This window comes from Clostridium sp. OM02-18AC (genome assembly GCF_003481825.1).
GTDB lineage: Bacteria > Bacillota > Clostridia > Lachnospirales > Lachnospiraceae > Brotaphodocola.
On the sequence record NZ_QULW01000017.1, the window covers coordinates 1 to 96,749 of the forward strand.

Here is a 96,749-nt window from a genome sequence, read left to right on the forward strand (position 1 = left end):
GTGCAAGAGTAAACTCCACCGCCCTTTGGAGAAGTGGAATTTAAATTTTCATTTTAGGATATTGTGAAAAATAAAAATAACGCTTGACATATTTGCCAAAACAAGGTAAACTATCTGAGTCGCAAGCGAAACGCTTAGTGACAGCGATATGGGGTCTTAGCTCAGCTGGGAGAGCATCTGCCTTACAAGCAGAGGGTCATAGGTTCGAGCCCTATAGGCCCCATACCAAAACCGAATATGGCGGAATAGCTCAGTTGGCTAGAGCACACGGTTCATACCCGTGGTGTCGAGAGTTCAAATCTCCCTTCCGCTACTTCCTAGAAGTTCTGGTTTTCCAGAACTTCTTTTTTCGTATTTTTTTGATTTTAAATTTTTTATAAAATCCCTTGTAACCTGAAAACCGGTGTGATATAATCCGAAAAAGTCGAGAGAATTCTTTGGAAAGGAAAAGTCAAGTGAAGAACCTGTTAAAAAAATATGGACACATCTGGGTGTGTGGTTACATCCTTTTCTACCTGCCGTATTTCTTCTGGCTGGAAAGCGTGATCACGGACAATTACAAGATCATGCATGTGGCACTGGACGATATGATTCCGTTTTGCGAATACTTTATCATCCCTTATATCATCTGGTTTTTCTACGTATCCGGGGCGGTACTGTATTTCTTTTTTACGGATAAGCAGGACTATTACCGGTTATGTGCTTTCTTATTTATAGGCATGACGATCAGCATGCTGATCTGCACGGTATATCCGAATGGAACTGACCTCCGGGTAGAAGTGGATCCGAACAAGAGCATTTTCTGTTACCTTGTGCAGAAGATTCATGACAGCGATACTCCGGCGAATGTATTCCCAAGCATTCATGTATACAATTCCCTGGGTGTGCACATCAGTGTCATGAACAGTGAACGCCTGAAAAACCGGAAGTGGGTACGCCGGAGCTCGTTCGTGATCATGGTGGCGATCTGTTTGTCTACCGTATTTTTAAAGCAGCATTCCGTAGCCGATGTGACGGGAGCCATGGTTTTAGCATACGTGATGTATCTGTTTGTATACGGAAGTGTTTACGTGGAAAGCCGCAGAACAGCAAGACAGAAGGTAACTGGCTGACGTTCATACGGCAGAGGCTGCCGGAATGGAACATGGTTAAAACAAAATTTGGAAGAGTCAGGTCTTTGTGGTCTGGCTCTTTTTGATATCAAAATCAAAATTATATTGGATACACGGAAATCTGTTTTGAGATATTTTTTTTCCTATTCACTGGCTGCTTTTGAGAAAATTTTTGAGGATTGTCAGAATTGAACCTATTTTTATACAAAAATTCTTAGGAGATTTTGCAGTTTTATGATATACTGATAGGTAATAATGTGTGGGTAACTGCTTTGCAGTTACAGATGCGGGAGGTGCCCATGTACTATTTTATCGTAAACCCGAACGCGCATGGCGGTCGTGGAGAAAAAATATGGAAAAAACTGGAACGTCAGATCCGGAAATCCGGTATCAGCTATGAGGCTTATCAGACTGAAAGTCCGGGCGATGCCAGACGCATTGCCGCGCAGCTGACTGCAGACATGCAGGAGGAGATTACCATTGTGGCAGTGGGCGGAGATGGAACGGTAAACGAAGTGTTAAACGGTTTGTCTATCGGGGATTTCCTTACGGTGGGGTATATTCCGACCGGTTCCGGCAATGATCTGGCCCGTGGCCTGAATAACTCCAGAAATCCGGGAAAGTGCCTGAAACGGATTTTAAATCCAGAAGAAATCTGCAGGGTGGATTATGGCATCCTTTCCTATGAAGATGAGGAGCCGGTTTACCGGCGTTTTATGGTCAGCAGCGGAATTGGCTTTGATGCAGCAGTCTGTCACCGGCTGTTAGACCGGTCAAAGCCCGGAGAACTTAGGCAGATCCCCGGAAGAGGACGCTATATTCTGGCTGGTCTGAAACAACTGCTGACGGCAAAGGCATCCAGGGGCTATCTGATCCTGGACGGAGCCAGACGGGTTGAATTTAACCATATTTATTTTGTGTCTGTGCATAATCATGGCAGTGAAGGCGGTGGCTTCTTATTTGCGCCCAAGGCAGTCTTTGACGATGGAGAACTGGAACTTTGTGTTGCGCATACAGCATCCAAACTGAGACTGCTCCCGGTTCTTTTAGACGCCTACCGTGGACATCTGGGACGGCGGCGCGGTGTTCATTTCTATCGCTGTAAGGAAGCGGTCATTCATGTGGAACAGCCGATGCCGGTTCACGCAGACGGGGAAAACTGTTACTGCCAAAATGAGTTGCGGGTGCGCTGCGTAAAACAGAAGCTCCGCATGATCCTGTAACTGGAAATGAAAGAAATAAAGGAGATACAAATATGCGAATTGGACAAGGATACGACGTCCACAAGCTGGTAGAGGGTCGGGATCTGATCCTGGGAGGCGTTACGGTTCCTTATGAAAAAGGTCTTCTCGGACATTCCGACGCAGATGTGCTGGTTCATGCAGTCATGGACGCTCTTTTGGGAGCTGCCGCACTGGGAGATATTGGCCAGCATTTTCCGGATACCGATCCGAAATATAAGGGAATCTCCAGCATTGCCCTGTTAAAAGAGGTAGGTGCACTGTTGGAAAAAGAGGGGTATATCATCGAAAACATCGATGCAACCATCATTGCGCAGCGGCCAAAGCTTGCAGCTTACCGTTCGCAGATGGCAAAAAACATTGCAGAGGCGCTGCATCTGGAAGTAAATCAGGTGAGCGTAAAGGCAACGACCGAAGAGGGGCTTGGCTTTACCGGAAGCAGCGAGGGAATCTCCTCCCAGGCGATCACCCTGCTTTCCCATATGCGTGATTTTGCGGCAGATGACCGTATGGTATACCGCGATGACGCCTACAGCGGCGGCTGCGGCGGCTGTCCGGGGTGTTGCAGCAAGAGTACAGAAGCAGAATAAAAGCAGACTCTGAAATTGCAGCATTGGCAGGGAACTGCCGGACACGCATATGTGGACAGGACGGCAGAAACTGCTGCGGAAAAGAAAACAGCCCGATATGGGAGAAGACAAGGAGAAAACGATTATGAAAATTTTTAATACACTGAGCAGAAGAAAAGAAGAGTTTGTGCCATTGGAGCCTGGCAAGGTAAAAATGTACGTATGCGGACCGACCGTATATAACTTTATCCATATCGGAAACGCACGTCCGATGATCATTTTCGATACCGTACGCCGTTATTTCGAGTACAAGGGTTATGAGGTGAACTACGTTTCCAACTTCACCGATGTAGACGACAAGATCATCAAGAAAGCCATCGAGGAAGGTGTCGATGCAGAGACCATTTCCAAACGCTACATCGCAGAGTGCAAGAAAGACATGGCGGACATGAATGTAAAACCGGCAACGACTCATCCGCAGGCAACCCAGGAGATCGCAGGTATGCTGGAGATGATCCAGACCCTGATCGACAAGGGACATGCTTATGTGGCAGCAGACGGTACCGTATATTTCCGTACCAAATCTTTTAAGGATTACGGTAAGCTTTCCCACAAGAACTTAGACGAGATGCAGTCCGGTTTCCGTGAACTGAAGGTGACCGGCGAAGAGAACAAGGAAGATCCGTCCGATTTCGTTCTCTGGAAGCCGAAAAAAGAAGGCGAGCCATACTGGGAGTCTCCGTGGTGCCAGGGCCGTCCGGGCTGGCACATTGAGTGCTCTGTGATGTCCAAAAAGTATCTGGGCGAGCAGATCGATATCCATGCAGGCGGCGAGGACCTGATCTTCCCGCACCACGAGAACGAGATTGCGCAGTCTGAGGCAGCAAACGACAAGACCTTTGCAAATTACTGGATGCACAACGGCTTCTTAAACATCGACAACAAGAAGATGTCCAAGTCTCTTGGAAATTTCTTTACCGTTCGCGAGATCGGTGAAAAGTATGACCTTCAGGTTCTGCGCTTCTTTATGCTGAGCGCCCACTACCGCAGCCCGATCAACTTCAGTGCGGAGCTCATGGAGGCTTCCAAGAACGGACTGGAGCGTATCATCACCTCCGTTGAGAAGTTAAAAGAGCTGCAGGGCAAGGTATCCGGCGATGCACTGACTGAGGCAGAGCAGGAGAACCAGAAGACTGTAGATGAGCTGATCGCGAAATTCGAGGCAGCTATGGACGACGATTTCAACACCGCAGATGCGGTTTCTGCAATCTTCGAGCTAGTGAAGCTGGCAAACAGCACCGCAAACGAAGAAAGCAGCAAAGCCTATGTAGATCTGCTTAAGGAAACCATCAGCAAACTGAGCGATGTTCTTGGTATCATTACCGAGCGCAAGGCAGAGGTTCTGGACAGCGAGATCGAGGAGCTGATCGCGGCAAGACAGCAGGCAAGAAAAGAGAAAAACTTTGCCCGTGCCGATGAGATCCGCCAGCAGCTTCTGGATATGGGCATTATCCTGGAAGATACCAGAGAGGGTGTAAAATGGAAGAGAGCATAAAGATCGAGGAAGCTATCGCAAAAGCGTTAAAGCTGGAAACGGTAGATCCGCGGACCTACTCGCCGCTGGTGCTGGCCTATATCGGAGATGCCGTTTACGAGCTGCTCATCCGCACGAAGGTCATCAACCACGGCAGCATGCAGGTCAACAAGATGCATAAAAAGAGTGCCAGTCTGGTAAAGGCAGAGACACAGGCGAATATCATCAAAGCCATTCAGGAGGACTTAACCGAGGAAGAGCTGGCAGTTTATAAGCGCGGGCGCAATGCCAAGTCAGCTACCACGGCCAAGCACGCCACCATGATCGATTACCGCATGGCAACCGGCTTTGAGGCACTTGTCGGGTATCTGTACCTGCAGGCACGTCACGACCGTCTCCTGGAACTGATCCGGGACGGACTGGAAAAGATTGGAGAACTTTCATGAGATACGAAGAATTAACCATTGAAGGACGCAATGCCGTGTTAGAGGCATTCCGCTCCGGAAAAACGATCGATAAGCTGTTCGTGCAGGATGGCTGTAAGGACGGACCGGTCCAGACCATCGTAAGAGAGGCAAGAAAGGGCGATACCATCATCAATTTCGTACCGAGAGAGCGCCTGGACCAGATGTCTGAGACTGGAAAGCACCAGGGTGTCATCGCTTACGCTGCGGCTTACGAGTACGCAGAGGTGGAAGACATCTTAAAGGCAGCAGAAGAAAAGGGCGAGCCGCCGTTTATCTTCCTCCTGGATGGAATTGAGGATCCGCACAACCTTGGTGCGATCATCCGTACGGCAAACCTGGCAGGTGCACACGGGGTTATCATTCCGAAGCACCGTGCGGCAGGTCTTACTGCAACGGTAGCAAAAACCTCCGCAGGCGCATTAAACTACACACCGGTGGCAAAGGTTACCAACCTGGCGCAGACGATCGAAGACCTGAAAAAACGTGGCTTATGGTTTGTCTGCGCGGATATGGGCGGTGAAGTCATGTATCGTCTGAATTTAAAAGGACCGATCGGTCTGGTGATCGGAAATGAAGGAAACGGAGTCGGCAAACTTATCCGTGAGAAGTGCGATATGATCGCATCCATCCCGATGAAGGGCGACATCGACTCCCTGAATGCTTCCGTGGCAGCGGGCGTACTGGCTTACGAGATCGTGAGACAGCGGCTGAACTAAAAAGAGCAGATTTGCCAGGCAGTTACCGGATGTATGAAATTGTTTAGCAGCAAGGCACTCCTGGGATCCAGGGGCGTTTTCGCAAAAGAGGTGTTAACGTATGAAAAAAAGAAATATCTGTGTCAGTGCAGCAGCTGTGATGACGGCAGTTATGCTGTACGGGTGCGCGGGCAGCAGCGTTCCGGCAGAAACGGCGGCTTCTGCGAACGTCGCAGCATCTGCGGAAAATGGGAAAGAGTCTGTGGAAAACGAACAGAAGACCGAAACCGCAGGGGCAGGTAAAGCAACTGCAGCAGTGACGGAGACTGCAGAAGATTCTCAGGAATCTCTGGGGCTGGCAGACGCTGGAGCAGCAGAGACTCTGGCTGTCATCGAGGACGAAGCTGTTCCGCTCTACCAGAAACCGGCAGGCAGCGATGTGCGTACCCCGGTGGCAAGCGGCAGTGTGACCTATGGAAATGGTCGTGCCACCATCGATGCATCCAATACATCCAAGGGCTATGTCATGATCAAGTATACCGGCAGACAGAGCCGCATCAAGATCCAGATTGCAAAGTCAACCACTTATACGTACGACTTAAACGCGCGTGATGCCTACGAGGTATTCCCGTTTACCGAGGGAAGCGGAACCTACAGCATCAAGATTTTCGAGAATGTCAGTGGCAATCAGTACGCACAGGTTATGAGCCAGAATGTATCGGTCAGCTTGAGCGATGAGTTTGCCCCATTCCTGACCCCGAACCAGTATGTAAACTTCTGGAACGGAAGTGCAGCAGTAAACAAAGGTGCGGAGCTGGCAGCATCTGCGGCAGACGAGATCGGTGTTGTTACCAATGTATACAATTACGTGATCAACAACATTACATACGATACGGCAAGGGCAGCATCCGTGCAGAGCGGTTACCTGCCGAATGTGGACCAGGTTCTTGCAGAGCACAAAGGCATCTGCTTTGATTACGCAGCCCTGATGACGGCTATGCTCCGTTCCCAGGACATCCCGACCAAGCTGGTCATTGGCTACAGCGGCGGCCTGTATCATGCGTGGGTTAATGTTTACATCGACAATGTCGGCTGGGTAGACAACTTCATCTACTTTGACGGACACAACTGGTCGCTGATGGATCCGACCTTCGCTTCCTCAGGCGGACAGAGTGACTCGATCAAGCAGTATATCGGAAATGGTTCCAACTATCAGGCAAAGTATACTTACTAAGGGATAAAGGGAGAGAACTATGGCAGAGAAAGTTTACACCGGACGGGAACTGTCGGCATTCTGCCTTCAGGTGTCTATCCTGTTAAAGGCGGCAGTTCCGTTGGACGAGGGACTGTATCTCATGGCAGATGATGCCCCGACCGAAGAGGAAAAGAAGCTTCTCCACACCATGGGTGAGGATGTGGAGCTGGGTGACCCGTTCTTCGAATCTCTGGAACGCACGGGCGCATTTCCGCCCTATGTGGTGCGTATGGCAAAGCTGGGTCAGCAGAGCGGTACACTGGACCAGATGATGGAGTCTCTGGCAGACTACTATGAAAAAGAATATTACATGATGAAAAACATCCGCAATGCCATCACCTATCCGGTGATGATGGTCGGCATGCTGTTGATTGTTTTGTTTGTTCTGTTCACTCGGGTTATGCCGGTTTTTGAGCAGGTCTATACGCAGCTTGGCGTGCAGATGTCTCCGCTTTCCCAGGCAGCATCCAGACTGGGCGGTATCTTAAGCGGCGCTGCACTGGTGGTATTTGTACTTCTGGCAGTTGCTGTTGCAGTTGCAGCCATTGCGGCGGGCGCGGGAAAAAAACTGACAATCGCACATAAACTCATGGAGCGGTTAAAACGAAACAGTAAGACTGCCCGCGCGGCAGCCGGACGCCGGTTTACTGCAGTTCTGGCACTGACAATCCGCAGCGGTATGGAACTGGAAAAAGGCATGGCACTCGCCAGAGAGCTGGTAGACAACAGCAAAGTGGCGGAGAAGATTGATGTCTGCAGCGAAAAACTGCAGGAGGGCGAGAATTACTATGAAGCCATGAAAGAGTCCGGACTGTTCAGCAGCTTCCACATCCAGCTCATCAAAGTAGGTGTGCGCAGCGGTAAGATGGACGAAGTCATGCAGAACATTTCCGATGATTACGAACAGCAGGCAGATGCTTCCATCGATGCGATGGTGGCAAGACTGGAGCCGACCCTGGTTGCAGTGTTGGCGATTGCGGTTGGTCTGATCCTTCTTTCCGTCATGCTTCCGCTGGCTGGAATTCTGGCCGGAGTAGGCTGATACGGACGGAGGAATGAACATGAAAAAGAAATGGGACAAACGCTTTGTTGCTGGCTGTATCGTGTCGGTCGCAGTATTTGGCGTGATCATGGCGCTGTTTATGAATGGCGTATTCTCTTTTCTGGGAAAGGCAAAATCGGAAGGCTCCGATACACTTATCAAGGCGATCCGTCAGGCATCGGTCCAGTGCTATGCGATTGAAGGGCGCTATCCGCCAAGTGTCGAGTATCTGGAGGAAAACTATGGAATCCAGATCGACCGGGAACGCTACAACGTGTTCTACAGCGGTTTCGCTTCCAATATCATGCCAGACATCACCGTGATCCCTGTAGAAGGAGGTGAAGACAATGACTGGCAGCCATAACCGCAACGACGGACAGACCATGAGTGTCCTCTTTACCATGCTCCTGTTCCTTGTCTTCATCATGTGTGCCCTGTTTACGGTACTTGCAGGAAGCAAGGTGTATGAAAATATCAGCAGGCGTATGGACCAGACTTATACCGGAAGTGTCGCGCTCCAGTACGTGGCGAACAAGGTACGACAGGGCGATACGGAAGGTTGTGTAGATGTAAAAACGATTGACGGACAGCAGGTTCTGGAAATCCGGGAAAGCATCGAAGGCGGGGACTACGTCACCTGGATCTACTATTTTGAGGGCAGCATCCGCGAGTTATTTACCTATGAAGACAGTGGACTCGGGCTTGCAGACGGTCTGGAAATTCTGGAATGCGACGGTCTGGAATTAGAGCAGGATGGCGCGTTGCTTCATGTAAAAACCATGGGAACAGGCGGAGGCAGTCTGACGTTATCTTTGCGCAGCGGAAGGGCGGTGACGGAGTGACGAATAAACGAGGTGGTTCCGGCTCCGGCATTTTCCTGATGGAAATGATGGTAGTCGTATTTTTCTTTATGCTCTGCGCATCTACCTGCATTCTTGCATTTGCAAAATCAGACCGGATGAGCCGTCTGGCATGGGAACGAGACCACGCAGTCAGTGCAGCGCAGTCTGTGGCTGAGGTGTGGAAGTTGTCTGGCGAGGACGGAACAGGCAATCTGCAGAAGGGGCTTCCGTCCGGAAAAACACAAACGGTTTCTGGAGAAACGCAGCAGGCAGAAAAACAATCTGCCGGACTGGAAACACAGGCAGATTCCGACTTGGTGTACTGGAATGCAGACTGGGAAGAGACAACAGATCCGTCCGCTGCAGCATACACCGGAAACCTGACAGAGACAGATCAGGAAAACGGAATGCACAGCTTTCAGATTGTGATCCGGGAAAACGGAGAGCGTGGCGAAGAACTGTTTACGCTGGATGCGGAAAAATATATCCGGAGGCAAGATTAGATGGCAAAACAGGAACTCAGAAGAAAAGCAAATATCGGAAGCTCCAGCCTGATCCTGATCTTTATCGTACTTTGCCTGGTGACATTCAGTGTCCTGTCGCTCGGCAACGCAAAGCGGGAAGATGCGCTTTCTCAAAGAAGTGCGGATTCCGTGCAGGAATACTACCGCGCGGATGCGGCGGGAGAGGCATTTTTACAGCTGGCAGACCAGGCGCTCTTAAAGGGCGACAAGGACAGTCTTATGCCATATCTGCAGAGTGCTTCCGGCACCTATTGTACCGATGTGGCCATGAATGCAGGTCAGGCGCTCCGGGTAGAACTGGCGTTGGACTGGGAACAGAAAACGTATCAGGTGCTTTCCTGGAAGGTATATCACCAGGAAGACTATGAGATCGATCAGTCCATTCCGGTATGGAGTGGCAATTAATGCAGGAGGGAGTGCCTATGTTTACAGAAGATGTACTGCGCAATGCAGTAGAACAGGGTGCGGCAGATATATTCCTGATCCCAGGCATGCCGCTTTCCTGGAAGGTGGGCGGAAAGATCATGTATCAGAGTGACGAAAAGATTTTTCCGAAAGAAATCGAAGAGATGGTGCGGGAAATTTACGCACTTGCAAACAACCGCAGTATGGACCATGTCATGGAGCATGGTGACGATGACTTTGCCATGGCACTTCCGGGCGTTTCCCGTTTCCGTGTAAACGTGTTCCGTCAGAGAGGTTCTCTGGCTGCAATCATCCGTGTAATCACATTTGACCTGCCGGATTTTCGAAATCTGAACATCCCTCAGGTGGTGATCGATATTTCCCGTATGACGAAGGGCTTTGTTCTGGTAACGGGACCTGCGGGAAGCGGTAAGAGTACCACGCTGGCCTGTATCATTGACCAGATCAATAAGACACGCAACGTGCATGTGATCACGCTTGAGGATCCGATCGAGTACCTGCACCGGCATAATCAGAGTGTTGTTACCCAGCGAGAGATCGGTCTGGATACCGAAAGCTACGTGACGGGTCTTCGCGCAGCACTCCGTCAGGCACCGGATGTTATTCTGGTTGGTGAGATGCGCGATGAAGAAACGATCAAGACAGCACTGACTGCGGCAGAGACCGGTCATCTGGTCATTTCTACCCTGCACACAGTCGGCGCGGCCAACACCATAGACCGAATCATTGACAGTTTCCCGCCGGCACAGCAGGAACAGGTGCGGGCACAGCTCTCCATGGTCATGCAGGCAGTAGTATCCCAGCAGCTGATCCCGGGAGTAGACGGAGGTGTCGTTCCGGCATTTGAAGTCATGTTCTTCAACAATGCGATCCGGAACCTGATCCGCGAATCCAAGATCCACCAGATTGACAATATCATCGCCACTTCCCAGGAAGAAGGCATGATCACCATGGATAACAGCATCATCAAGCTGTTTAGGGAAGGAAAGATCAGCAAGGAAAATGCGATCATTTACAGCAGTAATGGGGAATTGATGGAGAAGAAGCTGGCGAGACTGTAAAATAGAATCGAAATTAGGAATTCATTATGAAGGTGGAACAGAGAGGGCGTTCTCGGAGAAATCTGAGAGCGCCCTTTTTTCAGTTGTTTGATCAAACGAATCGTGTGCTGTATTTTTTGCCATGAAAAAGTGTAATGCTATCACACTTTTTGCAGCGAAAAAATGCAGCACTGTCACACTTTTTACAAGGAATTTAGTCAGTCTTCCACAGTCAGAAGCCGCAGCCCCATATCCGACCAGGTATTCCCGATCAGATAAGACGTGTAATTCTGCCCGGAAGCAATCTCAATCTGTGCGGAAAGAAGTGGCTGCGGGGCGCTGGTTCCTGCAATCGCGCCGGATCCCTTCACGCCAATGACAATGATCGGGATTTCCCGCAGGAAAGAGTAGCTGTTGGAGTTAGTGACATAGAACTGGTAGGTGCCTGCCATGGCCTGTTTATAAGGAGTTACCGTCTGGAATGCCACATTGCGGAAGACCGTTTCTCCGCCGTAGAGCAGCAGGTCGTAGCGCGAACCGGCAAAGGTCATGTTCGCAAAACGGTAGCAGCCGGTGTTGTAGGCACGGGTGCTGCAGCCGGTATCGGAAACCTGGACCAGTTCCAGTCCGCCGGAGGCTGAATCGGTCAGGATCATAGTAACTTTTTCGCCTGCGGTAAATGGGAAATTCTGCTGCAGCAGCACGGAACGCATGCCCGATGCACGGCGCACGGTCACGGTATGGAAGCCATCGGAAATCCAGTCATAATTGGAAATGGTGCCGAATCTGGAATTGATGGCATAGGCAGTGCCGTCGATGCTGATATTCACAGCAAAGCTGTTGGTCGAGGCATTTAAGAAACGTACCTGCCCGTAGTAGCGCGGAGAAATATTCGGAGTACTTGGAGTCAGCGGGAAGAAACCGCTACCCCAGTTTCCATTTCCCCAGTTCCAGCTGCCGCCAATATTTCCGGTAGTGTTATTTCCCGGATAAACCGGTCCGCCCTCTTCAAATCCAGGGAGCGGAACAACGGGGGTATTTGCATCATTTCCAGGATAAGCTGCACCGCCTTCTTCCGGGTTTGGAAATGGAATTACCGGTGTGTTTTCCTCGTTTCCGGGATAGGTTGCACCACCTTCTTCCGGAGTCGGAAGCAGAGTCACTGCATCATTCTCATTCATATCCGGAGTGCCGTTGTAATGTGTATCGTTTTCAGCCATAATGCGCCTCATTGTTTTTTACTTTAGGTTATGAAGTGTTGGACTGGGCGGTGCATGGCTTTCTGTATGGATCGGCGAAGTCGGAAATATTTTGCTGAAAATTTTATGAGCTTCCGGATTCCATTCCGCAAACACATGGCTTATAATGAAAGAGATACTGCGGAAAATGGCAGTGAATAACAGGTCGTATCGCATGAGCCTGGCAGATTGGAGAACAATGGCATGATGCAGCTACGGATATGGGGCGTACGCGGTTCCGGACCGGAAACAGGACCGGAATACCAGGAGTATGGGGGCAACACCTCATGCATAACAGTTCATACAAAAGAACAGACGGTCATTCTGGATGCAGGAACCGGTCTGGGACAGTTTGACCGGAGCATGAAAGGGCAGATGGGATCGGGAAGAAAACGGCTGGATCTTCTGTTGAGCCATCCCCATATGGATCATCTTTTGGGGCTTTACGCCTGTTCTATGTTGTTTGATCCGCAGATGGAGTTTCATATTTATGGAGAACGGTCCGAAAACAAAAGTCTGAAAGAACTGCTGTGCAGTATTTTTTCGCCGCCGTACTGGCCGGTGAGTCTGGATCAGATTCCTGCCCATGTGCTGTTTCATGAAATTACAGAGGGCGACACATTTATACTTGGAAAAGGAATCCAGGTGAAGACCATGAGAGGACTGCATCCCGGAAACAGCATTCTTTACCGGCTCGATGAAGTCGTAGAAAAAGAAGCTGCCAGCGTCGTGTATGGGCTTGACTGTGAACTGACCGACACCATGCTGCCGCGCCTGGCAGAATTTGCCAGAAATTGCAGTCTTTTGATCTGCGATTCCTGCTATACGGAAGCAGAACTTGCAATCCGGCATGGCTGGGGGCACGGTTCCATAGAACGCAGCCGGAAACTCCGGCAAATGAGCGGTGCAAAACAGGCACTTCTGACGCATTATGAGCGCACTTATCAGGATGCATTCCTGCAGGAACAGGAGAAACTGTCCATGACACAGGATCCGAATTGCATATTTGCCCGGGAGAAAATGACGGTGGAGCTCTAATCCATAGTGCATCATGAATGCAGAAATCTGGGATTGGCGTATGCCTGGAAAAAAGCAAATAACGTGGGAGAAAACAGGGAGAAAAAATACAAATGACGCAAAAAGAAATACAAAGCATTCTGGAGATCGGCACAGCCCTTTCCTCCGAAAAAGATTACAACCGGCTTCTGGAGATGATCTTAAACCGCATCATGGAGCTGACGCACTGCGATGCCGGAACGCTTTATCTGGCGGATGGCGATCTGCTGCGCTTTAAGATCATGCGCAACAATACCCTGAAGACCTACGAGGGCGGAGATGGCAAAGAGCCGAACCTTCCGCCGGTCAAGATGAGCCATGAAAATGTATGTTCCATGTGTTATCTCGAAAACCGCACGATCTGTATTGAAAATGTGCGGACCTGCAAGGAATATGACTTCTCCGGACCAATCCGCTACGATGCCATGACAGGGTATCATACCCAGTCGATGCTGGTGGTGCCGATGCACAACCGCCAGGGAGACCGCCTTGGTGTCATCCAGCTGATCAATGCGTTAAACGATGACGGCAGCATTGGCACCTTTTCCCCGGAACTTGTGCCGGTCGTGGAGACGATTGCTTCCCATAGAATCTGTGCCTTCTCTCCGGAAATGATCCCGATGGTCGAATCGATTGCTTCCCAGGCAGCGATTACGATCCAGAATGTTCTTTATATTGAAGAGATTAAAAACCTGTTCGAGTCCTTTGTACGCGTGATGTCTTCCGCAGTCGACGAAAGAACCCCGTACAATGCCAGTCACACCCGGCACATGGTGGAATACGGCACACATTTCATCGATTATCTGAACGAGAAAGCAAACGAAGCGGGAAAAGATATCCTGTTCAATGCCGACCACAAGCATGAACTGCTTATGAGTATCTGGCTGCACGATATCGGAAAACTGGTCATTCCGCTGGAGGTCATGAACAAAGATGCAAGATTCCTGCCAGAGCAAAAGACCGCGATTTTACATCGTTTTGAAAAAATCCGTCTTCTGACCCAGATCGCACAGCTGAAAGGCATGATTTCCGAAGAAACCATGCAAAACCGTGTGAAAGAGTTAAAGAATGTACAGGAAACCATTCTCCGCGCCAATACAGCCGGGTTCTGCCCGGATGATCTGCGGGATGCAGTCTGCCAGATCCATGAGAAAACCTATACGGAAGAAGACGGCAGTACGCATCCATGGCTGGAAGAGGAAGAATTCCAGATGCTTATGATCCGCAAAGGAACCTTATCAGAGGCAGAGCGAGAGGTGATGGAAAGCCACGTTGTCATTACGGACAAACTGCTTTCCGAGATTCGTTTTTCAAAAGAACTGTCCCATGTTCGGGAATGGGCAGCAAGCCATCATGAACTGTTAAATGGAAGCGGTTATCCGAAACATCTGACTGCAGAGCAGATCCCGATGGAGGTGCGCATCATCACCATTCTGGATATTTTCGATGCCCTGGTGGCAGATGACCGTCCGTATAAACCAGGCATGCCGATCGAAAAAGCATTGAACATCCTCGATGCCATGGCAAACAAGGAAGGCAAGCTCGATCCGGAACTGACCCGTCTGTTCATCGAGAGCAAAAGCTGGGAAAAAGTGCAGGCAGAGCAGAAAAACAGTGAAAAAGAGGGCAAATAGCAAAAAATAGCGAAAATGGCAGAAATTATGCAGAAATGGCGAGGTTTGCGTTATTTAAAAAATAACGTATAACTGGAAGCTTTTGGTAGTATATGGTAAGATAAATAAAGAAGCAGGGATACAGAACGAAACCTGCAAAAATAGAAAACTTGTAGCTGTCTGGAAACCGGATGGTTATGAGTTTTCTTCGTACATGGGAGGAAATGAGGATGAAGTGCTCAATATCCGCACTTCCTCTATGGTAGTCGGTATTCGAGGTACCTCTGGCTGGGTGAAAGTGGTCGACCAGTACCACAGCATCCTGTATATGCTGGAAGGCGAAGTCACCGCTTATGTCACCGACCCGGCCAGCGGACAGAGAAAGACCATCACCCTGCGCGGCGGACAGCATGCGGAATTCTGGGTTTATGACAGAAATAAAGAAGGCGACAAATGTGATATCATCGTCCGGCAGTATGGGGAAGACGAGATCGAAGGCTTTGTGGCAGTAGAACTGAAAAAGAACCAGCCGCTTTGTGACCGGATCCGGAATGGCGGCGGAGGTGGAACTGGCGCGGGCGGAAACGGTGCAGGATATGGAAATGGTGCAGCGCTACGTAAGCAAACCGCCGGTAGATGCACATGCATTCTGGTATCTGCCATTTGCCGGACTTCCGGGGGATTACAGCGAGTCCATTTCCGTGGCAGACATCCTTTCCGGCGACGTACCGCCAAAATATTTTGCAGACCGCATTGTGCTGATCGGACCTATGCAGCAGGACTTCAGGACAGCTATTCCACAGCCATCGATCATGCAGAGCCAATGTATGGAGTGGAGTATCAGGCAAATGCAGTGGAAGCGCTGCTTATGGGCAATTACAAAAAAGAAGCATCGGACATCTGGCAGTATCTGGCAGTTTTTCTGGTTACAGGCGTGTTTGGACTCTGGATCTGGAAACAGAAGATGCTTCCGGCAACCATCGGCTGGCTCGTCATAAGTGGCGGCTGGAGATTGATTGCGAAACTTGCTTATGAGCATGGCATGGTGCTTCGATTGATCTGGATCCCACTCGCGGCTACCGTTGTCTATGTTGCAGGAATTGCAATCAACTACATCACGGCGGCTCTTGAAAAACACCGGGTGACCAGTACCTTTAAAAAATATGTAGCACTGCAGATCGTGCAGGAAATCCTGGACAACGGCAATCCGGAAGCGCTTATGGTCGGCGGACGGGTCGTAAACATTGTAGTGCTGTTTGTGGATATCCGCGGATTTACAACCATGTCAGAAAAGTTATCCCCATCGGAGGTCGTGGAAATCTTAAACCAGTACCTGACCCTGATTGCGGACTGCATCATGCGCAATGGCGGAACGCTGGACAAATTCATCGGTGACACGGTCAACACCTCTGCAAGACTGGAAGCAAATGCTCCGGCGCGGACCATCTTTATTTCCCGTGAGGTAGCAGACCAGTTGGAAGGACGCATTAAAGTGACGTCTCTCGGAACCAGTATTAAATTAAAGGGAAAATCGGATATGGAAATTCTTACGATGGATGGGATTATAGAATCGTAATGAACATGATATTCAGAGATTTTCTTTCAGAAGATGAAAGTGATTGAGCAGAAGAATATCTGCGGGCACATTTTTATCGTAATCTTCAGGTAATAAATCTTTGATCTTGTCTAGGAGCTCTTTCGCGCAAGTATCTAATAGTAGGTTGATAAAGCGTGTTAGGGCTTCATAGGCGTCTTATAAATCACGACTCCTTTCGTTTGTGCATCAGCGAAAGCTCCTGACATAGATGTAGAACCGGTTGGAAAACGCAGTTTATCATCGTAGCAGGATTCTGGGAAATAATTGGGTAATACATAAGACATATCATGATGAAATTGCTTTCGATCATTATAAAAGAAAAGAAAATCAATGTCGGAATCCTCACGACATCTGCTTTCTAAAGCAGAACCAAATAAAATAACCTTATCTACGCTTTTGATTAACGGGAAAATTTCAAGATAACGTTTTAGTTTGCTGATTTTGTATTCAGACACATTGATACTGGTTCCATCCGCGAGTTTTAATGGGATGAGTTCGCACATATACGCTCCTTATAGAAAAAGCCATGTCGTGAAATATTTGGATATACAGAAAAACGGAACTCCAATATGAAATTCCGTTTTTAAAGCTGCTGACGGGAATCGGACCCGTGACCTCCGCACTACCAATGCGACGCTCTACCGACTGAGCCACAGCAGCGAACCTCGTATAATATAGCATGGACATTTCAGTTTGTCAACAATATTTTTGAAAAAAGTAAAAAAATTATTCACCAAATTATTCACCCTTTTATGAGAGCGTCTTATCTGGCTGTTTGGAATTTTTGATTGCTCAGGAATAAAAAGTCAAAAAAACAGAAGACGCGAGACACTATGCGAGATACCCCATCTGCTATAATCAAGTCATAAAGAGGAAATGCTATATGCTAGGAGGGATATTATGAGAAAAACCAACTTAACCAAAAGGGCTCTTGCGGTTCTTCTCAGCTGTACAATGACCGCAGGAAACGTTGCTGCAGGAGGTGTACTTACCAGTTACGCAGAAGAAATTTCTGACACAGAAAATGATACTGTTGAAGAAGCAGAAGACAATGCTTCTGAGAATGAGGGACAGGAAGAAAATAGCGAAGACACAGACAACAGTACAGAAGATGCTGGTTCTGAGGAAGAAGCAGGAGAGAATGAATCCGGTGAGGAAAATTCTGAATCAGAAGACGATAGTTCAGAAGAAAAAGATTCAGAAGATAACACTGGGAATAGTTCCGAAGAAGATTCTAAAGATGAATCTGATAGCGATTCAGAAAATGATTCCAAAGATGAATCCGAGACAGGTTCAGATGAATCTAAGGACGATGGTTCAGAAGAAAAGGAAACAGATTCCGAAGAGAATTCAGAAGAAAAGGACGAGCAGAAAGGCGGTCAGAATGAAACTTCTGAAAGTACAGAGAATGAAACTGATTCGGAAGAAAAACCATCTGACGCAGAAAAGCCTGCAGAAACTCCGGAAAGCACAGAAAATACAGGTAATGCCGGAACGGGCGCTTCTGGAAATGAAAGTGGCGTAGGTGTAGGAACTGCAGAAGCCAGTGTGAAGAAAGAAGTTTCCATTACCTATGTGGTTATGCCAGAGGCAGCGGCAGAAGTAATTGGCGATACTACATTAACAGCAGGCGATGACTTGGTATTTTCCATTGAACCGAAGAATGGTTATGTCATTGGAAAAGTAACCGCAAACGGAGAGGAACTTTCTGAATTGGAAGATGCTGAAATCGCATCCGCAGAGACAGAATATGTTCTGGAACATGTTGCAGAGGACACCAAGGTAAAAATTACCATGGAGCAGGGTGCTGAAGAAGTATCAGAAGTTTCTACAGAGTGTGACGGTGTTTTGATTACGGTAGAACCAGTCAGCGGAAGCTGGAATAAGAACATTGTAGCAGTGGAAGCAACTGCAGTGACCGATGAAGCAGCATATGCGGCAATGGAAAAAGAGGCAGAGAAGAAAGGCGTTCAGTATGAAGAACTTCGCCTGTTTGATATCAGCCTTTTAGATGCAGAGGGCAATAAAATCCAGCCGGATGAGAGTGTAAAAGTGACATTCGTTGATAATGCACTTCAGAAAGAAAATGAACTTTCTGGAGAAGCAGAAGAAAAAGTAGATGTCATGCACGTCAAAGAAGCAGAAGACGGAACTCCTTATGTTGCAGAGACGAAAAAAGGCGAACTGGACGCAGAAAGCGGCGAGTTGACATTTGAAGCAACCCACTTCTCTATGTATGGGTATGGACGGGCTGTGCAGCAGGAACTTGCAGATAATCAGATCAGCCTGGAGAAAGATGGACTGACTTTTACGGTGACGTCGGATTATTTCACCACCAATGAGTGCGAATTGGAAGTATATAGTTCTTGGAGTGATAATGTGATTACGAGTTCTAGGTACAAAGACCGATTTGAAACGCTTGTTAAGACAAAGGCAATGGCAAATAAAAATCTTTCTTTGCAGGAAGGAGAAGAATACAGAAATCTTGGTCATTATACATTCCGCATTTTGAATAAGAAAACGGGAGAATATGTTACTAAGATTACAGAGGGTACTCCGACTATTACGATATCTGGTTCCAGGATGGAGGGAATTAAGCGGATTTATGCTTGTGCACAATATGATGTAACGAATAGACGTTCTGTAGATTATGCATTCCCGGATGGGAAAGTAAGCTTGGAAGAAAATGGCGTAGTTTTGGATGTGAGTGGAGTAAAAGTTGCCTATCGTTGTGACGCGGCATTTTCAAAAGTACTTTCTACATTTATGGGTTCTTATAGTACTATTATATATGGTCTTTACGGAGTGTTTGATGAGGCACCAGAAAGACCGGAAAGACAGTACCGTGATGTAAAGGAAGCATCAAAGTACAATCTTCCAGAACCTCCAGAAAAGACAGAAGAAAATACGACATCCGCTAATATTGAGTTTATTTCGGAAAATAAAGTTTATGGGCATGGCGAAGGCTCAGGAACTCTGATTATCACAATTCCAGAAGGCTATAAAGAAAATGAAGTTATTATTGATGCAGATGAAGTTTTCCATCAGGCAACTGCATATGAAAAATATATTCCAGGGTCTGAAATTACCTGTAATGTACTTATCAATAATAAGTCAGAGTATGATTATCAGTATCAGACAAGAAGTTTTTCGTTCCGTACCCCGGACAATTATCCATATAAGACTATGATGGATGGTTCTTTATCAGGACCAAACCGTATTATGGATAGGGCATTGCTTGCGTTAGTTGGGAAAGATGGTGATCTTAACGATGCTGCATTGGGACAGGTACTGAAGAAAAAAGGATATAATGGAATTGATGAACTCCACCAGTATTACATCGATTACTTTATAGACCATAATCTGATTGAAGATAAAGGAAGTGAGTACCCTTACTCGTTAGATGATGTTTCGCTGGAGGATGCATTGAGCATTATTACAGATGATTCTGTAGCTGCATGTGAAGAGTCTAATAAAACGTTAAAACAGTTTTATAACGATTTATTCTATCGGAAATGTCTGAAAGTAGATGGGAAACCGATTGCTGATTATTATGCAGCGATTGATGGCAATAAGGCTAGTCTTGAAGATAAGGTATCTGCAGCATTTTCAATGATTCCAGGTAAGAACGTGCAGCAGAAAAATCTGGAATTTAAAATGTCGATTGATTTACATGATACAAAAAATACATTTGAAAATTATGCAACGAATATTGCCTTCGGCTTCAAACTGGTTCGTGCTACCGGCAATCTGAAAATTCAGAAAACCGACAGCAATACTGGTAATGCAATCACTGCTTCACCGGCTTCTTTCCACATTTACCGCATGAACGGTGAGACGAAAGAGTACTATGTTAGAGAAACGACCTGGAGCGCTTCTGAGCAGGAGGCAGCAACCATTACAACGGTAGATGGTGTTGCAGAAGTGAAGGATCTGCCAATCGGCATCTACTACATTCAGGAGATTCAGGCACCGGACGGCTATGATCTGGCAGAAGCTCCGATGAATGCAGAAGTAAAAACAGATAAAACCACGGATATCAGCTTCCTGAATACGCCAACTCCGATTCCTGGTCAGTTTACCATCGTAATCAACTACTACGAAAAAGGTACTACTAACAAACTGCGCGACAGCTGGCAGCAGACCTACATCGAGCCGAAATTCACATATGATGTGAATGGCGAAGTAACCGGTGTTTCTATTGATGGATGGAATTATGACAGTTGGATGAGCATGCAGGATGCACCGCTAAATGGTGTTCTGGATAAGAATCTGGTGTTTAATGTGTACTATACGAAACAGCAGACTTCGAACCCGGGCAACGGCGGTGGTAGCAGCAGTGGCGGTGGCGGAAGCAGTTCTGGACCTCGCAGAGACAGTTCTTCTGTCCCAGGCGGTCCTGGTGCAACTACGATCGTGGATGAAGCGGTTCCGTTAGCATCACTCCCGGAAGATAGTCAGGATGAACTGCTTACCCTGTTGGATGAAGAGGTTCCGTTAGCAGCGTTACCGAAGACTGGTCAGACTTCTTCTAATGCGTTGCTCCTGCTTCTTTCCAGCCTGATGCTTGGTGTATTTGCAGTGGCAGGTAAGAAGAAAGAGGAACAGTAAAGAACATTTTTCTTAACAGAAACGAGAAATTGGGTTGCCCTGAAAAACAGGGCAGCCCTTTTTTGTGCTTTACCCCTTTCCCATTTCCAGGAAATGTGTTATGATAAGTTATTATCATGCGGCGTGTAGCTGAAACCGTCCGCAAACAGTATGGAGGACTTCACGATGGAAAAAGAAAAAGAAGTTTTAGAGACAGCGGAAGAGAAAGAAGTTGTTTCCAAGAACTTTATTGAGCAGGAGATCGAGAAAGATCTGGCGGATGGCATTTACGACCATGTCCAGACCCGTTTCCCGCCGGAGCCGAATGGCTACCTGCATATCGGACATGCCAAGTCCATTTTATTAAACTATGGTCTTGCCCAGAAGTATCACGGCAAGTTTAACTTACGATTCGACGATACAAACCCGACCAAGGAGAAAACCGAGTTTGTGGAATCCATTAAAGCTGATGTACAGTGGCTGGGTGCCGATTTCGAGGACAGACTGTTCTTTGCATCCAACTATTTCCAGCAGATGTATGAGTGTGCCGTTCTTTTAATTAAGAAAGGAAAAGCATTCGTCTGCGACCTGACTGCAGACCAGATCCGTGAGTACCGCGGTGACTTTACCACTCCTGGTAAGGAGAGCCCGTACCGCAACCGCAGCATCGAAGAGAACTTAAAACTCTTTGAGGAGATGAAAGAGGGCAAGTACCAGGACGGTGAGAAGGTTCTGCGTGCGAAGATCGATATGGCATCTCCGAACATCAACATGAGAGATCCGGTTATTTACCGTGTGGCACGTATGACGCACCATAACACTGGGGATGCATGGTGCATTTATCCGATGTATGATTTTGCACATCCGATCGAGGATGCGATTGAGCATGTTACCCATTCCATCTGTACCCTGGAGTTTGAGGACCATCGTCCGCTGTACGACTGGGTGGTACGCGAGTGCGAGTTTGAGAACCCGCCGCGTCAGATTGAGTTTGCAAAGCTGTATCTGACCAATGTCATTACCGGTAAGCGTTATATTAAGAAGCTGGTGGAAGATGGCATTGTAGACGGTTGGGATGACCCGCGTCTGGTTTCCATCGCTGCCCTGCGCAGACGTGGCTACACTCCGGAGTCTATCCGCAAGTTCGTAGACCTGGTTGGTGTTTCCAAGGCAAACAGCTCTGTCGATTACGCGATGTTGGAGTACTGCATCCGCGAGGACTTAAAACTGAAGAAGTCCCGTATGATGGCAATCCTGGATCCGGTGAAACTGGTGATCGATAATTATCCGGAGGGACAGACCGAGATGCTGGAGGTTCCGAACAACTTGGAAAATCCGGAACTTGGTTCCCGTATGGTTCCGTTTGGCAGAGAGCTTTACATTGAACGTGAGGACTTCATGGAGGAGCCGCCGCGCAAATACTTCCGTCTGTTCCCGGGCAATGAGGTTCGTCTCATGAGTGCGTACTTTGTAACCTGTACCGGCTTCGAGAAAGATGAAAATGGCAATGTTACCGTGGTTCACGCTACTTACGATCCGGCTACCAAGAGCGGTTCCGGTTTCTGCGAGCGTAAAGTAAAGGGTACCATTCACTGGGTTGCAGCTGAGACTGCAAAGCAGGTTGAGGTACGCCTGTACGAGAACATTGTCGATGAAGAGAAGGGCAAGTTAAATGAGGATGGAAGTCTGAACTTAAATCCGAATTCCCTTACCATCTTAAAGAACTGCTATGTGGAGCCGGCTCTTGCAGAGGCAAAGGCTTACGACAGCTTCCAGTTCGTGCGCAATGGCTTCTTCTGCGCAGACTGCAAGGACAGCAAACCGGGCGAGCCGGTATTTAACCGTATCGTTTCCTTAAAGAGCTCTTTCAAGATCCAGAAGTAATCAGATTAGGGGATAAGATTATGGAACTTTTGATTCCGCTGGATTCCCGGTCGAAAAAACCACTGTATGAACAGATTTACTCCCATATCTGCGCAGAGATCCGGAGCGGTGCCTTAAAGGCAGGCGACCGTCTTCCCTCTACGCGGGTACTGGCGGAGCATTTGAAAGTTAGCCGCAGCACAACGCAGATGGCCTATGACCAGCTGCTGGCCGAGGGATATATGGAAGCTCGGCCGTGCCGCGGCTATTTTGTCAGTCATCTGGAGGAATTGGTGGAGACCGGGTCGTCCGGCACGGAGGAGATGCAGACTGCGGCAGAGCCGGATGCAGGGTGGCGTGTGGATTTTTCCCCGCGGGGAATTGACCTGGACAGCTTCCCTTATCATGTGTGGCGCAAGCTGAGCCGCAATACGCTGGTTGATGACAACAAAGAGATGTTTCACTCTGGAGACCATCAGGGGGAGCCGGGGCTTCGCGAGGCAATCCGCAGCTACCTGCATTCTGCCCGTGGGGTCAACTGCAGCACAGAGCAGATCATTGTGGGTGCAGGAAGTGAGTACCTGCTGATGCTGTTATCGCAGATCCTAGAAGGAAAGCATGTGATTGCCATGGAGAACCCGACTTACAAGCAGGCGTACCGGGTGTTTCACAGCCTGGGTTATGAGGTCTGCCCGGTGGAGATGGATGCCAATGGTATGGAGCCATCGATTCTGTCAGAGAGCGGTGCCAATGTCGCTTATGTGATGCCGTCCCATCAGTTCCCTACCGGAGTTGTGATGCCGGTCGGGCGGCGCCAGGAGCTTTTGAAGTGGGCAGTGGAAGAAGCGGGGCGTTATATCATAGAAGATGATTACGATAGTGAATTCCGCTACCGTGGAAAGCCGATTCCGGCGCTTCAGGGCATGGACCGCAGCGGAAAGGTGATTTATCTTGGAACGTTTTCCAAGTGCATTGCCCCGGCAATTCGTGTCAGCTATCTGGTGCTGCCGAAGCCGCTCCTTGCGCGTTATCGCAGCCAGACATCATTCTATGCGTCTACGGTATCGCGCATTGACCAGAACATTCTGTATCAGTTTTTATCCCAGGGATATTTTGAACGGCATTTAAACCGTATGCGTGCGATCTACAAGACAAAGCATGATCTTCTGATCGACCAGATCGAGCCGCTGAAAGAGCAGTTCGAGGTCCGCGGCGAACATGCCGGGATTCATATTCTGCTGACTTCAAAAACGGGAGAGTCGGAACCGGAACTGATCCGGAAAGCGGCAGAAGCTGGCGTGAAGGTTTATGGACTGAGCAGTTATTTTATTCATCCGGAGCATAATCACCGGCCTGCCACAGTCGTGCTGGGTTATGCAAGCCTGAGTGAAGATGCGATTCGGGAGGGCATTGAAATTTTGAACAGATGCTGGAACGAAAACTGTGCAAGTAAAACGTGATACAGATATATGCAAACAAAAAAGAAAGAATAAAATACAGAAAAACGGAAAAACGAAGACCGAAAAGGGGAATGTACAAATAGAAACAAACCAGAAAATAAGAAACGGATCGCGTGTCCCTTAAAAAGAACGCGGATCCGTTTTTGTAATTCCATATGCTTTTTTGTTTGTTATGCTTCTGTGTCGTCACTGACTGTGGTCGCAGACGGTTTTTCGGCAGGCGCCTGCTCGTATTTTGCCGGTTCTTCCGCCGCATCTTCCACGGAAGTGTCTGCGACCGGAGTATCTTCCGGTGTGATGTCCTCGGCTTGATCGGCCGCGTCTTCCAGCTTTTCTGCGGTTTCAGCCATGGCATCCTCTACGGTCTCAGCGATATTTTCCACAGCGTCCTCTGTCTTGATGACAGCGTCTTCTACGGCGCTTTCTGTTTTTTCTACTACATTTTCCACAGCGGTTTCAGCTTTTTCAGCTGCGTCTTCCGCCGCAGTGCCAGCTTTCTGTGCGCCATCGCGGGCAACACTGACTGCCTCGCGGGTGTTGTCTGCCATGATAGCGGCAGCATCCTTAACCATATTTTTTGCAGCGCTTGCAGCATCTTTTGCTGCATTCATCATGTCACCTGCAGCTACGAGAAATTCATCTTTGTCAGCATGGAGTGAAACATAGTTGCGGCTCATGGTGCTGTCTGGCACTTCGGTATCGTCCTCATCCTCGAAATCATGGAAATCTTCATCCAGTTCTTTATGAAAAGAATGATATTTCGCAAGATAGGAAATACCGGCAGCAGCAGCTCCGGCGATGGTTGCAAGAGCCATCAGTTTACCAAATTTTTTTGCCATAATACACTACCCCTTTCCTGAATATCTGTCTTGCGTTTATTTTAATACGAAGCTGTGAAAAAGAAAAGGGCTAACTTATAAAAAAATGATAAAATTAGCACTCAACTATTGACAGTGCTAACAACTCGTGCTATAAATGGTAATGTACATCAGAGAGGGCATTGAAAAGCCCCCGGAAAAAAAGAAAAGCGGTTGTTTTCTGGTATGGAAACAGCAGCGAAAAAAAGATTCGATGTAAGGAGGAGTTATCCATGAAATTAGTACCGTTATTTGATCGGGTTGTATTAAAACAGCTTGTGGCAGAGGAGACTACCAAATCTGGTATCGTACTTCCGGGCCAGGCAAAAGAAAAACCACAGCAGGCAGAGGTTATCGCAGTAGGTCCTGGCGGTGTGGTTGACGGCAAAGAGATCACCATGCAGGTAAAACCGGGTGATAAGGTTATCTACTCCAAGTACTCTGGAACCGAAGTAGAGGTTGAGGACGAGAAGTACGTTGTTGTAAAACAGAATGATATTCTGGCAGTTATTGAATAAGAGATCAAACATTATTTATTGATAGAAACTGGAGGAATTTAGTCATGGCAAAACAGATTAAATATGGCGTAGAAGCAAGAAAAGCCCTGGAGGCAGGTGTTAATCAGTTAGCAGATACCGTTCGTGTAACCCTTGGACCGAAAGGAAGAAACGTTGTTCTGGATAAGTCTTTCGGTGCTCCGCTCATCACCAACGATGGTGTGACCATCGCAAAAGAGATCGAGCTGGAAGATCCGTTTGAGAACATGGGCGCACAGCTGGTAAAAGAAGTAGCAACCAAGACCAACGACGTAGCTGGTGATGGTACCACCACCGCAACTGTTCTGGCACAAGCCATGATCAACGAAGGTATGAAGAACCTGGCAGCAGGCGCTAACCCGATCGTATTAAGAAAGGGCATGAAGAAAGCAACCGAGGCTGCAGTTGAGGCAATCGCAAAGATGAGCCAGCCGATCTCCGGCAGAGACAGCATCGCACGTGTTGCATCTATTTCCGCAGCAGACGATGAGGTCGGCGAGATGGTAGCAGACGCTATGGAGAAAGTTTCCAAAGACGGCGTGATCACCATCGAGGAGTCCAAGACCATGAAGACCGAACTTGACCTGGTAGAAGGTATGCAGTTCGACCGTGGTTATGTTTCCGCTTACATGTGCACCGATATGGACAAGATGGAAGCAAACCTGGACGATCCGTACATCCTCATTACCGATAAGAAGATTTCCAATATCCAGGAGATTCTTCCGGTTCTGGAGCAGATCGTACAGTCCGGTTCCAAACTGCTGATCGTAGCAGAGGACATCGAGGGTGAGGCACTGACCACCCTGATTGTCAACAAGTTAAGAGGTACCTTTACTGTTGTTGGTGTGAAAGCACCGGGCTACGGCGACAGAAGAAAAGAGATGTTAAAGGATCTGGCTATCCTGACCGGCGGTACCGTTATCTCCGAGGAGCTTGGCCTTGAACTGAAGGATACCACCATGGAGCAGCTTGGTCGTGCAAAATCCGTAAAAGTTCAGAAAGAGAACACCATCATCGTTGACGGCTGCGGCAACAAGGACGAGATCGCAGCAAGAGTTGCACAGATTCGTGCACAGATCGGTGAGACCACTTCTGAGTTTGATAAAGAGAAACTGCAGGAGCGTCTTGCAAAACTGGCAGGCGGCGTAGCAGTCATCCGTGTCGGCGCTGCAACCGAGACCGAGATGAAAGAAGCAAAGCTTCGTATGGAAGATGCACTGTCTGCAGCAAGAGCAGCAGTAGAAGAGGGCATCATCGCAGGCGGCGGCTCTGCATATGTTCATGTAACCCAGGAGATCAAGTCTGTAGTAGACAGCCTTGAGGGCGATGAGAAGACCGGTGGTAAGATTATCCTGAAAGCTCTGGAGGCTCCGCTGTTCCACATTTCTGCAAACGCAGGTCTGGAAGGCTCTGTTATTATCAATAAGGTAAAAGAGTCTCCGGTAGGCTATGGCTTCGATGCATACAAGGAAGAGTATGTTGATATGATCAAGGCTGGCATCCTGGATCCGGCTAAGGTTACCAGAAGCGCACTGCAGAACGCAACCAGCGTAGCATCTACCCTTCTGACCACCGAGTCTGTAGTAGCAAACATCAAAGAAGAAACTCCGGCAATGCCAGCCGGCGGCGGCATGGGCGGAATGATGTAAGACGCGACCAGGGAAAACAAGCGGCTGCGAAGCAGACATTTGTTTTCCCAGCGTCTTAACGAGTGAACCGTCTGCGACAGCAGACATGGAGCGCGTTAGCGCGGGGTTCACGAGTGAACCTTTGGTGAAAAATATAATACCCAACAACCTTACAGGCGGAATTGTCCCTTTCGGAGCAGTTCCGCCTCTTCTTTTTTCAATAAAATTCTTCACGGACAAATTCCTTTCAGAAGTATTTGACAAGCGGACAGAAATTTGCTACAATATGCAATTAATAAGTTCAATAGATTCAATGACGCTGAAATATTAGCTACGCTAATAAAAGAGCGGAGCTAGCCATTGAAATATTATGAACCAAAAAACAAAAGAAAGAGAGGAACGAATAATGGGTACAATTATTGGTGAGGGCATTACGTTTGACGATGTGCTCCTGGTGCCGGCTTATTCCCAGGTTATTCCGAATCAGGTAGATTTAACCACTTATCTGACCAAGAAAATCAAACTGAACATTCCGCTTATGAGTGCGGGCATGGATACCGTTACAGAACACCGTATGGCGATTGCCATGGCGCGTCAGGGCGGTATTGGTATCATCCACAAGAATATGTCAATTGAAGCGCAGGCAGAGGAAGTAGACAAGGTGAAACGTTCGGAGAATGGTGTCATCACTGATCCGTTTTTCCTCTCCCCGGAGCATACCTTAAAAGATGCTGATGAGCTTATGGCGAAGTTCCGCATCTCCGGTGTTCCGATCACAGAGGGCCGCAAGCTGGTTGGTATTATCACCAACCGTGACTTAAAATTTGAGGAAGATTTCACCAAGAAGATCAAAGAGTGCATGACGTCTGAGCATCTGGTTACCGCAAAAGAGGGCATCACCCTTATGGAAGCAAAGCGCATCCTTGCAAAAGCAAGAGTAGAGAAACTTCCGATCGTTGATGATGACTTCAACTTAAAAGGACTTATCACCATCAAGGATATTGAAAAGCAGATCAAATATCCGCTCTCCGCAAAGGACGAACAGGGTCGTCTGCTCTGTGGTGCAGCTGTTGGTATCACTGCAAACGTACTGGATCGTGTCGAAGCTCTGGTAAAGGCACATGTTGACGTGATCGTTTTAGACTCCGCTCATGGACATTCCGAGAACGTTCTGCGTTGCGTCAGAATGATCAAAGAAGCATATCCGGATGTACAGGTTATCGCAGGAAACGTTGCAACCGGCGAGGCAACCAAGGCTCTGATCGAGGCTGGTGTAGACGCAGTTAAGGTTGGTATCGGACCTGGTTCTATCTGTACTACCCGTGTGGTTGCAGGCATCGGTGTTCCGCAGATCACTGCAGTTATGGACTGCTACGCAGTTGCGAAAGAGTATGGTATCCCGATCATCGCAGATGGCGGTATCAAGTACTCTGGAGATATCACTAAGGCCATCGCAGCAGGCGGCAATGTCTGCATGATGGGAAGCATGTTTGCAGGATGCGACGAGAGCCCGGGAACTTTCGAACTGTATCAGGGCAGAAAATACAAAGTTTACCGTGGTATGGGTTCCATCGCAGCTATGGAGAACGGAAGCAAGGATCGTTACTTCCAGTCTGACGCAAAGAAGCTGGTTCCGGAAGGCGTTGAGGGTCGTGTAGCTTACAAGGGTCTGGTAGAGGATACCGTGTTCCAGATGCTCGGCGGACTTCGTTCCGGTATGGGCTACTGCGGAGCAAAAGACATTCCGACCCTGCAGGAGACCGGACGTTTCGTGAAGATTTCCGCAGCTTCCTTAAAAGAAAGCCATCCGCACGACATCCATATTACCAAAGAAGCACCAAACTATAGTGTAGACGAATAAAATACGTTATGAAACAGACAAACTGTTCTGGAAAGATACCGCTGTGTTTTACATGGCGGTATTTTTGTGTTATACTGAAAAAAGATAAAAAAATGCCGGAACGGTGGCATTGACAGAATAAATATGGTAAGATATAACGAGTGCAAGAGAGCCAGAAACATGTTTACATGTTTTTGGCGAACGACGAGGCAAACGAGTGACAGAGTCACGAGTAAAAAGTATGCTTTAATGAATAGATGATGGAGAACATTTTATGCTCAATGAAGACAAAATAAAACTGATGACAAGCATTGCCATGTTCGAAAAACGGGAGGGAAAACACATTGTTCCTGCAAACCGTTTTTTTCGCAGCGATTATATCAGCGGCCGTATGATGAGGTCTTTCTTTGCTTACACAGTCTGCTTTATTTTATGTGCACTCATCTGGGTCCTTTACAGTATGGAGCGCCTGCTTAACGTGATGGAGTTAAACGAAGTGATGGGTGCTGCCAGAATGGGCGTGATCTTCTATGTTGCCGGGCTTGTCCTGTATCTCATCATCACCGGGCTTGTCAGCAGCAAGCGTTATGAATATGCAAGACGCGGTATGCGGGTTTACATCGCAAAGCTGAAAAGGCTGGAAAAACGGTACGATGTGCAAAGCCGTACCAGAGAACTGACGAAGGAGGGCAGCCGCTATGATGATATTTCTCGTACTTAAAGAACGGCTGAAATCATTTTATGGAAAGTATGCAACACTGGTTCATGGTGTTGTCAAATTTATTTACAGTCTGACCGCAGTAGCGCTGCTGAGCAGCAATATCGGATACCGGACAGAACTTACCGGACTTGCGGCGATGCTGATCCTGGCATTGTTTAGTGCATTTCTTCCGTATGGGGCGATTGGCTGTCTGCTTGGGGCAGTTATGCTGGTCCACATTTATGCGGTTTCTATGGAGATGGCATTGATCACGGCAGTCATCCTGATTATCGTTATCCTTCTTTATTATGGGTTTCAGCCGGGAGACAGCTATTGGCTGGTGCTGACACCGATGGCATTTTTGCTGAAGATTCCGTTAGCAGTACCGCTTCTGGCCGGTTTGTCTGGCAGTCTGCTTTCCGTGATCCCGATCGGAAGTGGTGTTGTGATTTACTACATTATTTCCTATGTAAAACAGAATGCAGGCGTTTTATCTAACGATGCATCGGTCGATATCACCCAGAAATTTGTGCAGATCATCCGAGGACTTTTGTCAAACCAGGCAATCGCAGTCATGATCATGGTGTGCATGGTTGGAATCCTCTGTGTATACATGCTTCACAATATGTCCCTGGATTATGCATGGGAAATTGCAATCGTGACGGGTACGATCGCACAGCTTGCAGCTGTTTTTGTCGGAGATTTCCTGTTCCATGTATCGATCCCGATCGTGGAATTGCTGATCGGTGCATTGGTTTCTATGTGTGTGGCGCTGCTGTATCATTTCTTTGTGTTTACGGTAGATTACACACGGACAGAATATGTACAGTATGAGGACGATGATTACGTCTATTATGTTAAGGCAGTGCCGAAAGTGGCAGTAACGCGGACGGATGTCAAAGTGCAGCGCATTAACAATCCGGCACGGGGCAGACATGACCGTAAGTACAGAGAATCATAGCTGCTGTTTCGGAATGAATTTTTCTGGAATGAAAATATAGAAAGAGAAAGAGAGGACCAGGTATGACTGGCATATTCCAGAATGTGGAGATGATTTTTCAGGGCATGCGCTCCTGGATCTCCTTTTTGCCAAGAATTACGTTTTCCAATTTAACCGAGATCATCATACTGACGATCCTGGTATATTATGCATTGTTGTGGATCAAGAGCACCAGGGCATGGTATCTGCTGCGCGGAATCGCGATGATCCTTGCATTTGCCGTGGCTGCGGCAATTTTTCACTGGGACACGATTTTGTGGATCCTTGGAAAAACCGGCGGTATCGCGGTAACGGCGCTGGTGATCATTTTCCAGCCGGAACTGCGAAAAGCCCTGGAACAGCTGGGAAGCCGAAATCTGATCTCAGAACTTTTTTCTTTTGATGATAACAAAGAAAGTCAGGGCTTTTCAGAGCGTACGGTAAATGAGATCGTAAAAGCAACCTTTGAGATGGCAAAAGTCAAAACAGGTGCTCTTATGGTCATCGAACGCAACGTTTCCCTGAAAGAAATCGAGCGTACCGGTATCGAGATCAACGGAGTAGTCAGCAGCCAGCTGCTGATCAATATTTTTGAACATAACACGCCGCTTCATGACGGCGCGGTCGTAATCCGCGGAAACCGTGTTACGGCAGCTACCTGCTATCTGCCATTGTCTGACAACATGACGATCAGTAAGGATCTGGGAACCAGACACCGTGCAGCAGTTGGAATCAGCGAGGTGACAGACAGCCTTACCGTTGTGGTATCAGAAGAGACAGGCCGGGTATCTGTTGTAGAAAAAGGAACTTTGAGAAGAATCCCTACAGCAGAAGACTTAAGAAAAGCACTGGCTGTTGCGGAGACGCAGGAGGAAACCAATGGCACGCTGTTAAAAATTTGGAAGGGAAAGCGCAGAAATGAAAGAAAAGCTGATAAATAATCTTGGACTAAAGATTCTTTCCTGCTTTCTGGCTTTTTTTATGTGGCTGGTCGTTGTGAACGTCTCAAATCCGGAGGTGACGGGGAGCAAGGAAGTTCCATTAGAGATCGTAAACGAGCAGGTACTGACCAAAGCAGGCAGAACCTATGAACTTGGCGGAAAAGACACCGTAACGGTATACTTTGAGGTGCGGACCAAGGATGCCTATAAGATCCGTTCATCCGATTTCCGTGCGTATGTAGACCTGGCGGAGCTCTACGATGTGACCGGATCCGTGCAGGTGAAGATCGAAGTGCTGAACAACAAAGAACTGATCTACAATGCGGAAAGCCGTCCTGGCGTGGTTCGTATTCAGACGGAAGAACTTCAGAGCAAGCAGTTTTCCCTGATCATGAATACCTATGGAAGTCTGGCAGAAGAATATGCGATCAACAAAGCAATTCTGACACCGGACCATGTGACGGTGGAAGGTCCGACTTCCCAGGTGGGACTGATCAACCATGTGGGAATTGAACTGAATGTAAATGGTCTGGAGAATAACGTCGACGGAACAACAGAACCTGTATTTTATGATGCAAACGGCAACGAGATCTCGGTCAGCGACCGTGTGAGTGTGAGTCCGGCCCAGATCCAGTACAGTCTGGAGATCAGCAAGGTAAAAACACTTCCAATGGATTTCGACGTGACGGGCACGGCTGCGTTTGGTTACCAGTATACGGGCGTGGAATGCAGCACAAAAAATGTTTCCGTTCTGGGATTGAAAAACAGTCTTGCATCAGTAAACAAGATTACGATTCCATCTTCGGTACTCAATATTTCCGGGGCTACGCAGGATAAGGTAGTAACCGTGAATTTAAATGATTATCTTCCGGAAGATGTGACTCTGGCAAATGCTGATGACGCAAATGTTACCATTCGCCTGAAGGTAGAGCAGCTCACCACCAGAACCATCAGTTTGGGTGAGTCGGATATTTCCATGGAAAATGGTGCAGATTATTATCATTACCATTTGGTGCCGGCGCGGCTGGAAGTGAAGCTTCAGGGGCTGAAAGAAGATCTGGACACATTAAAGGCCGCAGATTTAAAAGCAGTCATCAATCTGTCCGGTATGCAGCTTGGCATCCATACAGGAACCCTGAATATGGGAGGTCTTGGCAAAAACTTTAAACTGATCTCTGTTTCTGCTTTCAATATCGAAGTGACGGCAGGAGGTCCGGCGGCACAGCTGGAGCAGACCACACAGGCAGAGGAAGAAACAACAGAATCAGAAACAAGTACAGAAAACGACACGACAAAATTACAAGACACAGAGACGAGCGGCGCAAACGTCGGCTGACAGAAAGAGGGATAACATGGTTAGCAGAAAAATTGTTATCAAAAATGTATCAGGACTTCATCTTCGCCCTACCGGGGTGCTTTGCAATGAAGCCATCAAGTATAAATCATCCATTAAATTTCATTTTGGCAATACCACATCCAATGCAAAAAGTGTACTCAGCGTGCTGGGTGCATGCATCAAATGTGGGGACGAAGTAGAGTTTATCTGCGAGGGACCAGATGAGCAGGAAGCACTTGACGGAGTCATTGGAGTCATCGAAAGCGGACTTGGGGAGTAAGAACGCCAGATGTATGATATCTGCAGATGCAGGATTGCCGAGCATGCATATTTGAACAGCAACGATGCATCGGCTGCAGTTTCATAATAGAAATCAATAATTAATAAGGAGGACGTATCATGTTAAAAGGTACAAACGCTTCTTCCGGAATCGGCATTGGGAATGCCGTGATCGTAGAAGAAAAAGAATTGGTGATCCAGAGAGCGGCAGTTGCAGATGCAGCGGCTGAGGTAGAACGCTTTAAGGGGGCGCTCGAGAAAACTCTCAAGAAAACCGAAGAACTTGCAGCAGATCTCGCAACCAGAGTAGGGGAGAAGGAAGCGGAGATCATGCAGGGGCATATGATGCTGCTTATGGATCCGATGCTGACGGGGGAGATTGAAAGCACTGTAACCGGCGAGGGCATCTGTGCAGAATATGCGATTGAGCAGGTATGTACGACCTATGCAGATATGTTTGCGGCAATGGACGATGAGCTGATGCAGCAGCGTGCAACCGATATGCGTGATATTAAGACCCGCATGCAGCGGGAACTGCTTGGCGTGGAGAGTGTGGACATTGCATCACTTCCGGCGGGCAGCGTTCTGGTAGCGAAAGATCTGACTCCGTCCATGACAGCAGGGATTAACCCGGAGCATGTGACGGGCATTGTAACAGAACTGGGTGGCAAGACTTCCCACAGTGCAATTCTTGCCCGCGCATTGGAAATTCCAGCTGTGGTAGCAGTGCCGGATTTGATGAATCAGGTGAAAAACGGTCACGTGATCGTGCTGGATGGCAGTGAAGGTGTGGTTTATGTGGATCCAGACCAGACAGTGGTCGATGCGTTTTCTGAAAAGCGGGAAAAATTCCTGAAAGAGAAACAGGAACTGGAGCAGTATATTGGCAAACCAACCGTGACAAAGGACGGCGTGCACATTGAGCTGGTTGCAAACATCGGAAAACCGGAAGATCTGGAAAAGGTGTTCCAGTATGATGGCGAGGGTGTTGGTCTGTTCCGTACGGAGTTCTTATTTATGGACCGCACTGCCATGCCAACCGAGGAAGAGCAGTTTGAGGCCTACAAGGCTGTTGCTGAGGGCTTAAAGGGCAAGCCGGTCATCATCCGCACCCTGGACATCGGCGGCGACAAAGAAATTCCGTATATGGGTCTGACCAAAGATGAAAACCCGTTTTTGGGCTACCGTGCGATCCGTTTCTGTCTGGACCGTAAAGACGATGTATACAGACCACAGCTTCGTGCATTGCTTCGTGCCAGTGCTTACGGCAACATCAAGATCATGGTACCGATGGTCACCTGCATTGAGGAGCTTCGCGAGGCGAAAGCATTGATCGAAGAGATTAAGAAAGAATTAGATGAGAAGAATATCCCGTACAAGAAAGATATCGAAGTCGGTATCATGGTGGAGACGGCAGCTGCATCCCTGATGGCAGATGTCTTCGCAAAAGAGGCAGCGTTCTTCAGCATAGGAACCAATGACCTGACCCAGTACACCATGTCCGTAGACCGCGGAAACGATAAGGTATCTTATCTGTATTCCACATTCAATCCGGCAGTCCTGCGCAGCATTAAGCGCATCATCACCTGCGGCCGAGAAGCGGGAATTATGGTAGGTATGTGCGGCGAGGCGGCAAGTGATCCACTGATGATCCCGCTGCTTCTGGCATTTGGATTGAATGAGTTCAGTATGAGTGCGTCTGCGATCCTGTATTCCAGAAAGCTGATCACCAATTACAGCATTGAGGAACTTCAGGCAGTGGCAGACAAGGCCATGAGCTTTGCGACTACAGCGGAAGTGGAAGCATATATGCGGGAGTTTGCATCTGCACAGGCTTAATAAAAATCCAGATTTTGGGGCTGTCACCTGCATTGCAGGAGGCAGCCATTTATAAAACGATGAAACGGTTATACAAATACATTCACACGAGGAGAAAGAAATATGGCAGTCTACGTGATCTGTTATCTGGCATCTTACATTCTGGCGCGGTTTGACCATTATCTGTTATCCGGCCTGCTTCTTTTGGTGGCAGCCGGATGGCTTTATATGGAGGATTACCGGAAATATAAGAACCTGATCCATTTGCGTGGACTGTTTTCTTTATTCTGGGTAGGTGGCGAAGGGCTGGCCTGCATGAAACTCAGTAATCTGCAGACCGACTGGTCCCGCATGACCTGGTTCTGTCTGTTCCTGGCATACATAGGCTTCTGGCTGGTATTTGAGATTCTGGTCCGTGTCTATGGTTCCGGTTATGACAGTTATGGACGGTGGAGAAGTTTTTCCGGGGATCCGAAACCGGTGTTTACCATGATCTGCGGACTGACGGTATTATCACTGGGATGTTTTATTGCGGAGGCGGTGGTGCTTGGATATGTTCCTCTGTTTTTGCGGGGAGTGCCGCATGCCTATTCGGAATTTCATCTGACCGGAGTACATTATTTTACCGTATCCTGTGTGCTGGTTCCGTCGCTGACGGTGCTGTATATTCATATGCGGAACGGACGGGGCAGTGAGAAGCTTCTCATTGCAGCCCTGGTCATGACGACCATTTCCATGCTGATCCCGATCTTATGTGTATCCAGATTCCAGCTTGTTTTTGCCGTGCTTTTGGCGGCGTTTACGTATATTTCCCTGCAGAAAATGTTTCACCCTGGCTGGCTTTTTGCGCTGTTTGTGGTGTTGCTCCCGTTTTACCTGATCCTCACGGTAGCACGAAGCCACAACATTGAATATTTAAACGGAATTTTTGAAATGAAGCGCACATCCATGCCGATCTTCATCAGTCAGCCATACATTTACATTGCCAATAATTACGACAATTTTAACTGTCTGGTGGAGGCACTGCCAGGACACAGCTTTGGACTGAAGGGACTGTTTCCATTGTGGGCATTGTCAGGACTGAAATTTTTCTTCCCGCAGCTGATCCATTTTCCGATTTATGTAGATAAAACGGAGCTCACAACCCTCACGCTTTTTTACGATGCTTATTATGATTTTGGCTGGATCGGTGTGCTGTTTTTTTCCTGCATTCTGGGTGCCATTGCCTATATTCTGGTGGTGAAACTCAGAGAGATGAGAAATCCGCTTGGCTATCTGCTGTATGCACAGTTTGCCGCATATCTGATGCTGTCCTTTTTTACGACCTGGTTTTCCAATACGACGACCTGGTTTTATCTGATCCTGACAGGAGCGATGGCTTTGTTTTACCATTTGAGGGCAAGCCGCTGGTAATTTTATAAAGAATCCTGTATAATAATGCAAAAGGGTACAATGCAGCTTTCGCTACAGAGTCATCTGGTGAGAGCTGCTTTGCTATATACCGTAACTGTGAAAATAGGAAGCAGTTATGGGATATCAATGATATTTTGTGATGAGGAGGATATGAAAATGATTTCAAAAAAGATGAATCCGCTGGTCCAGAATAATTCTGTGATCCGTGTCATGTTCGAAGAAGGAAAACGGCTGGCAGCCATTTATGGTGCAGAGAATGTGTACGATTTCAGTCTTGGAAATCCGAATGTACCGGCGCCGCAGGAAGTAGAAGATTCCATTCTTGAAACGTTAAAGGAAGAAGATTCCACCTTTGTTCACGGCTATATGAGCAACTCTGGTTATGAGGATGTGCGGGAGACCATCGCGCAGGATTTAAACCGCCGTTTCGGGACGAACTTCCACCAGGGAAATATCCTGATGACGGTAGGTGCAGCCAGTGGCCTGAATATCATTTTAAAGACCATCCTGGATCCGGAGGATGAAGTTCTGACCTTTGCTCCTTATTTTGTAGAATATGGCAACTATGTGCGCAACTACGATGGGAAGCTGATCGTCGTTTCACCGAATACCAAAGACTTCCAGCCAAATCTGGAAGAATTTGCCCAGAAGATCACGGCGCGTACCAAGGCAGTCATCATCAACACCCCAAACAATCCGACCGGTGTCATTTATTCCGATGAAACACTTACCCGTCTGGCCGATATTCTCCGTGCAAAGAGTGCAGAGTTTGGAACCGAGATCGTGCTGATCTCCGATGAGCCGTACCGCGAGCTGGCTTACGATGGAGCAGTTGTGCCATATGTGACAAAATATTATGCCAATACGGTAGTTTGTTATTCATACAGTAAATCTCTGTCCCTGCCGGGAGAACGTATCGGCTATCTGGTCATTCCGGACGAGCTGACTGACAGTGCAGAGGTATTTACAGCGGCAACCATCGCAAACCGCGTGATCGGCTGTGTCAATGCCCCGTCCCTGATCCAGAGAGTCATCAAACGCTGCATTGAAAAAGGCGCAGCAGTGAATCTGGATGCTTATGACAAAAACCGGAACCTGCTCTATAACAGTTTAAAGAAGTTTGGATTTGAGTGCATCAAACCGGAGGGCGCTTTCTATCTTTTTGTAAAGGCTCCGATCGCAGACGATAAAGAATTCTGTGCGCAGGCTCAGAAGCATAATCTGTTACTGGTGCCGGGAAGCTCTTTTGCATGTCCTGGTTATGTGCGGATTGCTTACTGCGTATCGTATCAGCAGATTGAGCGTTCCCTGCCGGCATTTGAGGCAGTCGCAAAAGAATATGGACTGTGCTAAATTCCAGGGAGATCTTGCACGGAAAAAAGAATCTGATTTTGCATCAGTTCCTGTGCCGGACAGCAAAGATTTGTCTGACACAGCAGCTGCTATTCGGACAGACAAACAACAGGAGGACACGAAGATGAGAGCATGGGAGAGTAATATTCGTAAAGTAGTTCCTTATGTACCGGGGGAGCAGCCGAAAGGGGACCGGCTGATCAAGTTAAATACCAATGAAAATCCATATCCGCCAGCACCAGGGGTGGAAAACGCGCTGAAGAATATGGAAATGGACCGTTTCCGCAAATATCCGGATCCGACGGCATCCGATCTGGTTCATGTACTGGCAGAGTATTATGGCGTAGGGGATGATCAGGTGTTTGTAGGTGTTGGCTCGGACGATGTCATTGCCATGAGCTTTTTGACGTTCTTTAACTCCAAAAAGCCGGTTTTATTTCCGGATGTGAGCTATTCCTTCTATAAAGTATGGGCAGATCTGTTCCAGGTCCCTTACGAGACACCGGCTCTGGACGAACAGTTTTGTATCCGCCCGGAGGATTATTACCGCGAAAATGGAGGAGTGATCTTCCCAAACCCGAATGCGCCGACCGGACTTCTGTTATCTTTAGAAGCGGTAGAAGATATCATCCGTCACAATCAGGATGTGGTTGTGATCGTGGATGAAGCTTATATCGATTTTGGCGGAAAATCAGCTCTGGAGCTGATTCAGAAATACGAGAACCTGCTGGTCGTGCAGACCTTCAGTAAATCCCGTTCCATGGCTGGTATGCGTATCGGATTTGCAATCGGACACCCGGATCTCATCAAGGCACTGAATGATGTGAAGTATTCTTACAACTCCTACACCATGAATATGCCATCTCTGGTTTTAGGAACCGAAGCTGTGAAAGACGATGTCTATTTCAAAGAAACCGTGCAGAAAATCATCGACACCAGGGAATGGTCCAAAACCCGGCTGACGGAACTTGGCTTTACTTTCCCGGATTCCATGTCCAACTTTATTTTTGCGTCTCACAACCGTGTTCCGGCAAAAGAATTGTTTGAGGCATTGAAACAGCAGCAGATCTATGTGCGTTACTTTGACCAGCCGCGCCTTTCTAATTACCTGCGCATCAGCATCGGTACGCGGGAAGAGATGGAAGCATTGTTTGCATTTCTGGAGAAATATTTGGCAGAGTAGGTTGTTTTGTTAACAGCAACAAAATGGGCTTTGAAAGAATAAAAGGAAAACGATCGGGGAAAAGTATGAAAACAGTTCACTGATTCCACATAATCTGATGAAAGGCAGATAAGGATAAGAAGGTGATTGTATGGACAGACGTTATGCCCGTTTGATTTTAAATATTGTGATCCCGGCAGTGGAGATTTTACTGGTCTGTCTGCTGGGGCCAAAACTCTTGAAATTTTTTATGCCATTTGTGATCGGCTGGATCATTGCCATGATTGCCAACCCGCTGGTCCGTTTTTTGGAGAGCAAGGTAAAATTGGTACGTAAACACAGTTCTGCATTGATCGTGATCGCAGTATTGGCACTGATCATCGGACTGGGATATTTCCTGATATCACGGCTGGTTATGCAGGCAGTCGAACTGGCAAAAGACCTGCCGCTGTTATATGATACATTATCAGAAGATCTGCAGGCAATTGCAGCCCGGTTTTCCAGCCTGTTTTCCAGACTTCCGACCGATGTACAGACAAACTGGCAGGAACTGGTTGGAAACATTGGTCATGCTGCCAGTCTTCTGGTACAGAAGATTGCATCGCCGACGGTAGAAGTGGCTGGAAATGTAGCAAAGGGAATCCCGAATGCGCTGGTCAATGTTGTGGTAACGATTCTATCGTCCTATTTCTTCATTGCAGAACAGGATAAGATCATCGAATTCTGGAAAAAATATCTGCCGGAAAGCGCGAAGGATTATGGCCGGTACTTAAAGAATGATGTCAAAAAACTGATTGGCGGCTATTTTCTTGCCCAGTTTCGTATTATGTTTGTCGTAGGTGCTATCCTCATCGTGGGATTTCTGATCCTGGGGATTAAGTACACATTTCTGCTTGGTGTACTGGTGGCAGTCCTTGATTTTCTGCCGCTCTTTGGAACCGGAACGGTTCTGATTCCGTGGGCACTGTTTAAGCTTTTGTCTGCGGATTACGCGCTGGCAGCAGGACTTGCGCTCCTCTATGTACTGACTCAGGTGATCCGTCAGGTGATCCAGCCCAAGATCGTGGGCGATTCCATGGGACTTTCGCCGCTGTGGACACTGGTTTTTCTGTATCTGGGATTCAAACTTCACGGGATATCCGGCATGATCATCGCCGTGCCGGTCGGAATCTTTCTGATGAATCTCTATGAATATGGTGCGTTCGACCGGATGATTGAAAGCGCGAAAGAACTGGCAGAAGAAGTGAGGAAAGTGCGCAAATAAACAATATTGCACGATAACGAATGAGGGGCGAAAGTTCCCGCAGCCGCCATGCATGGCGGCTGTGGGAACTTTCGCCCCTTTGATACTTACTGTGTTAAATTGTTACTGTGCAATATTGTTGTTGGATGAGGATGAGTCTTCTTTTGTGGTGATGTCTGATTTGATATTACTGTTTGCTTTGTTGCTTGTCTTTAACTTGCTTTTGCGAAGTCTCCGTTTTTTCCATATTTTCCGCAGAATCCATACGATGACCAGAATCAGAGCGGCCAGTACGATCAGGATTGGGAGATTGGATACAAACCATACGAGCAGGTCTACGGATGCGGTCTGTAACTGGTTCAGGCTGTGTGCAAATCCTTTCTGGATGCGGACCGGAATGGTGTCCGGGTCGGTGGCGGTGAGTACCTGAACCTCCTGTATGGAGAGGTAAACCGTGCTGTATACAACCTGGTTGTCGAGAGTTCGCAGCTGGGACTCCAGGGATTCAAGCTGATAGCGTACTTCGGACAGGCGGGATTCCAATGCAATCACGGCATCTACGGAGTCTGCTTTTTCTAAAAGAGCCCAAAGACGGTCCTGTTCTACCTGCAAAGTCTTTTTCCGGCTTGTTATGTCGGTGTATTGCAGGGTGACATCCTGGACATTTTCATTCTTATAGGTGATATTTCCCTGTGTGGATACTTCGGAAAGAAATGCATCGAGCTGGTCTGCCGGAATCCGGATCGTCATGTTAGAAGAACGCCGGGACTGATTGCCGGACCAGGTTAAGCTGTTGCCGGAAACATCCGATTGCTCAATATAGCCGCAGAAAGAAGCAACGGCATCGGATACAGACTGCAGGAGCGTATCAAATTCGCGTGTTTCCAGATCCAGATTGACGTTGCGGATCAGTTTGCGTTCGGTAGGATCCTGGGCTGCTGCTGCATTTTGCGGAAGCTCTGTGCTTTCGGATCCATTTGAAAAAGTGTCTGAATCTGCCACGTATGCCCCTGCGTCGACCGCAGCTTCCTCCACGGAATCACCTGCATCATTGGAGCGGAAAGATGCGGCTTCAGATTTGGAAAAGGCTGCAGGCATGCCAGCTCCGCCGGAAAATCCGCTGTTTGCTGCCACGTCGTAGGATGCGGCGGCTGTTTCTGTAAGATATGAGGCATTGGAAGCACTTCGCGATGCAGAACCACAGGCGGTCAGACTGCTGGAAAGCAGGGAAAGGAAAAGGACAGCAGTAAGAAGTTTATGTTTTGCCTCACCTGTTTTGAATGGATATTTTTTCATGATCACGTCCTCCTTTCTTTGCTTTCATTATCTCATATTCTGGAAATAAAACAAGGCGTTCCAGAGAATCTTAAGTGCTTGGAAAGTGAATTGTAAGGAAGGATAATTTTTTGGAATCCACTTGTATAGTACAATGATTTTAGGTATAATAACGTGAGATATACCATGATGAGGCAAGCTTATCATTGTTGCTTACAAAAAGCGTATCCAGTAACAATGCGTTATTGTTTCATCATAATAAAATTAGGAGGAATACTCGTGAACAGAGAGAAGATTATTGTAATCGACTTTGGCGGTCAGTACAATCAGCTGGTTGCCCGCCGTGTACGTGAGTGCAATGTTTATTGTGAGATCTATTCTTACAAGACCGATATTGAAAAGATCAAAGAAATGAATCCGAAGGGCATCATCTTAACCGGAGGCCCAAACAGTGTCTATGAAGAGGGCGCAGCAACCTGCAGCAAAGAACTGTTTGAACTTGGCGTTCCGGTACTGGGACTGTGCTATGGCGCTCAGTTAATGAGCCATGTATTAGGCGGTCATGTCTGCAAGGCTCCTGTCCGTGAGTATGGAAAAATCGAAGTAACCGTGGACAAGTCCAGCAAGCTGTTCGGCAATGTATCCGAGAAGACCATCTGCTGGATGAGCCACAACGACTACATTGAGAAGGAAGCTCCTGGCTTCAAGATCATTGCGCATACCCCGGACTGCCCGGTGGCAGCAGCAGAGTGTGCAGAGAAGAATCTCTATGCGATCCAGTTCCATCCGGAAGTACTGCATACCGTAGAGGGAACCAAGATGCTCTCCAACTTCGTGTACGAAGTGTGTGGCTGCGCAGGCGACTGGAAGATGGATGCTTTTGTAGAAAACACCATCAAAGCAGTACGTGAGAAAGTCGGAAACGGTAAAGTGCTCTGTGCGTTATCCGGCGGTGTAGACTCCTCCGTAGCAGCTGTTATGCTGGCAAAGGCAGTTGGTGACCAGCTGACCTGTGTATTTGTAGACCATGGTCTGCTCCGTAAGGACGAGGGAGACGAGGTTGAGGAAGTATTTGGTCCGAACGGCCCGTACAACTTAAACTTCATCCGTGTCAACGCACAGGAGCGTTTCTACGCAAAGCTGAAAGGTGTAGAAGAGCCGGAGCGCAAGCGAAAGATCATCGGCGAAGAATTCATCCGTGTATTTGAGGAAGAAGCAAAGAAGATCGGTGCAGTAGACTTCCTGGTACAGGGAACCATCTACCCGGACGTAGTAGAGAGTGGTCTGGGCGGCGAGTCTGCTGTCATCAAGTCCCACCACAATGTTGGAGGACTCCCGGATTACGTTGATTTCAAAGAAATCATCGAGCCGCTGCGTGACCTGTTCAAAGATGAGGTCCGCAAAGCTGGTCTGGAACTCGGTATCCCGGAGAAGCTGGTATACCGTCAGCCATTCCCGGGTCCGGGACTTGGCATCCGTATCATCGGAGAAGTAACCGCTGAGAAGGTAAAAATGGTACAGGAGGCAGATGCCATCTACCGCGAAGAAATCGCAAACGCAGGCCTCGACCGCAGCATCGGACAGTACTTCGCAGCACTGACCAACATGCGTTCCGTCGGTGTTATGGGCGACGAGAGAACCTATGACTATGCGATCGCATTAAGAGCGGTAAATACCATCGACTTCATGACTGCAGAAGCAGCAGAGATTCCGTGGGAGGTACTTGGAAAGGTAGCCAGCAGAATCGTAAATGAAGTGAAGCATGTGAACAGAGTACTTTATGACTGCACGGGGAAACCGCCGGCAACAATTGAGTTTGAATAGTTGGAGCAGAGCTTCAAAGCCTTTATTTTCAAGGGTTTTGAGGCTCTTTTCTTTTAGAATTGCATTTTGATTGCATTTTTTTATTCAACTGCTCTGTGATAGATTGCTGTATGCTGATTGCTGGTGTAATCGGCAACACTGGTTGTTGCCGGAGTATAAGTGAGAACGCCAGTTAATTTTTTGGCAACTTCCACGTTGGTGTTGGGATATAAATGTCCATAGGTTCCTAACGTGGTCTGTATCTTTTCATGCCCCAGACGTTCTTTAATCAATAAAGGATTTTCTCCCATACTGATGAGCAGGGAAGCATGGGAATGTCTGAGTGCATGAATTTTGATACGGTGTACGCCTGCCAATCCAGCAAGTTTTTCTAATGCCCGTGGGAGGGTGTGCTTACTGGTGGGAATCCCATTATAGCTTAGTACAAGGTCACAGTCCTTTAAAACCTTTTGCTGTACTTCCTGCCATGCTTTTAATTCTTTAATGGTATCTGTGTCAATATAGATAGTGCGAATACTGGCTTGTGTCTTTGGTTCCACAAATTTGTATTCGTCTATTGTTTTATAGTACAGCGTTTTCGTTATACTTAAAAGTCCGGTTTCAAAGTTGATATCCGACCATTGCAGGGCTGCGGCTTCTCCGATTCTCATTCCAGTCATAAACAGGAGCCAGTATGAAATGAAAAGGTAATGTTCGTAATAATCGCCCTTGTAGAGTAGGGAAATTACCTTTTGAAATTCATCCAGTGTCCAAAAATCCACTTTTGTTTTCTTGCTCTTGATGTTTCCTATCATTCGTGACGGATTTTTCTTTGCAAGACCGAGAACAACTGCTCTGTCAAAGGCAATGGAGAGCATACCCTGTACAATACGGATATAGTTTGGACTAAATTCTTTTGCGAGTTCAAGCTGCCAGTTTTGGACGTTAATGGGTTCTATCTCATCCACCGTCATTTTGTAAAAGTATGAAAAATGTTTCTGAATGGTAGAACGGCGGTTCAGATAGGTACTTTCCTTTACCTGTGTTTTATACCAAGGTAGGTAAGTCTCTTCAATGAACTGCTGAAAGGATAGCTGCTGTTTCTTTTCTGTCAATTCCTCTGTGGATGTAAGCATAAGCTTTGAATATGCTTCTCTGGCTTCCTTTTTTGTCTTGAATCCGCTTTTGTATTTCTGAATCTGTTTTCCGGTAATCGGGTGGAAACCTAAGTTTGCTCTAAAATAATAAGTTCCGTTTTCTGCTTTCTTAATAGGGTCTTTTGCCATGATTTCACTCCTTACATAAATGTGCAAGAAGTACAATCAGTTTGATTTATCAGTAAAAGTAATCCCTAACAATTCTTCCACAGCTTCTCTGGGAACCCTGTCCAGTTTGCGTGACTGATAGTAGGTATGCCCTTTTGAAATCATAAGTTTTTTTGCTTCTCTTATGATGTCTGCTGCGAATGAAGTCCCATAACCCAGTTCTATTAAGTCTTTTTTTGTTACTGTAATCATATTCCTCCTTTCCATAGACCAGATATGGAACCCTCAATATCTGTCTATATTATATCAGATTTTGTGGCAAAAGTAATATTAAGATTGTATTTCCTGCGAATAGTTATTTGATTTTGAATGAAAAATTCTAATTCAAAATAGTATATAAGCAAGCCGAGCAGCTTTCGCTAAAGCTCATGGGAATCTCACCCCTGCATGGTTCTCATCCAGCCGTACCCTTTGCCAGCGGTGCTACATCATCACACGGACTAAGGCTGTACGGAAGTATCATTATCACAATAGAAAGGTCATGGCGGCAGCTCTGCGGTAAGCTGCTTATGGAACGCTGGCAGGAATCGCTATCCGGTTTCATCCCTCCTTTGGTGGGTCACGGCGTGCCAGCCCAACGGCTCTCTTTCTATCGAAACGTATTCGGCTGCTTTATGCTGCGTTGATTAGACGCTTTCTTTTTCAAGGAACAATCCGGCTTTGTCAGCCTGTTAAAATGCACTGGTGATAATGCACTTTAATAGGCTGGCAAGCTCTGTCTGGGAAGCATGGGCTTGTCCATGCTTCCACAGGAGAGCGTTATTTTTACTTTGGTTCCCTGATTTCAAAAGATAAAATCTTTGCAATCAGACGTGTTTCCATCCGGCGGCGTAGGGTTTCATCTACAACCATGAGAGTATTGCCATATTCGTCTTTCATGGGACGCATGGAACGGCTGGCAATAAAACCGCTGTAATGGCGTACAATCTGGTTGACTGCTTCAATATCACCGTCCGCAGCCCTTACAATTACAGGAAACGGAATCATAGGGTGCTTTGCTGTCATGCTTCTTCCTCCATAAATTTTTTGATAAATTCCAGTCCGGCGTGTCTTCTTCTCTGGATGGTAGAACGGTTGACTTCCAGAATTTTTGAAATTTCCGTATCGTCAAATCCGAGGAAATAATATCTCAGGATAACGTCACGTTTCTTTCCATCCAGATTTTCTAATGCTTCTGCTAATAGGCTGTTTTCAATGCGGACAGTAAATCCATCCATTTCAAAAGTATGGAAATGGGAGGGATAGGTGTCTTCGGAAGAAAACAGATTGACGGTGTAATCGTCCATATCACAGAACAGGGTTTCCCGTTTACACTGTCTGGACAACGCTTTGAGATAGTCTTTGCGTTCATCCTCCATAGCGACTTTACAGATATAATCAAACTGGTTCTCTATGGTTGTCTGAAATTCAGATGGCTTCATCATTGCTCACCCCCTTTCCAGCCTTGAAAGGGAGCGAGTTGATAGGAATTTCTGCTTCTTTCCCCCTTTTCGCTCTTAGTCCCGACAGGACAGGGGGTGCAGTTGCGTTTTGAGAAGAAAAATTTAAAAACTTTTTCTTCCAACTAAAAAAGCACGCAAACAGACGATATTTCTGCTTGTGTGCTTCGATAGTTCTTACTATGTATTGTGAAAAACCATATTGCAGGTCAGACTTTTCTAGCGTAGGTGGATGGCTTTTTTTAACGGTTTACCGAATGTAGATATATTTAAGAAAATATTTTGCATAGCGGCTTCCTCCTGTAAGCCGCCGGAGCCTAAAAAAAGCTGACTTTAATACAACCTCCATGTGTTCTGGAAAAAAGAAAGACGGCGGCTTTTATTAAACCGTCGTCTGGAAAGGCTTATGTGATTTTGACGCAAGAAAAGTGTACTGCCAAATAACGGTTTTTTTTATTTCCGTTTCAGCAGCATAGTTTTATCTTTGGTACACATAATAGGAACTGTACAACTGTACAATACGTTTTTCTATACCTGTCACTATTATAACAGGAACAGTAAAATGTACAGAGGTGGTGTATTATGCGTAAAAAAGAAGATAAATATGATTTCAGGGCTTTGGGGCTTGCCATAAAAGAAGCCCGTAAAAAACAGGGTTTGACCCGTGAACAGGTGGGAGCAATGATTGAGATTGACCCACGTTATTTAACCAATATTGAGAACAAAGGGCAGCATCCCAGCTTACAGGTGCTTTACGACCTTGTATCTCTGCTGAATGTATCAGTGGATGAGTTTTTCTTGCCTGCCAGCAGTCAGGTGAAAAGTACCAAACGCAGGCAGTTAGAAAACAAAATAGACAATTTCACAGACGCTGACCTTGTTATTATGGAAAGCGTCGCAGATGGTATTGTCAAATCTAAGGAAGTGGGGGAAATGTAAATCCTCCACTTTTGTTTATAATTGCAGTGATATTAGAATTGATACTCTGCAATATTTTTGAAATCATTGTTCAACACATAATATACCTTATTTTTAGCAACGGAATATACAAAAGAAACTCTGGTTGCCCAAAGTCCTTCCTGACGTACTGACCTAAGTACATCAAAGGCGTTGGAAATAGAGAAGTTTTCTCCATATCCTTGCAGTAAATCCTTTGCCTTTTCATATCTGTTATCCCCAGATAAAACATATGGATTAGTCAATTCTGGTTTTAGAATGGAGTAATTTGTTATTAAGGAATATTTTTCTTTTTCCAAACGATACCCAATCCCCGGTTCAATAATGAGAACACGCCCAGTTCTATCCGAAAACATAGCCTGCATAGTAGTGTCAGGAGCATAAGTAATTTTCTTTTTTTTCACTATTTCCAATGAATCGTCAAAAGAGAGATTGCCTTTTATAAAGTTTTCTGTCAAATCAGCTATTGTATAGCATGATTCATTACCGCAAAATTGTGCATTGTCATTTCCATGTACATACAACAATGTGCCAACATTCCCATTTCTATTGATTCCATGAAAAGAGTGGTACTTATTATCGGACATTTTTATCCCTATAAAAAAACGGTCCTTTTCGGCAATTACAGTATGTTCCCATTCAGAAAGGTCAATATCAAAATTGAACCCAACAATGGTTTCTTTTCCATTATACACAAATCTTGTACACATATTTGTATTTCCTTTCGTAAACTAATTTGAATAGCATAAAAACTAATTACATTAGTAATTTTAAATATTATAAGACTGTTTGTCAATACAAGAGTTCATTTTTTCTAACCAAATTATTGACTTCATTAATTTGATTACTTAAAATGAAGTAAATGATGTGTAGAAAGAGGAAAATGAATATGCGAGTTACAAAAGCCGAAGTTATAAAAACTGCTTCTGATATGGCTGATAGAAATGGACTTCATAATGTTTCTTTGAAAGCTATTGCTGAAAATTTAGGGATTCGTACCCCCTCCTTATATAATCATATAGGAAGTTTGGATGAACTTCTTAGGGAGATAGCACATAGTGGTATGCGTACTATGAATGAAAAAATGATTCGTGCAGTAATCGGTAAGACAGGGGATTCAGCATTAAAATTAGTGGCAGTTGAATATCTTAATTATATGATTGAACATCCCGGTGTTTATGAAATAATTCAATGGGCTAGTTGGAATGGAACAGAGGAAACAGCAATCATTTTTAATGATTATCTATCTTTACTTAAAACACTTATTTGCTCATGTGGCTTTAATCCAGATAAGACCACTGAAATTTTGAACATGGTAACAGGTATGCTTCATGGTTATACAACTTTACAATTAAGATATGCTTTTTCTAATCCTGATAAAGTAAGAAAAGAATTATCCGAAGCAATTGACACACTACTATTGGGAGCTAATCAAAAATATAAAGACTAATGATAAATTTTAAAAAGAAATACTTTATAAGAGAAACGTGCAAATCTCAAATGAGAAATGCACGTTTTTCTATAACTATTTCACAATCTTCCAGTTTTCCCCGTTCTTTTCCAGCACAAGGTCAAACTGCGATACCTGTGTTGTCATGGTCTGGTTATCCAGATATTTCACTGCAAGGGAAGCTGTCACCTGATTTCCGTTTCGATTGTAAACTGGATTCACCAGTTCCGAGAAAATGTATTCTTTCCCCACAGGTTTCAGCACGCCCTCATTCACATAATAGGTCAGCTCCTTTGCGGTTGCCGTAGGGTACAGCTTGAAAAAGGTAGTGAGAAATTCGTTGATTTCCTCTGTGGTGATGGAATCCACCGTACCGTCACTTTGTACCGCTTTGGGAGTGTAACCGGATTTTACGGGAACACTGGTAATGGTTGGATTCTGGATAATCGTCAGGTTTCCAGAGCCGTCCACATAGACGGTCACCTGATAAGCGGAACGGACAGTTTTAACGGATTCTCCCTCTGTGATATGCTGTTCCACCGTATAGGTCACTTGATAATGCTGCTCCTTTTCTTCTGTGATTTCCCATATCTGAAAATCAGTCAGGGCAGACGATACGGGGATGTCCTTTCGGACAGTATCTACATTCAGGGCTTGCAGTTCTCCGGTGAGATACCCTTTTAAAGCATTTGTCCGGTTATCAATGGAAGCGGCAGACTGTTCCCATGAATAGTAGACTTCTGCGAAATTCTCCACAAAGTTTTCTATCTTGTGGGTGTCGAGGATGGTTTCTTCAATTACTTTGGTTTCATGGACAGTATGAATGTCTATCGCCGTGAAATTCTTATAGACGGCAAACAGGAAGCTCACTGCCAGCAGCACCCACAGGGCAATCACAGTTTTTTTGTGGGTATTGACTTTGTAAACTTTCAGTTTCTTTTCTTTCTGCTTTTTCTGGTTATCCTCTTTTCTAATCTGAATCATATCGGTTCATCCTTTCTTATTGTTTGATTCGTCCGGCTCCGGCAAAGTGCTGTTGCCAGTAGGAACCTGTCAGGTCTGCATAACCAATGGGATTTCCGGCATGGTACATCCGGTTATTTCCCACATACAGTCCCACATGGGTGATGTAGGTTCCGGCGTTGTAGGTGGAGTGGAAAAAGACCAAATCCCCTGCTTTTGCTTCGGACAGGGGGATGTGCTGCGTTACATTGTACTGTTCCTGTGCTGTCCGTGGCAGGGCGATTCCTGCCTTGCCATAGCACCACTGCACCAGTCCCGAACAGTCAAAGGAAGTGGAGGGAGAATCACCCCCGTACACATACGTCCATCCCTCATACTTTAAGGCTTCCTCCATGATAGCCTGCACCGTTTCATCATCAAACTGTGCCACGGTCAGGTATTGCGATACCAAGAGGACATAGAACATATTTCCGTAGGAATACCGCCAGCCTCCGTTTTTCTCTACCGCAACAGGGTTGGTGTAGGTGACTTTCTTTCCGCCGGATTTGTCCCTTGCGAAGCTCTCTGCCAGTTCAAAGGTGTATTTTTTTCCGTGTCCTGCCACATAGTCTAGGAAACCGCCGCCGTAATTATAGGATTGAATCACGCTGTTTAAGTCACAGCCCTTTGTTTCTGCCGCTGCGAGCAGTTCCGAGAAATATTTACAGCCCTGTTTGATGGATTCCTCTGTACTAAGGGAGTTCGGGGGAAGCCCCAGAGATTCCGAGGACTGCATAACGTCTTCCAGCGTGCCGCCGGATTCCACCTGAATGATGGCGAGCAGCACATTTAAGTATTCCTCTATGCCATATTCCTTTGCATACTTTTCCAGCATAGGTTTATGGGCGAGGACTTCCTGTGATACGCTCACGCCCCCATAGATAAGGTTTCCGCCGCTTCCGCCGTCTTCCTCATCCGAGAAGACAATCACCACCAAAAGGAGCAGGGAGAACATCATCACGAACACGCCGGAACAGGCAAAGAAAAGGTGTCTTAACTTCATGGTTTCTCCCCTTTCTTTTGTTTGGCAGCCGTTTTTACCGTTTTTGTCCACTCCTTTCTGGCTGTGGTACGCCGGATGGTAAAGTTCGATTCTTTTACCACAGGGGCAGCCCGTTTTACTTCCGGTATCACAGGAGCCGTATCGTTTTGGACAGGTCTTGCCGGACGGGGAGCAGCAAGGGTGATGGTTGGAGTTGTCTTTTGTCTTTCCTCTGGTTTGTCTGGGGAAATCGGAGGGAGTATCTGGCGTTCTGTCCTTACAGGCGGTGTTTGTTCATGGTGGATGGAAGCTGCTTTTACCACCGGAACCGAAGCCCGTTCCGCCACAGTTCCCCCATAAGAAACCTGTCCCCGTTCCCTGATGGATGGGGAAGCTGGCTGTATGGCTGGTTTTCCTGCATGAGTGGTATCTGCATGATGTCGAAAATCCTCTGGCTGTTTTGCAGTAACAGGGCGTTCATGGACAGGAGCTGCCCCTTTGGGTGCTTCGGAAGCTCTTTGTTGCGGTTGTTTTGCCTGTTCCAGTTCCGCCCTGCGTTCTGCAATGGTCTGTCTGCGGCTTTCTGCCTGTGCGTTTCGCTGTTCGGCTCTGGCAGTTCGGGTCTGGGTCACGTTGGAAGTAAAATCCCGTACTCCCTCTGATACCTGTGTTTTCCCGTGGTAAAGGGCGTACTTTGCATTGACGGGCAAATCCTTTGCCTGTTCCCGAAGCTGTCCGGCAGTATCGGCTATCTTATCTTTGGTATCTGCCGCCGCACCTACCGCAGAACCAGCCCGTTTCCATACGGATTCCTTTTCCAGTGCTGCCTGTCCGTCTGGTCTGCTGTGGTCTGTCTGTGTCCGTTTGGAAGAGCCGGAGTGGGAAGCATTTCTCTGGTCTGAGCCAGCCTGTTTTCCTGCGTGGTATGCAGCCGTTCTAGCCCCAAGAGCCGCCACGGAACGTCCTAACTTATGCTGTAAACGGTGCATATGGGCGTACATGAGCATACGGGGTCTTCGCATGATACGGCTTCCCATACTTTGAGAATCGCCGCTCTGTAAGGAGAACATCCCCATTAAATCTCCCAGCTTGAAATAGATTCCGGCAAAAGTCACTATCTGCAAGAACGCCGTCAGGAAGAACGGATATTCCCCAGACAGGTTGTAGAGCATGGTGGAAATGCTGAACGCTACCGTGATAATCAGAGTGATTCCGGCTCTGGTAAGGATGGTGTTGAACAGTTTCGTAATGGCACGCTTTGACATTCCCTCAAAAGAGGGAACCATGCTAAGGAGGAAGCTCACAGGCAGGAACATGGCATAGATGATAAAAAGCACCTGTGAAAAAATCATTATCCCCGTGAGCAGGAATACAAAAACGGAGATACCGATATTGAACATAAACAGGAAGAAGACGGTTCCCAAGCGGTTGATGGTCTTTGTGATGGTAAGGTTGGTATTTTCCCTGTCTTCGATTTCCACCACCACGATTTCTTCCCTGTCCTGCCCGTTGTTTTCGTTTGGGCTGGTTGAGAGCAGGCGTTCCACACGGTCAGCCCCAATACTTTCCATATCCGAGTTGCCGTATTGCAGCAGGAGCCACGGCTGCTTGACCTGAATGGAAAACAGGCTGTCCCGTATCAAATCCACGCTGTCTTTTCCTTGACTTTCCGAGTTCGGCAGCACAATCTTTGTACCAAGGGTCAGGCTGGCATTGCTGATGTCTGCGGAAAATTCATTGATTTTCCCGATATAATCAGGGGCATAGGCGATAAAGGCAGCGGACAGCACGAACACCACCACGAAATTGACAACGGCATGGATGGCTTTTGTGGTTTCCCGTTTGATAAGCCCTGTGTAGGCAACGTAAAGCCCCACCACCAGAATGAGAATCAGCAGGAACCCGATATAAAATCCCTCCGAGGACAAGCCGCCTGTGGTAACGCCTGCAAGGGTCTGCATATTTTTCCCAATGGAATCCGCCGTAGAGGAAATGAAGTCCAGCGAGTAGGCTTCCTGAATCAGATACCCCGTGGCGTTGGAAAGGTACAGGCTGATTGTCCAGATAAAATTTGTGATGGCATACAGCCCGTACATCACCTGTTTTCCGATACCGTCCAGCCAGTTCCACGGGAGCCAGTCCCATCCGCTGTCCACATAAAAATCAAGCTGGTAGTTGTCCAGAGGATATTTGCTGTATTCGTTGGCAGCGTCCACCGTATCATCCACCAGTCCGGCAGCATGGGCGGCTGTGCCGAAGACTGCAAGCAGCAGGAGGATGAGCAGGAGTGCCAGAAGTACCCTGCCAATCACTTTTCCTGCTATTTTCCAAGATAACCCCTTTTTGGCTGAATAGGGAACAGGGAGTTGCTGCCCGTTGGAAGTTCTATGTATCACCATCATTCCACCTCTTTTCTTACGGGCGGTCTGGTATCAAAGGCATGGAACAGGTCTTCAAAGATAGGATGGAACTGTATGACTCCCACACGCCCGTATAAATCACTGATAAGGCACTGTCCGTTTTCCAAGTCACGGAGCCGCTTCTGGTTGTTTTCATCTTCGGAATCCACCCCGAAAAAGGCAAGGGTCTTCTTGATTTCGTTGATGTCTGTGGAACGGAACGCAAATTTCAAGCCCAGATTGTTTTTCAGCTTTTCATCCAGCAAATCGTCCGTGTTCTGGGTGACAAAGTAAACGCCTGCGTTCATGGCACGTCCGGCACGAACCAGCTTCATGGAGAGTGTCTTGCCCTGTGCCACCTGTAAGAAGCTCCATGCTTCATCCAAATCCACAATCTTAAACACGCTGCGGTCGGTATGGATGAAGTCGAGGGCAAAGGTGCTGATTACAATGAGCATTGCCACGGAAAGTAGCTCCATTGTGGTGTATTCTTCAAACGAGGTTTCCTTATCCGGCAGCACCAAATCCGCCACTTGAATGATGTTGAGTTGCTTTTCAAGGCTGATGGACTGTGTGACATCCCCATCCGAAAAGAGCAGGTGTGCAAAGTCATAGTCCGTAAAGGATTCGATATGGTCGGCTATGCTGGTGCTGATGGTGGTTCCCTCCGCCCGAAGTTCTTCAATCACCTTGAAAAGCCCCCGTTCCTCACTGTTTGTTACCGCACGGATGGCTTTCCGAAGAACAGGGAACTTCTCTCCGTCACGGCTGGAAATGCCTGTTAAAAAAGTCAGGATGTCGATTGCCAGTGATTCGGAATCCTTTGGGTTCTCCATAATCACATACGGGTCAAGTAAGCCCCTGTTCTGTTCCTCCGAAGTCAGGTTTACGATATTGATTTCATGGGCGATTTCCGGCAGGGTTTCTTTCCACCGTCCCCGTTCTGCTTTCGGGTCAACAATGAGAGCCTGTGCCCCAAATAATACGGAATAATAGACAATCATGTTGTTGCTGAATGATTTTCCACCGCCGAGGGAGCCGACAAAAGCGGCAGCAAGGGCGTTAGTGACGGAGCCTTTTACTCCTTGACTGGCAAGGGCAGGCTTTAAGTACACGTTTCTTCCCGTATCAAGGCTGTACCCGATATAAATGCCCTCCGGTTCCCCCAACATCTGGGTTGCCCCGAAGCCAAGACCAGCGAGGAAGTCGCTGGTGACATACTGGATGTAATCGTTCAGATACCGCTTGCTGGCAGGGAGAAATTCCCCATGCAGCCCCAGCATATCTCCAAAGGGGCGAACCAGCTTCACGTTCAAATCGTCATAAAAATCTTTCACCTCATTGCAGCGGCGTTTCAGTTCTTCCAAGTCGGGAGCCGTCACACGCACCACATAGGACAGCTTATACATAGATTCCTTGCTCTGGTCTAAGGTGGATTCCAGCTCATTTACGCTGTCTAAAGCGTCCACCACGTTTGTACTGGTTTCACTGTCATTCTGCCATGCGTGGTTGTCCAAATCTTTCAGCTCTTTTTTCTTGTTCCGCACCGTGGAGAGGGCTTTCCGGTTTGTCACAATCTCCACATTCATAGAGGTATCAATGGGAAAAGTAAATTGCTGCTGCTGATAGTAAAAGATTTCCGAGGATGGGAAGTCCAGTTCCCCTACAATGCTGTTGATAGTAAAGTAGGCGGCATAAACTGTCCCGTCTTCCTGTTCGATTTTCAGATACCGCTGGTTTTCCTCTATCAGACAACGGGTGGGTTTGATGAGGTCATAGTATTTCACCAGCGTTTCCTCCTGAAACCGTTTCTTCGGAATATAATACTCATAATCTTCGTAGGCGGTTCCGGTCTGCCCGTATAAATGCTCAATCAGATAGCCAAAATCGTCCTTGTTAAGCCGCCGGACTTTGAAGCGGCGTGAGATTTTACTTTCCAGCAGCTTTTCCATCTTCTGAAACCGCCAGATTTCTTCATTGCTCATGGAAACAAAATCTCCCATGAGTTTGTGGTTGACTTCATGGAGAAAATCGGAAACGGCGGTCTTTGCTTCCCTGCGAAACTGCTTCATGGTGACTTCCTGCTCATTGACAAGCAGCTTGAAGCCGATAAAAAAGCGGTAGTCCACCTGATTTTCCCCTATCATGGAAATCAGGGCTTCGGTCTGTGCGTCAATCTTTGCACAGGCAATATCTTTTAACTTGCCTGTTACTTCCTGTTTGGAGCGTTCCTGTGCTGCCCGTATGCTGGATTCGGTGCTGATTTGCAGGGCGTGAATCTTCCCGTCCCTGTTCTGGGCGATAAGCTGCCGGAACGAATCGTGTACCTGATATTTCTGTTCAGAGCTTAAAAAGGAATAGTTGTAGGGAAGCAGCTCATAGTAAGCGAAGCACTCCCCGTCATGGTTGAACACAAGGTTATTTTCGATATATTTAATCGGATATGCCATAAATATCACTCCTTACTGCCGTGATGGGCTGTGCTGGATATTCCTTTTCCAGCTTCACGGGCTTTCCTGCATAGGTCAGTTTCGGGCGTACCAGATATGCCAGTACGGATTTCAGGAAGCCGTAAGGCTTCTTCCCGTCAAAGGTCTTCTGGCACATGAACCAAGTGAGGGCAAAAGGTACGCCGAAATATTTTAAAAATGCCCCGTCAATGAATGAAAGGGGAGGGAGGTTCCCCAAGAGCATAACTGCAAACACCGATACCACGAACCACGCCATCTGTGTGAACGTGATGGGGAATGGCAGCTTAAAATCATTGATGGAATAGAGTACCTTTTCCACCGACCAGATACTGGTATAGCTTCGTATTTTCTTCATGTTGTCCGTCCTTTCTAAAAGATGGGGACAGCAAAAGAGCCGCCCCTGAATAAAAAATCCGCCTGTATTTCCTGAAAGAGATACAGACGGGTCTACCGTAAGATTTCATATACGCCGTGGTTCGTGACAACAAAGGTTCCCTCCAATTCCATGTCACGCCCATAGGCTGCATAGTCGATATAGTTTTGTAAGTGTGCCGGAAGTTCTCCAAGCTGTCCGCTTTCTTCCAGATAGTAGCGAGCCACATCCGCCATATCGTCACAGCCGGAATGGCAGATAATATCGTCTTCATGCTCACAGAGTTCTTCGATACTGCCAAAGTAGGATTGCAGCTCTGATAGTTCCTCCTGAATGTACTCCGGTAAGTCCTCCACCATTTCACACAGGCGGTTGACTTCCTCAATGGGGGTATATTCGTCAATCTCAAAGGGTAGTTCATAGTCATGGATGGCGTATTCCTCATATTCATCATTCAAACTGATACGTTCCTTGACTTCCTCAAAATCCACAGGCGGCGTGAACCATGCCCCTACCAGTTCGCCCTCATTGTATTTTCCTAAGTTGGCAATGTAAATCCGCATTTCTTCCAAGTTCCTCCACCTCCTTTTAGCGGTAATAAAAGATACCATTGTCCGTAAACAGATAGTTTTCGCTGGTTTCCAGCTCCCGACCAATGGAAGCGTAGTCGATATGGTTCAACAGGTCTGGATGTACTTCTCCAAATATCTGTACCTCCTGCACCAGATAACGGGCGAGGGATTCCCCGTCCTGAACCGGATAGCAGCGTATCTGGTCTTTGTGGTCGATAAATTCCGTAAAGCTGGAAAACCACCGCTTTTGTACCACATCCATTTCATAATAGAGGGGCGTTCCCTGCATTTCCTGTACCATCCGGCAAAGGGCGTTGATTTCCCAGAGCCTTGTGTTGCCCTCCAACGGAAACGGCAGCTCATAGTCTTCAATTTCGATTTCTTCCTCACTCTGAACGCCAAGACGTTCCTTGACTTCCTCAAAATCCACGGGACAGGAAAACCATGCCCCAGGGTACTCCTCAAAATCCTCATGGTAAAACCGTGTGGTGTTCAGGATGTAGATTCTCATTTTCTCAATTAGTATCACGTCCTTTCTTAGAACAAAAATGGCAACTAACTTTGTTTGTCAGTTGCCATTTTTCTAATAAAATATTCGCTTTAATTCTTCATCACTATTGATTTTTTTAATTACCCAAGGTTGTAAAAAATAATTGATTTGTGGGTCTAACATACTTACTAAATGAGTTTGTCCGGCAGGGGTTAATATTTGTAAATGTTGAAGTTCTATTACTAATCCATTGTTCATGGGTAATGGCAGGGTGTGAGTTGGTTCACGTAAAAACTCCCGAATGATTGTCACCTGTTCTGGTGTCATATTTTTCAAATATTTAATCTGAGCAGTTCCTAATCTCTTTGAAGCATACTTGTCATAAAAGAAATGAAAAATTTTAGATAGTAATAAAACTATTAGTAAGGCTGTGGAAATCACAAAAACAATGCCTATTGTAAAACCATATTTTTCTCGAAAATTTATAATATAAAACTTTTGGGCTAACTTTTGAGGCAATAATAATAATGTACCACTGGCAATAGATAAAGCTCCTAAAATGTTCGGTGGTAATTTCAAAAAATCAATAAAATCCTTCATACATTTCCTCCGCTTTCAATTACTATATAAAGAAATTATACCACCATTCTTAGTTTATCTCAATTATCATACACTATCATATTACATCTTCTTTCTTTTGGGGAGTTACGCTCCCCAAGCCCCTAGTGGACTTCCGCCATGAAGCAATCAGAGCTTGCTCCATAACGGAAGTGTAAAATGGGTTTTTCTATGCACCGATAATCTTATTGAACAGTTCCAGTAAGATGTCCTTTACACCGTCCGCATTGAAGACCAGCCCAACCGCTACAAGGGAAACTACCAGAAAACCGATAAGTTTGGAAAATTCCCTCTTAAATCCGAGGTACAGTCCAATTACCACGATTGCCAGCAGCACAAGGGACTGGGCGTTGGATAAAAACCAGTTGTAAAGATTCTGTCCGAAATTCATAAAAGCTCCTTTCTTTCCTGTAAGAGTTCTTAGGTTCCAAAATTGCCGCCGTTAAAGCACCACCTCTTTTGCAGCGGCGGCTTGCTGCTTCAGGATTTTTTCGTGCTTCTCCGTCAGCTTTGCATGGGTGATGATGTCATGGACAATCTGGGTGTGGTTCATCTTATCCAGACGGAGAGCCAGCTTTAATGTGGGTGCTACCTGATGGGAGAGCCAGTGCAGGGTGCGTTCAAAGGAATAGGGTTCCGGTTTGGTTGTCAGTTTCAGGCTTCCCCTGTGTTCCCCAATGAACCACGCCCATTCCTCACTGATACGCCAGTCAGAACGGGGTTTCGTATCGTCCTTGTCCACGAACCGGACATAGCGGTTGATGATTTGAAAGGCTGTCCGTTCTGGATTGTCATGTTCTAACAGGTCACGGATGGCGTAAAAGGCACGCTCATTTTTCAGCCGGATTTCAAAGCGGTTCTTTACCTCTGCGTCCGCAATGGGAATATCATGCTTTTTGTACTGCTCATAGTCCTTTTCGTAAATGCAGAAGTACACCTCACTTTGGAGGGAGCCGATATACAGGGTGTTCCCCATACATTCTTTTTCCTCACGCCGTACCAGTTCGCCGCTGCGGTAGCTTTTGAAGCTGCGGAAGACCGAGATACATTCCTCATTCCGGCACTTCTCTGTCAGATGGGGAATGTTCAGGATTCCCGTTTTGTCATTGATGGCGAGGTCAAGCCGCTTCATCACGCCGTCCTCCATGAGAACATCCATGAAAAACTCATACCAGCTCCGTTCCTGTGCCAGCAGATAGCTTTCAAACTGGCGGCAGCCACGCCCTTTCAGTTCCAGCAGCACCCCTTTTTCCAGTTCCGGTGATACCAGAACGAAAATATCCCCCAGATAGTAATGCTCTGTGTAAGAGTAGAAACCGTAGTCTTCATGGATAAAGTAGGGGAGCTTTAGCCGCAGCACGTCTTCCACGATATGCTTCACATCCGTAGTGGGAAAGCGAATCCGCACATAGTCAAAGAGCATTTCAAGGGGAGCGTCTGGGTTGAATCGTTCCAGAGCTTCCGTGATGGCTTCCTGTAATACTTCGGACGGGTGAGCCTTGCCTGTTTCAATGTCGCTCAGGTACGGACGGGTGATTCCGGCAGCTAGGGCAAGTTTCTGTTGTGAGATACCGTAACTTTCCCGTTTTTCTTTGATGTCCCGTACCCATGTTTCTTCATTCAGTGAAAATCCCTCCTGTCTAAAAAAGCGTATGTCAACTTTCAGAGCCTTGTTGACACACGCCGGATATGGGAAAATCCCTTGTGTACCATGGGATTCTGCCCTGTTGTTTGGTTGTTGCCTGTCGATTTGTACCCCTCTGTTAGATACGAGGGGTTTATGCTGGCGTGCCTTGCGGCACACCAGCCACAGCAGGTCAGTCCGCTTCTGCGGCTTTCGCTTCGCACGCCGCCTGCACTCCCTGCCTGCTGTCTGTCAGTTTTTTTATTTCTTTGAGGAAATCGTGTCCTTTTTGTACAAGGGGCGTGTAAAACTCCGAGATAACGCTAGTTCCCACATCCACATAGCCACGCCCCTTTATCTGCTTTAGGAAGAAGTCCTTTGTGGTTTCCCCGAACATCATCCCATAGCCCATTTCCGACATCCGCCCCAGAGCCACACGGAAATTGAACTGGTCACGGATTCCGTCCCCCAGATACTTTGCGTCCGGACGCTGGCAGGCGAGAATCAGGAAGAAGCCAGCCTGCCGCCCAAGCATAACGATTTGTTTTAACTTGTTGAGGACAGCGGCGTTTTCTTTTGTGCCGAGCATTTCCATAAATGCCACATATTCATCAAAGATAAGGAAATTTGCCGGAAGCCCCAAGTAAGCGTAGTTTTCCCCTGTCCGGTAATTCTCCATGAGCTTCATGTCTTCGCTGCGTTTCATCATTTCCTCATAGAAACGGTCAATGCAGGAAAGCATATCCTCCTTTTTGTAGTACACATCCGGCATAACCGCCTGTAAATCCGCAAGGTCGGCGTTTTTGGGGTCTAACACGAACAGGATGGCGTTGGTGCGGAGCAGGGCTTCAATAAGGGTTAGGATAAAGTAGGTCTTTCCACCGCCGGTTCCTCCGGCAATGAGCATATGGGGGAGCTTATCATACTCCCACCAGACATTTTCCATAAGCCGAAGCCTGCCGTCCTTTGCCTGTACATCCTCAATGGAAATACGGTTGGCAATGGTATCATAAAGCAGGGTGTATTCCACATAGGAATCTTTTAATTCCTTATCCGTCAGCTCACAGTACAAGCCGCTTTCCAGCTTTTTCTCCAAGTTTAAAAGCTGCTCCTGATATTTCCCCAAGGTGATTTCCACACGGATATGGAGCAAGCCCTGTTTCATCCGGTAGTAGATTTTTGGAAAGTAAGTGATGGCTTCTTTGGAACGGCTGGAAGACAAGTCCTTGAAAAAAGTGTCTTCCTTTCTCTGTTCCGATTCATACCACTTGTTTTCCAACACCATCCTTGCCAGCTTTTGGCGGTGGATGAGCTGTTTTACTTCGTCCCTGCGGTATCGCCAGAACAGAAGAACTGCTGCAAGACACACCAGCCCTGCCACGCCCATACTGTATAACAGGTAAGGGATATTTACATCCTGTATTATCTGGGAAAGGGACACTTCCTGCCAGTTGGTTCCGGCAATCTGCCGGATATGAAACAGCAGGACAACCAGCAGGAAGACAGGGAACAGGGCGGCAAGGGCAGTATGGAACACAAGGTCTTTATCCGTGGGGCGGATACGTTTTCCACGGGGGAAAAGCTGTTTCATGAGAACAATCCTCCTTTCGTTTTTTTATGTTCCTGTTATTTTACAGGGGGAGCGTCTTTCTTCGGTGGCTGCGGATTCATGGCAGCCCCTTTTTTCAGGACAATATCCTCTGCCTTGATGTACCAGTCCACCTCTGCCCCCTGAAAGGTAGCTGTTGCCACGGTATCTGCCACAGGATTGATAAGTTCTACCTCTGCGTTATAATCGAACTCTTTTAACGGCACGCTGGCAGGGACGGAAACCTGAATCATACGCCCCTGTCCTCTGGATTTTAAGTCATAGGTACGCTCCTTGATTTCTTCTGATACCGAGCCGTCTTCATTCTGGAGGTGAACCTCACGGCGGAGGGCAGAAAATTTCAATGCCCCGAATGTTGCTTCCTTGTCAATCACGATTCCGTTTGCTAATCTCATAGTCTGATGTCCTCCTTTTCCTTATGCTTTTACCATATCGTCAGCGTGTAAAATGTAGTTGGTAAAGCCCCTTGTGCCGATTTTATAGCCCTCTGCGGTAATACGGGGATTGACGAGCTTTACACGTTCCTCAAAGTCAAAATGTTTCTCTCCGGCTTCGGCAGGGAGGATAACCACAATATCATCCGCCCTCTGTACGTCTGAATAAAGGTTGAAGCTGCGAGAGAGTACCGCTATGCGTCCGTTGATTCTTCTCTGTTCTGTTTTGTCTTCTCCGGCAAACTCCAAGTTGCCGAATGTTTTTTCCATGTTGGGGATAACAAATTTTAATTCCATATAGATGTACCTGTCCTTTCTGAATGTTGTGTTTGATGGTAGGTTTCGGGTTCCGGTCTGGAAGCCGGAGGGGAACGCTCCGGCGGTGGTGATTTCTTCGTGGTATCACATCCTTTCTGGGGCTATTGAAGAAATTACAGGGTTGTGATATTATCTAGGTGTTAAAAATTAAATAGTCATGGTTAGGATTGTTAGCTTGTGTTTTCTCATGTAGCTCTGTCATGTACTCCCAACAACTTAAAAGTAGATTTCAGTGGAGATTTATAATATCAGGAGGTACGCTTATGACAATAATAACAACTGTAAAAAGCATTATGGTGGGCGACGGAATTTCTGGGAATTTTTGCTAAAATGTGCAGGGGCAATGGAAAAAATTACGGCTGGCATGACATGAAGAATCCGGGAGGGTCAAATCTCCAATTCCCATCGGGGCTGTTTTCAGCCCCATTTAATTTTGAAACAAAAAATAGACGCTCATTGTTGAACGTCTATTTTTGGATGATATTGAGGTTTGCTGGTCTATCTTATAAAATCTGAATGTACTTCGATTGCATTTTTATTGCATTTTTTATTTTTTTTCACATAGATTTTAGTGGTTGATAGTTCCTGAAAATGCCTTAAAATCAATGATTTTCACTTATATAGCATACTGTCTGTCTGGAGTTTGAATAAATCGAGTTGCTTAAAAAAGCCAGTGTTTATGCGGGTTTCAGCGATTTCGATTAGTCTTTTGATAACAAATTGATAACAGTCATAGCAAGTGCCATTATTCTTGTTATCCAGTGGTTTATGGGTAACGGAACAATTAACAGGTGGCTTGCAGACTAAAGTTCGGAGCTTGGCTCTGAACAAATTCCATATTATAAACTAAGCCCTTAGCTGTGGTTAATAACCATAGTTAAGGGCTTTTTTGTCGTTGCCAAAGCATCTGTAGGGAGCTGCCAGTGGCAGGTCCTGTAGGTGCTTATTTATCTTTCAAGTGGTCTTTGAATGCTTCCACGAGAGCGTCACTTAATTCCTGTGATGGAACTTTTGCCCAACGCTGTGTGGTGTCGAACTCTGGATAATGGTAACGCCAGTTATCGTATTCTTCTCTGTTGATTTCTTCGGAAGATAGCTTGTCTGCCTGTTCTTTCCAAGCATACAGCATTTTGAGGAGTTCATATGCTTCTCTGCCTTTGTCCTTGTTGACCTTTAAGCATACCTCTCCGTCTGCTTCACTGACAGTAAGACCGTAAATATCTTCAAGGGTAAACAGAGTGTGCATAAGACCGATATAGCTGTCTATGTCAGGAACATCAAGAGCCTGTGGAGAAACATCAAGCACCTGTGCCAATGCATTTGTAAGGTCTGCTTTCGGTTTGCGTGTACCAGTTTCGTACTGTGCCAAACGCACATCAGCACTCTTTTCTGGAAAACCGATTGCTGTACCGAGATACTTTTGTGTCATACCACGCATTAGTCTGAAAAAATGTATTCTTTCGCTGATAGCCATAATGATACGCTCCTTTTATATTTAGTGAAATAAGTATAGCAGAAATGTTTAGTGGAAGTCAAGAAAAACCGAAACAAAAATGTTTAATATTTTCTTTGCAACCACTTGACAATAGCAAATATGTTTAGTAAAATAAATTACGAATTAAACAAATATGCTTAATGCGACAACTGAATGACCGTCCGAAAAGCCAAACCGCCAAGACCTCGTCGGAGCAAGTTCCGTATCGTTCGCTTGTGTGCAAGCACAAAAGCTCATTCGCTGCACTGCTCCTCCTCTTCCCCAAAAGTCTCCGACTTTTCGGGAACCCCTATACGAGCGAGCGCCTGATGTACTGCGGTGCATTGGGACAGCACAGCGCCTGCCGACAAGCAGGAGTGCCTGTTGGAACTTTAACACGGAGAAAGCGGCAAGCAAAAAATTATTTTAAGAAAGGAAGAAAAAGGATATGGAAAACAGATTTATCCGAGCCGAAGATGTGGCTCAGGAACTAAACGTATCAAAACCTTATGCATATAAACTCATCAGACAATTAAATGAGGAATTGAAAGCAAAGGGCTTTATTACGATTGCAGGGCGTGTAAATCGCCAGTATTTTTACGAAAGGCTCTACGGAGCAGGAAAGGGGGAAATGTAAATGCCGGTATTTAAGAATGAAGATAACGGTACTTGGTATGTGATGGCAAGGTATGTGAACTGGAAAGGGGAACGCAAGCAGAAATGCAAGCGTGGCTTTGCTACCAAACGAGAAGCACAGGAATGGGAAAGAATGTTCAAATTGCAGACTTCTTCAGACCTTGATATGAGTTTTGAAGCCTTTACGGAGCTTTATATCAATGATGTGAAGAACCGTTTGAAGGAAAACACGTGGCTTACCAAAGAGCATATCATACGCACAAAGATACTTCCGTATTTCGGGAAACTGAAAATCAGCGAGATTTCCACAAAGGAGATTATTACTTGGCAGAATGAAATGCTTGCCTATCGTGATGAGAAGAAAAAGCCTTATTCACAGACGTATCTGAAAACGCTGCACAATCAGTTGTCCGCCATTTTCAATCACGCTGTCCGCTACTATGAACTGCGTTCCAATCCTGCGGCAAAGGTGGGAAATATGGGACGTGAGGAACACAAGGAAATGCTGTTCTGGACAAAGGAAGAATACAAGAAATTCTCTTTTGAGATGATGGACAAGCCTGTTTCCTTTTATGCGTTTGAAATGCTTTACTGGTGCGGTATCCGAGAGGGCGAGCTGTTAGCTTTGACTCCGGCAGATTTCAACTTTGATAAGGAAACAGTCACAATCAATAAATCCTATCAGCGTTTGAAAGGGCAGGATGTGATTACTTCTCCGAAAACGAAAAAGAGCAACCGCACGATTAAAATGCCGAAGTTTCTGTGTGAGGAAATGAAAGAATATCTCGGTATGCTTTACGGATTGAAGAAGAAAGACCGTATCTTTACGGTGACGAAAAGCTATCTTCATCACGAGATGGACAGAGGGGCAAAGGCGGCAGGCGTGAAGCGTATCCGCATTCACGATCTCCGTCACAGCCACATTTCACTCTTGATTGATATGGGCTTTTCTGCGGTGGCGATTGCTGACCGAGTTGGTCACGAAAGTATTGATATTACTTATCAGTACGCACACCTCTTTCCGTCAAAGCAGATTGAGATGGCAGAAAAATTAGATGATTTAGGGAAAGGAGATTTTGAAAATGTCAGCTAAGAACAGAGATAACAAAAATCGTTGGAGGAATATCACAGTAGGGTTTCGAGTATCGCCCGAAGAAAACGAACTCATTAACAGAGCTGTAGCTCTATCAGGATTGCCAAAACAGGAGTATTGTTACCGCCGTTGCTTAAATCAGGATGTGGTGGTACAGGGCAATCCGAGAGTGTATAAGGCGTTGAAAACGGAATTTGCCACAGTCCTTGCGGAACTGAAAAGGATTGAAGCAGGAAAAGGTGTGGATGATGAACTGCTGAGTGTAATAGAACTGATTTCCATTATTCTCGGCGGTTTGAAAGGAGAGGATGCGAATGGAGAATAAAAAAGAAATGACTATTCCAAATGTATCTGCGGCAACAGATGCGGAACAGTCACTTTCCAAATGTACTGACAATAGTATAGTCAATCAGGATACGGATTTCAAGGGGTACGAGCAATCTTTTGAAGAAATGCAAAGGGAAATACTCAGACAGTTAGACCCTTCCTATCTGAAAACAGTATCAATGACAACGCTGTATGATACGGTGTTTGAGGTTCAGACACCACTTATCGACGGTCTGCTCCAAAGGGGAACTTACCTTTTCGTAGGTTCCCCGAAAGTGGGAAAGAGCTTTATGATGGCACAGCTTGCCTATCATATCAGCACAGGCACACCGCTTTGGGAGTATAAGGTGCGTAAGGCAACGGTGCTTTATTTTGCCCTTGAAGATGATTACCCACGTTTGCAGAAGCGATTGTTTCAGATGTTCGGTGCAAAGGAGACAGGCAATCTGTATTTCGCAACGGAATGTAAAACGGTCAATGGCGGACTGGAAGAACAGATAAGAGGGTTTATGAGGGAACACCCAGACACAGGCTTGATTATCATAGACACCTTAAAGCGTGTGCGTGAAGCAGGCGGAGCAGATTACAGCTACGCAAGTGATTATGATGTTGTGGCAAGGCTGAAAGCGTTGGCAGACAGTTACAAGGTTTCAATGCTTATTGTTCATCATACACGCAAACAAAAATCGGAAGATATATTCGATATGATTTCAGGCACGAATGGTCTGATGGGTGCGGCAGACGGTGCATTTGTTCTCAGTAAGGACAAGCGTACTTCCAACAATGCCACACTTGATGTTGCTGGCAGAGACCAGCAGGATATGAAAATCCATCTTGTAAGGGACAGCGAGCGATTGGTGTGGAACTTTGCAAAATCGGAAACGGAGATGTGGAAAGAACCGCCCGAACCTCTGCTTGAGAAGATAGCGGATACGCTCTTTTCGGAAAGTGACAGATGGGAAGGAACTGCTTCGGAACTTTGCGAAAGGCTTGCGGTGGATATAAAGCCGAATGTACTTTCTTTAAGGCTCAGTATCAACGCAAGCAGGCTGTTTCGTGATTACGGTATCCGTTATCAGAACAGCCGCACACACGACGGAAGAAAGGTTTCACTTTGGAAAGAAACCGAGCAGACGGCGTGACAAACGGTGTCAAAGGTGTCAATGTTTTTGAGAGCAGCACGCTGTGAAAAACATTGTCACCATCGTCACACTTTGACACCGGATAAAGTTTAGGGGAGTGTGCAGAGAGTGCCTTTTCAAAGGCGGCTCTTTGGTCTCGCCTGCTGGCTCGGTCGGTTCGCAGGCGTGTGTGCCACCGGCACACGCTCACCCCTCGGAGAGCCTTCGGAGAACGCAAAACCTGTTTACAGGTCGCATTTTTGATGGGTGTACCCGTCAAAAGTGCTTTTGCGTTACTTTTGACAAAAGTAACAAAACCTGAGAATGTTGAAATTTACAGATGGGAGATGAAAAAATGCAGAGAACGATAAGTGCAATGGTCGGTAAAGGCTCGGTCAATCACAATAGCCGAAAGTTCCGAGCAGAAAATGTAGACGGAACTCGTACTCATCTCAATATCGACTACTGCAATGAAAATATAAAGACAGTTTATCACGAATTGTTTGATGAAGCATTGGAAAGATACAATGCCAAGCAGATAAGGTCAGACCGAAAGATAAAAGATTATTATGAAAAAATCCGAAGTTCCAAGCAGGAAAAACCGTTCCACGAAATCATTTTACAGGTGGGCGGTAAGGGAAATATGAACGCCGATACGGAAAACGGAGAACTGGCAAAGCAGATTTTAGATGAATACTATCAGGGTTTTCAGGAGCGAAATCCACAGCTTCGGGTGTTCTCGGCTCATCTGCATATGGATGAAGCTACACCACATCTGCACATAGATTTTGTACCTTTTACCACAGGCAGCAAGCGTGGACTTGATACAAGAGTGTCACTAAAGCAGGCTCTTGCAACGCAAGGTTTTAAGGGCGGCAGTCGTGGCGATACGGAGTGGTCGCAATGGATACAGTCCGAAAAAGAACAGCTTGCGGCGGTGATGGAACGTTATGGGATTGAGTGGGAACATTTAGGCACACACGAAAAACATCTTTCTGTTTTGGATTATAAAAAGCAGGAAAGAGAAAAAGAAGTGGCGGCATTAGGTGCGAAAATCGAGCAGAAACAGATTGAATTTGATGTGTTGTCGGAACGAGTATTGAACTATGATAAGGCAAAAGACGAGCTGTCAAATCTTGAAATAGAGCTTGATACTGCACCGAAATATCAGTTGCCAGAACCAGAGAAATTTATGACTGCAAAGGCATATAAAACCAAAATGGCAGAGCCGGTTGTAAGGAAATTGAAGCAACTTGTCAAAACGGTGCTTGCCCGCTGCTTTGAGGGGTGGGACAACTATCATAGGCTGAATACAGCGAATGCACAGTTATACCGCACCAATCAGCGTTTGGAGAAAGTCAATGAAAGATTGACCGAAGAAAACAAAATCCTAAAAGCAGAAAATAAAGATTACAGCCTGCTCCGTAAGGTTTTTGGTCGCAAACAGATAGATGATTTGTTGGAGCAGGCAAGAACAGTTAAAGGTCGCAAGCGTGATAATACACGATCACGATAGACAAAAATCACAGGAGGAAAAGGAAAATGACAAAGACAATTTTTGAAGAAATGGGCGGAACTTATAGACAGGTGGGTGATTATTTATTGCCGAACATCACAGTACCAGCCGAAGAAGAAATAGAGCCGATTGGTTTATGGGGGAAACGACATGCAAGGCATTTAAAGGAACACTATAAAGTGTTATATATGAACCTGCTGACAAGCGGAAAGCTGCATAGTTATCTTGCAGAAGTCGATAAGCAAGCAGAGGATATGTTTCTTCGACTGGTAAAGGAATATGCCGACAGACAAGATGTGACGGAACAATTAAAGAAAGATAATCCCTACGAATGGATTGGAAGAATGAATAATATTCAGGCTTGTGTGAGGGAAGTTGTAGGAACGGAGTTGATTTACACATAAGCGTTTTACGGTATGGTGCTCCTGCGTTTGCTGGAGTGCTGTGGTTGTGGTTGTAAAGAGGTTGTGAAAGATTGAATTTCGTAATGGTTGGATGTATAATTAGGAAGTGAAAATTTTAATTTGCACTTCCATAAGGTGAAATGTATTGACACAAAAAATACAGTATGATAGTATTGCCATTAGAAGAAAGAAAGGCACATTTTGTGTAAGGTGAGGAAATGATTAATAGATAATTTGATTTAAGTAAGACACATATAGTTATTGAGCCTGTAGAGAATAGGTTTGTTTTGTGTACGCTTAAGTTGGATTATCGCAAGAGGCATTTCCTTTGTTTTCCTTTTGGAAAAGAAATAAGGGGCTATTTAGCGAGTCTATTTTTGCGTATGCAAAAAAGACTCGTTTTTGTGTGTTCAAAATAATAATTGGCTCAGACTTCGAAAAGGAGAAACTTTAATGTTGCAGATAAAAAAATTAAATTTAACACATAAAAAAGACCTGAGAATAATTCTTAATGATTTCAACCTTGTGCTAAATGATGGAGATAAGGCAGTTATTATTGGAGAAGAGGGAAATGGGAAATCGACATTAATGAAGTGGATATACAATCCGTCGCTTGTAGAAAACTATATAGAAGCAGATGGGGAAAGGATAATGGGACACGAACGTCTTGGTTATCTTCCGCAGGAGATGCTCGATGAAGATAAGGAAAAAACAATATACGAATATTTTTCTGAAGAGGAAATATTCTGGGAGAAAACGCCTAAAGAATTGTCTGTTATTGCGGGAAAATTTGGAATGAAAAATGATTTTTTCTACAGTAACCAGACAATGGGTAGTCTTTCAGGAGGCGAAAAAGTCAAGACACAACTTATGAGGCTTTTCATTCGCGATGTTTCTGTGCTGTTGTTGGACGAACCTTCCAATGACATCGACATTGCGACGCTTACATTACTGGAAAAAATCATAAATGACTGGAAGCACATTGTGCTTTTTATTTCACACGATGAAACGCTGATAGAGCGTACTGCCAACATGGTGATACATATCGAGCAGATTATACGAAAAACAAAGGCGAGATATACCGTGGCAAAGCTTCCCTATAGACGCTATGTGGAAGAACGGCTTCATAAATTTGAAATCCAAAAACAGCGGGCACTGAGTGACCGTAGGGAGAAAAAGATTCGCGATGAAAAATATCAAAGAGTTATGCAGAGTGTACAAGGTGCATTAAGAAGTTGTACCAGACAAGCACCGTCTGTTGCCAAAAACTTAAAGGACAAAATGCATACGGTTAAGGCAATGGAACGAAGATTTGAAAAAGAAGATGAAAATATGACTCAGATGCCGGAACAGGAAGAAGCAATCTTTGTCAAATTAGGGGATGAAAACTCACACATTCCCGCAGGAAAAACGGTCATAGAATATGAACTTTCAAAGCTTGTGACTCCGGATGGCAAAAGAATTTTAGCAGAAGGAATTCATTTAAAAATAAAAGGTTCAGAAAAAATCTGTATGATAGGAGCCAACGGGGCAGGAAAAACGACTCTTCTAAAAAAGATAGCGGAAGAACTCCTAAATCGGAATGACATTAAAGCAGAATATATGCCTCAAACTTATGAAGACCTGCTGGATTTGGATGTTACACCGGTTGATTACCTTGATAAAACAGGAGATAAAGAAGAGCGTACAAGAATTAGAACATACCTTGGTTCACTTAAATACACACCAGATGAAATGGAGCATCCGATTCGGGAGTTATCAGGCGGACAAAAGGCGAAAGTGCTTCTCTTGAGGATGAGCTTAAGTGGTGCAAATGTTCTTATTCTGGATGAACCGACAAGAAATTTTTCACCATTGTCCGGTCCGGTAATAAGAAAAATGCTCCGAGAATTTCCGGGGGCTGTCATTAGCATTTCTCACGATAGAAAGTATATTGAAGAGGTGTGCGATAAAATATATCAGCTAAATCCTAATGGATTACAGCTAATTGGTGATTGATAACAAAAAGGATGAAAGACTGACAAATTTCAGGCTTTTAGTGAGTTGGAAAGCATACAAAGATTTGAATTTGGAGGATAGATTATGGTACGTACAGAAGATGCATGTGAAATTATAAAATATGCTTTGCAAAACGAAATTAAAGTATATTTAGATGGCGGATGGGGTGTTGATGCACTTCTTAAAAGAGAATCAAGAATACACAATGATATTGATTTGTTTGTTGAACTGAAACATTATCATGATTATATTTATGTGATTAAGCAGCATGGATTTGAGGAAGTAAATACTGATTATACAACGGATGGTCATACTGTCTGGAAAGATGATAAACAAAGAATCATTGATTTACATTGTTTTGAATTTACAGATGACGGAATTGTTTATGAGGGAGATATATTTCCATCAAAAACTTTTTCCGGTATTGGAAAAGTTGGAGATATAACTGTTTCTTGTATTGAACCATTGAGTCAGGTAATGCTTCATTTGGGATATGAACACGATAAAAATGATGTGCATGATGTGATGCTGTTGTGTGAAACATTTCAAATAGCAATACCAGATGAATATAAGGAAAAGTAAAATTTCAGTTTTGTGTTGAATCTCTAAGCAAAATAGCTTATAATTTGACATGCTACATATAGTTATTATCCACAGTTATCGAGTAGGTGTTATCAATGCCGATAACAAAATGATAACATTAGCTCGTATAGGCAGGATAATATGGATATATCAAATAATCAAAAGAACGAGAAACATTACAGAGAATAATTCCTAAACAAAAAGCGTTAGTCTTTGTAGAGTGGGAATAGTAAACAGAGAGCCGGGAAGCCGCATAAACAGCGGACTTCCTGGCTCTTAGTATGTGTTGTGATACCTTTTTGATACCTATTCAGAGAATAGTTGTTCTTCTTTCATAGACTCAATAGAGATAAACGATAGATTTTTATGCGAAATTAGGTTGTTTAAATAATCCGTAGTCTCTGAAAAACAATCTTCTTGAGATATAATTAAGATAATAAAACGAAAATTTCTGTGAGCAGTATTTTCGTATGAAATACCACGCTTTTCAATTTGATTAACTAGTCGGGCAAGTGTAGCCTTTGAAACAGGATTATTCCAGTATTTGATTTCATATAATAAATCAATGTTATTATATTTTGAAGATGCAATAATATCATAATCGCAATTACCAACTTTGACATTTTGATGGACATTATACTTGCGTTTGAGTTTATTCTTCAGATAACTATAGCAGGCATCTTCTATTTCAAAAGCTTTTCTGATTCGAAAGGAAGCTGTTGAATTAGAAGGGGTTATTTGAGAATCAGAGTTTGAGTTTTCATGGTTCTCAATGTCTTCATTTATGACCTTTTCAGCAATTTCTTGAGCAGACATACTTTGAATATGCAATTCTTTTTCTTCTAAATCCAATTTAGTTATTTGATCTAAAGTTTTTTGTATTTGAAGCCATTTTAAACATCCCCAGAAAGTAAAAATTACACCAATAATAATAAACACAATACAAATGATGGGTAAGTATTTAAATATATTTTGAACGTATTGTATTTTGATACTTAAAAAGTCAGAAGAAATTTCTGATAAATTGTTTGCTTCTTCTTGTGTCATGATAATATCATATGAACCAGAAACTAAATAATGCAAGCAAAATAATGGCGCAACAATTAAAACAATACCAACTGAAACGATAAATTTATAAAAACTGTCGTATTGTAATTTATCCATTATTGATTTCTCCACTGATAACTGTTATTTTTCTTGTCATTTCCCTTTTCATCAACGCTACTGCTGGAAGCTGGCCAGTTGATTTTCCATTCAAAATATTCGTCCTCTGAAATCTCTCCGCTTTTTAGCTGTTCTTTCCGCAAACCCCATTCACGCAGAAATTCATTTACCAGACCATAATCAATCCACATACCGACAGGAGCATGAGCAGGCCATTCGTCACTATCATTATAGCGAACAGACTTATCATCAGAAACGTTGCACTTGCCGGGATTGCGGACAAGCTGAAACAGATGAAAGGTATTGCGGTTGTCCTCGTCAAGCCAGAAAAAAGTCTGCATAATGTCCTCAGCGCAGCCGGGGGCTTCTATAATAAAATTGATATAGTTGACATTCAAAATCCTGGCAATTTCCATGAGAGTATCTTTTTTGGGAACACGATAGCCGGATTCATATTGTGCCACACGAACATCAGCGTTGCGCTCCTCATATCCCAGCTTCAATCCTAGTTCTCGTTGTGTTAATCCCCGAAATGTGCGGATTCTCTTAATTCGCTCTCCCAGTATCATAATTTTGTGTCCTTTCCTTAAACTTTACAAATTACACACCATAATCCATTCTTCTTCGTTTTCCCGTACAATATCAAAACCGATTTTTCGATACATTTCAGCCGCATAATTAGCCTTTTGAACAGAAAGTGAAACACGTTTATAACCATGTGTTTTCAACAAAGATAGCATTTCTTTCATCATATCGGTTCCTATCCCCTGTCCCCGGTATTCTTTGTATAGAGAGATGGCAAGAGAGGGCGTTTCATCATCAATATGTCCGTAATCGTGTATAATGCGTACCCAGACAGCACCAACGATTTTTTGTTCAACTTCTGCGATTAATGCGAAATCAGCTTTTGATGCCCCGAAGCGGTCAACATAAATTTGTAATTCGGGAGAAGCGATAATATTTTTCGGTGGCGGCTTTATACCGTCTGGAATAAAAATAGCTTCGTATAGAAATTCATTCAATAGAGGATATTCCATTACCGTCATTTCTCGTATCGTGTATTCCATAAAGCTCTCCTGTGAAAATAGTTATCCCGTTTCCTACATTGTAGCATACCTAAAATAATACGGCAACAAAAACTTATCAGAAATGCTAAATTTAATAAAAAAGATAAACTTAACAAAAAAGCTATTGACAATAGCAAAAATGTTAAGTATACTGAAGATACAGAACTTAACAAAAAAGTTAAAAATCCAAAAGGAGGACGTGTATTTGAAAAATGATTTATTTGTAACAGCCGGAGAAGTGGCGCAGGACTTAGGCATTTCCAAACCATTTGCTTATAAGCTGGTGCGGCAGATGAACGAAGAACTGGAAGCAAAAGGTTTTATCACAATCGCCGGACGAGTGAGCAGAAAATACTATGAAGAAAAATTTTATGGCATGGCACAGGCGAATTAGGAAAGGAGATTATGGCGGCGTACAAAGACGAACAGCGGGGAACATGGTATGTGTCCTTTCACTATTATGACTGGACTGGTAAGAATTGCCGGAAAGTTAAGAGGGGATTTAAGACCAAACGGGAAGCAACAGAGTGGGAACGGCATTTCCGTATGAAAGAAGCGGCTGACTTGGATATGACTTTTGAGGAATTTGTTCAGGCATACACAAGAGATATGAAGCCGAAACTGAAACACAATACCTGGCTGACGAAAGAGCATATCTTGAGGACAAAGCTACTGCCCTATTTCAAGGATAAGAAAATGCGTGATATTCGTCCGAAAGATATTATCCAGTGGCAGAATGAACAGATTTCCTATCGTGATGAAAAAGGAAAGCCCTATGCTCCGACTTATTTGAAAACTCTACAATCAGAATTGAGTGCACTGTTTAATCATGCGGTACGGTTCTATGAACTGAAAAGCAATCCTGTTGTAAAGGCGGGGCCGTTGGGAAAGGGAAAAGCGGAGGAAATGTTGTTCTGGACAAAAGAGGAATATCTGAAATTCATTGAAGCGGTAAAGGACAAACCATATTCCTATCATGCGTTTCAGATATTGTACTGGTGCGGTTTACGAGTGGGCGAACTGTTAGCTCTCACGTCGCAGGATATTGATTTTGATAACAAAGTCATTCGGATAACAAAATCTTATCAGCGATTGGAGGGTAAAGATGTAATTACAGACCCGAAAACTCCGAAAAGCAAACGAAATGTAAGTATGCCGGATTTCTTATGTGAAGAACTAAAAGATTATATCGGCAGATTATACGGGATTCTTCCCACCGACCGTATCTTTCATCTGACAAAAAGCTTTCTGCACCATGAAATGACAAGAGGGGCGGAAAAAGCGGGAGTGAAACGCATTAGAATCCACGATTTGCGACATTCTCATGTATCACTGCTTATCAGCATGGGATTTTCGGCGGTATCAATCGGAAACAGGGTGGGGCATGAAAGCGTGGATATTACTTATCGCTATGCTCATATGTTCCCGACGGAACAGACACAAATGGCAAAATTGCTGAATGAAGAATTTAAGGAGGGCGCAGAGGAATGAGCGGCACACACAAATATCCGACAATCAGTTTCCGTATCTCTCCCAGAGAGAGGGAAGAAATCGAAGCAAAGATTTTCACAAGCGGCATGAAGAAAAAAGATTATTTTGTCCGTTCCTGCATTTATAACCGGGTGTGCGTGGTAGGCAAGAAAGAAACGGTTTATCAGATTGTGGAACGGTTGCAGGAAATGGAGAATCGGCTGGTGGAACTGGCGGAGCAAATTGATGGCAAAAATCCGGGGATTACTTCCAAAGAAATCAGAGATTTGCGGGAAGCCTATGAAGATATGCTGAAAGCAATTCTTTGGATGTTGGACGGTGCAAGGTATCTGTGGCAAGGCGAAGAAAAAAGCCCTGACAGCGGCAACTGTTAGGGCTGTGATAACTGGAAAACCTCTGTTATCAACAATTACAATTCAAGTATAGCAGAGGTTTCTTCCGGTGACAACGAATTTTTCAAAAACGGAGGACATTATGGCAGGAACGAGAACAGAATTACAGATGATTAAAATGTCGGAGATACAGTCGCAGGAGGTGGCGTGGCTGTGGTTTCCGTTTATCCCTTATGGAAAGCTGACGATTGTACAAGGCGATCCGGGGGACGGTAAGACAACGCTTGTGCTGAACATAGCGGCGAAGCTGTCAAAAGGCGAGGGTCTGGACAGCAAAATGAAACTGACGGAGCCGCTGAATGTGATTTACCAGAGTGCGGAGGACGGGCTTGCAGATACGGTTAAGCCCCGTTTGGAAGCGGCAGGAGCAAATTGTGAAAATATTTCCGTCATTGACGAGAGCATAAAATCACTTTCCATGATAGATGAACGTCTGGAAGAAGCAGTCATAAGGACAAAGGCGAAGCTACTGATTTTAGACCCGATACAGGCGTATCTCGGCGGCGGTATGGATATGAACCGGGCAAATGAAGCAAGGGATATGACAAAGAAGCTGGCGACTCTGGCGGAGAAATATCAATGTGCCATTGTACTTGTAGGGCACATGAACAAAGCGGCTGGAAATAAGGCAGCATATCGGGGCATGGGTTCCATTGATTTCTTTGCGGTGGCAAGGAGCGTCCTGCTGGTCGGCAGAGTGGAGGGCGAAGCGAATATAAGGGCGGTAGTCCAGATAAAAAACAATCTGGCGGCGTTTGGGCACCCGAAGGCCTTTGAGTTGTCGGAGAACGGTTTTCACTGGCTCGGAGATTATGAGATTACCGTCGATGAAGTGTTGGGCGGTATCGCTCCGAAAGCGAATAAGCTGGAACAGGCGAAGCGTCTGCTCCGGGAAGTGGCAGAAACAAACAATGCCATGCAGAGCAATGAGATTTTCAATCTTGCAGAGGAACAGGGTATATCCAGACGGACGCTTGAAAATGCGAAAAAGGAATTGAGTATCAGAGCAAAGCGGATAAACAATTCGTGGTATTGGGAACTGGATAAAATCAAGCCGGAATAAGGCAACAGCGCAACAATGCAGAGTATATAGAATTTGCGGGCTTGGTGTCTGCAAGGTTGCAAAAGATATAGACCTTGCGTTGTTGCGGTCTTGAAAAGGAGGACGAATATGATACGACAGCCAGAATGGGGAACCCGGAATGTGAACAAATATTTTTACGAGAGTGAAGCCCGGAGGATTGCCGAACTCAATGAAATATTCGGAGATATAGAATTGACTGAGGCAGAAATGCGGATGCTGATATGGCTTGCCGGATGGGATGAATATACGATAGAAAATGTACTTTCGGCTATCCGAAAAGCTATAGCGGCGGAAGTAAAGCGGCGGCAACAGCCGCCCCGTCCGTAGGACGGAAAAGCCCCCGGCAGGGCGCAAAGGCAGCTTTTGATGGATGGAACGGCTGTCAAAAGTGCTTTTGCGTTACTTTCGACGAAAGTAACAAAGCTTATGCGCCGTATCCGGCGCTGATTGCCCGGAAAGGGAGAAAGGATATTGATTGAAGCGAACTATCAGTTTTATGACAGGAAAAGGCTCTGTCAACCATAATAGCAGAAAATTCCATGCAAAGAATACTGACCCGGAGCGAAGCTGTCTGAACGTGGAATACTGCAATGAAAATGTTAAGGACGTATATCACGAATTATTTGATGAAGCACTCGCCCGGTACAATGAGAAGCAGACCAGAAGTGACCGCCGGATTGACGATTATTATGAGAAAATCCGTTCCGGCAAGCAGGAAAAGCCATTCCATGAAATTATTTTGCAAATCGGGGATAAGGACAACATGGGGGCAAAGACAGAGAACGGACAGCTTGCGGCAAAGGTGCTGGATAAATATATGTGGGATTTCCAGCGGCGAAATCCTACGTTAAGAGTATTTAGTGCCTATCTTCATATCGACGAAGCAACGCCCCACTTGCATATAGATTTTGTACCGTATACGACAGGAAGCAAGCGGGGACTTGATACAAGAGTTTCTTTGAAACAGGCGTTATCTGCTCTCGGATTTAAAGGCGGTACAAGGCGGGAAACGGAATTAAATCAGTGGGTGGCTTATGAGAAAGAACAGCTTGCCGCCGTCATGCTGGAACATGGGATTGAGTGGGAGAAGAAAGGCACACATGAAAAGCATTTATCTGTTTTGGACTTTGAGAAAAAGGAGCGGGCAAAGGAAGTTGCGAAATTGGAGCAATCTATTTCTGACGGAAAAGAGCGATTATCAGATATTCAGATTCAGCAGAGGAAAGCGGAGCAGGAAACAGAGCAGATACGCCAAGAGGGCGAAGCAGTCCGGCAGGAACTTTCGGAAACAAGTAATTTGCTGAAGGAGCAGGCGGAAACGCTGGCAGAGGACAAGGAAAAGCTGCTGTCTGATAATGAGAAATTAAAGAAGCAACAGAAGAAATTGCAACAGGAGATTGAGAAAATGCTTCAGTCTAAGGCGGTTATGGAACGGAATATACACGCCTATGACGAGGACGAGAAGTGGCAGTTGCCTGAACCGGCGGCATTGATGTCTGCGAAGGCTTATAAGGATAAAAAAGCCTCTCCACTTGTGGAGAAATTGAAAGAGACGATAAAAGCACTGACGATTAAATGCATTCAGCTTACGGAACAGGGAAAGAAACTGAAAGATAAAGTTACCCGGCAGGAACAGCAGATCAGACACCTGACAGATAAGGTCATGGAGCAGAGTGACATTATTGACCGATTGCAGGAGCAAACGGCAGATTTGGAGCGTTTAGAGCGTTATTTTGGTAGAGAACAGGTGCAGTCGATAGTTGGACGGTCTAAGGCTCGGGGACGGGCAGAAAAGGCAAATAAGCACCTGAAACGTGCATTTGAAATGAACAGATAGGGGGATTGATAGAGTGACAGATATGGAGAAAAAAGTTATGGTTCGGCTATGTGCGAAAATTCTTTCGGAGACGGATTGGTATGATATGGATATGGAAGTACGCAATCTGATTGACTGGATATGCGTGTCGGAGCAGATAAAATCAAATAATAATGAGATACGCAGTCTGACCGGAGAATATAAACGGATAGAACCGGATTGCCGGGAGGGAGTGAAGGCGCAGTTGGAACGCATGAAATCACTCTGTAAAGAACGAGACAGCTTGTATGAGAAGCAGAACGATTTGAAAGGGCAGAAACAGAAAATCGAGAGAACGTTGGAACGGTAAGAATTTGGGGCATGGCGGCGGCTGTGTCCCTTATTTATTGTGGTAAAATTGCTAATGGTATGCTAAAATCAAGGAGCAAAGATAAAAACGCAACGTAAGAGAAAATTCCTTACAGAGCCGGTAGGTAGCCCGGCCGCACCATCTAGTGTAAGTAACCCTCCCTCCTTAGGGTCGTCCGTTCTTTGTTCATACAATCATTTAAGGAGGAATTGTCATGGACAAAGTATCAGGTAGATTGACAGTATTTTTTGAAGAACCATTCTGGATAGGTGTGTTTGAACACATATCGGAGAAGAAATTGTCTGTATGCAAGGTTACATTTGGTGCGGAACCGAAAGATTACGAGATATATGATTTTGTTCTGAAAAATTACTATCGACTGAAATTTAGTCCGGCTGTGGCAACTGATGTAAAAGAAGCTAGTCGCAATCCGAAACGGGTACAGAGGGATGTGCGGAAACAGGTACAGAACACTGGGATAGGAACGAAGTCGCAACAGGCTTTGAAATTACAGCAGGAGCAGTTTAAAACCGAACGTAAAGCTGTGAGCCGGGAACAACGGGAAGCAGAGAAACAGCGGAAGTTTGAACTGAAACAGCAGAAAAGGAAAGAAAAGCATAGGGGCAGGTAACTGTCCCTATGCTTTTAAGTCCATGAAGAACAATAGAAAATCTAATTAAAGAGGTGAACACTTTCGAATGAATTATTTGGAGCATAAGACACAAGTAAAATTTGTTGATGGTTTGCTGGCACAATCACAAGAATGGCAGTGGCTGATAGATGAAATACAAGAACGATTTGAAATTAAAGAAATTACTTCTTGGGAACAATATATTGCTGAAAGTGTTTCCATAAGAAATGTGTTTGGATATTTTGTAAAAATACTAAATGTATGTGATAAAGACTGGATATATTCAAAAGAGGAATTTAAAGAAATATGGGAAATTGCAAAGTTTTATATTGGAAGTGTTAATGCTAATAATTGTGTCGATAAAATATTGCATAATCAATGTAAACTTTTCTTTTTTTGCGTGTGGATAACGAAATTGGAAAATGGAGACAATAATTCTGACTATTTGTATGATATTCGATTACTTAATCAAAAGAATTATTTTGAATTGATTAAGTGCGATTCGCTATTGGAAGCAGAAAAGAAACTGATAGGTTACACGCATACCATTTCTGTATCGGGGTTAGGCACTCCTTTGAAGAATTTGCAAGACAATCTGAATCAGGTAGAATATACATGTAATGTTGATTTTTTATTGCGACATGAAAAAGAGATTTTAAGTTATAATGCCTTTTCTTATCAGCATATTAATGAAAAAGATTGTCAGACCTGGCAAGAAGTGTTTTTGCTAGATATGCTGCGGGTATCGTTTGAAAAGAAAAGTATACAGCCCATGTTTTCGGGAGCAAGTGGATCTGTTCCAGATATATCCATGTGGAATAAGGAGATTTTAAATGTTTTAAAGAAATACTTTAACCATGTGATTGCGAATTTTATTTTAGATTCTATTGCATATATGGCATTTAGCATTGAACCAGCAAAAGAGGTAAAAATGCTTCATTGCAATCTTTTGATGAAAGCTATTGAATCAGGGGAAGGAAGTTATAAAATTTTTTCTAGTTCTTCTTATCGTATTTTGTCTTATTTACATCAAGATAAATTAATGAGAGATTGTAACAAAGAAAAAGATTACATTAAATTTTTAAGAATAATACAGGAATGGAAAGAGCCATCGCAGATTATGAACATTAAAGAAGATGGATATCCTATTTCTAAAGAACAAAGAACTATAGTAACAGAATTTCTTACTAACAAATTTAAGGAGATAGACAATGTGTACACAATAAATGACTTGCTTGGATATCTGGAAGATGAAATCAAAACAAAGCAAATTAGTACAGAATATCTTCAAAGGGTAAGTGAAAAGTTTAAGAAATATACAGAGGAAAATACAAGTGTTATTGTTTCTTCAGTATACTATGCCTACATGATTTTTTTGATTAAAATAACAAAAAACAATCAAAATGTAGATAAACGTTATGTGCAGAAAGAAATGATACATATACAAAAGATTTGGCAAGAAACCATATATGAAAAGCAGTGTAAAAATATGCATGTGTTTTCATATGAGAAAGAAGTTAAAACAGAGAAACTTGTGAAATTTAGTGATTTATCATTGTTAAATCCAATCATCTTTGCTAAAAGTTGTACCCCTTCTTCAGAAAAGGCAGTATTGAATGTAATGATACATACTTCGGAACATCCACTATCTCATTTGTTTCGTGGAATGACATTAAGCCCTATATTTCCTACAGAAAAAGATAAAATAGTCTATGAACGTCATGACATTGATAAAATGCTTTTAGAGTATATAAATGAATTAAAGTGTAAAAAAGGGTATAAATTATTAAATCAACTTGAATCTGAGGTGTTTGTGTCCAGTCTTCATGAAAGATATAAGATGAATACAGAAAGTGCCTTGTCTATGTTTATAAAAGAAGAAGATTTATATAATGCTGTAAGGGCGGAGACAAAAATAAAGTTGCTACCATATTCCAATACGATATCAGTAGCAATGGTGACACAATTATTTCCAGTACTAGAGATTAAAATACGCGAATTAGTAACATTATTTGGAATTTTCCCTTTTAAAAAAAATATAGATGAGTTTATGCAATATAATGACCCTAGTTCATTGTTACGGGAATTATTGACAATGATTTTTGATGAACAACATAGCTTTGAAAATGTACCAGATTTAATCTTTATTTATAATATTATGTATAATGGAAATTCTTGTAATGTGAGAAATGAATGTATTCATGGTAGAGATTATTTATCTGGCGGCAGACTTAGATTTGCATTTCGAGCAACATTATTTGCGATACATATGGTGGAGTTTCGGATAAACACAATTAAAGAAAATGTTAGCGATATTATGGAAATTTAAGGAGACTAGCTATGAAAAAATTGTGAGAAGGAACTGAAAAATAATCTTGGGATAATTTCAGATTAAAATAACTATTATTGCATTAGCAACAGTAGAAAATTAGACACCTTTTGTATGATATAAAAATACCCATTATGAGAATGCTACATTTTATGTTATTACATATGCACTTTCAAATACAATGAAACAAATAAAAAATAATTTTGCTATTTTCTATAGCCAGTGAGTGGTTCACAGCACATGAAAAAAGTACGGATTCTTGTTTTTGGCTTGGTAGAGAAATGTGACTATTAAAGATGTTACAACTTAGGATGGTTGCCAATAAATTTTTTATATTAGAACTTTAAAGCGAAAAAGAAAAGCTATTGGTAAGTAATCTTTTCGTTGTAATTCGGATTTGCTTGCAGAAGCAAGAAGATATAATGATGATTTATATAAAATGTATGAAGACATAAGCATGAAAAAGAATAATAAATCTGATAAATAAGGATATATAATGTAGTTAAAGAATAAGTTTATCACTTTGAATGAGCTTGTGAATTTAATTGATAGTAAACATAAAACAATAAATGATAGAATCTGTTTTTGAATACGAAAAAGTTTAATTATATATTGAGATAGTTTTATCAATCATAAAATAAAGAAGGAGTGAATTCATGGACATAAAGCAGCTAATTGGTGAAACCACAGATTATGACAAAAAGCTTGCTCTTGAAGAGAAGAAACCTAAAAGTTGGTGCAAGAGCATCAGTGCGTTTGCTAATTGTTTTGGTGGCAAGTTGATATTTGGTGTATCTAACAATAGTGAATTAGTGGGACTTGCTGATGCAGAAAGTGATGCGGAGAAAATTAGTGAAGCAATAAAAATACATTTGAATCCAATACCAGAGTTTAAGCTTTCGTTTGAAAAAGATGGGGACAAGACTTTTGTTATTGTAGAAGTTATGAAAGGTCAGCAGACACCATACTATTATGAGGGAAACGGGCAACTTGTCGCATTTATGCGTATAGGAAATGAAAGTGTTCCAGCGACTCCTTCACAACTAAGAGAACTGGTTCTTCGTGGTAGCGGTGAAAGCTATGATAGCCTGAAATCAAGATATGATTTTGACAATATGTCATTTACAAAATTGAAATCAGTATATAAGCAGAGAACAGGAAATACATTTGAAGATACAGATTATGAATCATTTGGATTGATTGAAGAAAAAGGGAATCTGACGAATGCTGGAGCACTTCTGGCAGATGAATCACCTGTGCGTCATTCCAGATTGTTTTGCACTAGATGGAATGGACTTACTAAGGCATCTGGAATTGTAGATGCACTTGATGATAAGGAATATACTGGCAGTCTTGTCACATTGTTGCAGGCGGGAACTGATTTTGTGAGAAATAACTCTAAGAAGGCATGGCGTAAGGTTGGGGACGGCAGAATTGAAATGCCGGATTATCCGGATCGGGCAGTGCTTGAAGGTGTAGTAAATGCATTAATTCATAGAAACTATATGGAGATAGGCAGTGAAGTCCATATAGATATGTTTGATGACAGAATCGAAATATATTCACCGGGTGGAATGATAAGCGGAATATCTCTAGAGGGAAAAGATCTATTAAAAATTCCATCAAAGCGAAGAAATCCGATATTAGCTGATATATTCAGTCGTTTGAAATACATGGAGCGTAGAGGTAGTGGGTTTAAGAAAATATTGGCAGACTACGAGGGTCAGGTTGAATTTGATGAGACTAAGATGCCGGTATTTGAGGCTGATAATGATGATTTTACATTGACTTTGTATAATCTGAATTATGGACATGATTATGTGATGAATGTTAATGATACTCAGGGAGGCATTCAAGATGGCATTCAAGATGGCACTCAAGATGGCACTCAAGGTGGCACTCAAGGTGGCACTCAAGACAAATTGCAGAAACAAATCTTTGACATGATAGAAGAAAATCCTCAAATTTCCACATCAGAAATTGCAACAAGGTTAGGTGTTGGTGTAAGGACTGTGAAGAGAAGAATAAAACAAATGACGAATATTGTATATGTCGGAAGTGGATATAGTGGTCATTGGGAGATTAAAGAGTAGTAAGTGCACTATATTATTCAAACTGTTAAAAGAGAAAATTACTGATGGCGAAGAAACAGGAGGTACATTACTTTGTAGTTAGTCTCGTGAGCTTTGAGATTTTGTGAGACTACATGATATAGCTGCAATGCGATAAAATTTGCGTTTGTGGTGGACTTGTAATATCAGTTTTTAGGTAGTCTTATTTTTTGAAGGCATTTCTTGAGGCTAACAAGAGATTGAGGAGGTTTAAAATTATGGACATAAGTGAAAAAGAGTGGAAACTATTTAGAAAAAAATATCGGATTGGCAAAAAAATATATGGAATGTTTCATCAAAGAGTATGTAAACTTTTAAGTTATACATAGAACGATTATAGGTAAGAGTATTTTTATGACAAATGATAAGGGTTTGGCTATAATCTACAATAGGTAATTTATTAGCAAAAAGGAAGAGGTTACAATGCATAGGGTTACACGAAAAAGCATAAAAGATTCAGATATTGATTTGGCAAGAGTTGAGAAGCGTTTGTCAGAAATTGCAGAAGAAATAAAAATTAATAACAAAAACAATTTAACGGACATAAATGTTATATGTGAAGAAATTTTTGGACAAATATTAAATAAACTATATGATATAAAGTTGGTTTCGATGTCAGCAGAAGTTTCTGGAAATTATATAGCTGTGGACTTAGTTGATTATGAAAAGCGAATTGCATACCAAGTAACTTCACAAAATATTCGTAACAAAATTGACAGGACTCTTGAAAAATTTAATTCTTCGGGCATGTACAAGGATATTGATGAAGTTCACTTCCTCATATTGAGTTCAGATGAACATAGATATAATGGTAAAGATACAAAATGTTTAAATAACGGAAGAATATTTTCTTACAAAGAAAATATAATGAATTTCAAAAAACTTATACATGAAATAGAAAAGAAAAATGAAATAGAAAATGATTTTATCGTAGACATATATGATTGCATTAGTATGGTATATGATTCGGGACGATTAAAATATTTTAGTATTGTAAATGAAACAGAATTATTGATGAGAACAGCAACTTATGATTTAGATGAGACAAAATCTTGGCTAAAAGGATATGGAGATATACATTTATCCGCATTTATTCCATTGTCTTATAAAGGTGAGTTAAGTTGTATGCTTCAAATTAGGCAACATAATTTGTCAGGGGTATACCTTACATTTGATCAAGAGATGTTATTAGAGGACTATTTTGTATCGGAAACGGAGTTTGAAAATAAACATCATGTTGGTAGATATGAGGATGAAGAAGAAATATGTATGCAGATTCAAAATATGCGTATTAATTTGAATGCACATACTGCATATCATATATATAAATTATTTGAGGAGCTTAAAGAAGAGTATTTCGCAACAAAAAGTGAGATTGACAGCATTCTTGGAACTAATGGTTTGAGTAGGGTGGGAAATAGATACTTGCTTATGACAATTGATATAATAGAATGGGAGGAAATATTATTTTTTGCGAGAAATCATGATTGGTTCCAAGAAGATGGCGAATTAGAGTGGAATATATTCAATAATAATTGTAGTAGAAATAGTTTGATACTGTCACCAAATGTAAACGGAAATATTCGAGGCGATATATTAGCTACAATATCAGTAATTCCTAATAAAACATGGAATAATAAATTGGATTTATATTGGGAACCAGGGTTTAAGGCTAATGAGAGATGTATGGATAGATTTGATAATGTTGTTAAATGGAAAGCTGATTATACTGTAGAATGGATAAAAAATAGGCTGTTGGAGAAATCACATACTTATTATGAAAAATGTAATGGTAAGAAATCTTTTTGGCAGAAAATATGGAATTGAATTGATAAACTAAAACTAGTGGATTAAAGGGAAAGTAAATAATTCTCTTATTTAAGAAAAAGTATGAATACAAATTATGAATGGTACTAACCATTAGTACCACAAAATTTCTTATTGCAGAAATATCGCTTGGAGATTATAATTTCCATAGGTGGACAAGCAAGCCAGCAGAAAATTATTCTGTGAATAGTAAAAGAAACCTGCAAGCCACCGGAACTACACACAATAATGAAAGAATGTAATGGTACTGGATTGGTACTAAAAATATGTGAAACGAAAAATGACGTGTGGAAAAAGTGTGGATTATCAATACAAAACAGTATAGATAACTATATTAAAATAACCAAAATCAAACTAGATTCTGCGAGTTTGAATAACGGACAGAACGCCGGAGATGCTGATAAAATGGGCATTTCCGGCGTTGTTTTATGTTGGTTGGCTCTAAAATGGCTCTAATTATTCTTGGCAATAGAAAGTATGTGGAGCGTGCTTTCTATTGTATAGATGTTTGTCTCTGCCGTAGGCAATGACAACTGTATTTACGGGACGTCCAACGTCCAGGATTTCACGTGGAATCGGCATTTCAGGCCCTCCTTTTATATAGTCTTATAATATCATATATAGTCTCATCGGTTGGGAAAGTTGTAATAGATGGAAAAGAGATGAAATAGTAATTTCCTGAAGGTAAGCTTTGGGTTAGATTTTTCAAAGAAAAATGATAGGATAACAATACATAGTTTTAACCATGATATTCTGAAAAATTTATAGGAATGCGCTATTATCAAATTGACACAGGAATGTGGTAGAGTATAATTACAATTGAATACACTGAAAAAATGGAGGAATTACATGAAAGCACATAAATATTGGTCAGTTGGAGCATTAATTACAATGTTTGGGACTTATTACACTGGATATAAAAAGCTAAAATCAAGTCATAAATACTTTGCTTTAAGTTCTATGTTATGTATGGTAATGGCGATATATACAGGTCATAAAATGATTACTGGGAATAGAAAAGAAAAGGCAAAAAAAGAGAAAGTTACAGATAGGGAGGAATAAATAATGTTGGAGGTAGGAATTAAGGCACCTGATTTTGAGTTGCCAGATCAAAATGGGAAAATACACAGATTATCGGATTATACAGGAAAAAAAGTAATTTTGTATTTTTATCCAAGGGATAATACACCAGGATGTACGAAGCAGGCATGTGGTTTTTCCGAGAGATACCCTCAGTTTACCGAAAAAGGTGCAGTTATTCTTGGAGTCAGTAAGGATTCTGTAGCGTCTCACAAGAGATTTGAGGAAAAATATGGATTGGCATTTACACTTTTAGCAGATCCAGAGCGAAAAGTTATTGAAGCTTATGATGTATGGAAAGAAAAGAAAAATTATGGCAAAGTATCTATGGGAGTAGTAAGAACCACATATCTTATTGATGAACAGGGGGTTATTATAAAGGCAAATGACAAAGTCAAGGCTGCAGATGATCCTGAAAATATGCTTAAGGAATTAGATTAATGAAGATAATATTATCCCCTGCTAAAAAGATGATTACAGATACTGACAGTATTGAACCGGATGCATTGCCTGAATTTATTGAAAAGACGACAGAGATACAAAGTTGGTTGAAAAGTAAGTCAAAAGAGGAACTGAAAGGCATTTGGAAATGTAATGACAAGATTGCAGAACAAAATTTCAATAGATTGGGAAATATGAATCTTTATCAGATGCTCAGTCCGGCTGTTTTATCATATGAAGGAATTGCTTTTCAATATATGGCACCATCTGTGTTTGAAGATATGCAGCTTGAGTATGTGCAAAATCATTTGAGAATATTGTCTGCATTTTATGGTGTTCTGAAACCAATGGATGGTGTGACACCTTATCGTTTGGAAATGCAGGCAAAGATCAGGATTGGAGATGCCAAAAATCTGTATGAGTACTGGGGTGACTTGTTATACCGCTCAGTACTAGATGACAGCAGGATTATCATTAATCTTGCATCAAAAGAATACTCAAAATGTATAGAAAAGTATTTGACACAACAGGACAGATATATTTCGGTTACATTTTGTGAAGCTTCTGGAGATAAAATGGTAACAAAAGGTACATATGCCAAGATGGCTCGTGGTGAAATGGTCAGATTTATGGCAGAAAATAATATTGAGAATCCGCTGGATATTAAGAAATTCGACAGACTTGGTTATTCATTCCGTTCTGATTTATCATCAGAAACGGAATATGTTTTTGAACGAAAAATAAAACAATGATTTAGATAAAAGATGCTCAGCATGGGCATCTTTTAATAATAATGAGAATTATTACTATGTTATTGACAATATAATAATGATGATATATAATCCTTATTAAGAACAAATCCTAATAAGGAGGACGGATGACGAGTAGGAGAAATACCATTCAAAAAGATCTTGTAAGAAATACCGTATACGAAATGAGAAGACATGTTACAGCAAATGAAGTGTATGAATTTATAAAAGCAGCATATCCTACGATCGGAAAAGGAACTGTATATAGAAATCTTGATATATTGGTAGATGAGGGCTCGTTAAGGAAGGTTGAAGTTCCGGATGGACCGAATAGGTTCGATTTTTCATTGAAAAATCATTACCATGTCAGGTGTGCAAAATGCGGTGAAGTTTCAGATGTGGATATGGATGAAATACCGGATTTGCTGGAAAGAATTCATAACACTCATGGAATCGAATTTTTGGATTATGATATTTCATTTAAAGGTATTTGCTTAAAATGCAGGGAGGAAAAAAATGGATAGGAAAGCAATGTATAAGTTGAGTTATGGATTGTTTGTACTGACTGCCAGGGAAGATGAAAAAGACAATGGATGTATTATTAATACAGCCATTCAGGCAGCTTCAGAACCGAACCAGTTAAGTATCTGCGTCAACAAAGCAAATTACACGCATGACATGATTCAGAGAACTGGAAAATTCACAGTATCAGTCTTAAGTCAGAAGGCACAGTTTGAATTGTTCAAATATTTTGGCTTCCAATCAGGAAGGGATACCAATAAATTTGAAGCATTTGAAAAGTGTGCTAGGGGTACAAATGGTATTTATTATATTACAGAAGGTACAAATGCATACATTTCTGTAACAGTTAATAAAACGGAGGACTTAGGATCACATACAATGTTTATCGGTGAGATAACAGATATGGAAGTTTTAAGTAATGTTCCTTCTGTCACATATGATTATTACCAGAATAATATTAAACCTAAGCCACAGGCAGTCGGAAAAACCGAGGATGGGCAGACAATATGGCGTTGCAGAATTTGTGGATATGAATATGTAGGAGAAGAATTACCGGATGATTTTATATGTCCTTTATGTAAGCACCCAGCATCAGATTTTGAAAAAATAGTAAAGAAAACGGAGAAAAAAGAAATGGTAGCAAACAAATACGTAGGAACACAGACTGAGAAAAATTTACAGGAGGCATTTGCAGGGGAATCGCAGGCAAGAAATAAGTATACCTATTTTGCTTCTGTAGCGAAAAAGGAAGGCTACGAGCAGATGTCAGCATTGTTTTTAAAAACCGCAGATAATGAGAAAGAACATGCAAAGATGTGGTTCAAGGAATTAGCAGGAATTGGTGATACAAAGGAAAATCTGGCGGCAGCGGCAGAAGGCGAAAATTATGAGTGGACAGATATGTATGAAGGCTTTGCTAAAACAGCTGAGGAAGAAGGATTCCCTGAGCTTGCAGCAAAATTCAGGGCAGTAGGTGAGATTGAGAAGCACCATGAGGAAAGATATCGTGCACTTCTTAAGAATATTGAAACTGCTAAAGTTTTTGAAAAGAGTGAAGTTAAAGTATGGGAATGCCGCAACTGCGGACATATTGTGGTAGGAACTAAGGCGCCTGAAATATGTCCGGTATGTAATCATCCACAGAGCTATTTTGAAGTACATGAAGAGAATTATTAAGGGGGTGAGATTATTACGAAGAAGAAAGTGATTAATTCAAAAAAAGCAGTAATGATAGGCTGCGGCTTTGTTGGTTCTGCATCGGTATTTGCCCTGATGCAGAGTGGCTTATTTACAGAGCTTGTCCTTATCGATGCAGACAAGAACAAGGCAGAGGGAGAAGCAATGGATATCAGTCATGGTATTCCGTTTGCCAGTCCGATGAAGATATATGCTGGAGATTATGATGATGTAGCTGATGCTGCAATTGTTGTCATATCTGCTGGAGCGGGGCAAAAACCGGGAGAGACAAGGCTTGATCTAGTAAATAAAAATGTAGCAATATTTAAGTCAATCATTCCTGAAATAGCAAAGAGAAATTTTGCAGGTATCATGCTTGTAGTAGCGAATCCGGTAGATATTTTGACCCAGGTAGCCATAAAGTTATCAGGACTCCCGGAAAACAGGGTTATTGGATCGGGAACAGTGTTAGACAGTGCGCGATTAAGATATAAGCTTGGTGAGCATTTATCTGTGGACAGCAGGAGTGTTCATGCATTTATAGTAGGTGAGCATGGAGACAGTGAAGTTGTAGCATGGTCATCAGCCAATGTATCCGGTGTTCCATTGAGTGAAATGTGTGAAATGCGTGGACATTACAAGCACAAGGAAAACACGGCAGAAATAGCTGCAGCAGTCAAGAACAGTGCTTATGAGATTATAAACAAAAAGCACGCTACATATTATGGAATTGCAATGTCTGTAAAAAGAATCTGCGAAGTGATTATGAGAGATGAAAAATCAATACTCCCGGTATCGCATATGATTCATGGAGTATATGACATTGACGGAGTATCGTTAAGTATGCCGGCTATTGTAGGTGCAGATGGCATTGAGTCTGATATACCTATTAATTTAAGTGGAGAGGAAGCGTTAAAGCTTAAGGAATCCGCAGATTCTTTGAAAAAGATTATAGAGACAATTGAACCTATATTATTCACGGCATAGCCGTGAATAATATAGGTTAAGCTGACTTCTCATAAAAAATCTGAGTTTATGGCATAGGAAAGAGGCCTCTGAATATTTGGTATGCGAGACTAAATTCCACAGGCCACATCCTAAAAATGTGAATTACGAAATTCCAGTCTGACAGCAGATTTTTATGGTAAGTTAACGGTTAAAGCGAATCAGCTTAGGTGTCAGATTGACCTCGTCGGGTGGAATCGGCCTAAGCTGAAGTGCTTTTAAAATGTCAATGCCGTAGTTTTCGAGTGCAACATCATAAGGAGTGCGGGCACCCAGGATTTCTCTGGGAGTGGAGTTGATATGATCTACAATGGTTCTCAGATCCCATTGAGTGAGAGTATCAAATGTAAATATTTTCGAGCAGCAGGAGCTTCTGAAGAAGCAAAGCAAAGGAATGGGCAGTAAAGATAGCAGCCGAATACGATAAAAAACAGATTGTTCTTGGTCTTGAACCAACCGGCCATTACTGATTCTGCCTTGCGACCTGGATGATCTCAAATGGGATCAGTGTAGTTCAGGTAAATCCGTATGCAGTAAAGCAGACAAAGGAGCTTGAGGATAACAGCCGGCTGAAAGATGATACAAAAGATCCTACGCCAAGGCGAGTGTTGGCCTCCGTGAAGGAAACTTTTATGTGACAAACATAACTTGTCTGTGCTATTATAAAAACGATATAAGCGAAAATGATTTTTGCGGAAACGAAAGTATCTTTATATTTTTTTATCCGTATACTTCCCATAATGGTAATGAATACTTGCAAAGTTGATAACTAATATTTTTTCATTATTACAGGTACAATAAGAACATGTAATAGCGGAAATGAGGTATAGTTACTTGCAGATAGAGAAGTATATTGCGGATAAAATAACATCTTTATGTGAAAAGCGTGATATCAGTAAATACAGATTATCGCAGCTGTCGGGAATTTCCCAGTCGTCACTGGGAAGAATCATGGCGCAGGAAAACCTGCCGTCGCTGATCACACTTGAAAAAATATGTACAGCTTTGGGCGTGACATTATCGCAGTTTTTTCAGGAAGGTAATTCAGAGAATCTGACAGAAAAACAGAAAGAAGTTCTGGGGATATGGAACGATCTGAGTACAAATGAGCAGGAAACAGTAATGTCAATGCTGCGTGGACTTCGGAAGTAGAAGAACAGTTCGAGTATATATATCGGCTGTTCTTTTTTTGTTTTCAGGCGTTAAAACGGTAATGTTTTTCTTGTGTACAGTAGAGCGCTATAGTATAATAAAACCAGTTTTTTACATAAGTTTAAAGGCTATAATAAGGAAATCGGCAAACCAGATGAAAGTCTGGGACGCAAAGCTACAGGGCCTGTAAAATGGCAGCCAGTTGCATAAAATGAGGTGCACTGTCTGTCTGACAGTGTTTTTTTGCGGTGTTATTTCATAGACGTAACAACAATGATTTTATCAGGAAAGAATAAGGAAAAAATAAAAGTATGAAAAAGGCAAAACGTTGTCTGATAGCAGTGGTGTCAGGTGTACTTGTAGCAACTGCTGTCTTGTCTGGATGTGGACAGTCAAAAAAAGAAGTATCTAAAAACGATGATCATCTTACCGTTTATCTGTGGGAAAATCGTTTGATGAAAAATATTGCACCCTATATCCATGAACAGTTTCCTGATCAGGATATTGAATTTATTATTGGTAACAATGATACCGATTTATACAGTTATTTTAAGCAGCAAAAATGATTCGTTCTATGGACAGAGAGGATGCTAAGGAAATACCGATCATTGCAATGACAGCAAATGCCTTCACGGAGGACAGAATAAGAGCAAAAGAAGCAGGAATGGATGAACATGTTGCTAAGCCTGTTGATGTGGAATTACTGATAAAAGTAATTCATAGATTGGTGGGGTGATAAAAAATATGGACAAAAGACAAAAAATACTGATTGTAGATGATTCGAAATTTAAAATGACCGTCAGCTGTATAATCTGAAATTGCATACGTTGTAGTCTTCATTAAAGAAAGATGGCTATATAGGAATTGTTGGATATATTGACAGGGCAAATTAAGGAGAACTCGTAATGAAAAAGATAAAATGGAACAGAGTTTTGGCTGTACTTTTGGCAATGGTGACAGCCGTATCACTTCTGTCAGCATGTGGCAGTAAAAGTGCAGAGAAAGAAGATGCAGACACAATCACGGTGTACTTATGGAGCACAAACCTGTATGATAAATATGCACCATACATTCAGGAACAGCTCCCGGATATCAATGTTGAATTTGTCGTAGGTAATAATGATCTGGATTTTTATAAGTTTCTTGATGAAAACGGTGGATTGCCGGATATTATAACCTGCTGTCGCTTTTCCCTGCATGATGCAAGTCCACTGAAAGACAGTCTGATGGATCTTTCCACAACCAATGCGGCAGGTGCTGTCTATGATACTTACCTTAGCAATTTTATGAATGAGGATGGAAGTGTAAACTGGCTTCCGGTGTGTGCAGATGCCCATGGTTTTGTAGTGAATAAGGATCTTTTTGAAAAGTATGATATTCCTCTTCCAACAGATTATGAAAGCTTTGTCTCTGCCTGTCAGGCATTTGAAGAAGTGGGGATCCGTGGCTTTACTGCAGACTGTTATTACGATTATACCTGTATGGAGACATTGCAGGGGCTGTCAGCATCAGAGCTGTCTTCTGTAGAAGGACGCAAGTGGCGCACCACCTACAGTGACCCGGATAATACAAATCGAGAAGGTCTGGATAGTACCGTCTGGCCGCAGGCTTTTGAACGTATGGAACAGTTCATACAGGATACAGGGCTGAGTCAAAATGATCTGAATATGAATTATGATGATATAGTTGAGATGTATCAAAGTGGCAAGCTTGCCATGTACTTTGGCAGCTCAGCTGGTGTGAAAATGTTTCAGGATCAGGGCATAAACACAACATTTCTTCCATTTTTTCAGGAGAACGGTGAAAAGTGGCTGATGACTACACCATATTTCCAGGTGGCTTTAAACCGCGATCTGACACAGGATGAGACACGTCGAAAGAAAGCAATGAAGGTACTGAGCACAATGCTTTCAGAGGATGCGCAGAATCGGGTCATTAGTGATGGACAGGATCTGTTAAGCTACAGCCAGGATGTGGATTTTAAGCTTACGGAATATCTGAAGGATGTGAAATCTGTGATTGAAGAAAATCATATGTATATCCGCATTGCGTCAAATGACTTTTTTTCTGTTTCCAAGGATGTGGTTTCCAAGATGATCTCAGGAGAATACGATGCAGAGCAGGCTTATCAGTCATTTAACACCCAGCTTCTTGAGGAAAAATCCACTTCAGAGAATATCGTGCTGGATTCAAAGAAAACGTATTCCAATCGCTTCCATACCAGTGGAGGCAATGAAGCCTATTCTGTTATGGCAAACACTCTGCGCGGTATTTATGGGACGGATGTGTTGATCGCAACTGGAAACAGCTTTACAGGAAATGTGTTGAAAGCCGGATATACAGAAAAAATGGCGAGAGACATGATCATGCCAAATAGTCTTTCGGCTTACAGCAGCAAGATGAGCGGAGCCGAACTGAAAGAGACAGTCAAAAATTTTGTAGAAGGCTATGAGGGCGGATTTACTCCGTTTAACCGAGGCTCTTTGCCTGTGGTCAGCGGCATTTCCGTGGAAGTCAAAGAAACAGATGATGGTTATATATTGAGCAAAGTTACAAAAGATGGAAAAAAAGTTCAGGACGAGGATACTTTCACGGTAACCTGCCTTGCGATATCTAAACACATGGAAGCTTATCCGGCAGATGAGAATATTGTATTTGATGGAGAAGATACCACTGTAAAAGATACCTGGACAGGATATATTTCAGATGGTGATGCCATTCTTGCAGAGCCTGAAGACTACATGACTCTGAGGTGAGAAGAATGGATATTAAGAATCATAATAAAGGCAGAAAGAAACTTGTCATGGGAAAACCATTCCAGATAGCTGTCTTTACAGCTGTTTTACTGGGAATTGTTCTGATGGTTTTTCAATATTTTGGATTTGTATCGAAAACCATTTATGAGGAAAGTGTTTCTCATCTGACGGAAGTTTTTCATCAGTCTGATAACATGCTGAGAGAACTGACAGATAAGAATCTGACTTATCTTCATATGTGGGGGGAGAATCTGCAGAATATCTCCAGTGAAGACGAAATTCGTAATTATATAAAGAAAGCGCAGGAAGATGCCAGATTTTTAGATTTCTTTTTTCTGTCAGCTGACGGGGACTACAAGATAGCGACAGGGGAAACCGGGTACCTTGGATTACAGGAAAACATTGAAGAGGATATCCGGCAGGGAAATGATGTGATAGCGAATGCAGCAGTTCCCGGAAAATCCCAGCTGCTTGTTTTTGCCACTCCCAGGGCGCATGGAATCTATCAGGGATTTGAATATGATGCAATTGCCATTGCCTATGAAAACTCTGATATTGTAGATGTGCTGGACATTTCTGCTTTCAATGGAAATGCCCAGAGCTTTGTTGTTCATCCGGATGGCCGTGTTGTGGTCGATCATTCTTCTGAGTCATGGGGGAATGTGTACAATTTCTTTGGTGTTCTAAGAGAGCATTCCAATATGTCTGAAAAAGAGGTCAATGAGCTTTCGGAGAAGTTTAAAGCGGGACGCACCGATGCGATGCTGGTAAATCTGGATGAAAGAAACTATTATCTGGTCTATGAAAAATCAGATATTCAGGACTGGGTATTTCTGGGACTTGTACAGGCGGATATTGTCAATGCCAGTATGAACAGTTTGCAGCGTAGTACAATGCTTCTTGTGGCTGCGGTTTTGTTCTGTATTGCCGCCTTTTTTATCGGCCTTATTATTCAAAAAAACAGGATAAGCCTTAGAAGAAAGGACACACAGATCCGGTACAGAGACGAACTTTTTCAAAAGCTGTCAATGAATGTGGATGACGTTTTTCTGATGCTGGATGCAAAAACATATCAGGCAGACTATATAAGCCCAAATGCGGAGAAACTGCTTGGTATTACGGTAGAACAGATCCGCAAAGATATTCGTGTTCTGGGAAAACTGCATCCAGAGGAACATGAAAATCCGGAGGAAAATTATCTTGAGGAAATCCAGGTGAATGAACAAAGAGAATGGGATTTTGAATATGTTCATCAGAAAACAGGAGAAAAACGCGGGTTCCATAATATTGCAATGGGCAGTGAGGTAAATGGGAAAAAGAAATACATCCTGGTTATGTCAGACCGTACTGCTGACTGGAAAATGAATCAGGCACTTTCTGAGGCAGTCCATGCGGCGGAGACAGCAAACAGGGCAAAGAGTACTTTCCTTTCCAATATGTCTCACGATATCCGGACGCCAATGAATGCGATCATCGGCTTTACCACACTGGCTGTAAGTAATATTGATAATCAGGAAAAAGTCCGGGATTATCTGGGCAAGATTCTTTCCTCCAGTAAACATCTGCTTTCACTGATCAATGATATCCTGGATATGAGCCGGATTGAGAGTGGAAAGATCCATCTGGAAGAAACGGAGGTCAGTCTGTCGGATGTGCTTCATGATCTGAAGACCATCATCAGCGGGCAGATCCATGCGAAACAGCTGGAGCTTTATATGGATGCAATGGATGTTACCAATGAGGATGTCTATTGTGACAAGACGCGCTTGAATCAGGTGCTGCTGAATCTTCTGTCCAATGCAATCAAGTTTACTCCTGCAGGCGGAACTGTATCTGTCCGGCTGAAACAGTATCCAGGGACGGTAAAAGGCAGTGAACTATACGAGATCCGGGTAAAGGATAACGGAATCGGTATGAGTCAGGAATTTGTACAGAAGATCTTTTCTCCTTTTGAGCGGGAGCGGACTTCCACTGTGAGCAGAACCCAGGGCACAGGACTTGGCATGGCCATCACCAAGAATATTGTGGATATGATGGGTGGCACTATTGAGGTCCGGACAGAGCAGGGGAAAGGCACCGAATTTATCGTCCGTCTGCCATTTCGGACTCAGCCTGAGAATCACCGTATAGAGAAGATTGCAGATCTGGAAGGTCTTAAGGCTCTGGTTGTAGATGACGATTTTAATACCTGTGACAGTGTGACAAAGATGCTTGTGAAGGTTGGAATGCGTTCGGAATGGACACTTTCCGGTAAGGAGGCTGTTCTGCGTGCAAGGCAGTCTATGGAGCTTGGGGATGCATTCCATGCTTATATTATTGACTGGCGTCTGCCGGATATGAATGGTATTGAGGTCACCAGACAGATCCGCAGCCTTGGTGATGATACGCCGATCATTATCATGACTGCTTATGACTGGTCAGACATCGAAGTGGAAGCCAGGGCTGCAGGGGTGACTGCATTCTGTGCGAAGCCTCTGTTCATGTCAGATATCAGAGATACCCTGATGACTGCTATCGGCCAGAGTCAGTCTGAGCAGGAGAATCCCGTTCTTCCTGAGACAAGCTTAGATTTCAGAGGCAAGAGCATACTGCTTGTGGAAGATAATGAACTGAACCGTGAAATTGCGGTGGAGATCCTTAAGGAATATGGCTTCCTGGTTGATACTGCAGAAAATGGGGCAGAGGCAGTGGAGAAAGTTAAGAATTCAAAGTCATGTAATTATGATCTGGTGCTGATGGATGTGCAGATGCCGGTAATGAACGGATATGAGGCCACGAAGCAGATCCGTGCCCTTACTGATCCGGCGCTGGCGGGAATTACCATCCTTGCTATGACTGCCAATGCTTTTGACGAAGACAAAAAGAAAGCACTGGAATGTGGTATGAATGGCTTTTTATCCAAGCCAATTGTTATAGAGGAATTGATCAGTACGTTACAAAACAATCTGGTAGATTAGTAAAAAAAACTGCTAAGAAGTTCGGTTAACAGCTTTTTAGCAGTTTTTTTGGGAGTATCCCAAAGTTTGTGTAAACCTTCAAATTGATGTAAGATAGACTTACCAGTTT

General features: G+C 44.1%; 92 protein-coding genes, 3 tRNA genes and 1 riboswitch. Of the genes, 68 read left to right on the forward strand and 27 right to left on the reverse strand.

Features of this window, described 5'->3' with window-relative positions:
* Positions 1 to 150: 150 nt before the first annotated feature.
* From DXB18_RS11955 to DXB18_RS12025, 15 genes are all read left to right on the forward strand, one after another.
* Positions 151 to 223 (forward strand) — tRNA-Val (locus tag DXB18_RS11955).
* A 16-nt stretch (positions 224 to 239) separates the two neighbouring features.
* Positions 240 to 313: transfer RNA gene (locus tag DXB18_RS11960), tRNA-Met, on the forward strand.
* Between the two features lie 142 nt (positions 314 to 455).
* Positions 456 to 1,112, forward strand: coding sequence for a phosphatase PAP2 family protein (locus tag DXB18_RS11965; protein WP_118708037.1), 657 nt, complete (start codon positions 456 to 458; stop codon positions 1,110 to 1,112).
* 299 nt (positions 1,113 to 1,411) lie between these two features.
* A complete protein-coding gene (locus DXB18_RS11970) occupies positions 1,412 to 2,335 on the forward strand; it encodes a diacylglycerol kinase family protein (RefSeq protein ID WP_118543734.1) in 924 nt (307 codons plus the stop codon).
* Between the two features lie 32 nt (positions 2,336 to 2,367).
* Complete coding sequence (gene ispF, locus DXB18_RS11975) at positions 2,368 to 2,943, forward strand: 2-C-methyl-D-erythritol 2,4-cyclodiphosphate synthase (RefSeq protein WP_118708039.1); 576 nt, start codon at positions 2,368 to 2,370, stop codon at positions 2,941 to 2,943.
* A 124-nt stretch (positions 2,944 to 3,067) separates the two neighbouring features.
* Complete coding sequence (gene cysS, locus DXB18_RS11980) at positions 3,068 to 4,477, forward strand: cysteine--tRNA ligase (RefSeq protein WP_118543770.1); 1,410 nt, start codon at positions 3,068 to 3,070, stop codon at positions 4,475 to 4,477.
* Positions 4,462 to 4,902, forward strand: a complete 441-nt coding sequence (locus DXB18_RS11985; RefSeq protein ID WP_118708041.1) for a ribonuclease III domain-containing protein — start codon at positions 4,462 to 4,464, stop codon at positions 4,900 to 4,902. Before cysS ends, DXB18_RS11985 begins: the two co-directional genes overlap by 16 nt.
* Positions 4,899 to 5,639 carry a 23S rRNA (guanosine(2251)-2'-O)-methyltransferase RlmB gene (gene rlmB / locus DXB18_RS11990; protein ID WP_118543731.1) on the forward strand — a complete coding sequence of 247 codons (741 nt, stop codon included), beginning with the start codon at positions 4,899 to 4,901 and terminating at the stop codon, positions 5,637 to 5,639. Before DXB18_RS11985 ends, rlmB begins: the two co-directional genes overlap by 4 nt.
* Positions 5,640 to 5,739: 100 nt before the next feature.
* On the forward strand, positions 5,740 to 6,852 hold the full coding sequence (locus DXB18_RS11995; protein ID WP_243103401.1) for a transglutaminase-like domain-containing protein: 1,113 nt from the start codon (positions 5,740 to 5,742) through the stop codon (positions 6,850 to 6,852).
* Between the two features lie 19 nt (positions 6,853 to 6,871).
* Entirely contained in the window at positions 6,872 to 7,915 is a 1,044-nt protein-coding gene (locus DXB18_RS12000; RefSeq protein WP_118708043.1) for a type II secretion system F family protein, read from the forward strand.
* Between the two features lie 19 nt (positions 7,916 to 7,934).
* On the forward strand, positions 7,935 to 8,279 hold the full coding sequence (locus DXB18_RS12005; RefSeq protein WP_347560888.1) for a hypothetical protein: 345 nt from the start codon (positions 7,935 to 7,937) through the stop codon (positions 8,277 to 8,279).
* Entirely contained in the window at positions 8,263 to 8,757 is a 495-nt protein-coding gene (locus DXB18_RS12010; protein WP_118543728.1) for a DUF4860 domain-containing protein, read from the forward strand. Before DXB18_RS12005 ends, DXB18_RS12010 begins: the two co-directional genes overlap by 17 nt.
* Positions 8,754 to 9,260 (forward strand): hypothetical protein, encoded by a 507-nt coding sequence (locus tag DXB18_RS12015; RefSeq protein WP_118708047.1) that lies wholly within the window; start codon positions 8,754 to 8,756, stop codon positions 9,258 to 9,260. The genes DXB18_RS12010 and DXB18_RS12015 overlap by 4 nt, the downstream gene beginning before the upstream one ends.
* Positions 9,261 to 9,686: a short-chain dehydrogenase gene (locus DXB18_RS12020; protein WP_118708049.1), complete on the forward strand. Its 426-nt coding sequence runs from the start codon at positions 9,261 to 9,263 to the stop codon at positions 9,684 to 9,686.
* A 17-nt stretch (positions 9,687 to 9,703) separates the two neighbouring features.
* Positions 9,704 to 10,768: a PilT/PilU family type 4a pilus ATPase gene (locus tag DXB18_RS12025; protein ID WP_118708051.1), complete on the forward strand. Its 1,065-nt coding sequence runs from the start codon at positions 9,704 to 9,706 to the stop codon at positions 10,766 to 10,768.
* Between the two features lie 197 nt (positions 10,769 to 10,965).
* Here the strand turns inward: DXB18_RS12025 and DXB18_RS12030 are convergent, their stop codons facing one another.
* On the reverse strand, positions 10,966 to 11,967 hold the full coding sequence (locus DXB18_RS12030) for a DUF4397 domain-containing protein (protein ID WP_182430563.1): 1,002 nt from the start codon (positions 11,965 to 11,967) through the stop codon (positions 10,966 to 10,968).
* Between the two features lie 222 nt (positions 11,968 to 12,189).
* Here DXB18_RS12030 and DXB18_RS12035 point away from each other — a divergent pair, with 222 nt between their 5' ends.
* The 3 genes from DXB18_RS12035 to DXB18_RS16570 all read left to right on the forward strand — a co-directional run bounded on the left by DXB18_RS12035 (position 12,190) and on the right by DXB18_RS16570 (position 16,230).
* Positions 12,190 to 13,023, forward strand: coding sequence for an MBL fold metallo-hydrolase (locus DXB18_RS12035; protein ID WP_118708053.1), 834 nt, complete (start codon positions 12,190 to 12,192; stop codon positions 13,021 to 13,023).
* Positions 13,024 to 13,115: 92 nt separating this feature from the next.
* Positions 13,116 to 14,675, forward strand: a complete 1,560-nt coding sequence (locus DXB18_RS12040; protein ID WP_118708055.1) for an HD domain-containing phosphohydrolase — start codon at positions 13,116 to 13,118, stop codon at positions 14,673 to 14,675.
* 193 nt (positions 14,676 to 14,868) lie between these two features.
* A complete protein-coding gene (locus tag DXB18_RS16570) occupies positions 14,869 to 16,230 on the forward strand; it encodes an adenylate/guanylate cyclase domain-containing protein (protein ID WP_243103408.1) in 1,362 nt (453 codons plus the stop codon).
* A 158-nt stretch (positions 16,231 to 16,388) separates the two neighbouring features.
* Here DXB18_RS16570 and DXB18_RS12060 read toward each other — a convergent pair whose 3' ends face one another.
* Positions 16,389 to 16,754: a nucleotidyltransferase domain-containing protein gene (locus DXB18_RS12060; RefSeq protein ID WP_118708063.1), complete on the reverse strand. Its 366-nt coding sequence runs from the start codon at positions 16,752 to 16,754 to the stop codon at positions 16,389 to 16,391.
* Positions 16,755 to 16,838: 84 nt separating this feature from the next.
* Positions 16,839 to 16,911: transfer RNA gene (locus DXB18_RS12065), tRNA-Thr, on the reverse strand.
* A gap of 240 nt (positions 16,912 to 17,151) precedes the next feature.
* Between DXB18_RS12065 and DXB18_RS12070 the strand changes: the two genes are divergently transcribed.
* The 3 genes from DXB18_RS12070 to DXB18_RS12080 all read left to right on the forward strand — a co-directional run bounded on the left by DXB18_RS12070 (position 17,152) and on the right by DXB18_RS12080 (position 24,164).
* Entirely contained in the window at positions 17,152 to 20,862 is a 3,711-nt protein-coding gene (locus DXB18_RS12070; RefSeq protein WP_182430564.1) for a doubled motif LPXTG anchor domain-containing protein, read from the forward strand.
* 165 nt (positions 20,863 to 21,027) lie between these two features.
* The gene (locus DXB18_RS12075) at positions 21,028 to 22,725 is read left to right on the forward strand and encodes a glutamine--tRNA ligase/YqeY domain fusion protein (protein ID WP_118708067.1); all 1,698 of its coding nucleotides are present in this window, start codon (positions 21,028 to 21,030) and stop codon (positions 22,723 to 22,725) included.
* A 20-nt stretch (positions 22,726 to 22,745) separates the two neighbouring features.
* The gene (locus tag DXB18_RS12080; RefSeq protein WP_118708069.1) at positions 22,746 to 24,164 is read left to right on the forward strand and encodes a PLP-dependent aminotransferase family protein; all 1,419 of its coding nucleotides are present in this window, start codon (positions 22,746 to 22,748) and stop codon (positions 24,162 to 24,164) included.
* A gap of 170 nt (positions 24,165 to 24,334) precedes the next feature.
* Here DXB18_RS12080 and DXB18_RS16225 read toward each other — a convergent pair whose 3' ends face one another.
* A complete protein-coding gene (locus DXB18_RS16225) occupies positions 24,335 to 25,003 on the reverse strand; it encodes a hypothetical protein (RefSeq protein ID WP_182430565.1) in 669 nt (222 codons plus the stop codon).
* A 251-nt stretch (positions 25,004 to 25,254) separates the two neighbouring features.
* Between DXB18_RS16225 and DXB18_RS12090 the strand changes: the two genes are divergently transcribed.
* The 13 genes from DXB18_RS12090 to ytvI all read left to right on the forward strand — a co-directional run bounded on the left by DXB18_RS12090 (position 25,255) and on the right by ytvI (position 40,270).
* Positions 25,255 to 25,539: a co-chaperone GroES gene (locus DXB18_RS12090; RefSeq protein ID WP_118543715.1), complete on the forward strand. Its 285-nt coding sequence runs from the start codon at positions 25,255 to 25,257 to the stop codon at positions 25,537 to 25,539.
* Positions 25,540 to 25,583: 44 nt separating this feature from the next.
* On the forward strand, positions 25,584 to 27,206 hold the full coding sequence (gene groL, locus DXB18_RS12095; RefSeq protein WP_118543714.1) for a chaperonin GroEL: 1,623 nt from the start codon (positions 25,584 to 25,586) through the stop codon (positions 27,204 to 27,206).
* A 385-nt stretch (positions 27,207 to 27,591) separates the two neighbouring features.
* Positions 27,592 to 29,046: an IMP dehydrogenase gene (gene guaB / locus DXB18_RS12100; RefSeq protein ID WP_118543713.1), complete on the forward strand. Its 1,455-nt coding sequence runs from the start codon at positions 27,592 to 27,594 to the stop codon at positions 29,044 to 29,046.
* A 253-nt stretch (positions 29,047 to 29,299) separates the two neighbouring features.
* A complete protein-coding gene (locus tag DXB18_RS12105; protein WP_118543712.1) occupies positions 29,300 to 29,746 on the forward strand; it encodes a hypothetical protein in 447 nt (148 codons plus the stop codon).
* Complete coding sequence (locus DXB18_RS12110; protein WP_118543711.1) at positions 29,724 to 30,686, forward strand: ABC transporter permease; 963 nt, start codon at positions 29,724 to 29,726, stop codon at positions 30,684 to 30,686. Before DXB18_RS12105 ends, DXB18_RS12110 begins: the two co-directional genes overlap by 23 nt.
* A gap of 62 nt (positions 30,687 to 30,748) precedes the next feature.
* On the forward strand, positions 30,749 to 31,645 hold the full coding sequence (gene cdaA, locus DXB18_RS12115) for a diadenylate cyclase CdaA (protein WP_118708071.1): 897 nt from the start codon (positions 30,749 to 30,751) through the stop codon (positions 31,643 to 31,645).
* Positions 31,623 to 32,981 carry a CdaR family protein gene (locus DXB18_RS12120; protein ID WP_118708073.1) on the forward strand — a complete coding sequence of 453 codons (1,359 nt, stop codon included), beginning with the start codon at positions 31,623 to 31,625 and terminating at the stop codon, positions 32,979 to 32,981. The genes cdaA and DXB18_RS12120 overlap by 23 nt, the downstream gene beginning before the upstream one ends.
* A 16-nt stretch (positions 32,982 to 32,997) precedes the next feature.
* A complete protein-coding gene (locus DXB18_RS12125) occupies positions 32,998 to 33,261 on the forward strand; it encodes an HPr family phosphocarrier protein (protein ID WP_118543708.1) in 264 nt (87 codons plus the stop codon).
* Positions 33,262 to 33,380: 119 nt separating this feature from the next.
* Positions 33,381 to 35,099, forward strand: coding sequence for a phosphoenolpyruvate--protein phosphotransferase (gene ptsP / locus DXB18_RS12130; RefSeq protein WP_118708075.1), 1,719 nt, complete (start codon positions 33,381 to 33,383; stop codon positions 35,097 to 35,099).
* Between the two features lie 102 nt (positions 35,100 to 35,201).
* Positions 35,202 to 36,491 (forward strand): O-antigen polymerase, encoded by a 1,290-nt coding sequence (locus DXB18_RS12135; RefSeq protein WP_118708076.1) that lies wholly within the window; start codon positions 35,202 to 35,204, stop codon positions 36,489 to 36,491.
* 156 nt (positions 36,492 to 36,647) lie between these two features.
* Positions 36,648 to 37,844 (forward strand): pyridoxal phosphate-dependent aminotransferase, encoded by a 1,197-nt coding sequence (locus DXB18_RS12140; protein WP_118543705.1) that lies wholly within the window; start codon positions 36,648 to 36,650, stop codon positions 37,842 to 37,844.
* 124 nt (positions 37,845 to 37,968) lie between these two features.
* A complete protein-coding gene (gene hisC / locus DXB18_RS12145; RefSeq protein ID WP_118708114.1) occupies positions 37,969 to 39,027 on the forward strand; it encodes a histidinol-phosphate transaminase in 1,059 nt (352 codons plus the stop codon).
* Positions 39,028 to 39,157: 130 nt separating this feature from the next.
* Complete coding sequence (gene ytvI, locus DXB18_RS12150) at positions 39,158 to 40,270, forward strand: sporulation integral membrane protein YtvI (RefSeq protein ID WP_118708077.1); 1,113 nt, start codon at positions 39,158 to 39,160, stop codon at positions 40,268 to 40,270.
* 102 nt (positions 40,271 to 40,372) lie between these two features.
* Here the strand turns inward: ytvI and DXB18_RS12155 are convergent, their stop codons facing one another.
* Positions 40,373 to 41,545, reverse strand: coding sequence for a DUF4349 domain-containing protein (locus DXB18_RS12155; protein WP_118708078.1), 1,173 nt, complete (start codon positions 41,543 to 41,545; stop codon positions 40,373 to 40,375).
* Positions 41,546 to 41,803: 258 nt separating this feature from the next.
* Between DXB18_RS12155 and guaA the strand changes: the two genes are divergently transcribed.
* Positions 41,804 to 43,348 carry a glutamine-hydrolyzing GMP synthase gene (guaA, locus tag DXB18_RS12160; RefSeq protein ID WP_118543702.1) on the forward strand — a complete coding sequence of 515 codons (1,545 nt, stop codon included), beginning with the start codon at positions 41,804 to 41,806 and terminating at the stop codon, positions 43,346 to 43,348.
* A gap of 80 nt (positions 43,349 to 43,428) precedes the next feature.
* Here guaA and DXB18_RS12165 read toward each other — a convergent pair whose 3' ends face one another.
* From DXB18_RS12165 to DXB18_RS12185, 4 genes are all read right to left on the reverse strand, one after another.
* On the reverse strand, positions 43,429 to 44,613 hold the full coding sequence (locus DXB18_RS12165; protein WP_015552515.1) for a site-specific integrase: 1,185 nt from the start codon (positions 44,611 to 44,613) through the stop codon (positions 43,429 to 43,431).
* A gap of 36 nt (positions 44,614 to 44,649) precedes the next feature.
* Complete coding sequence (locus DXB18_RS12170) at positions 44,650 to 44,844, reverse strand: DUF3173 domain-containing protein (RefSeq protein WP_011861908.1); 195 nt, start codon at positions 44,842 to 44,844, stop codon at positions 44,650 to 44,652.
* A gap of 573 nt (positions 44,845 to 45,417) precedes the next feature.
* The gene (locus DXB18_RS12180; RefSeq protein ID WP_015552516.1) at positions 45,418 to 45,657 is read right to left on the reverse strand and encodes a helix-turn-helix domain-containing protein; all 240 of its coding nucleotides are present in this window, start codon (positions 45,655 to 45,657) and stop codon (positions 45,418 to 45,420) included.
* On the reverse strand, positions 45,654 to 46,073 hold the full coding sequence (locus DXB18_RS12185; protein ID WP_009255078.1) for a sigma factor-like helix-turn-helix DNA-binding protein: 420 nt from the start codon (positions 46,071 to 46,073) through the stop codon (positions 45,654 to 45,656). The genes DXB18_RS12180 and DXB18_RS12185 overlap by 4 nt, the downstream gene beginning before the upstream one ends.
* A gap of 600 nt (positions 46,074 to 46,673) precedes the next feature.
* Here DXB18_RS12185 and DXB18_RS12190 point away from each other — a divergent pair.
* Positions 46,674 to 47,030, forward strand: a complete 357-nt coding sequence (locus DXB18_RS12190; protein ID WP_009009558.1) for a helix-turn-helix domain-containing protein — start codon at positions 46,674 to 46,676, stop codon at positions 47,028 to 47,030.
* A 32-nt stretch (positions 47,031 to 47,062) separates the two neighbouring features.
* Here DXB18_RS12190 and DXB18_RS12195 read toward each other — a convergent pair whose 3' ends face one another.
* The gene (locus tag DXB18_RS12195; RefSeq protein ID WP_015552517.1) at positions 47,063 to 47,758 is read right to left on the reverse strand and encodes a hypothetical protein; all 696 of its coding nucleotides are present in this window, start codon (positions 47,756 to 47,758) and stop codon (positions 47,063 to 47,065) included.
* Between the two features lie 179 nt (positions 47,759 to 47,937).
* On the opposite strand from DXB18_RS12195, the gene DXB18_RS12200 reads away from it, so the two are divergent.
* Complete coding sequence (locus tag DXB18_RS12200; RefSeq protein ID WP_015552518.1) at positions 47,938 to 48,498, forward strand: TetR/AcrR family transcriptional regulator; 561 nt, start codon at positions 47,938 to 47,940, stop codon at positions 48,496 to 48,498.
* Between the two features lie 75 nt (positions 48,499 to 48,573).
* Here the strand turns inward: DXB18_RS12200 and DXB18_RS12205 are convergent, their stop codons facing one another.
* The 14 genes from DXB18_RS12205 to DXB18_RS12275 form a co-directional block, all read right to left on the reverse strand.
* A complete protein-coding gene (locus DXB18_RS12205) occupies positions 48,574 to 49,482 on the reverse strand; it encodes a conjugal transfer protein (RefSeq protein WP_109258197.1) in 909 nt (302 codons plus the stop codon).
* A 16-nt stretch (positions 49,483 to 49,498) separates the two neighbouring features.
* A complete protein-coding gene (locus tag DXB18_RS12210; RefSeq protein WP_015552520.1) occupies positions 49,499 to 50,503 on the reverse strand; it encodes a bifunctional lysozyme/C40 family peptidase in 1,005 nt (334 codons plus the stop codon).
* Entirely contained in the window at positions 50,500 to 52,164 is a 1,665-nt protein-coding gene (locus tag DXB18_RS12215) for a hypothetical protein (RefSeq protein WP_347560891.1), read from the reverse strand. The genes DXB18_RS12210 and DXB18_RS12215 overlap by 4 nt, the downstream gene beginning before the upstream one ends.
* A 716-nt stretch (positions 52,165 to 52,880) precedes the next feature.
* Positions 52,881 to 55,331: an ATP-binding protein gene (locus DXB18_RS12220; RefSeq protein WP_117598408.1), complete on the reverse strand. Its 2,451-nt coding sequence runs from the start codon at positions 55,329 to 55,331 to the stop codon at positions 52,881 to 52,883.
* The gene (locus DXB18_RS12225; RefSeq protein WP_005427021.1) at positions 55,315 to 55,707 is read right to left on the reverse strand and encodes a conjugal transfer protein; all 393 of its coding nucleotides are present in this window, start codon (positions 55,705 to 55,707) and stop codon (positions 55,315 to 55,317) included. Before DXB18_RS12225 ends, DXB18_RS12220 begins: the two co-directional genes overlap by 17 nt.
* Positions 55,708 to 55,799: 92 nt before the next feature.
* Complete coding sequence (locus tag DXB18_RS12230; RefSeq protein ID WP_109258194.1) at positions 55,800 to 56,297, reverse strand: antirestriction protein ArdA; 498 nt, start codon at positions 56,295 to 56,297, stop codon at positions 55,800 to 55,802.
* Between the two features lie 16 nt (positions 56,298 to 56,313).
* Positions 56,314 to 56,808: an antirestriction protein ArdA gene (locus DXB18_RS12235; protein WP_015552522.1), complete on the reverse strand. Its 495-nt coding sequence runs from the start codon at positions 56,806 to 56,808 to the stop codon at positions 56,314 to 56,316.
* A 72-nt stretch (positions 56,809 to 56,880) separates the two neighbouring features.
* Positions 56,881 to 57,387: a superinfection exclusion B family protein gene (locus DXB18_RS12240; RefSeq protein WP_011861920.1), complete on the reverse strand. Its 507-nt coding sequence runs from the start codon at positions 57,385 to 57,387 to the stop codon at positions 56,881 to 56,883.
* A gap of 187 nt (positions 57,388 to 57,574) precedes the next feature.
* Positions 57,575 to 57,796, reverse strand: coding sequence for a hypothetical protein (locus tag DXB18_RS12245; protein ID WP_002570387.1), 222 nt, complete (start codon positions 57,794 to 57,796; stop codon positions 57,575 to 57,577).
* 51 nt (positions 57,797 to 57,847) lie between these two features.
* Positions 57,848 to 59,059, reverse strand: a complete 1,212-nt coding sequence (gene mobT / locus DXB18_RS12250; protein WP_244353836.1) for a MobT family relaxase — start codon at positions 59,057 to 59,059, stop codon at positions 57,848 to 57,850.
* Between the two features lie 163 nt (positions 59,060 to 59,222).
* Positions 59,223 to 60,620, reverse strand: coding sequence for an FtsK/SpoIIIE domain-containing protein (locus tag DXB18_RS12260; protein WP_118708080.1), 1,398 nt, complete (start codon positions 60,618 to 60,620; stop codon positions 59,223 to 59,225).
* A gap of 35 nt (positions 60,621 to 60,655) precedes the next feature.
* Positions 60,656 to 61,033, reverse strand: a complete 378-nt coding sequence (locus tag DXB18_RS12265) for a YdcP family protein (RefSeq protein ID WP_015552525.1) — start codon at positions 61,031 to 61,033, stop codon at positions 60,656 to 60,658.
* Positions 61,034 to 61,054: 21 nt separating this feature from the next.
* Positions 61,055 to 61,369: a YdcP family protein gene (locus DXB18_RS12270; protein WP_015552526.1), complete on the reverse strand. Its 315-nt coding sequence runs from the start codon at positions 61,367 to 61,369 to the stop codon at positions 61,055 to 61,057.
* A 964-nt stretch (positions 61,370 to 62,333) separates the two neighbouring features.
* Entirely contained in the window at positions 62,334 to 62,864 is a 531-nt protein-coding gene (locus DXB18_RS12275; protein ID WP_009247529.1) for a helix-turn-helix transcriptional regulator, read from the reverse strand.
* A gap of 448 nt (positions 62,865 to 63,312) precedes the next feature.
* Between DXB18_RS12275 and DXB18_RS12280 the strand changes: the two genes are divergently transcribed.
* The 8 genes from DXB18_RS12280 to DXB18_RS12315 all read left to right on the forward strand — a co-directional run bounded on the left by DXB18_RS12280 (position 63,313) and on the right by DXB18_RS12315 (position 70,541).
* A complete protein-coding gene (locus DXB18_RS12280; protein WP_009247528.1) occupies positions 63,313 to 63,501 on the forward strand; it encodes a transcriptional regulator in 189 nt (62 codons plus the stop codon).
* Positions 63,502 to 64,593 (forward strand): site-specific integrase, encoded by a 1,092-nt coding sequence (locus DXB18_RS12285; protein WP_009247527.1) that lies wholly within the window; start codon positions 63,502 to 63,504, stop codon positions 64,591 to 64,593. It begins immediately after the preceding gene.
* Entirely contained in the window at positions 64,583 to 64,918 is a 336-nt protein-coding gene (locus DXB18_RS12290; protein ID WP_009247526.1) for a hypothetical protein, read from the forward strand. The genes DXB18_RS12285 and DXB18_RS12290 overlap by 11 nt, the downstream gene beginning before the upstream one ends.
* The gene (locus tag DXB18_RS12295) at positions 64,908 to 66,062 is read left to right on the forward strand and encodes an AAA family ATPase (protein ID WP_009247525.1); all 1,155 of its coding nucleotides are present in this window, start codon (positions 64,908 to 64,910) and stop codon (positions 66,060 to 66,062) included. The genes DXB18_RS12290 and DXB18_RS12295 overlap by 11 nt, the downstream gene beginning before the upstream one ends.
* 355 nt (positions 66,063 to 66,417) lie before the next feature.
* Complete coding sequence (locus DXB18_RS12300) at positions 66,418 to 67,557, forward strand: plasmid recombination protein (protein WP_019190307.1); 1,140 nt, start codon at positions 66,418 to 66,420, stop codon at positions 67,555 to 67,557.
* A gap of 26 nt (positions 67,558 to 67,583) precedes the next feature.
* On the forward strand, positions 67,584 to 67,961 hold the full coding sequence (locus DXB18_RS12305) for a TnpV protein (RefSeq protein WP_009247523.1): 378 nt from the start codon (positions 67,584 to 67,586) through the stop codon (positions 67,959 to 67,961).
* A gap of 453 nt (positions 67,962 to 68,414) precedes the next feature.
* Positions 68,415 to 69,959: an ATP-binding cassette domain-containing protein gene (locus tag DXB18_RS12310; RefSeq protein ID WP_009247522.1), complete on the forward strand. Its 1,545-nt coding sequence runs from the start codon at positions 68,415 to 68,417 to the stop codon at positions 69,957 to 69,959.
* Between the two features lie 84 nt (positions 69,960 to 70,043).
* Positions 70,044 to 70,541: an aminoglycoside nucleotidyltransferase gene (locus DXB18_RS12315; RefSeq protein WP_009247521.1), complete on the forward strand. Its 498-nt coding sequence runs from the start codon at positions 70,044 to 70,046 to the stop codon at positions 70,539 to 70,541.
* Positions 70,542 to 70,847: 306 nt separating this feature from the next.
* Here the strand turns inward: DXB18_RS12315 and DXB18_RS12320 are convergent, their stop codons facing one another.
* Genes DXB18_RS12320 through DXB18_RS12330 form a run of 3 tightly spaced genes read right to left on the reverse strand, consistent with a single transcriptional unit; the run spans position 70,848 to position 72,772 of the window.
* Positions 70,848 to 71,705 carry a hypothetical protein gene (locus tag DXB18_RS12320; RefSeq protein WP_118708082.1) on the reverse strand — a complete coding sequence of 286 codons (858 nt, stop codon included), beginning with the start codon at positions 71,703 to 71,705 and terminating at the stop codon, positions 70,848 to 70,850.
* A complete protein-coding gene (locus tag DXB18_RS12325; RefSeq protein WP_118708084.1) occupies positions 71,705 to 72,274 on the reverse strand; it encodes a helix-turn-helix transcriptional regulator in 570 nt (189 codons plus the stop codon). The genes DXB18_RS12320 and DXB18_RS12325 overlap by 1 nt, the downstream gene beginning before the upstream one ends.
* Before the next feature lie 24 nt (positions 72,275 to 72,298).
* On the reverse strand, positions 72,299 to 72,772 hold the full coding sequence (locus tag DXB18_RS12330; RefSeq protein ID WP_118708086.1) for a GNAT family N-acetyltransferase: 474 nt from the start codon (positions 72,770 to 72,772) through the stop codon (positions 72,299 to 72,301).
* Positions 72,773 to 72,977: 205 nt separating this feature from the next.
* Here DXB18_RS12330 and DXB18_RS12335 point away from each other — a divergent pair, with 205 nt between their 5' ends.
* The 23 genes from DXB18_RS12335 (at position 72,978) to DXB18_RS12455 (ending at position 96,640) form a co-directional block, all read left to right on the forward strand.
* Positions 72,978 to 73,166, forward strand: a complete 189-nt coding sequence (locus DXB18_RS12335; RefSeq protein WP_087306154.1) for a MarR family transcriptional regulator — start codon at positions 72,978 to 72,980, stop codon at positions 73,164 to 73,166.
* A gap of 11 nt (positions 73,167 to 73,177) precedes the next feature.
* Positions 73,178 to 74,263, forward strand: a complete 1,086-nt coding sequence (locus DXB18_RS12340; RefSeq protein WP_118227678.1) for a site-specific integrase — start codon at positions 73,178 to 73,180, stop codon at positions 74,261 to 74,263.
* Positions 74,260 to 74,637, forward strand: a complete 378-nt coding sequence (locus DXB18_RS12345) for a hypothetical protein (protein ID WP_118521519.1) — start codon at positions 74,260 to 74,262, stop codon at positions 74,635 to 74,637. Before DXB18_RS12340 ends, DXB18_RS12345 begins: the two co-directional genes overlap by 4 nt.
* A 100-nt stretch (positions 74,638 to 74,737) precedes the next feature.
* The gene (locus tag DXB18_RS12350) at positions 74,738 to 75,718 is read left to right on the forward strand and encodes an AAA family ATPase (RefSeq protein ID WP_118708088.1); all 981 of its coding nucleotides are present in this window, start codon (positions 74,738 to 74,740) and stop codon (positions 75,716 to 75,718) included.
* A 108-nt stretch (positions 75,719 to 75,826) separates the two neighbouring features.
* Positions 75,827 to 76,066 carry a hypothetical protein gene (locus DXB18_RS16230; protein WP_015515202.1) on the forward strand — a complete coding sequence of 80 codons (240 nt, stop codon included), beginning with the start codon at positions 75,827 to 75,829 and terminating at the stop codon, positions 76,064 to 76,066.
* A gap of 169 nt (positions 76,067 to 76,235) precedes the next feature.
* The gene (locus tag DXB18_RS12360; protein WP_118708090.1) at positions 76,236 to 77,576 is read left to right on the forward strand and encodes a plasmid recombination protein; all 1,341 of its coding nucleotides are present in this window, start codon (positions 76,236 to 76,238) and stop codon (positions 77,574 to 77,576) included.
* A gap of 37 nt (positions 77,577 to 77,613) precedes the next feature.
* Positions 77,614 to 77,904: a hypothetical protein gene (locus DXB18_RS12365; RefSeq protein ID WP_347560889.1), complete on the forward strand. Its 291-nt coding sequence runs from the start codon at positions 77,614 to 77,616 to the stop codon at positions 77,902 to 77,904.
* 214 nt (positions 77,905 to 78,118) lie between these two features.
* A complete protein-coding gene (locus DXB18_RS12370; RefSeq protein ID WP_118708092.1) occupies positions 78,119 to 78,535 on the forward strand; it encodes a YjdF family protein in 417 nt (138 codons plus the stop codon).
* Positions 78,536 to 78,602: 67 nt separating this feature from the next.
* Positions 78,603 to 80,864: a hypothetical protein gene (locus tag DXB18_RS12375; RefSeq protein WP_118708094.1), complete on the forward strand. Its 2,262-nt coding sequence runs from the start codon at positions 78,603 to 78,605 to the stop codon at positions 80,862 to 80,864.
* 656 nt (positions 80,865 to 81,520) lie between these two features.
* Positions 81,521 to 82,957 carry an ATP-binding protein gene (locus tag DXB18_RS12380; protein WP_118708096.1) on the forward strand — a complete coding sequence of 479 codons (1,437 nt, stop codon included), beginning with the start codon at positions 81,521 to 81,523 and terminating at the stop codon, positions 82,955 to 82,957.
* Positions 82,958 to 83,398: 441 nt separating this feature from the next.
* Positions 83,399 to 84,802, forward strand: coding sequence for an SMEK domain-containing protein (locus DXB18_RS12385; protein WP_118708098.1), 1,404 nt, complete (start codon positions 83,399 to 83,401; stop codon positions 84,800 to 84,802).
* A gap of 228 nt (positions 84,803 to 85,030) precedes the next feature.
* Positions 85,031 to 85,258: a hypothetical protein gene (locus DXB18_RS16355; RefSeq protein WP_118708100.1), complete on the forward strand. Its 228-nt coding sequence runs from the start codon at positions 85,031 to 85,033 to the stop codon at positions 85,256 to 85,258.
* 393 nt (positions 85,259 to 85,651) lie between these two features.
* Positions 85,652 to 85,864 carry a DUF6219 family protein gene (locus tag DXB18_RS12395; RefSeq protein ID WP_117649891.1) on the forward strand — a complete coding sequence of 71 codons (213 nt, stop codon included), beginning with the start codon at positions 85,652 to 85,654 and terminating at the stop codon, positions 85,862 to 85,864.
* Positions 85,865 to 85,867: 3 nt separating this feature from the next.
* On the forward strand, positions 85,868 to 86,323 hold the full coding sequence (gene bcp / locus DXB18_RS12400; RefSeq protein ID WP_118543348.1) for a thioredoxin-dependent thiol peroxidase: 456 nt from the start codon (positions 85,868 to 85,870) through the stop codon (positions 86,321 to 86,323).
* The gene (gene yaaA / locus DXB18_RS12405) at positions 86,323 to 87,075 is read left to right on the forward strand and encodes a peroxide stress protein YaaA (RefSeq protein ID WP_118708102.1); all 753 of its coding nucleotides are present in this window, start codon (positions 86,323 to 86,325) and stop codon (positions 87,073 to 87,075) included. Before bcp ends, yaaA begins: the two co-directional genes overlap by 1 nt.
* Before the next feature lie 125 nt (positions 87,076 to 87,200).
* The gene (locus tag DXB18_RS12410) at positions 87,201 to 87,596 is read left to right on the forward strand and encodes a transcriptional repressor (protein WP_118708104.1); all 396 of its coding nucleotides are present in this window, start codon (positions 87,201 to 87,203) and stop codon (positions 87,594 to 87,596) included.
* Complete coding sequence (rbr, locus tag DXB18_RS16745) at positions 87,589 to 88,770, forward strand: rubrerythrin (RefSeq protein ID WP_118543351.1); 1,182 nt, start codon at positions 87,589 to 87,591, stop codon at positions 88,768 to 88,770. The genes DXB18_RS12410 and rbr overlap by 8 nt, the downstream gene beginning before the upstream one ends.
* Positions 88,771 to 88,797: 27 nt before the next feature.
* A complete protein-coding gene (locus DXB18_RS12420; RefSeq protein ID WP_118708106.1) occupies positions 88,798 to 89,757 on the forward strand; it encodes an L-lactate dehydrogenase in 960 nt (319 codons plus the stop codon).
* A gap of 837 nt (positions 89,758 to 90,594) precedes the next feature.
* Positions 90,595 to 90,927 carry a helix-turn-helix transcriptional regulator gene (locus tag DXB18_RS12435; protein ID WP_173738650.1) on the forward strand — a complete coding sequence of 111 codons (333 nt, stop codon included), beginning with the start codon at positions 90,595 to 90,597 and terminating at the stop codon, positions 90,925 to 90,927.
* A gap of 134 nt (positions 90,928 to 91,061) precedes the next feature.
* Positions 91,062 to 91,137: riboswitch (cyclic di-GMP riboswitch) on the forward strand.
* A 101-nt stretch (positions 91,138 to 91,238) separates the two neighbouring features.
* Positions 91,239 to 91,493, forward strand: a complete 255-nt coding sequence (locus tag DXB18_RS12440) for a hypothetical protein (RefSeq protein WP_243103417.1) — start codon at positions 91,239 to 91,241, stop codon at positions 91,491 to 91,493.
* An 8-nt stretch (positions 91,494 to 91,501) separates the two neighbouring features.
* On the forward strand, positions 91,502 to 91,663 hold the full coding sequence (locus tag DXB18_RS12445; protein WP_347560890.1) for a response regulator: 162 nt from the start codon (positions 91,502 to 91,504) through the stop codon (positions 91,661 to 91,663).
* Between the two features lie 169 nt (positions 91,664 to 91,832).
* Positions 91,833 to 93,683, forward strand: coding sequence for an ABC transporter substrate-binding protein (locus DXB18_RS12450; protein ID WP_118708108.1), 1,851 nt, complete (start codon positions 91,833 to 91,835; stop codon positions 93,681 to 93,683).
* 5 nt (positions 93,684 to 93,688) lie between these two features.
* Entirely contained in the window at positions 93,689 to 96,640 is a 2,952-nt protein-coding gene (locus DXB18_RS12455; protein WP_118708110.1) for a response regulator, read from the forward strand.
* Positions 96,641 to 96,749 lie beyond the last annotated feature (109 nt).

Coding starts and splice junctions, on each gene's coding strand:
- DXB18_RS12120 (WP_118708073.1), top strand. CDS start 31,623: ATGAAAGAAAAGCTGATAAATAATCTTGGACTAAAGATTCTTTCCTGC.
- DXB18_RS12155 (WP_118708078.1), bottom strand. CDS start 41,545: ATGAAAAAATATCCATTCAAAACAGGTGAGGCAAAACATAAACTTCTT.
- DXB18_RS12345 (WP_118521519.1), top strand. CDS start 74,260: ATGAGCGGCACACACAAATATCCGACAATCAGTTTCCGTATCTCTCCC.
- DXB18_RS16570 (WP_243103408.1), top strand. CDS start 14,869: ATGGGAGGAAATGAGGATGAAGTGCTCAATATCCGCACTTCCTCTATG.
- DXB18_RS12440 (WP_243103417.1), top strand. CDS start 91,239: ATGAAAAAGGCAAAACGTTGTCTGATAGCAGTGGTGTCAGGTGTACTT.
- DXB18_RS12165 (WP_015552515.1), bottom strand. CDS start 44,613: ATGGCAAAAGACCCTATTAAGAAAGCAGAAAACGGAACTTATTATTTT.
- DXB18_RS16225 (WP_182430565.1), bottom strand. CDS start 25,003: ATGGCAAAAAAATTTGGTAAACTGATGGCTCTTGCAACCATCGCCGGA.
- DXB18_RS12210 (WP_015552520.1), bottom strand. CDS start 50,503: ATGAAGTTAAGACACCTTTTCTTTGCCTGTTCCGGCGTGTTCGTGATG.
- guaB (WP_118543713.1), top strand. CDS start 27,592: ATGGGTACAATTATTGGTGAGGGCATTACGTTTGACGATGTGCTCCTG.
- DXB18_RS12370 (WP_118708092.1), top strand. CDS start 78,119: ATGGACAAAGTATCAGGTAGATTGACAGTATTTTTTGAAGAACCATTC.
- DXB18_RS12305 (WP_009247523.1), top strand. CDS start 67,584: ATGACAAAGACAATTTTTGAAGAAATGGGCGGAACTTATAGACAGGTG.
- DXB18_RS12330 (WP_118708086.1), bottom strand. CDS start 72,772: ATGGAATACACGATACGAGAAATGACGGTAATGGAATATCCTCTATTG.
- DXB18_RS12185 (WP_009255078.1), bottom strand. CDS start 46,073: ATGAAGCCATCTGAATTTCAGACAACCATAGAGAACCAGTTTGATTAT.
- DXB18_RS12200 (WP_015552518.1), top strand. CDS start 47,938: ATGCGAGTTACAAAAGCCGAAGTTATAAAAACTGCTTCTGATATGGCT.
- DXB18_RS12435 (WP_173738650.1), top strand. CDS start 90,595: ATGAGGTATAGTTACTTGCAGATAGAGAAGTATATTGCGGATAAAATA.
- DXB18_RS16230 (WP_015515202.1), top strand. CDS start 75,827: ATGATACGACAGCCAGAATGGGGAACCCGGAATGTGAACAAATATTTT.
- rlmB (WP_118543731.1), top strand. CDS start 4,899: ATGAGATACGAAGAATTAACCATTGAAGGACGCAATGCCGTGTTAGAG.
- DXB18_RS12235 (WP_015552522.1), bottom strand. CDS start 56,808: ATGAGAATCTACATCCTGAACACCACACGGTTTTACCATGAGGATTTT.
- DXB18_RS12290 (WP_009247526.1), top strand. CDS start 64,583: ATGTCAGCTAAGAACAGAGATAACAAAAATCGTTGGAGGAATATCACA.
- DXB18_RS12030 (WP_182430563.1), bottom strand. CDS start 11,967: ATGGCTGAAAACGATACACATTACAACGGCACTCCGGATATGAATGAG.
- DXB18_RS12245 (WP_002570387.1), bottom strand. CDS start 57,796: ATGAATTTCGGACAGAATCTTTACAACTGGTTTTTATCCAACGCCCAG.
- DXB18_RS12455 (WP_118708110.1), top strand. CDS start 93,689: ATGGATATTAAGAATCATAATAAAGGCAGAAAGAAACTTGTCATGGGA.
- DXB18_RS12010 (WP_118543728.1), top strand. CDS start 8,263: ATGACTGGCAGCCATAACCGCAACGACGGACAGACCATGAGTGTCCTC.
- DXB18_RS12265 (WP_015552525.1), bottom strand. CDS start 61,033: ATGAGATTAGCAAACGGAATCGTGATTGACAAGGAAGCAACATTCGGG.
- DXB18_RS12005 (WP_347560888.1), top strand. CDS start 7,935: ATGAAAAAGAAATGGGACAAACGCTTTGTTGCTGGCTGTATCGTGTCG.
- cysS (WP_118543770.1), top strand. CDS start 3,068: ATGAAAATTTTTAATACACTGAGCAGAAGAAAAGAAGAGTTTGTGCCA.
- DXB18_RS12285 (WP_009247527.1), top strand. CDS start 63,502: ATGCCGGTATTTAAGAATGAAGATAACGGTACTTGGTATGTGATGGCA.
- DXB18_RS12125 (WP_118543708.1), top strand. CDS start 32,998: ATGGTTAGCAGAAAAATTGTTATCAAAAATGTATCAGGACTTCATCTT.
- ispF (WP_118708039.1), top strand. CDS start 2,368: ATGCGAATTGGACAAGGATACGACGTCCACAAGCTGGTAGAGGGTCGG.
- DXB18_RS12225 (WP_005427021.1), bottom strand. CDS start 55,707: ATGAAGAAAATACGAAGCTATACCAGTATCTGGTCGGTGGAAAAGGTA.
- DXB18_RS12075 (WP_118708067.1), top strand. CDS start 21,028: ATGGAAAAAGAAAAAGAAGTTTTAGAGACAGCGGAAGAGAAAGAAGTT.
- DXB18_RS12135 (WP_118708076.1), top strand. CDS start 35,202: ATGGCAGTCTACGTGATCTGTTATCTGGCATCTTACATTCTGGCGCGG.
- DXB18_RS12395 (WP_117649891.1), top strand. CDS start 85,652: ATGAAAGCACATAAATATTGGTCAGTTGGAGCATTAATTACAATGTTT.
- DXB18_RS12280 (WP_009247528.1), top strand. CDS start 63,313: ATGGAAAACAGATTTATCCGAGCCGAAGATGTGGCTCAGGAACTAAAC.
- DXB18_RS11985 (WP_118708041.1), top strand. CDS start 4,462: ATGGAAGAGAGCATAAAGATCGAGGAAGCTATCGCAAAAGCGTTAAAG.
- DXB18_RS12070 (WP_182430564.1), top strand. CDS start 17,152: ATGAGAAAAACCAACTTAACCAAAAGGGCTCTTGCGGTTCTTCTCAGC.
- DXB18_RS12080 (WP_118708069.1), top strand. CDS start 22,746: ATGGAACTTTTGATTCCGCTGGATTCCCGGTCGAAAAAACCACTGTAT.
- DXB18_RS12000 (WP_118708043.1), top strand. CDS start 6,872: ATGGCAGAGAAAGTTTACACCGGACGGGAACTGTCGGCATTCTGCCTT.
- DXB18_RS12180 (WP_015552516.1), bottom strand. CDS start 45,657: ATGACAGCAAAGCACCCTATGATTCCGTTTCCTGTAATTGTAAGGGCT.
- DXB18_RS12300 (WP_019190307.1), top strand. CDS start 66,418: ATGGTCGGTAAAGGCTCGGTCAATCACAATAGCCGAAAGTTCCGAGCA.
- DXB18_RS12385 (WP_118708098.1), top strand. CDS start 83,399: ATGCATAGGGTTACACGAAAAAGCATAAAAGATTCAGATATTGATTTG.
- DXB18_RS12260 (WP_118708080.1), bottom strand. CDS start 60,620: ATGAAACAGCTTTTCCCCCGTGGAAAACGTATCCGCCCCACGGATAAA.
- ptsP (WP_118708075.1), top strand. CDS start 33,381: ATGTTAAAAGGTACAAACGCTTCTTCCGGAATCGGCATTGGGAATGCC.
- DXB18_RS12410 (WP_118708104.1), top strand. CDS start 87,201: ATGACGAGTAGGAGAAATACCATTCAAAAAGATCTTGTAAGAAATACC.
- DXB18_RS12445 (WP_347560890.1), top strand. CDS start 91,502: ATGGACAGAGAGGATGCTAAGGAAATACCGATCATTGCAATGACAGCA.
- DXB18_RS12110 (WP_118543711.1), top strand. CDS start 29,724: ATGATGATATTTCTCGTACTTAAAGAACGGCTGAAATCATTTTATGGA.
- DXB18_RS11995 (WP_243103401.1), top strand. CDS start 5,740: ATGAAAAAAAGAAATATCTGTGTCAGTGCAGCAGCTGTGATGACGGCA.
- DXB18_RS12020 (WP_118708049.1), top strand. CDS start 9,261: ATGGCAAAACAGGAACTCAGAAGAAAAGCAAATATCGGAAGCTCCAGC.
- DXB18_RS12140 (WP_118543705.1), top strand. CDS start 36,648: ATGATTTCAAAAAAGATGAATCCGCTGGTCCAGAATAATTCTGTGATC.
- DXB18_RS12205 (WP_109258197.1), bottom strand. CDS start 49,482: ATGATTCAGATTAGAAAAGAGGATAACCAGAAAAAGCAGAAAGAAAAG.
- DXB18_RS12360 (WP_118708090.1), top strand. CDS start 76,236: ATGACAGGAAAAGGCTCTGTCAACCATAATAGCAGAAAATTCCATGCA.
- DXB18_RS12035 (WP_118708053.1), top strand. CDS start 12,190: ATGATGCAGCTACGGATATGGGGCGTACGCGGTTCCGGACCGGAAACA.
- bcp (WP_118543348.1), top strand. CDS start 85,868: ATGTTGGAGGTAGGAATTAAGGCACCTGATTTTGAGTTGCCAGATCAA.
- DXB18_RS12170 (WP_011861908.1), bottom strand. CDS start 44,844: ATGATTACAGTAACAAAAAAAGACTTAATAGAACTGGGTTATGGGACT.
- DXB18_RS12220 (WP_117598408.1), bottom strand. CDS start 55,331: ATGGCATATCCGATTAAATATATCGAAAATAACCTTGTGTTCAACCAT.
- DXB18_RS11970 (WP_118543734.1), top strand. CDS start 1,412: ATGTACTATTTTATCGTAAACCCGAACGCGCATGGCGGTCGTGGAGAA.
- groL (WP_118543714.1), top strand. CDS start 25,584: ATGGCAAAACAGATTAAATATGGCGTAGAAGCAAGAAAAGCCCTGGAG.
- DXB18_RS12350 (WP_118708088.1), top strand. CDS start 74,738: ATGGCAGGAACGAGAACAGAATTACAGATGATTAAAATGTCGGAGATA.
- DXB18_RS12040 (WP_118708055.1), top strand. CDS start 13,116: ATGACGCAAAAAGAAATACAAAGCATTCTGGAGATCGGCACAGCCCTT.
- DXB18_RS12195 (WP_015552517.1), bottom strand. CDS start 47,758: ATGTGTACAAGATTTGTGTATAATGGAAAAGAAACCATTGTTGGGTTC.
- DXB18_RS12025 (WP_118708051.1), top strand. CDS start 9,704: ATGTTTACAGAAGATGTACTGCGCAATGCAGTAGAACAGGGTGCGGCA.
- DXB18_RS12325 (WP_118708084.1), bottom strand. CDS start 72,274: ATGATACTGGGAGAGCGAATTAAGAGAATCCGCACATTTCGGGGATTA.
- hisC (WP_118708114.1), top strand. CDS start 37,969: ATGAGAGCATGGGAGAGTAATATTCGTAAAGTAGTTCCTTATGTACCG.
- DXB18_RS12270 (WP_015552526.1), bottom strand. CDS start 61,369: ATGGAATTAAAATTTGTTATCCCCAACATGGAAAAAACATTCGGCAAC.
- DXB18_RS12340 (WP_118227678.1), top strand. CDS start 73,178: ATGGCGGCGTACAAAGACGAACAGCGGGGAACATGGTATGTGTCCTTT.
- DXB18_RS12380 (WP_118708096.1), top strand. CDS start 81,521: ATGGACATAAAGCAGCTAATTGGTGAAACCACAGATTATGACAAAAAG.
- DXB18_RS12190 (WP_009009558.1), top strand. CDS start 46,674: ATGCGTAAAAAAGAAGATAAATATGATTTCAGGGCTTTGGGGCTTGCC.
- yaaA (WP_118708102.1), top strand. CDS start 86,323: ATGAAGATAATATTATCCCCTGCTAAAAAGATGATTACAGATACTGAC.
- DXB18_RS12320 (WP_118708082.1), bottom strand. CDS start 71,705: ATGGATAAATTACAATACGACAGTTTTTATAAATTTATCGTTTCAGTT.
- DXB18_RS16355 (WP_118708100.1), top strand. CDS start 85,031: ATGAAAGAATGTAATGGTACTGGATTGGTACTAAAAATATGTGAAACG.
- DXB18_RS12275 (WP_009247529.1), bottom strand. CDS start 62,864: ATGGCTATCAGCGAAAGAATACATTTTTTCAGACTAATGCGTGGTATG.
- cdaA (WP_118708071.1), top strand. CDS start 30,749: ATGACTGGCATATTCCAGAATGTGGAGATGATTTTTCAGGGCATGCGC.
- DXB18_RS12105 (WP_118543712.1), top strand. CDS start 29,300: ATGCTCAATGAAGACAAAATAAAACTGATGACAAGCATTGCCATGTTC.
- DXB18_RS12060 (WP_118708063.1), bottom strand. CDS start 16,754: ATGTGCGAACTCATCCCATTAAAACTCGCGGATGGAACCAGTATCAAT.
- DXB18_RS12240 (WP_011861920.1), bottom strand. CDS start 57,387: ATGAAGGATTTTATTGATTTTTTGAAATTACCACCGAACATTTTAGGA.
- ytvI (WP_118708077.1), top strand. CDS start 39,158: ATGGACAGACGTTATGCCCGTTTGATTTTAAATATTGTGATCCCGGCA.
- DXB18_RS12295 (WP_009247525.1), top strand. CDS start 64,908: ATGGAGAATAAAAAAGAAATGACTATTCCAAATGTATCTGCGGCAACA.
- rbr (WP_118543351.1), top strand. CDS start 87,589: ATGGATAGGAAAGCAATGTATAAGTTGAGTTATGGATTGTTTGTACTG.
- DXB18_RS12365 (WP_347560889.1), top strand. CDS start 77,614: ATGGTTCGGCTATGTGCGAAAATTCTTTCGGAGACGGATTGGTATGAT.
- DXB18_RS12450 (WP_118708108.1), top strand. CDS start 91,833: ATGAAAAAGATAAAATGGAACAGAGTTTTGGCTGTACTTTTGGCAATG.
- DXB18_RS12375 (WP_118708094.1), top strand. CDS start 78,603: ATGAATTATTTGGAGCATAAGACACAAGTAAAATTTGTTGATGGTTTG.
- DXB18_RS12315 (WP_009247521.1), top strand. CDS start 70,044: ATGGTACGTACAGAAGATGCATGTGAAATTATAAAATATGCTTTGCAA.
- DXB18_RS12310 (WP_009247522.1), top strand. CDS start 68,415: ATGTTGCAGATAAAAAAATTAAATTTAACACATAAAAAAGACCTGAGA.
- DXB18_RS12090 (WP_118543715.1), top strand. CDS start 25,255: ATGAAATTAGTACCGTTATTTGATCGGGTTGTATTAAAACAGCTTGTG.